Source organism: Actinacidiphila yanglinensis, from assembly GCF_900107965.1.
Taxonomy (GTDB): Bacteria; Actinomycetota; Actinomycetes; order Streptomycetales; family Streptomycetaceae; genus Actinacidiphila; species Actinacidiphila yanglinensis.
This window is the reverse complement of sequence record NZ_FNVU01000016.1, coordinates 115,344-198,746: the sequence shown is the minus strand read 5'-3', so window position 1 is coordinate 198,746 and position 83,403 is coordinate 115,344. Positions and strand designations below refer to the sequence as shown.

Genomic DNA, 83,403 nt, shown 5'->3' with positions numbered 1-83,403 from the left:
GTGAGACCACGTCATCGCGTGGTCGCTGTCCGGAGCACGCTGGCGGGGTCCAGTTGCCAGCAGCCGTCGAATCTCGGCCGGCGTGAGGTCCACGAGGTCGGGTGTGTCCCGCCCTGTACCCCCCTTTCCCGTTCCTGGCCGGCCATGACGGCGAGGAAGGCATGCGCGAGCATGGCGAGGGTGATGTGCCGATACCAGCCCACGTGACGGCGGACCTCGTACTGGTCCAAGCCGCATTCGTTCTTCGCGCTCTGGAAGCACTCCTCGACTTTCCAGCGGCAGCCGGCGATGCGTGCGAGGTTGGCGACGGTGGCGTCCAAGGGCGCGATGGCGAGGTAGTAGGCGATCTCGTCGGGCCTATCGATGCTGCGGCGGGCCAACATCCAGCGCCCGGTCACGGCGGCCGATAGGCCAAGCTCTTTGCGGCCGACGATGATGGTGGAGCCTTCGCGGCCGGCCAGCTGTAGATGATCAGTGGAACGAACGATCTGGCTGGTGAGGGGCGCCAACTAGCGTGAATAGGCGCTTTATTGACGTCTCGTCAGTCTCTACGATGAGTGGGTGCTAGACCGGATACGCAGGCGGATCGTCGCGGATCTCTCGGAGCCCGTACCGCCGAGGGAGTTGATCGGCTGGGCGGTCGCGCTCGGGCTGCTGCCGGTGCTGTTCCTGCGGCTGCGGGTGACGGATGACGGGCCGGGTCCCTACGGCAAGATCGCGGTGGTGCTGCTCCTCGGCGCGCTCGCCGGCGGGGCAGCGGCCGTTGTGACGCTCATCGTGCAGTACCTGGACGCGGCCGTGTACCAAGCCGCGGTACGGCACCGGCGGGCCGCCTGGGCCGTGAGCGGCCTGGTGGGCGCCGGTGTGGTGCTGCTCGCCATGGCCGGCACGGTGGCTCTGGGATGGTCGGGCGAAGAGGCCGGCACCGTCGCTATATTTTTGATCAAGGCGATGTGTTCGTGTGCCGTGGGCACCGGAACGGCGCTGCTGTGGTTGGGATGGGCACTCGTTCGAGTCCGGCATTTCGCTCTGTACCTCGCCGTAATGGTGTTGAGTCTCTACCTCTCGGCCGCCTGCTTCCTCGTCTTCGAACACCGGCCGCCGGGCGGCATCCTGGTCACTGTTCCGCTGGTCCTCATGTTTGCCGGGCTGAGGTTCATGCGCCAGCCCCCGATCACGCCCACAGCGGGACTCGCCCTGTTGGGCACGGTAGTCGGCATCGCGGAGACCCATGCCCTCTCCGGTGACCAGGCAGCGCGGCTGCTGGCACAGGCGATCGTTGCGGCCTTCCTGGGCACGGTCACCGTCTCGTTCGTACGGCGCCTCGCACACTGGCACGGCCGCTTGGGGCGTTTCGCCACAACGGCGGCGATTCTGCCGCTCGCGTATGTGATGTTCCTCTGGTTCGACGGCCAACTGCTCGGCGGTCCACTGGAAGTCCCTTTTTTCGCCCCGCTGCTGTGGCTCGCCCTCCGGCTGTGGCGACGTATGCAGGCAGACGGCCGGACGCAGGTGTCGGCGGCGGCGGACATCGTCTTCGCACTGCTCCTCGGCGGCCTCCTCGTGCTGTTTCTGGTGTGGCTGGCCAACCTGCTGGCTCTGCCGGTTGTCGAGGTCAGGGCCCTGCGCGGTACGGCAGCGGGCCTGGGCAACCTCATCGACCTGCCATGGTGGACGTGGGCGAGCGCCGACGTCCTGCTCGCGGCCGCCTTCCTGACGGCCGCCCTGGGCTCCCGGCGGTTCCGGCGGATCACCGAAGTGGTCGGCAACACAGGGCTTACCGGGGCACTCGGCGTGCTGCGCCGCACACTGTCCGTCCTGAAGATCGTCCTGCTGTCCCTGGTGTTCCTCGGCATGACCGGACCGCCTGCTCTGGGGCCCGTGGTCAGCCGGCACGTACGGGACCGCTACACCGTGGAACTTCAGGAGGAACTCGACGCCCGTGGCGAGGCCGCCCTCTACCAGGAGGTCACCCTGCGGTTCACAGCCTCCCCGCAGGTGCTCCCGGTCCTGACAGAGATGCTGATACGCGTCTACGACAGCACCGCGCCGCGCTCGGACCAGGCCGACCAGACCGGACCGACCCCGGCCGCACGCGATCTGGCCTACCAGATGGGGCGATTGCAGGCCATGACGCTGCTCCCGCTTTCCCCGCCGTCCCTCCCCGACGCCAATCCGCGGGCCCCCCGGCCGCCGACCGCGGAAGCCGAAGCCGCGGCACACGATGCCGGAATGGACGGGACGGTCGCCGATTCCGCCGACCTCGCCGCCCGTCTCACCCGCGAACAAGAGGAGGGTGATGCCGTGAACGAGCGCGAGCAGGAGACCGAACACGCCGCGGAACACGCCGCAGCGGCCGTCACCGGAGCTCTCAGCAACGTCACCTTCGGCCATGGCGTGGCGATCGGGCTGGTCCGCGAATACCTCGACGGCCTCGCCGAGTCGGGCCTGAGTGACGTTTTCCTGGCCTGGACCCGTCGAGCTTTGTCCAGGACAGTGCCGGACCAGCCGCCTCCCGCGAGGCAGTTGGTGGAGCCAGACGAACATGCGCTGCAGCAGGCTGCGGATGACCAGCTCGCGGACGAACTCCACTCTGTCGGCGTCCAACCCGGCACCGATCCGGCGCAGGACCGATATGACCGCGAATCTCCCGTGACTGCTGCCGTCGACCTCGCCAACCATGCTCGCAGCCTTCAACGCGGCACTGTCCACTGCACGGGCTGCGTCCATTTCGTCGAACCGGGCGAAGGCGGCGGGCACGGCGGCGAAGAGGAAGGAGGCTTTCATGGGGAGTGACGGTGCCGCAGCACGGACGGCGGACGCCGTGCTGGCGTCGGCGTTATCGTGCAGCAGCAGCATTGTGGCGAGCACGACCGCGCACGGCAAGGTGACGATCAAGTCGGCATGCAACATCGGTCAACGTTCAGTGACAAACGGTCAGCCTTCAATGACGCCGAACATTGACCGTCTGCCACTGAACTTTGGCGACGGGGTAGTTACCTGCCACTGAAGTTTGACCGGGCAAGGCTCGGCGACTTGGAGGGGCAGTGGGGGCGCCAGCACCCGTGTTCGGCGATGATGCCTTATCGACCTGCTGCCGCTCATGCCGGCCAGCACCCGCGCCATCCGGACAAGGGGCCGCAGCGGCTGGCCGAGCGGTGCGGAGCACCGCTGGTCGTGGCGCGGAAACTGTACGGACTGTCGCCGCAGCGCATCCTCGCCGCCGTACCCGGTACAACAGCGGCGGCCTGCCAGTCTTCGACGGTGACTGACGCCACGTCACCCCCTGCGGGCGGGCGGCAGGAGCAGTGGGACTATGTCCCCGTGCTCCCGCTGCCAAGGCGGGGACGTGTCCGGGGGGATGGTCGCGTTGGGGGACGACGGCGGATCGGATGAGCCGGAGAGCGGCTACGAGATGCGGCTGCACGACCGCGGCTTTGTCTACCGGATCGAACCGAGCGCGGGCCAGCAGCCGGCGAACCCCTACGACCTGCCGAGCACCAGCGACGCCGAACACTTCGGCTACGGGTTGACCAAGGGCGCCGCCCGGGCGGCGGCCCCCGACCCCGACGCGCCCGTGCTGGCTGCCTTGTCCAAGGACCGGCGAGCCGCGTGGACGGCGGCACTGCTCGGCACGGCCCCTCACCGAACGCAGATCACCGAGCGCGGCATGGGCACGTTCTTCTACGACCCCAACGGCTGCGTGGCGCGCGCCGACGCGGCGGTCTACGGGCCGAGTTGGCGCAAGGACTCCTTCGACCTGGAGAGTCTGGACGCCCGCGTCGTCCACCCCGTGCTCACCAGCCCCTCCTTCCTGGCCGGGCAACACCGCTGGGCGGCCTGCATGCAGCGCGCACACATCACCGCGGCGACACTGCCGGCAGCCCGGGCGCCGGCCGAAGCCCTGCTGACCTCCTACCTGAATGGCAAGGCCAGCGCTCGGCACGGTGGCACGCACCAAACTACGCGACGCGCTCGCCGACACCGGCTGCCAGCAACATGTGGGCCTAGCCGGCATCGTGACCCACGCGCAGCACATCGCGGAGAATCAGCTGCCGGCAGGCTGGCAGCGAACGGCCTCGGCGGTCACAGACATGCGCACCCAAGCGCTCGCCGCCGGCTCCACTGTGTCAGGCGGTCTCTGAGCTGAACTGTTGATCATGGACGCGGTGCCCGCGGACCTGCCCGAGTAGCACGTCTCGCGTGGCGGCAACGGTGGAGTGGGGAGGGGCGCCCCCCGGTGGCAGCGCGGGATAGCGCGGGTGACGCTACGGGTGTGGATCTGCCCGACGAGCCGATGCTCACCACCCCTGTCGAGCACTGGTCCCTGCCCGCGGACAACACCCTGGCGGCGGAGTGCAAATGGGATGGGTACCGGACGCTGTGCGGGCGCTTGGACGACGGCGCCCCGGTGATCCGCAGTCGCACAGGAACGGACCTGCTGCCTGCGTTCCCGGACGTGACCGCAGCCCTTGCCGAGCAGCTTCCGCCGTCGAGCCTGCTGGACGGCGTTATGTGACCTGCGCATGTGTCTCAGCGAGTTGGTGTCTCACGCTCTGGGACCAGGTGCGGAATGACGCGGACGTTGGTGACGATGCCGAGGACTTCCACGAGGGTCTGGGTGACTACGACGGCCGGGGCGACGGCCAGATTGCCGGGCAGGGCGAGGGCCAGGGGCAGGACTACCAGGGAGTTGTGGGTGGCGCCGGTGAAGACGGCCGCCCGTGAGGCGGGGGCGTCCAGGCGGAACACGCAGGCCACCGCGCGACCGGCGAAGGCCATGACGAGCAGGAAGAGCACGTAGAGGGGGATGACGGCGCCGACATCACCGAGGTGGCCGCCGAGCTTACGGCGGGATCGCCTATGGCGCCGAGTCCTTGACGCCCTTGCTGATCGCGTAGGCATTGCTCGGCGACGTTGCGCCGTAGGTGTGGTCGGAGGAGGTCGGCTGGCCCGCGGCGTTCAGGCCAATCAGCTGACTGTCCGTACCGACCTTCGCGCACTTGCTGAGCTTGGAGTTGGCGCCGTTCAGGGCATCCTTGGTATTCGCGGCCGGGGCGGTGACCTTGCCGCCTGGGAAGGTCTTGCCGCTGGTCCAGTCCGCACCGATCAGCAGCACGAGCCGGCTGCCCGTGCCCTGCCTGACCGCCTTCGCCGGCAACCCGAGCGACTTGGCGACGGTCTGGGCCTGCGCCTGCTCGCCGGCCGGGTAGTTGAGTGAGGTGGTGGCCGTCCCCGGGGGTCCGTTGGTGGAGGTGGTCTGCGGGCTGAAGCCGTCGTCGATCAGGTCCTGGGCGATCGTGCCGGCCCAGTGGTGGACCGTCGTGCCATTCTGGACCTGCACGGCGATACTTGCCGGCGCCACCGTCGGCGTGGCGGACGGCTTCTTCTCCGCGCTCGCCTTGAGCGGCTGGTCGTCGGCGATCGTCCTGAACAGCGTCGGCGCGTACGGCTTGCTGATCAGCGTCTGCCACACGCCGTTCACCTTGGTGTCGTAGGTCTGCATGGTGGCCCAGGTGATGCGGCTCTGCGGAACCTTGTTGAGGTCGTTGGCCAGGCCGATCAGCTTGCTCGGCGACTTCAGCGGGTTGTCCACGGTCAGTGCCGAGGCGGTGGCGTTGGATAGGTCCCACAGCTTCTTGGGAGAGCTAAGAGTTCCCTTGCTCTTCAGGGTGCTGATCATTGAGTTGAGGAAGATGTGCTGCGCCACCGTGCGGCCCCGGCTGTCGCTGCCGTCGCCGAAGCCGTGCCGGGTGCGCAGGAACTCCAGGGCCGCGTCGCCCTTGAGCGTGTGGTCGCCCTTCTTCAACTTCAGGTGGCTGTAGGGGTCGTAGATGTCGTTGTCGACGCAAACGGGCACGCCGCCCACCGCGTTGGACATCTTCACCACCCCCTCGAAGTCGACCATCATGAAGTGGTCGATGGGTATCCCGGTGAGTTGGTGTACGGCGACGACGCTGCACCCGGGGCCGCCGTTGAGTGCCCCGTTGATCTTCGTGTTGGTCTGCGGGCCCATGCTGGGGTTGTCTTTATCGTGGCATCCGCTCCAACTGGCGTTCAGGTCACGGGGGATGCTCAACACGGTCGCGTTGGAGCGGTCGGCGGATATGTGCACGACCATCTCCACGTCAGCCCGGGCGCCTGTCGAGTCGGCGGCTCCGCCGAGGTCCTTGTCGCCCGTCTTGGCGCGGGTATCGGACCCGATCACCAGGATGTTGATCGGGGTACGGCCGAACGCGTCGGGCTTCTCGTGACCCGCGCCGTCCTTGCCGTTCGCGGAAAGGTCACTGGACTTGATGTTGCCGGTCAGCTTGAAGTACGCGTACGCGGCGGCGCCGCAGCCGAGCAGCAGCACGAAGCCCATGGTCAGGCCGATGATCTTCAGGGCCCGGCGGCCGCCCCGCCTCCTCTGGCGGTTACCGCTCCTGCGAGCCGCGGCCCGCCCGCCCCCGGCCGGTCCCGGTGCACCCACCCCGGAAGTCGTGCCGGCCCCGGTCGTGGCGTCGCCCCCCGGCCGCCCCCTGCCATGCCTCCGCGAACGGCTGGAGGACCTGGTCATAAGCACTTCTCCGCAACGTCGAGCCGAAGGCACCTGGCCGGAACACCTGGCGAGACCCGCGAGACCTGTTCTCGGTTGTAGGCGACTCGCCGTCAGCGGGTGATCTTCACTTGATCTCCACATCTCAATGAGGACATTTAAGGTTCAACCTACTTGGCTTGTCCTTTATGGTCTGACCTGGAACGATGCCCCGAACGTGAACGCTCATACGGGGATACCGGGACGTGAACACAGGTCGTCCAGCAGGTCCTGTAGCGCCGCCCGGATGGGTTCCGTTCCGGCCTGTGTGTCAGCTTCCGTGCGATCCTGCGCATTGTCGGCACCCCGGCCCGCGGATGTCTTTCGACCAAGACGGCCACCAGGTACGACGTCGGCTCCAGCAGCTCGTGGCAACCGACTACCGCATCGACCACGCCACCTTGCAGGTCGACCACGTCGGACACGACGCCAACCAGCTACACACGATCAGCGGGGCAAGCCAGGCAGACCCAGCCGGAGACGACCACTGCGAAGACGCCCACGGACCCGTCCACACCCCCCACCCCCACGAGCACTGACCCGCCCCACTTCCCCCCGCGACGTCGTGCTCCGTTCGGGAGGTCAGGCCGCCGGGCGTAGAAGGGACCCGACCTGGCCGATGCCCGAGGGCATCCGGCTGCCCTCAGAGGAGCTAGTCAGGGGCCAGGTCGGGGGGAAGCGGTGCGGCGCAACTCGGCGTTCTGGAGGTACCCGAGGACAGGTCGGCTATAACCGAAGTGGGGTGGGTACCAGACGCTGTGCGGGCGCCTGGACGACGGCGCCCCGGTGATCCGCAGCCGCAGGAGAGCGGACCCGCTGCCTGCGTTGCCGGACGTGGCCGCCGCCCTTGTGCAGGAGTGTCCGCCGTCGACCCTGCTGGACGGCATTGTGGGAGCTGTGACCTTGTCTCAAGGGTCCGGTGTCTCGGGCTCCCAACCAGGGATCGCCCGTTCGGTCTGCGTGCCGCGACTGCGGGCGGAACACGGCCGTGGTAACTGTCGATCATGGTGTGGACACTGCCCGAGCCGATGCTGGCCGTTGCCGTGGACAGCCCGGTGCTGCCAGCCGCGCACGCGGGAGAGCCGAAGTGGGACGGCTATCGGGCTTTGCTGGCCCGCTACGCCGACGGTCGTGTGGTGATCCGATCGCGGCGTGGCGCGGACATGACGACGGCGTTCCCGGAGATCGCGGCCGCCGCGATGACGCTGCCTGAGGCTGTTGGCCTAGATGGTGAGGTAGTGGTGTGGGCCGATGACCGGTTGGCGTTCGAGCGGTTGCAGGGCCGGCTCAACCGCAGCTCCGCGGGCGCGGCGAAGTTGGCGGCGCAATGGCCTGCGCATTTCGTGGCGTTTGACCTGCTGCGCTTCGGTGCTGAGGGAGACCTGACGGGTCGGCATTATGTCGAGCGTCGTGACGCGTTGGAGTCGCTGTTCGCTGAGCAGGGGCTCGGCGCGCCGTGGGTGCTGTGCCCCTCGACCACCGATCCGGCTGTCGCGGAGGGCTGGCTGTCGTGGTCGTCCGTGGGCATGGAGGGCTTGGTCTTCAAGCGCCTGAACCAGAAGTACGCCCCGGGCCGTCGCGGTTGGAGGAAGTACCGGGCACGGGCCTCGACAGAGGCGGTGGTCGGCGCGGTCAGCGGTTCGATCGCGTCGCCGGCGACAGTGCTGCTGGGGCGCCTGGACGCGAGTGGCGCCCTGCGCTACGTCGGCCGTACGTCGGTGCTGTCCCGCGAGACGGGCCGGGCACTGGCCGCCCAGCTGACCGCACCGTCGGGCGGGCATCCCTGGACGGGGTGGACGTTCTCGGCCGGATGGGGCACCAAGGAGGTGCTGCGGGTGGAGCTCGTGGAGCCGGTGCTGGTCGGCGAGGTGGCCGCGGACGTGTCGCTGGATACCGCGGGCCGGTGGCGGCATCCCGTGCGGTGGCTGCGGGTTCGCGCGGATGCGGCGCCGGGCGATGTACCGGTGTTCGGTTCGGGTAACGAGCCAGCCGCGGGCTGAGCACATCGTCGAAGGTGGTACGCCCGGCCGTCCGGGGGGCGGAACGGCCGGGCCCTGCCGGGCGGCACTGCCGCCGGTCCCCGAAGGGACATTGGCACCCTGGGGGCCACTGGTTCTCGTGCCCCCGGCCACGGCGCGCACCCATGAACCGTGCCGATCGGGAGTCAGGGTGCCGGTGCGAGCGGGGGGCCTGCCGGTCCAGCCTGGTCTTCTGGTTCTGGTTGGCGAGGGTGGCGAGGGTGGCGAGGTGGCGTTCGGCGTCGAGAGCGGCGGCGCAGCCTGTTCCAGCGGCAGTGATGGCCTGGCGAGGTGTCGTCGACGACGTCGCCGCAGGCGCCCCCCGGGGGGGGATGCTGGTGCGGGTGGTGGGGGCCTGGACCCGGACAAAGCCGGTGGGGTCGAGGTCGAGTTGGCCTGCGAACAGTTCGGTGGGCTGGTCGTGGCCGACGGCGATGAAGAGCGCGGTCACGCCAAGGCGCCGGGTCTGCTCACTGAAGACATCCCGGACGGCGGCCAGCAGGCCGCTGGCCGGTGCCCGTATCAGGCCGATAGTGGTGTCAACGCGGCCCGGGGAGGGTCGTGATGGTGGTGCCGAGCTGTCCGCGCAGGGTGGCGTTGGCAGCTTCGAGTTCGGTCAGGAGCGGGTCTAAACGAGCGGTGTAACCGGGGTTGGCGGTTACTGACGGGCTACGGAGAGGCGGCCATCGCGGTGTGGCCGAGGGTGAGAACCGTCTCATTGACAGCGTCGTTGCGGCCGTCGACCGATTCTCCAGCCTCGACTGTCCGAGTGACTTCTTGGCTACTTGGCCGTTGGAGATGTTGTGATGCGCTCTTGTGTCACACCGGCCCCACGTACACCGGCGCATTAGTCGGGGGCCGTTCGGGCGGGAGGCCCTGGCAGTCATGGCAGACTCCGGATCCGGGGCCTTCCGCCTTCACCGCTTCCGCTCCTGGCGAGGGGAACGACCGGTGCCTCGTAACGAGTAGCGCGACACGGCTTCCGTACCCTCGGTTGACTCGGCTGCGCCTTCGGCCGGTTGGCCGCGAGGGGGTCGCCATCAGCGGGCTTCGACCGACACTTCGCACCCGTCGCGGCCACGAGCGTCTGGTCGCCCCCGGTTCGGGCGCCAAGGCCAAACTCGCCCCCGCCGAGCGGATCCTGGCCACCGTGCTCCACCTGCGCAAGCTGGCCACCATGGACCTCCTCGGCCAACTCCTCGGAGTCACCGCCATGACCATCAGCCGGGCGAAACGCGAAGTCCACCCACTCCTGGAAGCGCACGGCCATCACATCGACGCCTCCACCGCCCGCTTCCACACACCAGCCGACGTCGCAACGTTCCTCGCCCAAAATGGCCAGGACAAGATCAAGAAAGCATGTTACTGATCTGCACGCACTTAGAGCTCGTAACACGATCATGATCGGGTCTTCTTGAAGCATCTCCAGCAGATCAGGCCGCAGGCCAGAGAGACAAAGGCATCGTGGAGTTCGGTGCGGCGTTCCAAGCGGACGGCCAGGCGCTTGATGACCTGGTGGAGCAGGGCGAAGGTCTGCTCCACGACGTAGCGGAGCTTGCCCAGACCCTGGATGTTCGGGACACCCTTGCGGGAGATGGCCGGCAGGATCCGGCGTCTGCGGAGCTCTTCGCGGTTCGGGTTGGAGTCGTATCCCTTGTCTCCGAGCAGGGCTTCAGGGCGCCTGCGCGGTCGGCCGGGGCGGCCGGCGACGGGTGAGATGCCGTCGACCAGGGCGAGGGTCTGGGTGACGTCGTTGACGTTGGCCGCAGTGGTGATGACCTTGAGCGGGGTGCCGCGGCCGTCCCAGATCAGGTGGTGTTTGCTGCCCGTCGCTCGCGCCACTGGCGACGCCACCGCTCCACGGACCGCTCGCTGACCCGCAGCGCGGCAGCGATCTCCCGATTCTTCTGCCCGCCCTCGAAGCGTTCCACGGCATGCAGTCGAATCCGCTCCCGGGCGACCCTCCCCGCGTCGGCCAGCCCGCCGCCCTGCGCGTATCTCACAGTCCAGGGCTACCGGAACGGCCCTCCCACCGTCAGGCGAACGGCTCCGACATCACTCAATCAAGTTCAGTAGCGAGGTGCCGCGAGAACGTCCCGGAGTACGTTCTCGAGCGTGACGCGGGCCAGCTCGTGTCTCAGGGTCTCCTCGATGCCCTCGTAGATGCCCTGCAGTGCCGGCTGGATGCCGTAACCCACCACACATCCCTGATCCGGGAGGGCGCGGTGCATCGCGAACAGCGGGCCGGGATCCACTGCCTCGTACACGTCGAGCAGGGTTATCGACCCCAGCTCGCGCGTCAGTGACCAGCCCGCACCCACGCCCCGCCGGGACTCCATGAGCCCGGCCCTGCGCAGCTCGCCGAGCAGCCGCCTGATGACCACGGGGTTGGTGTTCGCGCTGGTCGCGATCTGCTCGGAGGTGGCGACCTCATGGCCCTGGCGCTGGTAAAGACCGATCCAGGCCAGCGCGTGGGCGGCAATGGTCAACCTGCTGTTGGCACCCATGAACCCCTCCTCTCTACCGCAACGGCCAATGTTACGACAGCTTAGTCGTAACAGCAAAGGTTGCAACAGGTTGTCGTAACGATTACCGTTGCGACTGTCGAGAAGGGCCAATCAACGAGGTGAGAAGAATGAGCAAGCCACTCACGGGCAAGGTCGCCCTGGTCACCGGGGGGTCGCGCGGACTGGGAGCCGCGACCGTACGACTGCTGGCCGAGCAGGGCGCCGACGTCGCCTTCACCTATGTCAGCTCCGGGAAGCAGGCGCAGGCTGTCGTCGACGAGGTGCACGGCAAGGGAGCGAAAGCCGTCGCCTTCAAGTCCGACCAGGCGGACATGAGTCAGGCGCCTGCGCTGATTGATGACGTGGTGGCGCACTTCGGCGGCCTGGACATCCTCGTCAACAACGCAGCGATCTCCGTGACTGGCACCGTGGACGACCCGGACGCCGACACCGCCGCGCTGGACCGGATGCACGCCACCAACTACCTCGGCGTGATCGCCGTCATCCGTGCCGCCTCCCGAGTGCTGCGTGCGGGCGGCCGCATCATCACGGTGAGTTCCGGACTGGGCTCCCGAGTCGGAGTCCCAGGAGTTGCCGACTACTCGGCGACCAAATCAGGGATCGAGAGGTACACCATGGGGGTCGCACGGGACCTCGGGCCTCGGAACATCACGGCCAACGTCGTGGAGGCCGGACTGATGGATGGCGGCATGAAAACGCCGGACCCCGAGACCCTCAAGGCCCTGGTCAGCTCGCTGTCCATGCAACGCCTGGGGCACCCCCAAGAAATCGCCGCGGCGATCGCCTTTCTGGCGAGCCCCGCCGCGTCGTACGTCACGGGCGCGGTACTGGACGCCCACGGTGGCTACAACGCCTGAACCGGCAACCCCCGCCGCGCGCCGCCCCGAAGGACATCGCGCCTTCGGGGCGCGCGCAGCCTACGACCCGCGCCTGCGCGGATTGGCCGCAAGCGAGCCGAGGAGAAGAACCCGTGCCAACCATGCACGAGCTCGTTAGACGACGGGTACCACGTACAGGCGGTCCTGGCGCGGTTGATCCAGCACACGGCGGTCAACTGTCCGACGACGGCCGGGCGGACGTCCTCGCCCCCTCGGCCCCTCACCTCTGCCGAAGCTCTGGGTAGGGTCGGACTTCGTGCGGTTCAGGCGACGTCGTTGTACCAGTCGCTACAGTTGGTGTATACACCGCTGCCAGCGTGCGACAGACACGCCCTATAGCGGACCAGCGTGCCCTCGGGCAGGTCCAGGTTGAACACCGCCGGCGGTCCCTCGTAGCTGTTGCTGTTGAAGAAGTACGAGATTGACCCGTCGCGATGCGTGTCAAATTCCGCGACTGCAGACAAGCCGTCGGGCGAGTAGTCATGAACGGTGAGTATCTCGCCGTCCGACTTGAACTCCACGTTGGCGGAGCAGCCCGGATTGCACACGCCGCCGCTCGCCGCAGCTGCCGGAGCGTTCAGTGCCGTCCCGACCACTAAGACTACGAGTGCACCTGCGAGTGGCAGAGAACGTCGAGTTCGCATTTTGTTGTACCTCCTGAAGGATGAGGTTCTGGGCTCCACACCGACGAGCGTCACCCGCCCCCGCGTTCGGCGGGGGGCGGGCTCGCAGTGGTTCATGTCAGACGGCCGGCGGTGTGTTCAACCCCGGCTGTCGGGTGTCCTAGTAGTTGTTGTAGTCCGCGAACGCGGCCTTGGTCTGCGTGCCGGCGATCCCGTCGACCGCGAGGTTGTAGGGGCCGTAGGAGTTCAGGTAGTGCTGTAGTCCCTTGATCGTCCCGCTACCGGCGATGCCGTCGATTGGGCCGGAGTACCAGCCGTGGCTCTTGAACACCTCCTGCGCCGCCTCCCAGCTCGCGGTGCCCAACTGCCCGTCGACCGTGAGCGAGTGCCCCAGCTCCCTCTGCCAGTTCTCGGCCTCGTGTGTGGTCAGCCCGAGGTTGTTGACGGCGAAGGGAACGACGGAGCCGACCACGGGCCTGGCGGCCGGCGGGGCCGCCGCGAAGCTGGCACTTGCGCCCGCCAGGCTCCCGGCGGCAATCCCGACGGCCGCAGTGGCACAGACGAGTGCGTTCGGCAGGACGATGGTGACGCGTTTACGCAGGTCCATGGTCGCGATTCCTCCGTGGTCCGATTCGTGAATCTGTCTCAGACCAAGTGTTCCGTCGGTCCAGGCTTGGGTAATTGACACAGAGCGCAAAGTCGTTGACACGATGTGAACACCAAGCACGAGGGTGGATCAATGGGCTGGGCCGAGATGCATACGGCCAACGTGCCGAGGACTGAGAGGTTCGGAAGGTGGCGCGACCTGCTGATGCAGAATCTTGCACCCACACACGTCGCCAGTGAGCACCGCGAGGACTTCCAGGGATGAATGCTGCGTTGGATCTCGGGCAGGTCAAGGTGTCCGTCTTGTCTTTCCCGCCTTTGACGGCAGTACGAACCGCACGGTTGATCCAACGGTCGGATCCCGAGCTGTGGGAGCTGGGCTACATGACCAGCGGGGTCATGATGGTGGATCAGGCACGCAACCACGCCAAGGTTGAAGCAGGCGATCTGCTGCTGTACGACACGTCGCAGCCGGTTCAGATGCGGGTGACCGAGGGCGGCTGGCTGACTCTCCTCCACCTGCCCAAATCTGCGGTGCCGCTCCCGGACCGGTCGATGCGGGATCTCCTGTCACGGAGGCTTCCCACGCAGGGGACCGGACTCCTCCTCGCAAGGTTCCTTCAGGGGCTGGCCGGTGGCCAATGGAGAGCGCTGGAGGCCGAACGTCTAGGAGCGGCCTCCATCCAGCTCGCCTCAGCGTTCCTCGGCAGCCTCGCGGACCGGGAGGGTCTGCTGCCCCAGCGGCGGCGGCCCAGGCGCTCGCTCGACTCGATGCCCTTGCGGGCGATACGCAGAGGCGCACCTTGGGCGGCTGTCAGAAGAAGCCCTGCTTTTTCTCCCTGTACGCGATCAAAAGATGAGCGCGCTCCCCACTCCCCACCCGGCCGGAGCATCCGGCAGCTCCAACTAGTCGAACTGGATCTCCTCACCCGACGGGTGCGCGATCACCGCGACGTTCCTGACCGACGCGGCATGACACGGCTCGCAGTGCCACCCTCGGCCGTGGCCGGGTCTGCCAGCCGATCTGACTACCGCAGAGGCGCCGCTGCTGTCAGCAGGGACCGCAGAAGCTCGACGGTGGCGTCTTCCATGTCGCTGCCGAGGTCGTCACACAGACGTTCCAGTTGGCCGGCCGCTCGCTCGAGCCCTTCGTGGTCGCCGAGGGCGTGGTGGGCGCGGAAGTTGATGCGGTACAGGTGTTCCGCCTCGGGGGCGACATTCAGTCCCTTGGTGGTCGCCCATAGCGCGCCGCGGGGGTCGGCGGTGGCCAGGCGTCGCTCCCCGAGGGTTGCGGCGACGTCCACGATCGCGGAGATCATGTCCTGGGCGAGGTGTTCGGCCCATACGTATCGCCTGGGCGGTACGGCGGCGAACGGCCGGCCGCGCACGAGGTCGAGTGCGGCGCGCAGCCGGTCGTCGGCGGCGTCGCCGGTGCTGGTCGTGCCCTTGGCGACGAGGTTCTGGAAGAGGTGCCAGTCGCTGGTGACGGGGTCGGCGAGCCGGTAGCGGGCGTCGTTGGTGGTGGCGATCGCGGGCAGGTACTTGGTGCCGTCGGCGGCTGCGCCCAGCAGGGTCCGCAGGCGGGAGATCCATGGGTTGCGGGTCTTGCGGGAGACGTCGCGGCCGGGCCAGATTGCTTCGTCCAGGGCACGGTGGTCCAGGCCGGGGTGCAGCACCATCCATGCGGCGATCTCGGTGACGACCCGCAGATACTTGGTGTCCGTGGTGCCCTGCGTGCCGGTGATGTCGACCGGGCCGAGGATGCGGATCAGGGGCGCCGTAGCAGTGGTCTGTGCGGTGGGGGTGATCGGCTCGATCGCCTCGACCGGAGGGGCTGGCGCCGGCACTGCGGCAGAGGGCGCCGCGGTAGTGGTTTCGGGGTCGGCGATCGACTCTGTCGCCGGCGGTCGCGGGTTCGCGAGGTCGGGGGAGGGGACGTCGTCGAGGTCGTCAGGGTCGTCAAGGTCGGCGAAGCCGGCCAGTAGCGCCGCTGGTGCGCCGGTGTCGTCCTCGTGGGAGGCCTTGGTCAGCTCGACCTGCAGCGACCGGACTTCCTCGACGTCGGTGTGGCCGGCTGGGTCATAGGGTGCCGGTGCCGGTTCGGTCGGCGCGGGAGCGGGGGGAGCGACGGGTGGTTCGTCGGCCGGCCGAGAGCCGGGGACGGGCGTCGACGGGGCCGACGGGACGTCGGGGCGGGAGTCGTCCGATGCGGCGAGGATGGCGACCAGGTCGCTGTAGTCGTCGTCGGGCAGTACCTGCAAGGTGACGGTCAAGTCGTGGTCGGGCAGGCGCACCTGCCCGTCGCTGCTGTCGAGGTGCCACCCGCCCGCAGGAAGGTCAACGGGGGAGGCAGCCGCGGTGATGACCGCGCCGGCTGTATGGGGCAGCTGCCCCGCGAGCGTCGCGAGCGCGGCCGCCGAGATGTTGCCGGGCTCATCGGCGAGCACCAGGCACGGCGTCCACGAGGATGCCTGGTCATCGCGGAGCCGGGCCCCGCGCAGCCCGTCGACGCCGAGGTCGGCCAGCGCACGGGCTTGCATGGCGTGATGATCCTGCGCGGCCCGCATCGCGGCGTCCACAGTGTCGTAAGCGGTGACCCACTCCGGGACCAGCGGCGGCAGTCCGGGGCAAGTCGTGGCGCCGGCCACGGCGATATCCAGGTGTTCGGCGTATCGGGAGGTAGCCAGCTCGATCGCCAGGGCCCGCAGTACGGCGCGGCGGTGCGGGCCGGTCAGCGTGACCAGCCCGTAGTGCTCCAGGTCGACCAGGACGGTGCTGGTCGCGGTCGAGCCGAGGGTGACCAGCGCCGGGTAAGGGGCCTCGATTGTGTCGGTGTGCTCGGCCGGGAGGAGTTCGTTGCTGTCGATGGAGCAGCGCCAGCGCGCGAGGTCGCCGTCGACCGCGGTGAAAGGGGCGACCGGAGGGGTCGGTTCGGCCAGCCGCAGCTCGAGGCCGTGCCCGTCGTAGACGACCGCGGACAGGTCAGGCAGCTCCTGGCTGGCGGCGGCCAGGCCGATCGCGGCGGTGCGCAGCGCGCTGTCGATGAACTGCGGCACGTCGGGGTGTTCCGTGGCGCGCAGGGCCTGTTCGGTGGCGGCCGCGCTGCCGGTGGGCAGGGGAATGCGGCGGCTGATGCCGCGGCGCCGCTGCTGGTGGCGGCGGCGCAGCCCGAGCATGGTCAGCACGGCCGCGGCCAGCAGGCCGCCGCCGAGTGCGTACAGCGGCATGCGGCTGCCGGTCGCCGTGGTGTGCGCGGTAGTTGTTGATCCTGTCTCCGCGGCTGTGGCTGGGGTGTGGGCGGGGGTCGGCGCGGTGCCGGGTTGCTGCGTGGGTGTGACGGCGGGGGCGGTGCTGGCCGGTGGCGTGGTGCTCGGGGCGGTGCCCGCTGGCGGGGCCGTGGCGGGCGGCGGGATGGCTGGAGACGGCGCCTGGTGCTGCGGTGCCTCGTGAGTGGCGGGCGGTTCCTGCTTGCTGGGCGCGGTGCTGGGCAGTTGCAGATGCTCCTGGGGGTAGATGAGATCGGGGTCGGTGAGGTGCCGGCCGCCGGGCTGCTCCTGGCCCTTGTTCAGGGCGTAGATGTCGGGCCACTTCGCGTCGTCACCGAGTTGCTGCTGCGCGATCGAGGAGAGGGAGTCGCCAGGGGCGACGGTGTAAGTGGCGTGCGGGCCGGCGGGTTCGCCGTTTGCCGAGCTGATGCTCGTGTCCTGGGCGTGTGCGTCGCTGGGCAGGCGCAGGACCCACCCGGGCTGGATCGGGGCGTCGGCGCGGAACGTAGTGCCGTCGGCCATGGTGCGGCCGGTGTTGAGGTCCGCGATCTCCTGCCAGCGATTGCCGTCGCCGAGTTGCTGCTGCGCGATCGTCCACAGGCTCTCCGCCGGCCGCACTTCTTGCACGGTGTAGGAGACCACCGTCGGCGTGCTGCTCTGGGGGGAGGCGGTCGTGGAAGCGGCAGCCAACTCCTTGGCGGAACCGGGTGGCGCAGTGGCGGCGGCGGGTGTCGCGGCGTGCGCGGCGGGAGCGGCGGGAGCGGCGGGCGCGGTCCCGGCCGGCAGCACAAGGAAGAGTGCGCCGACCAGGGTGGCGGCGGTGCGCTGCCCGAGCAGGCCTCGTAGCTGCGGGGCGCTGCGGCCGCGTAGCTGCGCGGGGATCTCCAGCAGGACCGAGCCGGCGAACCCGGCCCAGCCGACCCATCCGATCGCGGCGAGCGCGAGCAGGAACACCTGCCCGGAGTCCCGGGTCGAGGCGAGATTGCCGAGGGCGCGCACGCCGTCCGGGCCGACCACAGCAGTGGCCCACCACAGCAGCAGCGGCAGGCCGATCAGCAGGGCCACCAGCACGACGAAGCTGCCCAGGGCCCGCAGTGCTGCGGCCGAGCTCGAGCCGGCGCGGCGGGCGGGCTTGGTGGGGGAGGGCTGAGGCATCGTCGGGGCCCTTCTGGGTGTGCGCTGGAGCTAGTCGGGGGTGTTCACGCCGTGCAGCAGTTTCGCGCTGCCGTGCCCGGTCACGGGCAGGGAGTCGATGCCGACCGCGGGAAGGAACTTCGTGGCGTACGTGGCGCTGATGGTGACGGTGATGGTGGTGTCGTCGGGGGAGATGCTGATGTGTCCGCTGGCGTCGGCCTGGTGCAGGTAGGCCTGTGCTGCGGCGGTCGCGGCCTGCGGGTCGACGCGGTAGGCGGTGCCGGTGACGGCCGCGCCCGGGTCGATGGCCTGCCCGGCGGCGCGGGCGGCTTCCATCGCGACGGTGTCGGCGCGTTCGGTGGCGTTCATCTTTCCGCCGCCGTCGATGACCAGGCCGATGATGCCGAGCAGCGTGATCGTCACGATCGCGGTGAACACCGCGATCCCTCCGCGGTCTTCGTGCGCGGCCACGCGGCGGCGCAGGCATCGCGCTGTGGCGTTCATCCCTGCCTCGATCGGTACGCGTCCACGCTCGACGTGAACGAGCTGGTCAGGGTTTTGGAGCCGGGCACGCCGGGCAGCAGCAGGTCCGACAGGTTCACGGTGCACCGGACGGTGACGTGCACGTAGCCGACCTGGCCGACCGGCACGTTCAGTCCGCCCACGTCGACCGCGACGTGCTCGCTCGCGCACGTGATGCCCTGGTCATCCAAGGATTTGGCGGCCGCGGTGTCGGCGGCGGCCTGGGCGGCGCCCGGGGTGCGCTCGATCGATGCGGCCCGTGCGGCGTCCTCTGCGGCGGAGTCGATTTTCCCGTCGGAGATGACCAGCCGCCCGGCGGCGATCGCCGTGCACAGGAACCCGATCAGCAGGGGCGTGACGATCGCCGCCTGGATGGCCTCGCTGCCGCGATCCCCGCGGGCCCGTAGCCCGGCCAGGGCCCGCCGGTTCACGGTGTGGTCCACTGCTCGCGGGCGGCAGACGCCGACTGGGAGACGTGCAGGCCGGGCACGCCCGGCAGCATGGAGATCGCGGTGCCGGACACGGTGATCGTCACGGTGTCCGCGGTGGATCCGTCGGTGGACACCCCGGGGCCGTGCAGGCTGTCGCCGCCGATCCGGTCCAGGGTGGAGCGGGCCCGGGCGGCGCCGTCGCCGGGGGAGGACTGGTAGCCGCGGCCGGCGTTGACGCCCTCACGGGCCGCGGTCAGCGCGATGTTCCGGGCGTAGTACCACATGCTGGCCTGCACCACGGCGATCGTCATCAGGATGACGACGGGGAACACGATCGCCATCTGCAGGGACGTGTCGCCCCGGTCACCGTGGGCGCGCGCCCGTATCGCCGCCGCCCACCCCCGCACCCGACGCATCGTCAGAGCCCGGACAGCTTGCCGTTGTACTTCGACATCACCACGGCGATCGTGCCGGCGATGAGGAGCGCGCCGGCGACGGCCGCGACCCAGATGATGATGGTGGTGATCGAGATGTCGCCCCGATCGCGACCCCGGGCCCGGCCGGCATCCAGCCGACCCTGGAGCCACGGGGCCACCGCGGCCAGACGGACAGCGAGTTTCATGGACGTACTCCTTCGGTTCGTTCAGGTGGTCAGGATGCGGATGACCGCGGGGAACGCGATGAGGAGCATCACCAGCACGGCAAGGAACGCGCCGGGGGCGGTCATCTTCTCCGAGTCGGCGTTGGCCTCCGTGGCCTGGTCGGAGAGCAGCTCGCCGCGCAGGTTGCGCGCACGGGAGCGGAGGGTGGCGTAGACGGAGGCGCCGTCGTCGCTGGACTGCCGCATGATCGCCGCCAAGTCGTCCAGCACCGGCAGGTCCAGCTCCGCCGTCAGTCGGCCCAAGCTCTCCCAGTGCGGGACCTTGTCGACCCGGGAGCGGGCCAGGGCCTGCTGGATCCGCACGAACGCCCAGCCCTCCCCGACCTCGGCGGCCTGCTCCATCGCCTGCTCCGCGGACACGTTCGCGGCCCGCTTGAGCGCGACCAGGTCCAGGTAGGCGGCCATGGCGTGCGCGAACTCCTCCCGGGCCCGCTTGGCCTGATCGCGCAGCGCCAGATCCGGGGCGATCCACAGCACCCCGGCGGCCAGCACCCCGAAGAGCGCCGGCAGGTAGAACGGGAAACCCAGCAGCAGGAGCGGGATCGTCGTCAGCGGCGGCAGCAGCAGCCCGGCAGCCGCAAGCGCCACCTTCGTCAGCATGAACTTCCCCGCGCTCTGCCCGACCAGCGCCAGATTCTGGTGCGGGATGTGCACCCCGGGCAGGTGCCCGACGTGGTCGACCAGCCACGCCCCCCACCGCTCGTCACGGTCCTCGCTGACGCTCTCCGGCCGCGGCGCCGCGGGCTGGTTGAGGCGCTGCAGCGCGGGGCCGAGTGCCGGCGCCGGCCTGCCCAACTCCTTGACGAGCAACGCGACACCGGCGCCGACCGTGCACCCGGCGAGGATCGGACCGATCGGGATCACAGCGCCTCCCCAGCCGGAACCGCCCCTGGTACCGGAACGGTGGCCGCTGCTACCGGCACCGGCCGTGCGACGCGGCTGCGGGGGTCGGCGATCAAGAACCGCGGGATCGGCCGATGGTCGGCGAGCTGCCGCATCCACACCATGACCGCGACGAACCCGGCCGCGAGCAGCGCGAGGACCAGCTGCCCCAGCAGCGTCCCGTACGGGTGGGTGTAGCCCGGCACCAGGAACCCGGCGCCGGCCACACCGAGGGTGATGATGGTCATCCACCGCACCGTCGTACGGGGCTTGGCCCGGTCGGCCTCGATCGCCCGCCGCTTCGCGACCTCTTCGTGGACGGACTCCGCCAGGTCCTCCAGCGCCTGCGCGAGGCCCGGCCCGCGGTCGGAGGCAGACAAGATCAGCGCGGCCACGATCTTGTCGGCGGTCACATCGTCCAGTGCGTCCCCGAACGCGCGCAGCGCCTCAGTCGAGCGCCATCCGACCTGGAGGCGGTCGACCAGGTCCCCGACCTCGCTGGCGATCGCGTCGGGGACGCCCTTGCGGGAGATCTGCAGCGCCTCGTCCAGCCCGCGGCCCAGCCGCAGCACATTGGACAGCCGCATCGTCCAGTCGCCCAGCGCCTCCAGCTTCGCGATCCGCACCGCGGCGCCCCTGGTGGGGGCCAGCAGCCACGGCACACCGACGAACGCCAGCGCCACCAGGGCGCCCGCGACGAACACGCCCGTCACCAGCCACACCCCCAGGCCCGCCACCGCGCCGACGCTCAGGCGGGTGCGGCGCCGCATCCGCGCGTCCAGGTCGGCGTGACCGGTGCGGGCCCGCAACCGCAGCGCGAGGGACGGACCTTGCGGGGCGTCGGTGCCGACCATGCCGGCGACGACGCCGACCGCTCCGCCGGTCACGGCCAGGCCAGCCAGCACCCACAGCAGCAGCCCGGTCATCAGGATGCCTCCCGGATCATCAGCGGCAGCGGTGTCGGCCAGGTGCCGCGGGCTTCGTTGAGGAGGTCGGCGTCGAAGCCGGCGCGGCGCAGGTCGTTGATGCACCGCGGATGCATGAGGGGCACCGCCCGGTCCTCTCCCCACTCCGGGCGCGGCCCGAAGATCAGATTCGTATCGGGGCGGCCGCCCTCGCCGATGCCGGTCACCTCCAGGACGTGAGAGACGAACCGGTGCCGGTGCCCGCCGATGCGGGTCTCGTCCACGGAGTTCACGAACACGATGAAGTGCAGGCCGTTCGCGGCCTGCCGGTACGCCAGCGACTCCGACATGTTGGCTTGCGCGAGCAGGTACAGCTCGGCGATCCGGTCGAACACCACGCTGGGGTGGATGGCGTGGAGCGTGCACAGGTTGCCGCCCTGACCGTTCGTCATCGCCTGCAGCATCGCGACGATCTCCGGCCCGCGGACCTCACCGACGACAATCCGCGCCAGCGACATCCGCAGCGCCCGGTACATCAAGTCCATCAGCGAGATCTCACCCGCACGGGTACCGGCGACCATCTCGCCGTTGGACTCCCGGGCCTCCATCGGCACGACCTGGCGGTGCCATCCGTTCTCGTGCGCGAACAGCTCGAACTCCGTCTCCAGGGTCGCGAACCGCTCGTCCTGCGGGATCTCCTTGAGCAGGGCCCGCAGCAGCGTCGTCTTCCCGGCGGCCTGCCCGCCGACGATCATGATGTTCTTCTCGGCAGCGATCGCCGCGCGCAGGAAGTACCCGAGCGTCGTATCCAGCATCCCCAGCTTGACCAGGTGGGACAGGTCAGCGTGGCGCATGCTGTGTCGGCGGATCGTCACATACGTGCCGGGGGTGACGTCGATGACCGCCTGCAACCGGCTGCCGTCGGCGAGCCGCAGCGCCAGGAACGGGTCCGCCGTACTCAGCGAGCGCTCGTTCTGGCCGGTGGTGCGCCGCGCGAGGTCCCGCAGCAGCTCCCGCAGTTCTTCATCGGAGTCGGCCACCGGCGGTACCCGCGTGCGGCGCCCGTCGGTGAAGTCCAGCCACACCTGCTCGAAGCCGTTGATGAAGATGTTCTCCACCGCCGTGTTGTCCATGTGCTGTTGGAGCCGTCCGGCCCGGAACTGCAAGTCCCACACGGCCTGCGCGAGCGCGGCATCCTCCGCTGCGGTCGTCGACACCTCCCGCTTGATCGCCTCGCCATCGGCCCAGATCGCGACCTGCTCGTTGATCAACGCACGGCCCTGCTGCTCCTGCGCCGCCGGGCTCATACCCGGCTGGGCGTGCAGCAGGGCCGTCAGCCGCTCCCCGACCGACTTCTTGATCAACCGCACGGCCTCGTAGTCGACGACAGCCTGCGGCACCGGTGCCCCGACCGTCCCGGGAGCCGCTGCGCGGCCGACTACCGCTGGCGAGACGGTCGGAGGGCCTTGGTGCCACCGCGGCGGTATCGGCGCCACACCTGGGTTGACGTGCAGGGGGTTAGCGCGCATTGCTCACCTCCCGGCCCCCGGGCATGCCGGGATGGCCTAGGCGGGAGCGGCGAGTGGCGACCATCTGCCGAATCCTGGTGGTCGCGGTGCGGGCCGCGCGCATCAGCTCCCCGCTCTCGAATCGCCGCGGCTGCGCCGCTCCGTCCGACAGGACCGCGGCCTGCTCCGGCTGCCAGGGCAGCACCGCCACCACCTCAGTGCTCAGGTTGCGCTGAACCTCGTCACGCCCGAACGGCCCGGCCTCCACCAGGATCAGGCCGACCTCGGTAGCGCCGCCCAACTGCTCCCGCAGAGCACCCAACCGCACCTGCGCGCTCTGCAGCCCGCGCAGTGTGTTGCGGGCCACCATCAGCACCGCGTCGGCGCGTTGCGCCAGCACCGAGGACGGGCCGAACGCTCCCCGCCGTCCCAGGTCGACCAACACGTCGTGCTGGTGCTGCTCGATCCCGGCGAACAGCGTGGCGAGCTGTTCCCACACCGGGCCGAGAGACGACGTGTGCGCCGGGTCGTACACACCCGGCAGGACCAGGCGGTCCCTGCTGGCCTCGTCGGTGACGTCGACGAGCTGGCGCCAGAACGCGTCGGCGAGCTGGCCCTGGCGGCCGGCGAGCGCGAGGTTCCGCAGCCCGTAGGTGTTGCTCACTGTTCCCTGGAGTGCGCCGGGCAGGACCGCGCCGCCGTCCGGATCGCACTCCGCCAGGATCACCCGCTGCCCCGGCGCGAGCGGCCAGGCCATCAGCAGCGCCATCGCAGTAGTGGTCACGCCCGGAGCGCCCAGCCCCCCGGCCAGAGCGACGACGGCCATCAGCTGCCGTCCCGGGACGCGACAATCAGCGCGACATCGCCGGTCGCGACCCGCGAGGCCAGTGCCGGACCGTCACCGGATGAGACTGCGACGTCGACGGTCACGATGCCGGTGCCGGTCTGCGGAGTGCCCACTTTGACCACCGTCGCCGTCAGCGTCTGCGGCGGCGCATCGTCCGACGTGCTCTTGCCTCCGGAGTCCGCCGCGGCGTTCGGGTCGGGAGTCGACACGACCAGCACCTTCTGTCCCGGCACCAACGGCGTCGCTGGCAGCTGGTTCGGCTTCACGCTCACGCCCACCAACTGCTCGCCCGGGCCGACCAGCGTCTTGCGGGTCACCTGCGACGGCGCCAGCAGCGATCCCGCCTTCAAGTCCACCGCGGCACGCTGCCCGATCAGCTTTTTCTCCCCGGACTCCTTGACCGCCTTGACCGCCGGGTCGAGCGCGATCTGCGCCTCGGAGAGGTCCGCGGCGGTGATCTGCGCGCCGATCGGCACATCGCGCGCGACCACCACGACCGAGGTGCGGTGCCCGGAAGAGGCATACAACACCGCCCCCGACAGACCCCCAGCGGCGATCAGCGCCGCGGACAGCGCGATCAGCCCGGGCCGGCGGCGACGCTGCCGCAGCAGCCGCGGCGCGGCGACCGGCCGCTGGGAGGGAGGCCCAGCCGGGCCGGGCAGGTGTCCGGCGGCAGGACCGGGCAACGGGTTGGTGGTCTGGCTCACGATCTGGTCCTCCTGGTGCGTGCCGGCCTATTCGCCGACGACCTGCACTTCGCCGATGCGGATCCGGACCTGAGAGGCCCTGGTGGTGGTCAAGTCACCCTGCTGCCCGCCACCGACCCAGTGCACCGCCCACGTCGACGTGGCGGTCACCGTGTAGGAGCCGGTGCGGGTATAGCCGGCGAAGCCGCACTGGCCCTTGCCGGCGTAGGGCGCTTGGAGACCGTCAGAAGCCGCGTAGGGCGTGCCGGGGAACGGGCAGCTCACCGTCGCGCCGTTGCCGAAGCCCCACGCCACGGACTTCACGCTCGCGGTCGCGGTCACGGTCACCCCCAGCGCGGTGGCTCTCGCGGACGTCGGTCCCGTCGTCCTCGGCCCCTTCCCGTTCCACACCCACACCGGCAGCCCGACCGACCCGCCCTTACCGCCGGGCTTCGGTGCAATCCCGACGTCCGCGCCCTCCAAGCGCATCTTGGTAACGGCCTGCTGGGCGAGCACAGCTAGGTCCGGGCCGCCGCCGAAGCCGGGCGGGGGAGCGGCCCGCCAGTAGTCCCCGCTCTGCAGAGCGCGATTCTGCCCGGGCACGTTGGGGCAGGCCACCTCATAGAACTTGCCCTTGCCCGTATCGCCGCCCGCGGGGTAGCCGTTCACGAACTTGTTCAATGGATCGTCTGCTGCCGGCTGCGGCTCCATCAGCCGCCAGTAACAGTCATCGAGTGAACTGAACCAGCCCAGATCATCCCGCTGGCAGGGGATTTCAGCTCCGCCGAGCACACACTTCGCACTGTTTCCCGTGCTGCTGTCTCCAGAACCGCCGGGATCGCCGCCGGATCCCTGGCTCGGAGGGATGGACCCCACGGCGTCGACGTTGCAATTCGGTACGTAGGGTGGGCAAGTGACACCGTTTCTCGGTGGGCTGGTCGGTTCGGCCCATGCCACGGGCCGTGCGGCGGCGATGCACACGAAGACGGTCGCGGCGATGACACCCGCTCGGAGGGCCTTCAGCATGTCCGGTCCCGGTCGATGGTCATCTGCGTGATCACCCAAGATGTTCCGTTGAAACGGGCAACCGCAGTGACCACGTGATGCTTTTGGGGGTCGACACCGCCCACGGGCTTCCCGGTCTTCTTACCCACCTCGATGTAGTGACTGCTGTCCATGCAGTCGGTGATGTTCGCGGTGTAGGGAGTCTCGGTCAGCTCTACGGAGGTGACCTTCGGCCACAACCGGGGCTTCCCTTGCATGACGTCTCCGCGCCCCTGGTAGTACAGGCCAGCCTCCTCCTGACCCGCCAACGCCTTGTCGACCGCCCACTTCTCCAGCGCTGGGCTCGTGACCTTGCCGGCGTGAAAAGTAGCTGCCGCGGCGTCCCACATGTTGACGTAGGCGGCCGCTGCGGCTGCCTTCGCCTGTGCCATCGCCTCCGGTGTCGGGGATGCAGTCGTGGTCGGCGGGCTGGACGTGGGTGTGGTGTCTGTCTTGTCGTGGGACGAGCCGCACCCTGCCCCGCTGAGTGCGACCACAACGATGACACTTGCCTTAAGCATGTGCCTACGCGTCATGCCGTCGTTTCCTGTACGTGCTGATGTCACAGGATGCTCCCCACCACGAGCCGCTGTTCGAGAAGGTCCGCTCCCGACGGATCAGGCTCGCACTGTGATCAGATCGTCGCGATGCGAACGTGCGCACCCTACGGCGCAATTCGGCCATGGACCACCGGGGTCCGTGGGGTGGGAGGGGCAGTTTGGGCGGTAGTAACGAGAAGCTTCCTTCGAGTGTTCGTTCGTTGGGAGGGGTGTTGTGCCTGCCAGGGAGGGAGTTTCCCGTGAACACCTTGGCGTGAGCATCCAGAACGCAACGCCCGGGACAATCCATGGCAGCGGTCCTTGCCGTTCTCATCTGCTACCTGCAAATGCGCGCTTGCCTGGCGATGCGACGTTGGTGCCGGCAGAGTGAGGGGCAGAGCTGGTACAAATTGCATCGGCTCCATAGCGGCGTCGGCGACCTCAGTCCCGCTGACTACGAGACCAGGGCGCTCGCAGTCTGACCATCACACCAACGCTGTCCGCAAAGGGAACAGGCTCAGGGCGTCATCGCGCATCCCGAGTTGCCCCTTCGGGCCAGATGACCGAACACGGCACTCCGGTACGTTCCGCGTACGCGAGGACGTCCGTGGTGCCTCCGAAGCACCGGGCCGGCTGGTCGTCCCAGATGGCGATCAGGAGGTCCACGATGCCTACCAGGATCTCGCTACCGGCCTGGTGGGCCTCGGACGTCGATTCCTTGAGCCCGGTCGGGCTCGGATGGCTGTCGCACCAGGTCGTCGTAGGTGGCGTGGCGAGACTCGGCAGTTGTCTCGACACCTAGCCGGGATGACGACCTCGATCCGTGGACCGAAGCCCGCCGCTTCGTAAGGGTCGCCAGGACCAGCCACCCGATCGAGTCAGAAACCGACGAGACCGCCCTGCCCACCGAACTCACCGCGTAGTCTTACAAGAAGATCACCGAGTGGCCCTCGATACACGACTTCAGCGGACGTGACCGAGTGCCGCCGAGTGTCACCCGGAGAGTAGACACCGGGAAGGGCCCGCCTTCATCCCGGATCGTCGACGCCGAGTCCCGGCGACGGACTGCGGGATGCACGTGTGGCGACCCTAGGCCGCCTACGCCTTCGCCACGTTGAAGAGACCGCCGAGGTCATCGACGGGGTCTGGTGCACGATCGGGTGACTGGTTGACCTGCCTCACCATTTGGGTTCCAGGCTCGGTGGCTAACCGGCAGCTGGGATGGTGTGGTTCTCGGAGAGTAGTTCGTACTCGATGGGGGTGCGGTAGCCCAGTGCTGAGTGTCTTCGTTGGCGGTTGTAGAAGATCTCGATGAACTCGAAGATGGCATTGGCCAGTTCGACCCGGGTCTTCCACCGCTTGCGGTTGAGCAGTTCGATCTGCATCGAGGACCAGAACGACTCCATCATCGCGTTGTCCAGGCCGTCCCCGACAGTGCCGAACGACGGCAGAAGGCCGGCGGAGCGGATCCGCTCCCCGAAGACCCACGAGGTGAACTGGGTTCCGTGATCGGCGTGAACGATCCCGCCCGGCTCAGGGCGGCGGTTGCGGATGGCCATGTCCAAGGCGTTGACCACGAGGGTGGAGTCCTGCCTCGAGTCGATGGACCAGCCGACGATCCTGCGGCTGAACGCGTCCAGGACCGCCGCGCAGTAGACCCATCCTTCCGTGGTGCGGTGCTGCGTGATGTCGGTGACCCACAGCTCGTCGGGACGCAACCGGTGGAACTTGCGATTGACCAGGTCCTCGGCGGTGACGATGCCACGCAGCCGCTTCACGCGCGCCGGTCCGGGCAAGCCGTGAATGCCGGCCTGTGTCATCAGCACCGATACGGTCCTGGAACAGACCTGAATGCCCATGCCCATGGTGAGCTCGGCGTGGATACGGCGGTAGCCGTAGGTGCCACGGGAGGCGACGTGGACCTCCCGGATCAGTCCGGTCAGCCAGTCCCGCCGCAACTGCCGCGGTGTGGCCGGTGTGCGCTTGTGCTTGTAGTAGTTCTGGCGGGCGACCCCGAGGATCCGGCAGCATCGGTCGACCGGTGCCCCGGCGTCGACGAGTCGGTCGATCACCGGGTAGAGCCTTTTGGGCGGGGCTTGTCCTCGCCCAAAATCTTCGCCGCCTGGCGGACGATTCCCAGCTCGGTCTCCAGCTCACGGATCCGCCGGCGAGCGGCCCGCAACTCAGCAGACTCGCTTGACGGTGTTCCCGCTCGCCGCCCGTGGTCGATGTCGTCCTGCCGCAACCACTTCGACAATGTGACGGGATGGATGCCGAGCTCGACCCCGGTCTGCTTGGCCTGCTTGCGGCGCGGTCCAGCGCGACGGCACGTGCCCGGAACTCCGGAGGATAGGGACAAGGCATGACTGCCAGCCTTCCGTGAAGGACTGTCAGCCAGCCACCAGAACTGGAACCCAGGACGTGGGGCAGGTCAAGACGTCACCCGATCGTGCACCAGACCCGAAGACTGTTGATCACTGTTTCTTCGACCCTGGTGATGGTCCACCTTAAGGCTCCCGGTGGGCGAGTCGACCCCGTGCTGCGAAGGAGCCCTGAGTGGTTCTGTATGGCGGAGAGGTTCCCCCTTAGGTCGCCGGGTCTCAGCAACTCCGCTGGTAAAAAGCCGAGGTTCACTGGCACTGGACACTCGAGCTCAGAGGTCTATCAGCGGAGCTTGAGGATCATCGCGTGGTATAGCGGCGCGTCGCTCACGGGCTGGAGGTGTCCGACAACTCGGTAGCCCCAGCGCTGGTAGGTCTGGCGCACGCGGGGGTGGGTTTCCTCGACCAGGAGACTGGCGCGCGTTTCGGCGCGTCCGTTCATCAGCTCGTCGTGCAGGGTGCGGGCAATCCCTGTCCCGCGCCAGGCTTGGCGCACCATGATTTCGCAGAGGCCGAAGGTGCCTTCCGCGAAGGCGGCTACGTCCTCAATGGTGTCGGTCACGTCTGCCCAATCGGACTCCGAGTCCGGGCGCCCGTAGGCGTAGCCCACGGTGTCAGCGCCCACAGTGCCGATCACGCAGGCCCAGCCGGGGTGCGAGGTGTGACGGTCCAGGCGCCTGGTGAAGGCCGGCAGAGAGAAGAAGGGGTCCTCAGCGGCCTCGGCTGCGTAGACCTCGGCGTAGACGTCCAGGAGGCGACGGCGGATGTCCGGGGCATGGTGGGGGCGGTAGTGGCTGATCGTGAGGACACTGCCGGGGGTCATCGCGTCACCTGGTATCGCTCGGCGAACTAGTCGGGGGGCGGGATTCCGAGTTGCCGGACATCCTGCACGAAGGTGTCCAGGTGGCGTCCCCACCGTGGAGAGGCCACGCGGGGGACGAGGTCGAGGGCGCACTCTCCGGCGCTGAGGGCGGCATCTGCCTCGCCGGTCGCCAGCAGATTGCGGGCCAAGCTCACCTGAATGGCGAAGGACTTCGTATCCGTCGTAGCTGGGACGGTCGCGGGCCAAACGCATTAGAAGTTACGCCGCGAGTCGATCCAGTAGGACCTCGAGTTGGCGCAACGTCGCTGCGGCGTCGGTGTGGTGGATCGTGCGGATGCCCAGTGCCTCGGCCGGGGGAAGGTTCGCTGCGTGGTCGTCGACGAACACGCAGTCCTCGCCTGGTAGTTGCAGCAGGTCGAGGGTGCGCAGGTAGATGCTGGGGTCGGGTTTGCGGACTCCGATCTGCTCGGACAGCACGATCGCGTCCCATTTACCGTCCCACACCCCCAGTGCCTCGTAGGGGTTGAAGGGGGTCACGCCGAAGCTGTTGGAGAGCATGGCGACCTTGATGCCCGCGGCGCGGGCGCGGCGCGCTGCGTCGATCATGCTGGGTTCCAGGTGAAGGTTTGCCAGGGCTCGTCGCATCAAGTCCGTGGGGTCAATCCCGAGGATGCCGCCAATGACCTGGTTCCACTGCTCCTGCGTGGCTTCGCCGACCTCCAGCGCCTTGTAGATGGCCACCCCGTCGGGGTGCTCATTGAGCGCGTGGAAGTAGGCGCCTGGTACCAGGCCCTCGCTGCGCTCGAAGGCTTCGCCGTTGAGCCGCATCCGGATGGTGAGGACGCCGCCGAAGTCGAGGATCAGGCCGCGGTAAGTCAATGCTGGCTCCGTGGGAAGTGGCTCACCCGTAGCGGGTGCGCGGGCACCCTTTCGCACGGATGGTAGTCGCTGGTCGAATGCTCCCGCGTTCCCCGGCCATGGTCGTACCCTGGCGGTGAGGGGGTCGCAGCGACTGCCGCATCGGCGAGAGGACGTCAGTTCATGTCCGTCGAACAGGACTTCGGTATCGGTGCTCGTATCCGGTACTACCGTGAGCGCCGGGGCCTGTCGCAGAAGGCCATGGCCGAGCTCGTCGGCAAGTCGGAGAACTGGGCGTACAAGGTCGAGAAGGGTGTGCTGCCCATCGACCGCCTCTCGGTGCTGATCGACCTCGCGCGGGTGCTGAACGTCCGCGACCTGACCGATCTGACCGGCGGTGTTCTGACCGGCGCCGTTTCGGGGCCGCAGACCGAGCACGAGTGCGTACCCGCGATCCGCCGCGTCCTGTCACTGCCATCGTCGCTGCTGTCCTCCGGGATCGGCGAAGTGCCTGTCGAGGAGTACCAGGCCGCCGTCCAGGACGCATGGCGCGTGTATGAGACGCAGACCAAGGACCGTTACGCCGACATCGGTGGCCGGCTGCCGAATCTGCTTCGGCAGGGTTACGCGGCCGTACGTGACGCCGACGGAGAGGAGCAGGAACGGCAGGCGGTCGGGCTGTTGATCTCCGTGTACGGCATGGCTCAGGTCTGGCTGCGCCGAGTCGGCGAGCCGATGCAAGCCCGTGTCGCCGCCGACCGGGGCGTGGCCCTGGCCGAACAGATCGCAGACCCTGCGCTGCTCGCAGCGGCCACGTGGAACTTGGCGTGCGTGCTCACCGCGTCGGGGGATGTAGCCGACAGCGTGGCCTTGGCGCGGGAGACAATCGCGAGTTGCAGGCCGGGCGAGGACGCTTCGGCGGAGTACCTGTCCGCTTACGGGGCGCTCCACCTGTCGGCGGCAGTGGCCGCCGTACGCGATCACCAGGGCCCGGTGGCCTGGGACCTGTACCACGGCGCCGCGCGGGTGGCCGCGCGCCTGGGCCAGGACCGGAACGATTGGCACACCAGCTTCGGCCCAACGAACGTGGCCATGCACGCCGTGCATCTGCGCGCTGAGGAAGGCGACACGGTGGAGGCGCTGCGGGTGGCCGACGGCGTGGAGGACAACCCCGAGCTGCCACTTGAGCGGCGCACCCGTTACCTGATCGAGGTCATGAACTGCAACCGCATCCAGCGTGACGACTTCGCCACCGTCTACATGCTTAAGCGGATCACCAGCCAGTCCCCGGAAGAAGTAGGTTTTTCGCCGCTGGTCCGGGAGGCGGTCGCCGACCTGCTCAAGCGGGAAAAGCCCATGTGGCGGCAGGATCTGCGCGAGGTGGCCCAGCACATCGGCATGACCGCTTAGAGATCGGCACGCCCTGACTGACGGTCAGCCCTGATTTTTCCTCAGGGTCGGACGGCGAGCGCTTCTCTACGGTGGGTGACATGACAGAACGTCACCTACCGCTAACTGGGATGTTACGAGCCTGGCGCGTCGAACGCGCCCCCGGCGTCCCGGCGCTCACCCGTGCCGGGCGCGTGGCCATCCCGGTCCGTCTCCGCCGCATCGGAAGGCGCCTCTTCGCCACCGCCACCGTGCTAATCCTCACCGCTGAGGACGCCGATGCGCTGTGCGCCGAGCTGATGGCTCTCCTGCACCCTGACAGCAGCCAGGAGACCGCGTCATGACCGGGCCGTGGCGGACCGCCGCCAACTCCGAACGACGCAGGGATCTCCTCTTGGCCGCCGCAGGCTTCCACCCGGCCAGCGCGGCTGTCCGCGCCGCGCGAGGAGCTCCGGCCTTGAAGGCGCCGCGCCTCCTCCGTGCCCAAGGAGAGGAGCCGGCCTCGTGACCCGGGTAGCGCACTCCCCGAAGACCAGCATCACCCCCACCGCCGCGGTCCCCGAAGTGAGCGAGCCGATCTGCGACGACTTCGCGGTGAGGATCTCGAGCGGCGCTGCGGCGAACGGCGCCCTCGAAGGGGTCCCCGAGTGCCAGTGGGTGGGACACCTTCGCCGCATCAGTGCGGCCAAGCTGCGCGTTTGTGGGCTGACGCCGCTCATGGACGACGCCAAGCTCTTGGTCAGTGAACTCGTCACAAACGCCCTTCGGTACGGCCGGGGCGCCGAGGTCGAATTCCGCCTCGTCATCACCCTCCAGGGACTGTTGCTTGCGGTGAACGATGGCTCCGACCGCCGACCGAGGCTGGAAGTGGCGGGGAGCTCCAGCGAGACCGGCCGTGGCCTCTTCCTCGTCGCAGCTCTCGCCGACGACTGGGCTGTCAGCCCCGACGGCACGACGACCTGGTGCACGCTGAGCCTTGCGGGGGCATCCCGATGACCGCTCAGACCACCAACCCTCGGCAGCAGGAGTCCATGTGGCCTGGCCGCACGGCGCCGCATCGCGACGCCAACCGTCCTCGCGCCGTGCGTACCTGCGGCACCTGGGGTGGGTCGTCAGCAAATTGCTGGACCAACTCGTCGCTTTCGTCATGGTCAAAGGGCGGCGCGGCGGCGTAACCGTCATCCATTTACTCATTCCACGCCCCGAGAACGACGAACCTCCGTCGATAGCCTCCCGGGATAGCGGCACTGTCCGCTTTCTGTCGAGCACTCCGAGTAGTAGGTACGAGCGAAGGAAGCACTCTTGATGACCAACATGACCGTCGAACCTGATGAGGCCACCCGGCTGCGGAACGCTGTCGTCGACACCCTGCGCTCGGAGGGGTGGATCGCTTCTCCCGGGGTCGAGACCGTGATGCGCGCGGTTCCGCGTCACGAGTTCGCCCCCGAGGCGAGTCTGGAGAAGGCGTACGAGCCGTACGCCGCGGTGATCACCAAGACCGACGAGCACGGGGTGCAGCTCAGCTCCGTGTCCGCGCCGCAGATCCAGGCCCTGATGCTGGAGCAGGCCCAGGTCGGTGCGGGGATGCGGGTCTTGGAGATCGGGTCGGGCGGGCTGAACGCCGCTTACCTCGCCGGATTGGTCGGTGCTGATGGCCAGGTCACCACGGTGGACATCGACCCGGTTGTCACCGACCGGGCTCGCCGACTGCTGGACGAGCACGGCTACGGCCAGGTCACCGTCGTCACGGCCGACGCCGCCGAGCCCATCCCCGGGCTGGGGACGGTTGATGTCGTGCTGGTAACCGTCGGCGCCTGGGACATTCCGCCGGCGTGGATCGACCAGCTCGAGCCCGGCGGTCGCATGGTGGTGCCACTGCGGATGCGCGGCCTGACCCGGTCGGTGGCCTTCACCCGTGTCGGCGACCACCTGGAAAGCGAGTCCGCGCAGATCTGCGGTTTTGTTCCGATGCAGGGCTCCACCGCCCACAACGAGGAACTGCTGCTGGTCAACGGCACCCCCGAGATCGGACTGCGGTTCGATGACGGGCTGCCCCCCGATCCCAGCCTGCTGGACAACGCCGCCACCTTCCCGCGGTTCGAGAGGTGGACCGGGGTGACCATCGGCATCCGTGAGCTGATGAACACCCTCCAGATGCACCTGGCCATCACCCTCCCCGGCTTTTGCATCATGGCCCTCGACCCCGACCTCGACTCCGGCATCGTCGCCCCGGCCAACAAGGGCTTCGCCCTGGCCGCCGTCGACGACCAAGGCCGCACGTTCGCGTACCTCACCACCCGCCGCACCGAGGACAACCAGCACGTCGAGTTCGGCGTGCACGCGCTCGGACCCGACGCCGCCGCGTTCGCCGAGACCATCGCCGGGCACCTGCGCGACTGGTCCGGCCAGCACCGCGGCGGCCCCGGCCCGGTCATCCGGGTCTATCCGGCCGGCACCCCCGACGAACAGGTCCCCGGTGACCGCGTCATCGACAAGGTCCACAGCCGGATCTCCCTCTCCTGGCCCGCGCGGCAGTAGGCGCGGACCAGGATTTCCGCACCATCCGCAACGGAAGGAAGGGCACCACCATGACCAGCGCCACCTTGTCCCCGATCACCGAACCGACGTCCCTGGACGACGACTTCGCACCGCTCGACGTGAGGGTCGTCGTTGCCGCGCACCCGCACGGCAAGCTCATGTGCTCCACCGGTGACGGCTGCGGCAGCACCTGCTCCAACGGCGCCTCGGCGTGCAACTCGTTCGTGGAAGACCCCGCCTGATCCTTAGGTATCTCGTTCGCCCGGTGGGTCGGGACCGGCAATCTCCGGCCCGGCCCACCAGCCCACCCGTGCCCGTAACAGAAGGGATTGCCCTATGACCTGCAAGTCGGCCGTCAGTTACCGATGGAAGGGCCCCGTGATCTTGCGGGCGACCACCTGCCCCGGCCCCGTGGACCTGCCCTCCACGCTCAACCTGGACGATGTCGCGGCCACCCGTGCCTGGATGCGCCGCATCTGGCAGCTGCCGGAGTTCTCCGCGGCCCTGCCTGTGGCCACTCACGCGCTCTGCGAGGCTGTTGTTGCCGTGGTGGACGGGCGCCAGGTCCAGCCCCGCAGGGTCCGGCGAGCCGCCCTGTCCACGATCTCCTACCTGCTGCGGTGGCACAGTCGTGCCACCCCTCACGGCCTGTTCGCCGGCATCAGCACCATGGCCGTCGGAGTTTCGGCCCACGCCCAGTGGGGTGACAAGCACCGGCTGGTGATCCGTGCGGACGCCGAATGGATCACCGACATCATCGGGCGTCTCCACGCCGACCCGGAGCTGTTGAAGCGCTTACCTCTCGTGGCCAACAACATGGCCCGCCAGCGTGGCGACCGGCTGGTTTCCATGGGACCACCGGCCGATGCCTACGCCCGATTCATGGCCCCGCTCGAAGTGTCCGTCCGCCACGCCCGCCCGGTGGCCGCCGCGATCGAGGCCGCACGCCACCCCATCGTCTACGACGCCCTGCACCGGCACCTGCACACCCTCTTCCCTGAGGCCGGCACCGATCAGATCGACCGGCTCCTGCGGGACATGATCGGCCAGCAGCTCCTCCTCACCAGCCTGTGGGCGCCGATGACCACCACCGACGCCTTCAGTCACTTGTGCGCCGAGCTGGAACGGCTGTCCGCCGACGACATCCCCGACCTCCACGACCTGGTGGCCGAGCTGTACGAAATACGCGACGACATCGCCGCCACGTCGCCGGACCGCGTCACCCCGAGAATGCGCGCCCTGTCCCAGGCCACCCCGACACCGCTGGTCATCGACACCGCCCTCGACAGCGACGTACAGATCCCCGCCGCCGTCCTGGCCGAGGTGCAGGCAGCCGTCACCGCGCTGTACCGGACCACGTCTCAGCCCTACGGTTACCAGCACTGGCGCGACTACCACCGTCGCTTCCGCGCCCGCTATGGCGTCGGGGCCCGCGTGCCCGTCCTGGAGTTGGTCTCCGACAGCGGGCTCGGCCTCCCGGCCGGGTACCTCGGATCGGAACGCGGCCGACCGCCCAAACTCCTCACTGACCGGGACGAAACCCTGCTCGCGCTCCTGCAACCCCTACTGATGGAGGGCAGCAGCGAACTCGTCCTCACCGACCAGGTGATCGACGTCCTGGCGGAAGCCGCAGGTACCGAGCCCCACTTCGTACCGCGGGTCGAGACCGCCTTCGAGGTCCACGCACCGTCTACCTCGGACCTGGCACGCGGCGCCTTCGAGATCGTGCTCACCGCCGCCCCCCGGCCCGGCAGCAGCATGGCCGGCCGGTTCGCCCACCTCCTGGCAACCGACGAGCAAGAGGCTCTGGCCAGCGGCTACCGCATCGACCCCGGCGCGATCACCGCTCAACTCAGCTTCCCGCCCCGCAAACGCCGCAACGAGAACGTGACCCGCACGCCCCGGCTGCTGTCCGACGTCATCGGCGTAGGCGAGAGCTTCGACGCCGGCGACAGGGTGATCAGGCTCGACGACATCGCCGTCACCGCCGATGCCCGGCACTTCCACCTCATCCAGTGCTCCACCGGTCACCGCCTGGACGTGCGCGTCCTTCACGCCCTCGAAGCCGCCACCCAGACCCCGGCACTGGCCCGGTTCCTCGCCGAAGTCGCCAGCGCCCGGTACGCCGCGTACACGCCGTTCGACTTCGGGGCCGCCGCCCGCCTGCCGTACCTGCCCCGGGTGCGCTACCGCCGCACCATCCTCGCCCCCGCCCGCTGGCTGCTCACCACTGACGAGTTGCCCGGCCGCGCGGTGGACCAGGACACCTGGGACCAGGCGTTCGCGGCGTGGCGTGGCCGGCTGCTGGTCCCGGAGATCGTCAGCATGATCGAGCACGACCAGCGCCTCCCGGTGGACCTGTCCCATCCCGTGCACCGGTACCTGCTGCGGTCGCGGCTTGACCAGAATGGGCGTCTGGAGCTGCGTGAGGCGCCCGGCGACGGCGAATACGGCTGGCTCGGCCGTGCGCACGAGGTCTGGGTCTGCCTCCGCACCACCGCCTCGTCGCCACACGCCGAAGCAAGCGAGGCGACCTGGGCTTTCAGCGCTGAAACTGGGCAGCTTCACCTTCCCGGGGCCGGCAGCGTGCTGTACGCCCGGCTGCACGCCCACCCCGCCCGCCACGACGAGATCCTGACGCAGCACCTCCCTTCCCTGCTCGCGGATTTCGGAGATCGCCTGCCGCTGTGGTGGTTCATCCGGCACCGCGAGACGGCCCGCCCGGACACCGACCAGTACCTCGACCTCGTCCTCCACCTCGTCCCCGGCACCTACGCCGCAGCGGCCGAGCACGTCCACGACTGGGCGAGCTCCCTCCACCGCAGCGGCCTCGCGGCCGGCCTGACCCTGGCCGACTATCGTCCGCAGACAGGCCGGTTCGGGCCGGGAGACGCGATGGACGCTGCGCACCGCGTGTTCGCCGCCGACTCCGCGGCCGCCCTCGCTCAGATCCGTTTCACCGGCCAGACCGACACCCTCACTCCGCAGGCCCTCGCCGCCGCGAGCATCCTCGATTTTGTCCAGCACCTCGCCCCCTCAGCGGCGCAAGGCAGGGACTGGCTCGTCCAGCGGCTGCCGCAGGCCTCGGGACGCCTGGACCCTCGCCTACGCGACCAGACCATCGACCTCACCGCCCCCAGCGGCCAAGGCCCCTTGGACCTGCTGCCCGGAGGAGACGCGGTCACCGGGGCCTGGCAGGCCCGCGCCGCCGCACTCGACGCCTACCAACTCCACCTCGGCGACACCGACCCACTGCGGACCGCACGTTCCCTGCTCCACCAGCACCACGTCCGGGCGCTGGGCGTGGACCCCACAGCCGAAGCGCTCACCCTTCGCCTCGCCCGCACGGCGGCACTGCGCCAGCAGAAGGCAGTCCGATGACCACAACCACCACCGCCGCCGAGACGGTCCTCCACACCGTGCGCAATCTCGCCGAGCCCACGCCTGCCCACCCGGACGAGCCCTGGACCCTGCAGTCCCTCGCCGACGGGGCAGCCGGAACAGCGCTGCTCCACATCGAGGCCGCCCGCCGCCATGCCCAACCCTGGCGGTCCGCCCACCACTGGATCAGCGCCGCAGTCTCCGGACAGGTCACCGCCGCCGACACCGCCGGCCTCTTCCTGGGCGCGCCGGCCGCCGGGTTCCTCCTCAGCACTCCACCGGCCGAGTACGCCCGTCTCTACACATGGGCTCGTCGAACTCTCCACTCCCACATCGTCGCGCTCGCCCACCGCCGGACCGACGCTGCTTGGGCGCGCATCCACTGCGGCGACCTCGCCACCTTCGCCGAGTACGACATCTTCCACGGCCTGACCGGTATCGGCGCGTACCTGCTGCGCACGAGCCCCGACGACGGAGCCCTCGACCGCATCCTCCGCTACCTCGTCGCTTTGACCCGGCCACTCGCCTCAGACGGTCGCGGCCTGCCCGGCTGGTGGGTCCGCCACGACCCGCGCCGAGGCCACTCCCCGCACTTCCCTGGCGGACACGGCAACCTCGGCGCCGCCCACGGCATCACCGGCCCCCTCCTCCTACTCGCCCAGGCATTGCGTCGAGGCATTGAGGTCCCCGGCCACCGCGACGCCATCTGGACCATTTGCGACCACTTCGACACCTGGCGCCAGGACACCGCGACCGGCCAATGGTGGCCCGAACACCTCTCCCGCCTCGACCTCCAACGCGGCCGCCCTTACCGCGGCGACGGCACCCGACCAAGCTGGTGCTACGGAACCACCGGCATCGCCCGCGCCGGACAGCTCGCCGGCATCGCCCTGCGCGACACCGGACTCCAGACGTTCTACGAAGCCGCCCTCCACCGCGCCCTGAGCGACCCCGCCCAACTCGCCCACATCACCGACGCCGGACTCTGCCACGGCTGGGCGGGCATCTACCAGACCACCACCCGCGCCGCCGCCGACGCCCTTGACCCCCGCCTGCGTGACCTGCTCCCCACCCTCGGGGCCGCGCTCCTTGACTACGCCCGGCTCGGCCCCACACCGGCGCCCGGGTTCTTGAACGGCGCTGCCGGCACCGGCCTTGCCCTGTCCACCCTCGCCACCCAGCAGCCCCCGAGCACCGGATGGGACGCATGCCTCCTGATCAACTGACCCAGCCCGAGCCGGAAACGACAGAACGCGCCGTACTCGCCGTACTCTCCGGCCGCCCGCTCACCCAAGCAGCCACGGAAGCCCGCATCGACCCGGCCAACCTCTCCGACGCCCTCCAGGTCTTCCAACAAGCAGGCCGCCAAGCTGTCGCGGACCACGCCGCGCAGCATGAGTGGTGGCACATCTACCTCCACTTCACCGACTGGGCGCACGCCGACCGCACCTTCACCTCCCACGTACTGCCACTCCTGCATGCAGCGGACGCCGACGGCACCCCCAACGGCTGGTGGTACACCCGCAAGCACCCCTGCTGGCGACTCCGCCTCAACCGACACAACCAGTTCGAGACCACGACCCCTATCGCAGACGGCCTCGACCGCCTCGTCACCGAAGGCCACCTCCACCGCTGGTGGCCAGGCATCTACGAACCGGAGACCGCAGCCTTCGGCGGCCCCACCAGCATGGCGGCCGCACACCGCCTCTTCGTCGCCGACAGCCGCGAGATCCAGCAACTGCCCCTCCGCAAGGATCTGTCCCTCGGCCCGCGCGAGCTATCCATCCTGCTGTGCACCACTTTGATGCGCGCGGCTGGCCTCGAATGGTACGAACAAGGCGACGTCTGGCACCACGTCATCACCGCCGAGCACCGCTCCAGCATCGCGGACATCTCGCGCGAGACCCTGGACGCGAGAGCAGCCGAGATCCACTCCCTACTCCTGGCCGACATCAACTCCCTGCTGAGCCCGGCCGGCCCCCTGGAACCGGTCGCCGAGTGGGTCGTGGCCTTCCGCCGCGCTGGACAATCCCTCGCCGACGCAGCTCAACAAGGAACCCTGGACCGCGGCCTACGCCAAGTCCTCAGCTACCACGTGATCTTCCACTGGAACCGCCTCGGCCTCTCCCTCCGCGCCCAGAGCGCACTCGCCTGGGCAGCCCGCACCGCCATCCTCCACCCCACCGCACTCGAACCGGGCACAGACACAACCGGGCGCCCAGACACCCCGATCGGAGACGGCACTAGACGCGATTCTCCGACGCGCATCAACCCACAGGCGGGGCGCGAATGACACACCGGAACCTCCAGCCACGTCTTCCCCGCGCCAGCTCCCCTGCACGAGGCGTCCGGTTCATCTGCGGACGACGAGCACTCGTATCCTCCGCCCTCACAGCCACCGCACTGGATCTGGCCCGGACCGAAGACGCGCACACCTACAGCGCCGAGGATGTCTTCGACACCCTCGTGTGCACCATCGACCACCGAGGACCCATTCACTACGGCGCCGTCCTGAACCTGCGTGGCACGCACGCCGGCACCATCTGGACGCTCTGGCGCGACGGCATCGAAGCCCACAACGCCATCGTGCTCCCCGACTGCCCCGCAACAAACGGCGACCACGCCTGCTCCGAATTCAGCGGCCACCCCGGCGCACACAGCTGGAACCTCGCCACACCACCACGCCCCACCCCGACATTCCCCCTGCCCATACCGCCCTCACCCCACCACGACAACCACGTCACGAACAGGAACCCCGCACCATGAGCCCCGCCGCACAGGCCACCCCAGGCGATCTCCCCGCGTCAGCCCCCATCGCTGATCTACCGTCGCCCGCGTCCGTACCGGAGTGGATGGTCACCACCACCGACGGCCACAGCGAGAGCGGCTACCTGCCCCCCTGGGCCACCAGCGACCCCAGTGAACGCGACCTGCTTCCCCACCAGTTGAGCACCTACCTGGCCGACATCACCCACGCACGGGAGTTCCCAGGCCAGACCGTCCTCGCATACAGCCCCACCCACCGTGACGATCAGCCTGTTCCGGCGGAGATCCTGCACACCAGCATCGTCTGCACCCCCTACGCGCCCGAACCCGAACCTCGCATCCCCGTGGCGACGATCCAACTCGCCGACGAGACCTGGCTCACCGATCTCGACCCCGACGACCTCAGCCGCATCGCCACACAACTCCGCACCCAAGCCGACCTCCTCCAGAACAAAGTGCTCCCGGCGCTCGTCCAAGCCCGCGCGGACTGGCCATCCCCCCACACCATCGACACCCCAGACTCGCCCAAATCTGCAGACCGCGCAGACAGTCGCACTCCCCTGACCGCCGGACATCCCACTCGCGAAGACCGCCCCACCACCGATACCGCTGCCCTGGGCTGCGCCAGGACCACACGAACGGTCGATGCACAGTGATCCGCCACTGGAAGATCGCGCTCATCGTCGGTTGGACCGGGATCGCCGTCCTCGTGGCGCTGGCCCTCGGCTGCGGCCTGGTGATTGGCCTCGCCTTCGCCAGTCAGCCTCCCGCTCCCTGAACGTCACGCCGCACCAGAGAGTCGCGAGGCCGCCCCTCTCACCCGCTCCGTCGCCCCGCGAGCACGGCAGTTCGAGGACTGGGCAGCATTTTCACTCTCACTCCACGACCTCCAACGTGTCGATTGACGCCGAATCGGTCAAATCGTCGAACCGCTCGACGGGGCAACTCCTTCGACACCGATAACGCGCGGAGAGCGATCGGAGCAACCCGCCGTTTCAAGCACGCGTGAGCCGGGGGAGCGCTTTTCGTCGGCACAGTAGGCGAGAGCGAGACTCGGGGTGCGTCGGGGCGGTCTCGGACTCGCGATCTGGCACGGATCAGCGTCCTGAATCGCGAGGATGACGCGATGCTCGACGCCCTCGCGGTCTACCAGTGCCGCCGCGTCCCCGGCATTGCCGATCTCGCCCGCCGCGCTCGCGAGGCCCTCGCCTACCATGCCCGACCAATCCGCTCGACGAAGGGAACACCGTGGCCCAACAGACCGATGACCGCTCCCCAGCCCTCAAGCTGGCGCCCGAATCGATGGCCCTGCTGATCGCGGGCGTCATTGTCCACGACAAGGCCGCCGATCGCTTCGTCCTTTTCCAGCGCAGCTGGAACGCTAAGTTCGCCCAGGGTCTGTGGGACCTTCCTGTAGGCAAGAGCGAACCGGATGAGCCCATCACGGAGACGGCAGTCCGCGAGCTGTACGAGGAGACCGGCCTCACCGTGAAGCCCGAATCCCTCAAAGTTGCCCACATCATCCACGGGCCTGGAGTGTCGAAGCCCCCAATGGATTCCTCACGGACGTCTTCGCCACCCACGAATGGACGGGGGAACCTGAGGACCACGAACTCCGTTGGGCCGACGCTGATGCCGTCCCCGACGAATTCGTCAACACCAGCGCCCTTCATAACTATCTCGAGGACGGAGTGTCTGTCTCCCTGATTGGATGGCCAGAGGCGTAGGAGCCTGGGACACGGGGAGCAGGTCCATGCGACGACTGAGCCGTCCCGCTCGCGGTTGGGCCGGTTCATCCGTGAGTACGCCGACGAATACGGCGGGGCGACGCTGGCGTGCCTCGTCGTTGCCGACAGGCACCACCATTTCGCAGCCGAGATCCTGCCGCGCCTGGAGGCCGGCGTCACCGTGGTGTGCGACCGGTACGTGGCCTCGACGCTCGTCGTGCAGCGCCTCGACGGGGTGTCGCAGCAGTACCTCCTGGACCTCAACGCCGGGATATGCATGCCTGACCTTGCGGTGGTGTTCACCGTCGATCCCCGCGCCATCGCCGCCCGCATCGACCAGCGCGGTGCAACGCACCGCTTCAACCGCGATCCGAGCTTCCCCGCCCGGGAGACCGCCCTGTACACGGAGGCCGTCTCCATCCTCGGCGGCCTGGATGTTCCCGTCCTCTCCGTCGACACCGGCACCGCATCCCCGCAAGACGTCGCCGTGTCGATCGCCGGCCGGATCGGCGGGACCGCTAAGGTCCCGCAGCAACTACCGACGCAAGGAGCAACCCCGCAGTGAACGACAGCACTTGGACCACGGTCGATCAGCTCAAGCAGTGGCTCGACGACAAGGACGGCGTCGCGCCCGAGACCGCACGGCTGATGCGGATCCTCAAGCTGCAAGAGGAACTGGGGGAAGTCGCCGAAGCGGTCATGGGCGCGATGGGCACCAACCCGCGCAAGGGCGCCAGCCACACCTGGGACGACGTCGAGTCCGAGGTGTGCGACGTGATCCTCAGCGGCATGGTCCTGCTGGCAACGCTCACCCCCGATGCCGGAAAGAAGTTCGACGAGCGACTGTCGATCATCGCCGAGCGGTCACTGGCCTAACCGGCACGTTCGCTCTACCGAACCTGACTGCGGACGTTCGTCGGCGGCTCTCCGGTAGGGAATGTACGGGAGATGTGGGCAGTTCGCGCTGGTGAGGAGTGGATTCGGCCATTCGGGATCTTCCCTTGTCGGTGATCGCTGGAAGCGCGAGCCTGTTCGGGCATTCGGATCGGGCGCGGTGGCGGACGACAGTTCCCGGCCGCAGGTCTGTCTGGAGAGTCCGGGATTCGGGAAACGGGGTGACACGGGGTGCCGGACAGATGGCACCCCGCTGACCTGGGCCGTGCGCTTGGGCGGTCCTTTGTCGGAGGGCCCTTTCAAGTGGTGGTTTCCGTGTACGCCAGTGCGTTCCTCGGCGCATGGTCCGGTCCGAAGACGGGGACGACCACGTGGGCCCACGGCCCCGCCTTTTGCAGCTGCTGCAGGGTCGTGACGCCGGCGGACAGACGGTGCGCGGCGCGTCGGAGGCGTACATCGGCTCCCGCGAGCGCCCGCAAGTCCGCGGTACGGCGGGCGAGCGCCGTCGGGGTGGCGCCGGTGAGCACGAACAGGACCGCCGGGAAGGCGGTGTACCGGGACCGCCACGCCTCCGTGCCCGCCTCGGCGGTCGGCCGGGCACGTCCAGGCGGTGGGGCGGGAATGTAGGTCTGGTAGCGGGCGTAGGCGCGGAGTTTGGCGGCGAGCCGGCCCGGGTTCATCGTGGCGCGGTCGAGCTCGATGAAAAACGTCATGAGGGTCTGTCGCGCCGTGCCGCGGTGTGTGTAGCGGAGCACCGCGTCGGGGATGAGGAAGGCCTCGTCTCCGACGCGGCTGCCGCCGTCGCGCAGGCGGTGGGCGAGTTCGGGTTCCCAGTCCAGTGGGCCGCACTCGTGCCCGGCCGCGCGGGCCGCGTCCACGAACGCCAGGCCGGTGTCGTTGACGGCGATGGTGTGCTCCTGGAGTTGGGATGCGGCTGCCTCCGGTGTCATCCGGTAGGCCCGGACCGTCACCTCGCCGGCGGCTTCGACGAGCTGCGTGCCGGCGGGGGTGCAGTACCAGGCGAGTTCCCCCCGGCCGCCGCCGCGGTTGCGGAGGGTGGAGTCGACCAGGCCCAACCCGCGCAGCCGGGCGAGCTGGCGGCGCAGGTAGACGGGGTAGGTGGTGTGCGGTTGGAGCAGTTGCTGGAGCTGGCGGGTGGTCATGAGCCGGTGCTGGTAGAGCACGGGCAGCAGCTGCTCGCCGAGCATCGTCAGGCCGCGCCGGGGCTGCTCGGCCACGGAGACCTCAGGCACTCAAGGCTCCCTTCTCGGTGATGACCGGCAGTACCAGCGTGTCGGTCATCGGGTCGGGCCCGGTGGGGTACGACGGTGCTGCCCCTGCCCTCCTTGCCGCGATCCGGGTATCAGTGGAAGCGGGGGTGTGGCCTGCGAGATGATCCGCGATCCGGTCGTCCAGCGCTTCGAGGTCGGCGAGGATCTCGCCGACGGGGCGCCGCCGCAGCGTCACGTCGATCGCGGTGTCCAGGTCGGAGAGACCGGCCGGGTCGTAGTAGTCGGCCAGCACCTGGTCGATCGGAACGCCCGCCACCCGGAACGGCTGAGTGCGCCGGCCGTGCAGCTGCGCGGTGACCACGTACTGGTACTTGTCCAGCGCGGCGATGGTGTCGTGATCGACAGCGGGCATGCGGGCCGCGACATACCGGGCCTCATCGACGTCGGCGGCCGTCGCGGACAGCACGGACTGGTTTTGCAGGGCGGCTTGCCGGGTGGCCTCCGACAGTCGCATCGCCATCTGTGTGGCGACCATGAGCCGGATCTCGTATTTGCGGAGTTGCTCGAAGATCTGCGCGATGAAGGAGCCGCCGGCTGCGTCCAGCGCCTTCAGCTCGTCCATCCAGGAGAACATCGTCCGGCGCTGGTCGGTGGGCGTGTCCTGCCGTGACAGCCCGGCCCGGAACAGGTCGAAGATCAGCAGGCTGGAGATGAGGGCGTCGCCGGCGCCGGTCCCGGACGGCGCGATGGTCACCACCGCGCCGGTGTCCATCGCGCGCCGCACGTTGTAGGTGGACAGGGACCCGCCCAGGAACGCGGTGAGGGAGGTGGACGTCTCCAGCAGGTCCATCGCGTTCGTGATGGTGGGAACGGCGCTCGCCTCGTGTTTGGGGAACGTCAGACGCCAGAACTTCCGGATCCTGTCCGGCATGTGCTCCAGCACCGCCGCCCGCCACACCTCGTCCGTCAGCAGGGTCTTGATCTGGAACAGCGTCGGCTGGATCTCCGGGACGCCGGCGGCCACCAGCTGGTGGGACAGGTGCGCCAGGACCAGTACGGCGTTGGACAGGATCGCGCGGGCCCGCGGCGCACCGCCAGCCCAGCCCTGGGCGGTGGCGATCGCGCCGACCACCGAGCCGACCACCTCCTGGACGTCCTCGATGCGGCGCCCGGTCATGTCGAGCGGGTTCCAGCACGCATACCTGTCCTCCAGGCGCGGCCGGGCCAGGTCGATCTCCCATACCCGGTTCCGGATGGCCGGATGCGTCAGGTAGGGGCGGGCGCGCTCCAGGGCCGATCCGTGCGGGTCCAGGAACCACGTCCCATACCCGCCGTAGGCCAAGGTGATCATTTGTAGGAGCGCCTGCTCCGTCTTGCCGAACCCGCTCTTGCCCAGGCCGACACCGAAGAGCACGTCGCGTTCCGGAACACCGGCCAGGTAGGTGCGGCCGCCGGCTGAGGTCACGCGGCCGAGCGGAAGCAGCCCGCGCTGCCCCGTCCACTCCGGCAGCGCGGCGGGCGCCGGCGGCACCACCCCGCTGCCGCGCGCCACGTTCGTCGCGGCACAGGCCCGGGTCGGGGGCTTCAGCAGGCCGGCGATCTCTGGCGGCGTCACCCACTGCCGCCGCGCCGGCGCGAACTCCCCGCTGGCAAAGCGCCGGTCGAAGGAGCGCAGCAGCCACCACGCGTTGCTGTACTGGCGCCAGGCCCCCCAGCGGGGGCCGACCGGACGCCACCGGTTCTCCGCGGAGAATGCCTCCATGGCGCCGAGCAGCTGGTGCAGCAGAGCTCGCGCGCGGGCAGGGTGCACCGCGGCTACCCGCAGCAGCACTTGGACGGCGAACACTGGTTCACCCGGCACGAACTTGCCCACCCCAGCGGCCAGGTCCACCTGCCGCGGCACCCGCGCCTGCTGCGGTCGGTGAGGATTGCCCATACCCGAGCCCTCCATCGCCGCGGTCCGCAGCATCCCCCAGATCGCCGACCCGCCGCCGATCCGCTCCCCGTACGCGGACGGGCCCTGACGCTCAGCCCGGGCCACCAGCAAACGGCGGCGCCGGTCGACCTGACGGCTCGACACCGGCACCAGATCGACCATGACATCCGAATGCTCGCCGTCCTCGCTGCGCACGCCCGCCATGGCCGCGGCGATCCGCTGCAGCGGGTCCGGGTCCGGGCCCAGCCGGGCCAGGGGACGGTGATCGCGCCGTGCGAGTACCAGTTCCGCCCGCGCGACATACAGTCGCGGCCCCGCCTCGTCCGGCTTCACCAGGTTCACCATCAGCGGACACCCCCCGTGGGCTGGGCGCCCTCGAACCGGATACGGTCCACCGCGGGCTGACGGAGGCGGGCGGCCGTCGCGATTACCTCAACGTCCTGGTAGCCGGGCATCCGCAGCAAACTCTGTGCGCGGCCCGGGCCCTCCAGGAAGTAGCGCACCCGGTTGTCCTCACAGGTGATCTGCACACGGGACGCCGACGCCCGCCTCGGCGGCGCCCCGCTCGCGGCCGGTACGGATGCGAGCTGACCGGCGAACCACGTCACTTCCGCGGCGCTGGCCTCGAACGTCGATGCGGGCAGCAACTCGAAGGCCGCTCGGCCGGCCAGGACAGCCGCCGCCCTACGGCGCCACCACCCCACTACGGCGGCCCACCCGGCGGCCCCGAAGGTGGCAGCGGCCGCGATCCACCACACGTGACGGTGCAGGAAGGCTCCCGCCTCCCGCCGGGCCGCCACCGCCGAGTTCAGTACCTCCATCGGATCTACCATCACCACTCCCGTCGACCAGCCGAGCGGACGTTCGCCGCCTTCAACTGCTGCAAGTGCGTGGACTTCCGCTTTTGTGACGAGCAGGCGAGAGATTTCTGGTGCCACTTTCGGAGGAATCGGCGCCGGCAGGCCCGGAGGGCAGGGCAGCAGCGTCACCGTGCAGACCACAGATGGGGGCTTCCGGGGTCTGCGCACCGTTGGGCTCAGCCCGACACGATGCGCCGTACGGCCACGACGCGGCTGATGGGCGAGGTGGACATGCGCCACGACGCATAGGTGACCACGCGGATCTGCACGCCGGTGTGGGGGGCCTGAGGTGTCCGCCGCCGAGGTAGAGCCCGACGTGGCCAGGGCTGCTGGCGGTGCCGTCGGTTCCGGGGGAGAAGACGAGGTCACCGGGGAGCGGCGAGTCCGGGCTGACGGCCGTGCCGACCTTCACCTGCGCGAAGGTCGTGCGCGGGAGGCTGATGCCCGCGGCGCGGTAGGCCTGTTGGATCAGGGAGGAGCAGTCGCAGCGGGTGGAGGGGGCGGTGCCGAGCGGGTCGGTGCAGTCACCGCCGAGGGAGTACCAGCCGCCGACTTGCTTCAGGCCCCAGGCGATCGCGACGCGGATCGCGGCCGGGGTGGTGGCGGGCAGGTCGTACGGGCCCGGGGTGGCCGCGGGCGCGGCGTAGTTCTGGGCGGCGGCCATGATCGCGGTGACATAGTGGGCGGTCTGCCCGCCGGCGAAGGAGACGGGCGGGACGCCGTGGAAGCGCTCGACGACGCCCCAGCCCGCGTTGTAGCCGGCCAGGGCCAGCTCGATCGGCTGCCCGTCGTACCCGGAGTCGGTGGCCTGCTGGAGGAGCTTGCACATGAAGTGCCCCTGGGCGGTGATCGCGTCCGGCGCCTCCCACACCGAGGCGGTCCCGTTGCCGTTGGCGTCGGTCTTCCAGGTGTTCCAGGTGCCGGGCATGAACTGGGCGATGCCCTGCGCGCCGGCGGCGGAGACCGCCTTGGGGTCGAAGCCCGACTCCTGGTGGAGTTGTGCTGCCAGCACCGGCGCGGGCAGGCCCGGGCAGGCGCCGGCAGCCGCGACGATCCACTGTTCGTCCTCGGCCGGCACGCTGCCCGGTTTCAGGGTGTCGCCGACGGACTGCGCCGAGGCGGGGGTCGCTGCGGCGTACTGGGCGGACACCGTGGCCGCGGCCTCGCCCGCCCCGGAGCCGACCGTGACGAACAGCGCGATGAGACCGACCAGGAGCATCAGAGCCGCGGCGGCAGCACCTCCCACCGTCGACCAGGTCTGCTTGGCAGTCACGACGCGCTCCCCGGTCCTGGCCCGGGCGCGGAGGGCGGCCGGGTGGCGCCGGGCGGTGGGCGCAGCCCGCGCTGACGGTCCAGCCTGCGGCGAAGTGCGGCCTGCCGGGTGGAGTTGGCCGCGCCCATGCTGGGGTGGCGTGGTGGCGGGGTGCGTCGGGCCCGCGGGGCGAGGGTCGGCCGCGTCAACGTCGCCGAACCAGCCGGCGCCGGTCCTGATGGCGCCGGCGGCACCGGGGGAGCCGGCGGGGGAGGCGGCATGCCGGGGCGGCCCGGCCGCTGGCGCGGCACGCGCACGGGGGCCGGGCGGGGGCGGGCGGTGGTGCGGCCGGCGGCGTTGATGCGGCGCGCGAGGGTGCGGCCGCCGCCGAGCAAGGTGGTGCTGGTGCCGCCGGACAGGGCCAGCGCGCCGAGCATGACCGCCGCGCGAGCGGCGCCGCTGCGCCGGGAGGATTCCTCCTTGCTGGGAGCGGCACGGAAGACGGCACGGCCCGTCCCGCCGACGCGGCCGCCTTCCAGCCGGGAGCGCAGGTTCGCGCCCGAGCGGCGCGCGCTGGCGGCGATCTTCTTGCGGTACACGAACATGCCGGCGCACACGATGTCCAGGACCAGGAACCGCAGCGCGAGCCCGCCCTGTTCCTGGAACTGCTGGTCCAGGTCGGGCCCGAGAAGGGTGGTGATGATGACCAGGAACACCCCCAGCATCACCACCGACATGATCAACGTTTGGAAGACCTGCAGGAGGGTGGCGCACCACTTCCACAGCACGCTGCGGCCGCCGCCGGGCATGACACCCACGACCAGTACGCCCTCGCCGCGGATGGACTCCAGCGCGATCCTGCACTGGGCGATCAGGAACGATGCGGCCAGGCGGCAGACGAACACCGCCACGAACACCCCGGCCAGCAGCACGAAGAACGCGCCGGCCACCTTGTCGACGGAGGCCTTCTTGGCGGCCCCGACGTCGCCGCGCACGCAGTCGTTCTCGAAGCTGTCCATCGGCGGGTGCCCGTAGTGGTCCTGCATCCAGCCGCCCGCGATCCCGACGACCTTGTCGACGACCCAGTCGTCCGGGCCGGTGACAGCGCTGACGGCGCTGAGGCCGGGAATGTCGGAGATGGAGTCGGTGTCCTGAATGAAGTGGATGACGTCGTCGGAGCGTTGGTCGTAGGCGAGCTGGGCAAGCTTGGAGTCGGCGTACTCCTGCGCGCAGTCGCCGTCGAAGGACTGGCCGTACTCCAGGAGTTCAGCCGGCTTGGTGATCAGCGCGTCGACCAGCGCATTCTTGATCGGGTCGGTGAGCGCGGTCGGAGAGGAGCCGGTGACTTTGGTGTCGGTGCTGCTGGTGGCGCCGGTCGGGTCCTGCCCGGCGTCGATGATCACTGAGGTGACTTCCAAGCTGAACCCCTTGGCCGCGGCCAGGAGCCCGCCGTTGCCGCCGTAGCTGCCCATGAGCTGGGTCGTCGGGGAGACCAGGATCGTGGTGTAAATGCCGGCGATCAGCACGCTGAGAGCGAGTTCCCCGACGCCGCGGCTGCGGTCGCCGATCAGGATGTGGAAGGCGCAGACGGTCCCGGCGATGGTCAGGCAGAGCATCGGCAGGCCCAGCGTGACGATGACCTGGGCGTGCAGCGCGTACGCCACGTTCAGCACGGGCGCGAGGAGGATCTGCGCCAGCCCGAACCCGAGCGCCCAGGTGATCAGCCACACGCTGAAGGCAATCGCCCATTTGGTGGCCATGAAGCACAGCTCGATCAGGAACCCGTAGATCTTCAGCTGCCAGTCCGACCAGCCGCCCTCATCCGGGTTGATCGTGTAGACGTTGATCGGGACGCCGTACCGGTCGGTGGTGTTGAACATCCCCAGCACGCCGCCCTGCTGCTGGAGTTGGTGCTGCAGCGCTTCGGTGTCCGCCTTCTGCTGCGCCGAGGCTCCGGCCGAGATCGCGTCAGGGACGGCCTGGGACAGCTTCTGCATCAACGCCAGCGTCGCCTTGTCGCGGTCACTGAGCTCCTTGGGGTCGGCACCGGCGCCGCCGCCCCCCGTGGTAGCGCCGTCTGCAGCGCCTGTGGTCGGGGTCGCGCTCGAGGAAGTACTGGGGGTCGGGGTGGGTGCGGCCGGCGGGTCAGCATGCGCGCTGGTCGTCCACAACGCGGTAGTGAGCGCGGCGAGGACAGCGAGGGCGAACAGCCGCCGCCGGGTCAGTGCACCGCGGAACATCCACATCCCACGCCGCCCCCGCCCCCGCCCTCGCTCTCGTGGCCGCCGGCGGGTGCTCGGCCGCATCATGCCGTCCTCCGGCCGGGCGTGGAGTGGATCTGCTTGTGGGCGGCCGGGTCGTCGGGAATCAGGACCCGCATGGTGCCGATCCGCTGGTGCTGGTCGCGGTACAGGCATTCGCCGAGCCGCGCGGCGTACTCGCCGTCCGGGAGCTCCCCGCGGCCGGGCGACAGGCGGGCGCTGACCAGGTCCAGCAACTCAGGGTCGCCAGGGTCCAGGCCGAGGAAGTCCAGGCCACGCCGGGCCAAGGTCCGGTCGGACTGGCGGAACAGCAGCCGGTGGGTGATCAGGCCGCGCAGCACCGGCCCCAGATGGCTGTCCTCCGGCCCGATGTCGTTGGGGTCGTGGGAGCCCATGAACGCCGCGGCGTTGTTCTTCCGCCCGTCGCGCAGCATCTCCAGCAGCAGCTCCTGGCCCTCCGGGCTGGAGGTCAGCCACCAGCACTCGTCCCAGATGGTCGCGGCGAACTCGTCCTTCGAAGCGAACGTGATCTGCCGGCACACCGCGGCCACCAGATACATCAGCGCCCGTCCCATCACCTTCTCGAACTCCATGCGCTCCAGCCGGAAGTCGCTGTTCAGCTCGGACTTCTTCGGCAACTGCAGCGCGGACACCGAAAAGACGACGCTGTCGGCGATACTGACACGCACCGGGGGAAGGTCCGGGTCGAAGATGACCCGGGACAGGTCCTTGCGGGCGGCGGCGGCCAGCTTGCGGGCCAGGCCGTGCGCGGCCGGGTCAGTGCGGCCGCGTTCGGCGAGTTCGGCGCGCAGCGCCTGCATCGACGCGCCCCCATGCGCGACGACCGCAGCAACCGCCTCGGACAGCACCACGCCTTCGTCGCTCATCGGGATCACGCCCAGCAGCAGCGTCAGGAACGACTCGGTGCGCCGGGCCGCTTCCTTCCCGGGGAAGATCCGCAGCGGGTCCAGACTGATCCGCGCGGCGGCGTTGACCTCGATGACCTCCGTGCTGCCCGGACAGGCCCGCGCGAAGCGTTCCCACTCGCGGTCCTCGGTCCGGTCGACCGCGACCGCCCGGCCCCGCGACCCGGGCCACTTCGCTTTCCGGCCGGCCGCCAGCACCAGGTACATCGCCGCCTTCAGCGCGGTGGACTTGCCAGCGCCGAGCTCACCGATGAACGCAGCCGACGCGGAGGTGTTGGTGGCCGGACCGCGGGCGAAGTCCACCAGCACCGGCCGGGTACCGCCGCCGGTCAGCTGCAGCCCGAACAGCGGGCCGCTGTCATCGCCCAGCTGGCTGCCCGACCACGGCATCGCCATCGCGAAGTCCCGGGCCAGGAACGTCTGCGCGTACCCGACCAGCACCCGCGGCGTGCGGGAACCGGGCAGCATCCCGTACCAGAGCCGTTCCTGCTCGCCGACCGGCCGGGTCAGGGTGTAGTCGGACGCCGAGAAGTGCGAACGCAACGCCAGGGCGCGCGCGTGCGCTTCGTCCGGGGTAGGGCCCCACACACAGAACGAGATCATCGCCTGGACGTCGACCTCGGTGTGCGAGGCCCCCATCCGCTCCCTGTTCTCCTGCAAATCCGCGACGGCCTCGACCTGCGCCGGCGGCACACCGGTCGGTTCCCCCTCGAACTCCTTCTCCTGATGGATGAGATTCCGGGCGCGCTGCCGGGTCCGGCGCAGCATCTTCTGTCCCGACGTGACGTTCAGCCGGCACACCCAGTCGATGGGAAAATCGAATTCGTCCAGGACAGCGAGGAACTCCGACCCGGGGAAAGCGAAGCGCTTCGGTACCTCGGCCAGCGCCAGCAGCGCTTGGAAGCTGCTGCCCCACTCGGTGTCGACCTGGAGGTGCAGCGCCCTGAACGGATTGCGTCCCTCGCCGTGCCCGCGCCTGCCACCCGACTTCGATGGTGTCCAGCCGCGCCCGCCCTCAGTCAGCACGACCTCCGACAGCGCCGCCACCGAACGGCCACCGCACAACTGCCCGTTGTCGGCACCCGGCTCCGGCAGAGGCGGCTCCAGGACACCGCGGCGCGCGGCGTGCCCGTACATCCACAAGATCTCCGCCTCGGTGGCGGGCCGGACCCCGATGCCGGACGGCCACGTCGACGCCATCGCGGCCGCCTGCGCGAACCGGTGGCCCTCTTCTGCCGTGCCGATCGCGGCGGGCACCAACCCGAGGGCCGCACTGACCTCGGCACAGGCCGCGGTGACGAGGTCCGCGCTCGCCCTCCCGAACCCGCCGGTCGGCAGCGGCACCGCCAGCCACTCGGTGCGCCCGGTCAACTCCAAGGCCTCCAGCTGCGTCAGCACGCGATCGGCCAAGTCGAGGTACTCCTGGCTGGCGCCCCAGTCGATGTCATCGGTCATCGCGCGCACCACGCGGACCGGGTCGGTCTGCGGGCACAGGCTGAACAGGACCGGCTCGCCCGTGAGGGCCTTCACCATGGACGTGACCTGCTCCAGGCGCTGCCGCTTGGCCTCCGCAGAGGTGTGCGTGTAGTTGACAGGGGAGACCCGCCACACCCCCCACGCGGTGCCGTGCGTGGTCCACACGACGTTCCCGGCTACGTGCCGGATCGGCATCCTCACCGCGACCCTCCTTCCGACATGGTGGTGCGCCGTGCGAGCAGCGCTTGGACCCCGGACACCATCGGCGCCGCGGCCGGCCCGGCCGCCGCCGCGGGCTCGGCGCGCGCCGAGCCGCGTGCAGCAACACGAACCGGTGCCCCTGCCGCTGCGCTCCGGGTGGGTGCCTGAACCGGAGCGGTGTGGAGGGTGATCCGCGGGGAGACCAGTCGCGGCGCTCCCGCACGGCAGGGCCGGCCGTGGATACGCCCCGTGGACCGGCCCGCCACGAGCCCGCTCAGGCTCACCAGCGCCGCCAGCGGGTTGCGGTGGTCGATCTGCACGCGGTGCACCGCCCACCCGGCCGCAAACGGAACAGCCGCCGCCACCAGGAAATCGAACGGGCCGTGCCCGCCCCACACCGGCCGCGTCACGATCAGCACCACGAACCCACCAATCATCACGGCCAGTTGCGTCAGCGTGTACGGGCCGCCCGGGATGCGGCCGCCGCCGGCGAACCGGCCGATCTGCAGCGGATAACGCCGCGCCGCGGTGTAGCAGCGCCCCTCCAACGCCTCCGGCGGTACAGGCGCCGCCGACACCGTCATCGCGATCCGCCCGCAGCGGAGCCATGCGCGGCGGGGTGGGAGATGCGGACGCGGACGCTCGGCCGGATGTCATGCCCGGGCGTCGTGCCCATGGTGGCCACGCCCCAGCACGCGATGCCCCCCAGCATGAGAGAAGCACCCAACACAGCCAGCCGCTTGAGCCATCCGAGAATCACGCCGACAGCCGCGATGCGGACGAGGCCGACGATCAACAGGTTCTCGATGGCGGCCGTCATCGCGACCCTCCGGAGACGTAGCCACTGCCGGAGGAGTAGCTGACGCTGCCGTTGTTGCTCTGGTTGATGTCGTCGCCGGTTTTCGTGGCCAGCACGCCCATGTTGGCCACGCCCCACCACACGATTGCGCCCAGGATGATCGCGGCCAGGGCGGCCGGCCCGGAGCGGGTCTTGGCCCATACGACCAGGACGCCGATCGTCGCGATGATGGGGACGACGATGTCGATCAGCAGGGTCTCGAAGCTGGTGCCGAGGTTCGTGCCGGACTGGATCCACCCCACGGCCAGCGTGTTCGTCACATTCATGATCGGTTCCTTTCTCGGGTCAGCGCGCGGTCGGGGTGCCGGACGGCTCATCAGGGCCGGTCGTAGTGAGCGCCGGTGCACCGGTCTGCTGTGCGGGAAGCGGCCCGGGATCCAGCGAGGTGATCTCCCAGCGGCCAGCGCGAGCGGTGAGCGTGAAGGCGTACGCCAACGGCACGTGGGTGCCGTCCCGGTCGGTCGCGCGGACCGTGACCAGCACTTGCTGCTGCGCCCCGCTCGAGGGCACCGCCGCCGGGTCGGCGCCGGCGCCGGTGTCGTCACCGGCGGCCGCGATGTCCTCGACATCGACCGACGTGTACGGCGCCGGCGCGACCGGCACCATCCGCGCCCCGGGGGACAAGAACCGGTCCAGCGCACCCCCGTCGGAACCGGTGAGGTACGCCGTCAGGAACTGCTGCACGGTCTGCGCCCGGGCGTCCTGCGGCGCGGCCGGTTGCGACGGCCCGTACACGAGCCGCGGCGCCGCCGCGGCCTCCGGAGCGGCGACCTCGGCCGGGGCCGACAACGCGCTGTACGCCCACGGTCCCGTCGCATCCGCCCCGGCCGCCGCGACCGCCACCTGGAAGTACCGCAAGCCCGGCCCCTGCCCGCCATCGCCCCCGCCACCGGAACTGCCCGGCGCCGGCGTGGACGTGGCCGGTGCGTCCGGCTCGATCACCTGGGCGGCCACCGTCACCGACCACAACCCGCCCCCGGCCGGAACCGTCCGCACCGCAGCGACCTGCGTGACCTGCCGTGCCCCCGGTTCCCCGTCGAACTGCGCCTGGGCGGCGCCGGGCCAAAACACCGCGAGCGACGACTGGTCGCCCTGCCCGGCGCTAAGGTACGCCGACACGTACAACTCGGCGAAGCCCGCCGGCCCCGTGCCCGAAGGATCAGCCGACGGGGCCGCCTGCACCGTGCTCGACCTCCCGGGCGCGCCGGCGGCCGACGCCGCCGAAAACAGTGCAGCCACCCCCAGCAGGGGGCCCGCCACGATCACCCCCCACACCGCCCACCGCACCAGTGCCGCCCGGTTGGCGGCCGCTCCGCTGGTCATCGACCAGCCGCCGACGTCGCCCGCCGGCGTCATCTCGCCGGCGCCGACGACCCCCTCGTCGACCCACGTCGCGTTCCCCTGCCTGCGCCGCCACTTCATGAGCACGCCTCCTCGCCCCGGCGGGAAATCAGTTCGGTGATCCGGGCGCGCACGTCGTGCTTGGGAAGCGCCTGGAGTTCCGCGAATGCCTCGCCGGCGGCCTCGGCCCCGGACAAGAACTCCCGGGCCGCGGCAGCGGTCTCCGGCGCGAACGGGTCCTTCACCAGCGCCACTGCCAGGCGCGTCGCCTCATGACGGGTCCGTACCATCCGCCGCTCGCCCTCGGTCGGGCCGCCCGGGCCACGCTCCGCTCCTGTGCTCACGCCGGTCACCTCTCCGCTCCGCCCCGCAGCGACGGCTGATCCGCCACTCACCTGCTGCAAGTGCGAAGGAAAGCCCGTTTGTGACAGCGAATTCACGCGACCTGCTCCGCCCACCGGCCAGCTGCCGCGGCCAGCCGCCGAACGGCACGAGAACGCCGCTTCCGCATCCCCTCCGGACGCACCCCGGCCCGCTGCGCCGCGACCTCGTCACGGGGCGCGCCCTCGCGGTAGTGATCACAGATGGCCGCGAGCTCGCCGGGAACCAGAACCCGCCTCTCCAAGGCCCACATCAACAGCTCGACCACCCGGCCGCGAGATCCGGTCAGGTCCTCGACGTCCACACCGTCCAGCCCGGGAAGTCCACTGGCCGCGGCCGCCGCTGCCAACTGCCGGCGGATCGCCAACTCGTCCGGGCCGACCCCCGGGTCCGGAATCATCAGGCGGTCGTCGTCCAGCGGCTCATCGCCGCTCAAATCACAGGCATCGGCGCGCAGCTCCCCGCGGGCACGGCAGACGGTGTCCATCAGCAGGTTCGCCGCGATCCGCCGCGGCCGCCGCTGAAGCGGGTAGCTGAGCACCACCTCGTACAGCGACGCCACCACCGCCTGGACCACGTCGTCCAGGTCGTGCCCGAGCCAGCGCATCCGGTACACGGTCGACGTCGCAGCCGGCAGCATCGCCTGCACCACCACCCGGGCCGCCAACTGCCCGTCCTGACCACCCGCGCCGACCTGGCGCAGCAAGGCGCCCATCCACCGGTCGGTGTGCTCCCGGCCACGCCGCGCGTCCCGGCGCTCCAACTCGGGCAGCACCGCGCCCAGGTCGCCGGCGACCTCGCCCGGAGCCAAGACGCCGGCGTCGATGAGCCACCCCGTCACGGCAGCCCCCGCCAACGGGTCGGCACACAGCAGCGGCCATTCGGCACGGAGCCGATCGATGGCATTGTTGTACGAGTTCACGGCACGGTCCTTTCGGTTCGTGCCGTGAATCTCCTCAGCGCCCCTTGTCCACTTGCTTGCTCAAATCCGGGAGATCACAGGTCAACCGCGTGCACTCGAAGAATCACCCGCCCGCAGTACCGGAGTGCAACCGCAGCAGCGCGCGAGGGTGTCCATCGCTTTCCGACCTGCCGGGGGGAGGCGGGCCGCTCGTGGGTGACGTGGCAGGGAGCAGGGGCGTCTCCTGGTGCCTCAATGTGGTTTCGCGATCGGGTTCCCGATCGGGTTCGCCATCAGTTTCGCGGCGGGTTTCACCCACATCTGACGTCCGTTGCGTTGCCGCAGGTCAGCCGTAGAGTGCAACCGACTGAAGGGTGTTGACACCTCTTCCTGGAGCTCCAGGAGGAGGATTCCGCCTACTTCTCCACCACCGCGGTGGAACTGCCCGTCGGCGCACCGTACGGTCCGTGACCGGTCGGCGCATCCGGCCGTTGCCGGTCGCACCGTGACCATAATCGGGCGACTGCTCAACTGCCTGTGGGACATGTCAGAGATCACGTGTTGCGACGACCACTGGAATCCGCCCCCAACGGCGGCCCGAGGCTTCGTGCTGACCGAAACGGGGACAAGGGGGCGTCGCAAGGGACCCCGCTCGGCTGCGCGGGCTGCCCGGGACCGGTGGGCAGCGCGGCGCTGGCTTCGATGGGGCCCCGGTGGAGCTTGTCGCAGCGCTGCCAGGCCTCGGGCCCTTCTCCGGTCAGCGTCGGTGGTGGAGCCGCCCGGTAGGCCGTTCTCGCGCCCCGCCTCGATGTGCGTTGGGTTCGTCTTCGCGGGACGGATCTCGGTTCGCGGCCAGTTCGGCAGCGCGGGTGGGCCCGCGCTGCCGGTGTGGGTCAGTCGGTGGGGGTGTAGGTGATGTCCTGGTCAGGGCAGTTGGCGGCGAACTCCGCGAGGGCGTCGTGTTCGGCGGGGTCGACGGCCAGGCCCCAGGTGAGTTTCACGCTGATCCAGTCGGCGGTGTAGCGGCAGGTGGCGTCGGCGGCCGGCGGCATCCAGGTGGCGGGGTCCTGGTCGGACTTGGAGCGGTTGGAGCGGGCGGTGGCGGCGACCAGGTGGCGTGCGTCGCCGAGGTAGTTGGCGTAGGCGACGCGGCGGGCCTTGGTCCACTGCGAGGCGCCGGAGTCCCAGGCTTCGGCGAGCGGCACGAGGTGGTCGATGTCGAGGGTGCTGGGTCCGTCGACGGTCGTGTCGTCGTACCAGGAGTCCCATGTCCCGCCGGTCAGGGTGCACTTCCCGGTGATGGTCGGGGGAGTGACGGCTTCGTCGAGGAGGACTTCCTGGCGGGTGTTGCAGCCGTCGCGGTCGGCGTCGATCCAGCCGCCGAAGGATGTTGCGCGGTTGTAGCCGGTGCGGTCCTCCGGTGCGAGGGGCAGATGTGCGACGGCTTGGTGGAGGGCGACGCTGTCCTGCTCGGTGGGTGTGGCGGCGCGGGCGGGGGCGGTCACGGTGATGAGTGCGGCGCAGGCGAGCAGGCCTGCAAGGACGGGGCGGTTCAAGAAGCGCATGACCGTGGTCCTACCGGCCGTTCGGGGGTGGGGGCGCTGGGCCTGGGTCGGGCGCCACACGTGCGGGTGTACGAGACCACACCTGCGGGTGACCTGCCGCCCTCCGGTGTCAACGGACGTGGTGGTTTGGCTTCGTGACGGGTTGTGTGGCGTCACTCACAGTCACTCCGGCGCTGCGCCGGAGTCCTGATCGGGCGTTGGATGCGCGGTGTGTGCGTGTTTGGGAGTTCACCCTGGTGGGCGTCGTGGAGTGGACCAGACCTCTCGGTCGATAACGGGCATGTGCTGTTACATAAGTGACTCGCTGGTAGCGGTGTGTAGTTTTTCCCCTTCGCTTCGCTGCACGTTCGGGCATCGACGAACGCTATTCATGCAAGACCGCACCCGATGCGGTCCCGAAGCGCCAGGGGGTCGCTTCACCCCTCGAACCCGAGACGACCACAAGGTCCCGTGACGAACCAGCACTTGGAAGCTCTGCTCGCGGCCGCTGCCGCGGCCCGGGCCTTCGGGCACGACGTACGAAGGATCATCCGGCGGGTCCTCGCCGCCGGCGTGCGCCTGGGCGCCACCGAGTTGGTCCAGAGCCGCCGCGGTCAGGAGATCGGCCAGCACGAGGAGCATCGGTGAACGAGAGCAGCGTGCGTCGCCAGCTGCCGCGCCCCTCGAAGATCGTGCAGGACTCCCAGCCCGTGGTGGTCTTCCGGGCCTTCCACGACTCCTACCGCGGCCCCCACGTTCGATGGGCGGAGCTCTACCTCGGATCACGCGCAGACGCAGAGGACGCGGTACACGACGCGCTGCTCGCACGTCGACGTTTCCTCGTCACACAGCGGAGAGGAGCACCTGGTTCCACCGCAACCTGGGCGATGTTGGCCCCACAGGCGGCTCCGAGCGGCAGGCCCGGGCGTCGGCTTATCTGGTGCCGTGGCGGGTTGGGGTCAGTTGTGCCGGGCGGAATACAGGAGGTACTCCCGCTGCGGTCTAGACCCCTCGGCGATATCCCGAAGCGGGACCGGCACACGCTGGAGGCGACGTTGGACGGGGCTACCAGGGCGTGTATCAGGACGAACCTGCTCCAAGTCGCGTGAGGAAGCATCGGAGACCACCGCTTCGAGGACCACGGACGAGGCCCTGTGGCCATCAGACAAGTCTTCACCGTGGTAGGTGACGTCGGCGTACGCGATCAGGGCGCGGTCACCGGTGGTGCGGCAGTACGGGTGATCTTTCGAGGCGTGCGTAGGCCAGGGTCACGTGCGTTGCTCTAATGGTTCTGCGGATGTCCTGTCGACGCTGTGAGGAGGCACGATGGCGCCGTCGGAGCAGGGCGCACCGGAGCGTGGAGCCCTCGCGGACAAGCACATTGCGGCGCCGTCTGTTTCCCTGCCCAAGGGCGGCGGGGCGCTGCGCGGGATCGGGGAGACGTTCGCGGTCGCCGGGGCCAGCGGGACGGCCGGGTTACGGATCCCCCTTCCGCTGACACCGGGCCGTTCGGGATGGGGGCCGACACTGGCCCTCGGCTACGACTCCGGCGCAGGAAACGGCCCCTTCGGGCTCGGGTGGAGCCTCGAACTGCCTGCCGTCAGCCGCAAGACCGACACCGGGCTGCCGCGTTACCTGGACGGCGACGAGTCGGACGTGTTCCTCCTGTCCGGGGCGGAGGACCTCGTCCCGGCGCTCGCGGAGGACGCCGGGGGCGAGTGGGCGCCTGTCCGGGTGCCGGAGCGCACGGTGGACGGCCGCCGCTACGGCATCACGCGCTATCGCCCGCGCGTCGAGGACGACTTCGCGCGCATCGAGCGGTGGACGGACCTGGGCGACGGCACCACGCACTGGCGGACGATTTCCGGCGACAACATCACCACGCTGTACGGCGTCGACGACGACTCCCGGATCCAGGACCCGGACCCGCCGCGCGGCACGCCCCCGCGGGTGCTGACCTGGCTTATCAGCGAGTCACGCGACGACAAGGGCAACCTCGTCCGCTACCAATACCGGCGCGAGGACGACGGGGACATCGACGTAGACGCCGCGCACGAGCAGAGCCGCCCCCCGGCCGCCCGCACTGCGCAGCGCTATCTCAAGCGCGTTCTGTACGGCAACCGCACCAGCACGCTCGCTGCTGGGGAACCCGTCCCAGACGAGTGGATGTTCGAGGTCGTCTTCGACTACGGCGAGCACGATGAGGCCGACCCCCGGCCCACCGGCGCACACGTCTGGCCGGCTCGCAAGGACCCCTTCTCGTCCTGCCGCGCCGGGTTCGAGGTGCGCACGTACCGGCTGTGCCGGCGAGTTTTGATGTTCCACCATTTCCCGGGCGAGCCGACCGCTGGCCGCGACTGCCTGGTGCGCTCGCTGAACCTGGCGTACGACGAGACCCCCGTCGCCTCGCTCCTGGTCTCGGTCACGCAGTGCGGCTACCGCCGTACGCCGCAGAGTCTGTTCAGCCGTGCCCTCCCGTCGCTCGAACTCACCTATAACCCAGTCTCGTTGGGCGAGTCGGCAGATGTGCGCCGCCTGGACGGCGAAGACCACGTCCCTCCCGTCGGCGCCGACGACACCGCCTGCGAGTGGGTCGATCTTGACGGCGAGGGCATCCCCGGCGTCCTGGCGACGATGGACGGGAGCAGCTACTACGCCCCGAACCGCGGCCGCGGCCGTTTCGCCGCACCCGCGCCGCTGGCCGCGGTCCCGTCGGCCGCGACCGCGGGAGAGCGCGGGCAACTCCTCGACCTGGCGGGCGACGGCCTCCTGGACCTGGTCGAGCTGGGCGGGCCGAACCCCGGATTCTTCAAGCGGATTCCGCACGTCGGCTGGGCGCCCTTCCGGACGTTCGCCCACCTGCCGGCCGTGGACTGGGCGGACGGCACCATCCGTTTCACCGACCTGAACGGTGACGGCCACGCCGACGTGCTGGTCGCCGAAGGCGACGCGCTCACCTGGTACCCGTCCGCAGGCGAGGCCGGATTCGGCCCGGCGGTACGCCTCCCCACCGGTACGGCAGACGACCCCGGACCCGCGCTGGTGTTCGCCGACGCCGAGAACGCCGTCTTCCTCGCCGACATGACCGGCGACGGCCTCGCCGACCTGGTCCGGGTGCGCCACGACGAGGTGCGGTACTGGCCCAACCACGGGTACGGCCGCTTCGGCCACCCCGTCGCGATGGACGACCCGCCCCTGCTCGACCGGCCCGACCTGTTCGACCCGCGCCGGGTCCTGCTGGCGGACCTCGACGGCGCAGGGCCGCACGACCTCCTGTACGTGGGGACCTCCGGCACACGCGCCTACGCGAACCAGTCCGGCAACCGCTGGGCGGGCCATGTGGACCTCCCGGCGGCCCCCGCCGCCGAGCGCCCAGAGGCCGTCGACCTGCTCGGCACCGGCACCCCCTGCCTGGTGTGGTCCCCGCCGGGGCCGACCGGGGAACGGTCCCCGGTCCGCTACCTGGAGCTGATGCCCCGCGGCAAGCCGCACCTGCTCACCGGCATCCGCAACAATTTCGGCGCCGAAACGGTGATCGGCTACGCCGCCTCGACCGCGTTCCATCTCGCCGACCGGGCCGAGGGCCGACCCTGGGCGACGCAACTCCCCTTCCCCGTCCACGTGGTGTCGCGCGTGGACACCGTGGACTACGTCAGCCGCAACCGCTTCACCACCCGCTACGCCTACCATCACGGCCACTTCGACGGCGCCGAGCGTGAGTTCCGCGGCTTCGCCCGCGTCGACCAGTGGGACACCGAGCAGTTCGCCGCGCTGTCGGACAGCGACGCCGTCCCCGCGGCCTGGCCCGAACTGGTCAACCTCGACGCCGCCTCGCACACTCCGCCGGCCCGCACAACGACCTGGTACCACATCGGCGCCTTCGCCGGCGGCGATGAACTCTCGGCCGTCCTCGCCGACGAGTACTACCGCGAAGGCGACGCCGACCGGCAGCTGCCCGGCCTCACCGATACCGAACTGGCCGGGATCCTGCGCCCGGACCGGCCGCCGCCACCGCAACTGCTGCGCCCCGATGGGAGCCGGACGCCGCGGCCACTGTCGGCCGACGAAGCCCGCGAGGCATGCCGTGCGATGCGCGGGGCCATTCTGCGCCGCGAGGTGTACGCGGAGGACGGTACCGACGCGGCAGACCGGCCCTACACCGTCGAGGAGTTCAGCTACGCGGTGGACCTGGTACAGCCGCGGGGGGAGAACCGCCACGCGTCCTTCCTGCGCCGCCCCCGGGAAGCGGTGACACTGCACTACGAGCGCATGCTTCGCGAGGTCGGCGGGAAGGTTGTCGCCGACCCGCGCATCGGGCACGAAATGGTGTTGTCCGTCGACGGGTTCGGCAACGTCGTGCAGTCCGCTTCGATCGCCTACGGACGTCGCCACCGGGATGCCGACCCCCGGCTGACTGAAGCGGACCACGCCGTCCAGCGGCACGCCCGCATCCAACTGACCGAACGGACCCACACCGCACCGGTGGACAAGGCCGACGCCTGGCGGACACCGCTGCCGTGCGACACCCGTACCTACGAGCTCCACGGGTACCCGGTGCCTGCACCGGACTCCGCTGCCCCTCTCGTGGAACCGGAAACACTGGCTGAGCAGTTGGCGGCACTCGGCGACGCCGACATGCCGTACCACGACGTAGCTGGGACGAGTGGCGGTCCCGGACCGCACCGACGGCTGATCGCACACAAGCGCACTCTGTTCCGCCGCGACAACCTGACCGGACCCGAACCGCTGGGAGTCAGCGGAACCCGTGCGCTGCCCCATGAGGACTACCGGCTGGCGTTCACCCCCGAGTTGCTCTCAGCCGTGTACCATCGCGGCGCCGAGCCGCTCCTGCCCGACCCCGCCGCGGTACTGGCGGCCGCGGGATACCGTGAGAGTGCCGGGTTGCGCGGTGCCGGCGGCTTCCCGGACTCGGACCCACCCGGCCTGTGGTGGGCGCCCTCCGGCACGCTGGACTACCGCTCCGCGCCGGGCGACAGTGAACTCGACGAGGCACAACGGCACTTCTTCGTCCCGCGGCACTACACCGACCCGTTCGGCGCCGTCACTTACGTCGTCTACGACGAGGACGACCTGCTGGTCCGCGAGACCTCCGACGCCCGCGGCAACCGGATCACGGTCGGCGAGCGGCGGCCCAGGGGCACGGTCTGGCGGAACGACTACCGAGTCCTGGCGCCAGCGGTGGTCACCGATCCGAACGGCAACCGCGGCGCGGCCGCATTCGACACGCTCGGCATGGTCGTCGGCACCGCCGTCCTGGGAAAGACTGGCGTGGCCGGCGCCGACGAGGACATCGGCGACACGCTCGAAGGCTTCGAGTCGGACCTCTCGGAGAACGACGTCCGCGAACACCTGCGGAACCCCGCCGGGGCACCGCTGGATATCCTGCGCGGGGCGACCACCCGGCTGGTGTACGACCTCGACGCGTTCCAGCGCTGGTGGCGGGACACCGACGACCATACGGCCGGCGGACCGCCGTCCGCCGTGCTCGCGCTCGCCCGGGAGCGGCATCTGCTCGGCCCCGGCGGCACGCCGGCTCCCCGGGTGCGTGCCACGCTGACCTATGCCGACGGCCTGGGCCGCGAGATCGCCGGCATGGCCCTCGCCGACGCCGGACCCCTGACGGATGGCGGCCCCGACGCACCGGAGCGCTGGGTGGGCACCGGCTGGACGGTGTTCGACAACAAGGGCCGTGCGGTGCGGCAGTACGAGCCGTTCTTCAGCGACACGGCCGCCTTCGAGTTCGGCAACGTCCACGGGGTCAGCCCCGTGCTGTTCCGGGACCCGCTCGGCCGGGTCGTCGCGACCCTGCACCCCGACCACACGTGGGCGAAGACGGTGTTCGACCCGTGGCGGCAGACCGCCCACGACGCCGGGGACACCGTCGACGTGGACGATCCCGGTGCGGACCCCGATGTGGGGGCCCACTTTTTGCGGGTGCAGCGTGAGAGGTATCTGCCCACCTGGTTGAACCTGCGGCTGGCCGGGCCGCCGGGCCCGGAGAACGAAGCGGCGCAGCAGACGCGCGTGTATGCCGACACTCCGGCGTCCGCGTTCACCGACTGCCTCGGCGTCACCTTCCTCACCCTCTCCGTCAACCGCCATGTCCGCGACGGCGCCACCACGACCGAGCAGCACGCCACCCGGGTCGACCACGACGTCCAGGGCAACGAACGCGAAGTCCGCGACGCGCGCGGGCAACTTGTGATGCGCTACGAGTACGACATGCTCGGCAACCGGATCCACGGCGCCGGCATGGACAGCGGCTCCCGCTGGTCGCTCGACGACTGCGAGGGCGAATCCGTTCGTACTTGGAACACCCTGCGCAATGATTTGCGTATCACCTACGACGAACTTCGCCGGCCCACAGGGGTGTTCCTCCGCCGCGCGGGGGCCGCGGCAGAGGTGATGGCCGAGCGGACGACCTACGGCGACGACCCGGGACACCCCGGAGGAGCCGCCGCGGCGGAGGCGGCAAACCTGCGCGGGCAGGTGCACCAGGCGTTCGACGGCGCCGGGGCCGTCACGCACGCGCGGTACGACTTCACCGGCAACCTCGTGCGCAGTGAGCGGCGACTCGCCGCCGACTACCGCGGCACGCCGGACTGGTCGCGCCCACCGCAGTGGGACGGCCCGGCGTTCGGTACCGAGATGCGTCACGATGCTCTCGGACGCCCGATCGCGATCACGCTCCCGGACGGAACCCGGCTCACGCCCGGGTACAACGAAGCGGGCCAGCTGGAGTCAGTGGCGGCCCAGGTACGCGGCGCCCTCGCCGAGACGTGGTTCGTGAAGAAGATCGCCTACGACGCGAAGGGGCGCCGCACCCGCATTGCCTCTGGCAACGGGGTTCGGACCGAATACCGCTACGACCCCCTGACGTTCCGGCTGACCCGCCTGAACACCATCCGCGAGGGGTTCCCCGACGACTGCCCCGCGCCGGGCGAAACGCCGTGCGGTGTTCAGTACCTGTCGTACACCTACGACGCGGCCGGGAACACCACCCACATCCGCGACGACGCGCAGCAGGCGGTCTTCTTCCGGAACCAGCGCATCGAGCCCGGCATGCGGTACGTCTACGACGCGGTGTACCGGCTCATCGAGGCGACCGGGCGCGAACACCTAGGCCAGACCGCCGATCCGGTGCCCGCCAGCTGGACGGACGCGCCCCGCGTCGGTCAGGTCCACCCCGGCGACGGTAAGGCGATGGGCAGCTACCGGGAGCGGTACACCTACGACGCGGTCGGCAACCTGCGCGGCCTGGAGCACCAGTCGACCGACGTCTCCGGCGGGGACCGGGGATGGACCCGCACCTACGAGTACCGGGAACGGAGCGCGCTGGAACCGGCCACGGTCGGCAACCGGTTGTCGACGACCGACATCGGCGACGTGCGGAAGAGCTTCGCGTACGACGCGCACGGCAACACGACGGCGATGCCGCACACGACGCTGATGCGGTGGGATCACCGCGACCGGCTCGCGGCGACCTCGACGCAAGCCGTGAACTCCGGGACCCCGGAGACCACGTACTACGTCTACGACGCGTCCGGGCAGCGAGTCCGCAAGGTGACCGAACGGTTCGCGGCCGAGGGGGGCACGCCGACACGGCTGCGCGAACGGATCTACCTTGGCGCGGTCGAGGTGTACCGCGAGTACGGCCAGGACGGCGCCACGGTCACCCTCGAACGTGAAACGCTCCACGTGATGGACGACGCGGCTCGGGTCGCCCTGGTCGAGACCCGCACCAAGGGCACGGACAACGGCCCCGAGAGGCTGACCCGCTACCAGCTTGCGGACCACCTGGGCTCGGCGGCGGTAGAGCTGGACGACCGCGCACGAGTGATCTCCTACGAGGAGTACCACCCCTACGGAAGCACCGCCTACCAAGCGGTCGCCGCGGCCGTCCAGGCCCCCAAGCGCTACCGGTTCACGGGGAAGGAGCGCGATGAGGAGTCCGGCCTGTCCTATCACGGCGCCCGCTACTACGCGCCCTGGCTCGGTAGATGGACAAGCTGCGAGCCGCTGTTCGACGCCCATCGCCGTATCAGTTCCTACGCCTACTGCAGCGGAAGTCCCACCAGCCGGGTCGACCCGGACGGGGGCTTGGACGTCCCGGCGTGGGTCCCGGGCGCAGCTAAGATCAACAAGGCGCGTGACCAATTTGTAGAAGACCACGAATACGGAATCGAATTCACGAAGGCGCTCGTGCGTGACAATTCCTTTGGCTTCATCGGGACCTTGGAAAGCATGGGAAAGCTGGATGCTCCGAACCAGTCGTTCACCGCAAAACGCGCTCAGCGGGACGCGGAGGCCGTCACCGTGCTGCTGAACGCCGTGTCCATGGCTGCTACGTCCGGGGGCAAGGGCGGCCCGGGAGCAGGTGGGGGTCTCGCGCCGGTCGGCGGCGGGCCGGTCGTGGCGCCCCAGGCGCCAGCAATCCCCGTGGGCGGAGTGCCGGTTTTGGAAGCCTCCAAACCCAAGGAGAAGCCGAAGGTGACTGAGAAGGAACCTGAGCCGGCAGCCGCGACCGGGGGCACAAAGCCAGCCAAGCCTGAACCATCCGCGGCCAAGGGGGGACCGAACCAGTCGCGCATGCCGAAGGCCGGACAGTCCTCGACGCCTGCTGACTGGCCGGTCGGCGGGCGCTGGATCGAAGTTGCGCGCAGGTGGACCGGAAACGCCAAGAAGCCCGGCTCGATGACATCGCTTGAGATTCAGTCCGCCTACTCCGGAAAGTCGATCAGGTTCCGCGAAGGTAAAGCCTATATCGAGGAGTTCGAGCTCGATGGACGCAAGTTCGACAAATTCGACCCGGAGAGCCGGACGCTGGGAGACGTCAAGGACGAGTACCAGTTCCTCATCGAGATCGGATCCGAGAGCGCAGCGAAAGCGCTCCTCGATGAGGCCGGCGCGCAGTCGGCGATCGCCAAGCAGCATGGTCTCGCCCTTGAGTGGATGGTGCGCGAGGAGAACGCCGGGGCCTTTGAGAACTTGCTGCATGAGAAGTATCCGGACATTCAGATCAAGACATTCAAAAAGTGAGCAGGGAGAGGGCGGGCCATGCCTGAACCACTGGCGCTCCGCGGGCGGATCTACTTTCAGGACGGTGTTCACGCGGACGGGTTGGCCCTCCGGCTGTTCCGGCGCGGCTTTGCCGGGGTGTTGACGGAGGCGGCCGACGTCACCACCGACGGCGTCGGAGACTACGCGTTCCCGCTGGACGCCCTCGCACCCGGCGGGCTCTACGAGGTGCACGCCGTTCCGGACGACGGTGCGGCCACTGTCAGGCTTGCCGACTCGCTGGACGGACGCACGCGCGAACCGGTGAACCTCGTCGCCCCGCGGGATCTGAGGCCGCTCGTACCCGAGTACGACCGCTTGGTCGCCGCCTTGACCGAGCGCGCGGACCTGGCTGTCACGGAGCTGGCGAAGGCGCGGGAGCGGGGCGGCCGCCAGGACCTCGGGGTCCTGCACCAGGCGACCGGCTGGGACAGCCGGCTGCTCGCACTGGTCGCCAAGGCCGAGCGTGTGGCGGCCGAGCCCAATCAGCAGGCCGCACAGGTCAGTACCGAAGGCTCGACCAAGCAGGCCACCCAGGTCAGGACCGGGGGCTCGGCCGGACTCTCGGCCAAGACCCTGTACGCGATGTTCCGCGCCGGGTTGCCCACCGAGCCCGCCCTGCTCGCCCGGCGCCCGCCCGCCGAGGCCACCGAGGCGTTGAAGCGCGCCCGCGACGCCGGGATCGTCGCCTTCGACGACGGGGAACTCGAGGCGTCCGCCGCGGCGTTCGCGTCGTTTGCCGGCTCGGTGCGGATGACCTCGCGGGTCCCCGGCACCGTCTCGACGCCCGCGGAACTGCTGGACCTCGTGGACCTGCCCGGCGTCGAGCGCGCCGGATTCGAGCGGGCGCTGCTCGACCGCGACGGCGGGAGCCTGTGGGACGCGGCGGCGGCCAACGGGGTCTCGGAGCAGGCGATCCGTAAACTGCGGACCCAGGGCAAGCTCGCAGCCCTGACCCTCAACAACGCGCCCCTCGTGGCCAGCCTCCAGGCCGCGCTGGGCGACACCGACGACCTCGGCACCCTGGTCAGCGAACACGACCTGCATATTGCGGAGAACTGGACCGAGCGACTCGCCGACGTCGGAGTCCCCGAGGCCGCCCGCCCGCAGCTGGCACAGGAGGCGGCGCGGCGCCTGCGGATCGCGTACCCGACCGAGGTGGCTACCCGCCTGCTGGAGTCCGGGGCCGTGCCGCTGCGCCACGGCGAACGGGACGTTGCCGCACCGGTCGCCGCGTTCCTGCGGTCCGCCGCGGACAAAGGCTTCATGCTCGGCGTCACGCCCGTGCACGCGTTCCTCCGCGACAACCCCGAGGTGAGCGGGCAACTGCCGGACGACGACCGGACGACCCTCGACGGCCTGCGAAAGCTCGTCCGACTGCACCAGATCACCCCGTCCGACGCCGCTCTGGCCGCGGTGACCGAGGCGGGCTTCACCTCGGCGCGTGATATCGCAGCCCTCCCCCAAGAGGAGTTCCTCGCCTGCCACGCCGACGCGTTCCCGTCGGAACTGGAAGCCCGGCTGGTGTACAGCAAGGCGCAGCAAGTACACGCGGTCACCCTCAACTTCATCACCGGGGTGCGCCAACTAGACGCCACCCCGGCGACCCTGGCCACCGCGCCGCGCGGTGAATTCGCCGCGGACGCGCTGGACACGGCCAAGCAGGGCATCTCCGAAGCCGTCCCCACCCTGGAGAAACTCTTCGGCTCGGTGGACTTCTGTGCCTGCGTGGAGTGCCGGTCGGTACTCAGCCCGGCGGCATACCTCGTCGACCTGCTCGATTTCCTCGACATCGACACAGACAACTGGGCCGCCACCCTCGCGCGCTACAAAAGCACCCACCCGGGCGTGCCGTACCCGGGCGGCACCGACACGCCGTACGACGTGCTGACCCAGCGCCGCCCGGATCTTCCCAACCTGGCACTCAGCTGCGAGAACACCCATATCGCGCTGCCCTACATCGACATCGTCAACGAGGTCCTCGAGTTCTGGATCGCCGGCGGCGGCCGCCTCGGGCCCGACGACGTCCGCAACACCACGACCGAGACCACCGAGGAACTGCTCGCCGAGCCCCGCTTCGTCATCGAAGCCGCCTACGGAGACCTGGCCGACGCGGTGTACCCGCGGCCGCTTCCGTTCGACCTGTGGACGGAAACCGTGCGCGCCCACCTGGAGGCCGCGGGCGTCTCCTTCTGGCGACTCCTCGACACACTGCGCGTCCCCGACGACGCCCCGGCCGACGGGACTGGGTATGGCGCCTTCGAAGTGGCCGTCGAACACCTCGGACTCTCGCCCGCCGAGACCGGGCTGTACACCAACACCGACCCCGTCAAACGCACCGCGTGGTACATGCTTTACGGCCACCTGGACGACGCGAGCGCGCGCAAGGGGCTCGCGACCGCCAAATCCCTGGCCCGCCGACTCGGGGTCGACTACGAGGACTTCGTCGACCTGATTCGCACGGGATTCGTCAACCCCCGTCTGCCTGCGGTCGAACTGCTGCGCCGGATCGGCCTCGACGTCGCGGACATCGTCACCCTCGCCGCGCACGAGGTCCTGCTCACCTGCGACTTGGCGACGGTGACCGCCGACGAGCGCGACGTGGCCCTCGCCGTGCGCGCCACCGCCGCGGCACTGGACAAGGCGTCCGCCGCGACCGGAGTCGACCTCCGGGCCAAGGTCCGGGCCTGGGCGGTCGACGACACCCTCACCGGCATCCTGCTCCTGTGGTCGGCCGGCTCCGCCTCCGACTTCGACGCCGTGACCCTCCGCTACGCCGACCGCGCCGATCGGCCCGTCGCCGCGGCCGACTTGATGCGGCTCAACCTGTTCGTCCGGCTGCGCACAAGCCTCAAATGGTCGACCGCGGAGACCGACCGGGCGCTGTGCGCGTTCTTCCCCCAGCCGACCGGCGAGGCCACTCCCGCACGGTCGGCGGCCGCATGGCGCCTCGCGCTGACCTGCCTGTCGCATGTGGAGACCCTGCGGGAACGGGCCGACGGCACGGTCGACCGGGAGCGCCTGGTCACGCTGTGGACCGACGTCCCCACCACTGGCGTGGCCCCGCTGTACGCACGGCTGTTCCTCACCCGCGACGTCCTCGGCCAGGACGAGGTGTTCGACCACCCGCTCGGTGCCTTCCTGACCGTCTCGGGCGAGACGGTCGGCGGACACCTTCCCGCACTGCAGAGTGCGCTGGGCCTGTCTGCGGCCGAGATGCACGCCGTGCTGGCCGACGCCGGGCTCGCCGAGGCGACACCCCTCACGATCCGGGCCGTGTCCGTGCTCCACCGCTACGCGGTTCTTGCCGAGGCGCTGGCCATGCCGGTACGCGACCTGATCGCCCTCAAGGCAGTGTCGGGCGCGAGTCCCTTCACCGCTTTCACCGGCAAAGACGACAAACCGCTGCTGGCCACCCTGCGGTTCCAGAACGACGCCGCACTGCTGGACGGCAGCGGATGCGACGTCGCCGACATGCGCTACCTGGTGCTCCACGACGTCGATCCCGACGGGCCGCACGCAACCGCGCCCACCGATCCGGCGTCGGCCGAGACGATCGGCGCGGCCTTCGCCAAGACCGTCCCGCAACTGCGCGCGGAGAACGCCGCACCGGCATACCCCGCCGCCTACACCGACGACCGCATCGCGGCGCAACTCGCGCTGCTGCTGCCGCCGTCCGCGGTCGAGGCCTTCTTCCGGCTCTGGAACGCGGCCCCCCACGCCCCGGAACGCGACGCCTTCCGCGCCGACCACCTCGTCCCCGCCGCGGCGCAGAACCCCGAGGCGCTGTTCCTCGCCGACGCGGACCTGCCCGTCGTCTTCCCGGACACGGGACCGGGCGGTGCCGCGCCGGTGCCGCGCCTGGACCCCGCCGCCCGCGAGCGGCTCGCGGCAACCCTGGCACCGGCCGTGCAGCGCAGCGCCGTCACCGCCTTCGCGATCGGGGCGATCGCCACCGCCTTCGGCATCGAACCAGCCACGGCCGCCGCACTCCTGACCGAACCGGCGCTGATCAGCGCCCCCGATGCGCCCGGCACGCGCCTGCTCGATGCCTACCTCGACACCGAGGCGCCCGACCGGCTGCCGCGGGCTCACACCCGACTGTGCAAAATCGTCTTCCTGGCCACCGCCCTGGGCCTGTCCGTCGACGAACTGCGGTACGCGTCCGCCCATCCCGAGGACTTCGGCGGCTTCGACGCCGACACGTTGCCCCTCGCCCTGGTCGACCCGACGGCGCCGGAGGCGGCCGCGGCGCCGCGGCAGGCGTACAGCGGTATCCTCGCGCTGATCCGCTACACCCGGCTGCGCACCGACGTGGCGGCCGGGCCCGGCCGCCTGCCCGAGCTGTTTGCCGCGGCGGAACGCGCCACCGGGCCCCTGGACGATGGCGCACGGGACGCCCTGGCCGCGGAACTGGTCGAGGACTTCTGCGCGCTCCTGGCCCGGCTGACCGGGACCGAGCCGGACTCGGTTGCTGCCCTGGCCGCGCACCTCGACCTGACCACGCCCGCGAGCAGCGTCGACGCCGACGTCCAGACCACCCTTATCCCCGCGCTGCGCCGGCCCGCGGACCTCGCCCGGCTCGTCGACGCCGTGCGGATCACGGCGTGCGTCGGTGCCCCGATCCGCGCGCTGCTCGGCACCGCCCCGTCCGGCGCCGCGGCCCCTGCCTCGAGGGCCTGGGCGGCACCCGGGCCCGATGCGAATGCGGCCCGGGGCCTGCGCGACGCTGCACGCTCGCGCGTCGGCCCAGAGACCTGGCCGCGAGCCGCGGCGCCCATCTCCGACCGGCTGCGCCGGCTGCGCCGCGACGCGCTGGTCGCCCGGGTCGGACACCTCGGCGAATTCCCGCACACGGAGGCGTTGTTCGAGCACTTCTTGCTCGACCCGGGCACTGAGCCGGTCGTCCAGACCTCGCGGTTGCGGCTCGCGATCTCGTCCGTGCAGACCTTCGTCCAGCGCTGTCTGCTCGGCTTGGAAGAACGCGTCGACCCGTCGGTGATCGACGGGGACGTGTGGGCCTGGATGAAGCGCTACCGGGTGTGGGAGGCGAACCGGAAGGTCTTCCTGTGGCCGGAGAACTACCTCTGGCCCGAGTTCCGGGATGACAAGACCCATCTGTTCCGGCAGTTGGAAGGAGGGCTGTTGCAGAGCGACCTCGGCGACGACGCCGTCGAGGACGCTTTCGTGGCCTACCTGCACGGCCTGCAGGACATCGCAAGGCTCGACATCGTCGCGATGGCCGAGGAAAAGCGTCCGCCGAGCGCTGGCACCAGCGTGTTGCACGTCGTCGGCCGCACATACAGCGCCCCGCACAGGTACTTCGTCCGGCGCTATGCAAACCACATGTGGACACCATGGGAACCCATTCCCCTGGACATCCAGGCCGGGGATGACCATTTGGCGGCGATCGTGTGGCGCGGGCGCCTGAACCTCTTCTGGGTGACGTTCACTTTGGAGGGGGACCCGTCCACGGCCAGCCTGCCGGTGGGGTCGGGCGACCCGCCGCTCGCCCAGGCCCGCATGTCGCAGTTGGCAAGTGGTGCCCAGAGAAATCGCTATTTGCGGATGAACCTGCATTGGAGCGAGTACGTTCGCGGCACCTGGACGAAGGTGGCGAGTAGCGGCTTCGCGGCGGACAACCGGATCAGCGGATCGGATGGCGTCGACCCAGCGAAGATCCAGATCGTGCCGTTCGCCAACGGCGAGGAAGTCGACATCGTTCTGACGGGCGCTGTGGCATTTTGGGGCCTGCGCGTTGGCAGCCGTCAGGCGCCCCCAAGATTGGTCGAGCTGGAATACCCCATCTCTTCGCCCTACGACACCGTTTCGAACAGGCGGTACGGAACGCGCTGCGTCGCTGACAGAGAACCCCTGACGGCCAGGTTCCCCGAGCAGATCGATGTCGAGGAGGGGGACACGACCACGTCCACCACCACCACGGTGCCTAGGGTCGTTCTCGCCGCTCCACCGCGCGCATACAGCCTCCGGACCATGCCACAGGGGTACTGGGGCGGCGGCGGCGAAACCGAGCTGCCGTTCTTCTATTCAGATGACATGAACACCTTCCATGTGGAGCCCACGGCGACGGAGGTGAGCGTCCGGGAATGGCGCAGATGGGCGATCTGGGACCCGGTTCACCCGGAGGAGGAGGAGCCACCGCTACACCCACACCCCAGGATGCTGCCGCCGATCCGGCCCTTCCTGCGCGACCTTCTCCCGCCGCCCAAGGAGGAGCAGCAGCCTGATCCCGGGCCGCGGCCGGACTGGCGGGAGGGGATCGACCCGCGCGCCACCGTTGCGGCACAGCACGGGCAGGACTGGCTGGTGAACCCGGTAACCGTCCTCTCCTACGACGACCGGATTGTAGGGGAGCGCGGTGGCATCGAGGTCATGATGCCGCCGTCGGTCGGTATTGACTCGGAAGGTTCCGGGAGTCCGGGGTCCGGGCGGCTGCAGGCGCGGCCCGAGACGGCTGGCAAGGTCATGGCCGATGGGGCCAGCCGGGTTGTCGGTGGCGATGGCAGAAAAGCCCCGGTGGGTGCCGGGCGCCCGGTGGCCTCCGGATTTCTGGCCGGCGCACGGGTGCGCTTTCATCCCACGGACACGGACACTTTCGCCGGGGCCGGGCTGCGGGTGGTGGGCGGCGCCGGATTCCTCGCGTTCGACGGGGCCGTCGGCGATCCGGGAGACGGTCCCGACCCGGCGGTCGCCGTACGGTCCCTCCGGGCGATGCGACTCGAGGAGCGCAACCAGTGAACGACGACCTCCGCCTCGGCGGCTTCCACAGCCTGATCGACGCCCGTGCCGAGGCGGCGATCCGGGGCCCCCTCATCGGAATCGACGTGCCCCCTCCTCCCGGCGGGGGCACGCCCCTGCCGGACCGTCCGGAGGTCAGGGACGACGACGGCCATTGGGTGACCACCACCACACGAAGCATGTCGTACCGCTTCGGCACGCACTTCCACCCGTATGTGTCCGAGCTCGTCGACCGCCTCGTCGAGAAGTCGGTGGCCGGTCTCCAGGCCGCGGACACCGAATACGAGGAGGATGCGCCGGGCGTCCCCGCGCTGCTGCCGGACGGCAGACCGCGTCCGGTGCTGTTCGAGGAACTCTTCGACGAGAACGGGTACGCCCCAACGGAGATCGTCGAAAAGCTTCATCCAGTCGCGGAGTTGGAGTTCGGATCGGTGGGCGCCTACAGCGTCTACAACTGGGAACTCTTCTACCACGTGCCCCTGGCCATCGCCATCCACCTCAGCCGCAACCGGCGGTACGAGGAGTCCCAGCGGTGGTTCCACCACATCTTCGACCCGACAACCGGGCGCCTCGGCCCGGCGCCGCAGCGCTTCTGGCAGGTCAAGCCGTTCCAGACCGAACCGGTGCGCCTCGTCGAGCAGGTGCTGACCAATCTGGTCACCGGCGCCGACCCAGGGCTGCGGCGGGAGACCATCGACAGCATCCACGCCTGGGCCCAGAACCCTTTCCGGCCGCACCTGGTGGCCCGCTACCGGCCGACGGCGTACATGTTCAAAGCCGTCATGGCCTACCTCCAGAACCTTGTCGACTGGGGCGACGCGCTGTTCGCCGAGGACACCGGCGAGAGCATCAACGAGGCACTGCAACTGTACGTCCTGGCCGCGAACCTCCTCGGCCCCCGCCCGCAGGCGGTGCCGCGGATCGGCGGCGGTGCACCGCAGACGTACCGCTCGCTTCGCGAGCACCTGCGCGAGTTCGGCAGCGCGCTGGTGTCCTTGGAGACGGAGATCCCGTTCGCCGACGCGCCGCTGCCGCAGGCCACGGACGGCGCGGCGCTCAGCCCGCTTCGCAGCCTGGGGTCGTCGCTGTACTTCTGCGTGCCACCCAACCCCACGCTGCTCGGCTTTTGGGACACCGTCGCCGACCGCCTCTTCAAGATCCGCAATAGCCTCAACCTGCAGGGCACATTCCGCCAACTGCCGCTCTTCGAGCCGCCGATCGACCCGGCGCTGCTGGTGCGCGCGACCGCGGCGGGCGTCGACATCGCCGCGGCGGTCAGCGGCGTCCACCAGCCACTTCCGCTGGTGCGCTACGGCGTCCTCGCGCAGCAGGCGGCCGAGCTGTGCCAGGAGGTCAAGGCACTTGGCGCGAACCTGCTCTCGCTGATCGAGAAGGAAGACGCCGAAGCCCTCGCGGTGCTGCGTGCAAGGCACGAGCACAACACCCTCACCCTCGCCGCGAGCGTGAAGTACGCCCAGTGGCAGGAGGCGATCAAGAACCGCGAGGCCGTCGAACGTACCATCACCACCGCGGGCCAGCGCTTCACCTACTACGAGCGGCTACTCGGCGTTGCCATCGGTTCCACCCAGGTGCCAAAGCTGGACCCCCTGTCACGCGAAGACCTCAAAGGGCTGCTGGAGAACGCCGCAAAGAACGACGCCCCGGCCGGCCGCGCCGATCACAAGGAACCGGAGATGGCGCCGCGGTACGTGCCGGTGGACATCAGCCCCGGCGGGCTCGGCGAAACTGGCGGCCTGCACATCTCGTCCCGCGAGTTCGACGAGCTCACCAACCTGCGACTGGCCCAGAACTGGCAGAACGCCGCGGGCCTCGCCGACACGGTTGGTTCGGCGCTGGCGGTGATCCCCGACTTCTCCGTTCACGCCCATTTCTGGGGGCTGGGCCCCTCGTTCACGTACGGCGGCACCCACCTGCACCACGGGGCGTCGGCGCTGGCCAGCGCCGGACGCACGGTGGCTGGCGAACTGAGTTACCAGGCGTCCCGCGCCGCCAAGATCGACGGGTTCGCGCGGCGCGAGCAGGAATGGGCCTTCCACAGTGCCACCACCGCCGGGGAAATCGTCCAGTCGTTCAAGCAGCTCCGCGCCGCGCAACTGCGCGAGGCCGCGGCGCAGTGGGAGCACACGAACCACCTGCGCGCGGTCGAACTGTCCGCCGACGTCGAATTGTTCCTCACGGGGCAGCGCACCAAGGCCGGGCCCGTCGACGTCGACGGCAAGCACACCGACCGCGACTACTACGTGCACCTGCGGCGGGAGGTGCGCGGCCTGTACACGCAGTGCTTCCAGATGGCCCTAGAGGCGGCGCGCAAGGCGGAACGCGCCCTGCAGGCCGAACTCGGGGACCGGGGCCTCACATTCCTGCGCTACGACTACCAGAGCGGACCCGACCAGCTCCACGCGGGCGAGAAGCTGTTCCAGGACCTCAAGCGCATGGACGCCGCGCACCTGGAGCTGAACCGCCGCGAGTACGAGCTCTCCAAGTCGGTGAGCCTGCTGCAACTGGACCCGGCCCAGCTGGTCGAGCTCCGGCAAAACGGCTCGTGCACGATCGCTGTACCCGAGGAGGCGTTCGACATGGACACGCCCGGGCACTACTTTCGGCGGATCAAGAGCGTCGCGGTGAGCCTGCCGTGCGTGACCGGCCCGTACACCAGCGTGCCGGCCACGCTGACGCTCCGGCACAGCTCGCTGCGCACCTCTCCCGCGCTGCGCGACTCGCGGTACGCGCGCGACGGCGACGGCGACGACCGGTTCAACGACGACTACGGCAGCACGCAGTCCATCGTGACCAGTGTCGGACAGCACGACAGTGGCATGTTCGACACCAACCTGCGCGACGACCGGCGGCTCCCGTTCGAGGGGGCGGGGGCGGTCTCCACGTGGCTCCTCGAACTTCCCTCGCAGTTCCGCCCGTTCGACTACGACACCATCGCGGACGTGGTCCTGCACGTGCGCTTCACTGCCCGCGAGGGCGGCCAGCGGCTGCGCAAGGCGGCCGAGAAGCACCTGCGCGAGTTCGCCAAGCTTCCCGCCGGAGCCGGGGTCGCCCCCTTCGTACGCCTCTTCTCGGTGCGCCATGAATTCCCCTCCGCGTGGGCCGCGTTCAAGAACACCCCGCAGACCGACGCCACTCCGGGGACCCCGCTCAAGCTGCTGGTGGGCCCGGCGCACTTCCCCTTCTGGACCACCCGGGGAGTGCTGGACACCGGCGGCATCACGGTCTACGGCTCAGAAGCCGTCACCGTCACCCCGCCCGCCGGCCAGGGGAACCCCGGTTCGCTCGAAGCCCCCGTCGGCGCTTTGCGCTCCCGCGACTTCCCTGAGGTGCGCATTCCCCTGGACGGCGACGAGTTCATCTTGAAACTCGACCACCGCACGATCAAGGACCTGTACGTCGCCGTCCGCTGGGGCTGCACCATGCCGACCCCTGAGTAGGACTCCGTTAGGTCTTCCTGTCGGTTTTGATCAAGAGCATGGTGGGTGTGTGGACACACATGAAGTGAACCGCTTCCGAGAGAGTCTGGCGAATACGTCGCTGATGTGTTCGCGTCGGTGCCGCGGAAGGACCAGCGGGTCAAGGGCGACTGTGAGGTTGATCCTCGGGAGTGGACACCGGGTTTCATGCGACGGGTGACAGCGTGCGTGTCGCGGTCAGTTGCTGTTCGAACTCGGCTGGTGTGAGGTAGCCGAGCGCGGAATGCCGGCGGCGCCGGTTGTAGTACGACAGCCGGCGGAACAGCTCGAGCCGAGTCTGTGCCTTCGAGGTCTAGCGCCTGTGGAGTCGGCCGCCGTCGATGTCGCTGGCGGGGCGTAGGGGCCTCTACTCCTCGTCGAGTTCGCGCAGGTGCTGACTGGCGCGCTCGTCGCCGGCTTCGGCGGCGCGGGTCAAGGCGATGGTCGCCTGCGGGCGCCGGTCGGCGGTGCGGGCGGATCGGCCGAGGGTCTGGTGCACGATCGTGTGACGTCTTGACCTGCCCTACTGCCTGGGTTCCAGTTCCGGTGGCTGGCTGACAGTCCTTCACCCAACCCTGCACCAGACCCAGGCGACACCACCCAGACATACACCTACGACGCCGACGGCAACCCCACCACCGTCGCCACCACCAAAGCCGGCCAGCCCGAAACCGACAGGACCAGAACCTCACCTGGGACACCCAAGGCGACCTGAGCAGCCTCACCACCGGGCCCACTGCAGCGCCCACGCACACCACCGGCTACCACTACGACGCCGACGGCACTCACCGCCCGCACCGACGACGGCACCACCACCATCTACCTCGGCACCGACGAAATCACCCTCAACAACAACGGGTCCGTCACCGCCAACAACCGCAGCTACGGCGTAGCCGGCGCCCCCACCACCATCCGCAGAGCCACAGCCAGCGCCACCGGAAGCCAGCTCGACTACCAACTCGCCGACCCCCAAGGCACCTCCACCACCGACATCACCGCCGACACCCTCACCGTCACCCGCCGCGCCTACACCCCCTTCGGCGACACCCGCACCCCCACACCCACCACCTGGCCCACCGACAAGGGCTACGTCGGCGGCACCACAGACCCCACCACCGGCCTCACCAACCTCGGCGCCCGCGAATACGACCCCAGTCTCGGCCGCTTCCTCAACCCCGACTCGCTCCGCACCACAGACCCCCAGCAATGGAACGGCTACGCCTACGCCGATAACAGCCCCGTCGACTCGTCCGACCCCAGCGGGAAGATGCTCAAGGACGATATCTTTGGCTACGGCTTCGGTAATGCGCAGAACATGAGGTCGTGGTACCACGACCAGGGCTACACGGACAGCCACAGTCGGCCGACGGCTAAGTATTACCAAGTCGCCTACCAAAGCGACATCGACTGGTCGATGTTCTACTGGATAAGAGGCCTTGACGACGGATCTTTCTACAAGCAGCAGGCCAAGAAATCCCGGACCAAGGTCGCCTACGACTGGTCAAAGCAAATAAACGAAGCGCATTATGGTCCGAGCGCGGACGGCTGCGGCGCGGTAGCCGCAGGAAGCAACTGCGCCGATGCTTTGACCCCGGGACAGAAAAAAGCCCAATCTGCGATATCATCATTGGATCCGACGGGCCTCATGAGCCTGGCGGAATGCGTTCAAGATCCCGATGCAAAGCAATGCTCCATCGCATTGGCGGAGGCGATTCCGGGATTTGGAGAGGCGTTCAATGGTGCGGATGAAGCTGCTAAGGTAGCTGCTGACGGGACCGATCTCCTCGGTCCGTTCCATCGCCTGATCAGCCAAACTCACAGTTTGGAGACCACGCAGGCCTGAGTCCTGTGAATTGTGGGGACAGGAGAGCATGGGACATCCTGGTGAGGCTATGGTGAAAGCGCATCGAGGAACGATGCCGGACTACGCCAAACCCGGGAGCTTTGAATTCTACACGAGCGTAGTGCCGAATCCGGAAAATAGGACGCCGAAGGGATACGCTTGGTGGAAGGCTGGCACGCCCGGAGTCCGTTCGTTCGAGGTCGGAAATACCGATTGGGCGGCTATCCCAATCGTGATAACGAAGATAAAGTAGGTGGGCGATAATGATTCCTCTCACCTTCGACGCCTGGCGGCCCAAGCAGTTTCTTGTAGTCGCTCAAATCGATGTAACTCGGGCCATGCTGGGGGATATGGGCATTCCTATCCTCGACGAAGATGGGGAGGAGGTGGCTATCGTGGGCCTGTCGAATGGAGCCGTTTACGAGCTATTCAAAATGCCCGAAAACTCCGTTTTGGGATATGCGCTAATGCGTGGAGATCCGGGCGATATGAGCTGGGAAGGGGCGCTAGAGGAATTTCTTTCCGACTCTGGAATTGACCGGTCCCGTGTGATTGCTGTGCCGAATGATGAAGATGAGAGTTGGCGCTCTCTGGAATCATGATGTTCGAGGGCAGCCTGGTTCCGCTTGACCTCCTCCTTGACTGCGTTGCCTTGTGCAGTCCCCCACAGCGGAGCAGTGACTGCGGGACTAAGTTCCGCTCGGCATCGAGGGCTTGGTACTGAAGGACACCCGGGCGCGGTACCGGCCCGGGGCGCGAGGGGCGCGGGGGTGGAGGAAGTGGCGGGTGCGGCACACCGCGGAGGGCATCATCGCCGCAGTGACCGGCCGCCCGGCGCGGCCGCGGACGGTCCTGCTCGGCCGCTACGACACCACAGGCCGGCTGCGGTACGCCGGCCGCTCCACCATGGTGCCCGCCGCTGTCGCGGCCCGTCTCGGGCCGCTGATCACCCCGCAGGCGAGGGACATCCGTGGCAGGGCCGCCGCTTCTCCGCCGCCTGGGGCAGCACCGAGCCGCTCGAGGTGGACCTGGTGGTACCGGAGTTGGTGGTGGAGGTCTCCGCCGACGTCTCCTTTGACGCGGCCGGCCGGTGGAGACATCCCGTGCCGATCGTCCGCGACCGACCCGACCTCACCCCCGCGGACGTCGCCAGCTTCGGGCCCCGACCGAAGCGTCGGACCCCGGCGCCACCGCTGATGTCGGCACCCTGCGCGGATACGGGACCGCGCTCGGTTGCCTGATGTGTGCTGGTAGCGGGTAGTCTCACGGCGTTTCAGCTCTACCGACGCCGGGAGATTCGATGGCCGTACGGGCCGTTGCTGTGAGCGCTGTTGCTGTGGCGGGGGTGCTTGTGCTGTCCGGGTGCAAGGCGACGACGACCGCGGGTGGCACCGCGCATCCGGCCCCGCCCGCCTCGACGACATCTGCCGCCACGCCCACCGCGACGACCCCGGCGGCGGCCGGCGGGCGGTTGCCGGTCGGGCCGGGGCCGCGGGCGCACTACACGGTGCAGGCGCAGCCGGCCGCGGGCAGCTGCCACTACCGGTACGAGGGCGGCCAGCCGCTGCCGGATCTGACGTGCACGCCGGGCGCGGTCTCCCCGGCGGTGACGCAGGCCAACCTCGCCTCCACGATCTGCAAGTCGGGGTACACCTCGACGATCCGCCCGTCGTCGTACGTGACCGGCAAGGAGAAGAAGGCGAACGCGCTCTCCTACGGATACACCGGGGCCATGGGTGATGCCGAGTACGACCACCAGATCAGCCTGGAGATCGGCGGCGACCCCAACGACCCGCGAAACCTCTGGATCGAGCCGCCCTCGCCCGACCACAAGGCCGGCTCCGGGCCGAACAACGACAAGGACAAGGTCGAGAACAAGCTGCACACCGCGGTGTGCGCGCACACCGTCACCCTTGTCCAGGCGCAGACCGCGATCGCCACGGACTGGACGACCGCGCTGGCAGTCCTGCACCTGAGCTAGAAGACTCGTGAAGATCTTGGTGGGGGGTTGTCCGGCCGGAGGTTGGGCAGCCCCTGTTCGCTATGCGGTGGCCGGTGCGAGTTGCCAGGTGCCGTCGGTGTGGGTGAGTCCGAGGTTGATGAGTCGGCGGAGGTTGAGGGCGGCGGCGCGGGTGTGGAGCCACATGTTGTTGGTGATGGTGCCGCGGTAGCGGAGTCTGCGGTTGCCGTGGTGGACGAGCCAGGCGACGGCGTGTTCGACTGGTGGTCGCCAGCGTCGGTAGGCGGCTTGCCAGTCGGGGTCGGTGGCGGCTTGGTGGCGGCTTGGAGGTCGTGGTGCGGCCGGATGGTCAGCACCCGTCCGGCTTTGGCCTTGGTGCACCGCTCGCGCAGGGGACATCCGGTGCACAGGCTGGTGAAGGAGGCTTTGCGCTGGTCGTGCTGTCCGCCCGGGTCAGACAGGGCGACGGTGTGTCCGGCGGGGCAGGTCACGGTGGCGGTGGCGGTGTCGATCGCGAAGTCGTCGAGGGTGAGGCCGCCGGGGACGGCAGGCCGCAGTGGGGCGGGCTTGAGGAACATCCGGTGCCCGGCCTCGTGGAGGGCTTGGCGGGCGTCGCCGGTGGAGTAGGCGGTGTCGCCGAAGGCGTCCACCGGCTCGGTCTCGTCGGCGAGCAGGTCCACGGCGACGGCGGCCTCGTGGTGCTCGGCTCCGGCGCCGGGCCGCAGGGCGACGGCGGTGTATAACCCGGTCTCCGGTTCGATGGCCAGGTGGGCTTTGTATCCGTCCTGCTGGTGGGAGCGGGTCTTGTGCACGTGCCGCGCTTCGGGGTCGACGGTGGACACCACGCGGTCGGGGGCGGTGTCCCGGGTGATGCGCCAGCGTCCGTCGCGGCCGTCGGAGTCCTCGGCGGGCTCCACGTCCTGTCCCGCGACCAGCGCCAGGATGCCGACCGCGTTGGCGGCTTTATCGCCGAGTTGCTGGTCGGGCAGGTGGCCCAGCAGTCGCAGGGCGTCGCCGACCAGGGCGTCGACCAGGCCGCCGCGGGCCTGCTCGTCGTTCCAAGCGATGAGGGGTTTGCCGGGGTCGGTGTAGTCGTGGGCGGTGCACTGCACGGCTGCGACCTGGTCGGCGCCGGGGACTTCCCGGATGACCGCGCGGATCGCGGCGATGATCTGGGTGACGGTGTCCTGGGTGGCGACGGCGTCGTCCAGGACGGTGGAGTCCAGTGCCCGGCGGTGCTTGCCCTTCAGGGCGCCGGTGGCTTTCACGATCTCGCGGACGGCGTCGAAGACCCGGCTGGGGCGAGTTGAGCGAGCCAGTCGGCGGCGGAAGTAGGCCAGGAGTGAAGGGTCGAAGGCCATGTCGTGCAGGCCCAGCCCGCACGCCGCCTTCCACCGCAGGTCGCACCGCAGTTCCTGGACCGTCTCAAAGTCGGACAGGCCGTGCAGGGCCTGCAGTGTGATCGCGGCAGCCAGGATCTGCGGCGGCATACTCGGCCGGCCGTTCGCCGACGGGTACATGTCCGCGAACATCGAGGCCGGGAACAGCCCGCCACGGTGCTCAGCCAGGAACGCGAACACACTCCCGACCGGGATCAGACCACGGCACGTCTCCCAAACATCCGGCCCGACCGTCTCACCGACCCACTCACCCATCGCCACAAAACCAGTCTGGTCCTGCCACTCACGCAGCAGGACCAGAACACAACATCTTCATCGGTCTTCTAGTGCGGGATGCAGCTGTGCAAGAGGATGCTGACGTGTCGTGTTCTGAGCAACGTGCTAGGAACGGGGGGCTATGGACTCTGAGTGGGCGAGCATCGTGGAGGCGTCGCAGGTACGGGTCTACTCGTCCACGGGTGAGGCGGTCGGCGCCGGATTTCTCGTTGACGCCGATGTGGTCTGCACCTGCGCCCATGTCGTCGCCCGGGCGCTCGAGGTGCCGGCTACCGCCGAGAAGGCCTTGGGCCAGCAGGTGGACCTCGACTTTCCCCTGTTGGGCGGCCGCCCCCGGGTACGGGCGACCGTGGTGTCCTGGCGGTTCGGCAGGGCAGATGCCGCACTGCTGCGGCTGGACACGCGCCCCTTGGACACACAGCCAGTGCCGCTCGTCGACAGGACCGCCGTGCGGGAGAACGCATTCAAGGCGTTCGGCTACCCGACCTGGGCCGACCACGGCTTCTGGGTCTGGGGCACCCTGCACGGGGAGGGCTTGGGCTGGGAGACACAGGAGCCGGGGCCGCGCAACTTGGAGGGGTTCAGCGGGGCCCCGGTCTGGGACGGCGCGCAGGGCGGCGTCGTCGGGATGATGGTGGCCGCGAACCTGAGTGAGAGCACCGTGTATATGTTGCCGTCGGACGCGCTGGTGGCCGATGAAGTGATCCTGAAGCCGCGCTGCCCTTTCAAGGGGCTCTCGGCGTTCAGGGAGGAGGACGTGAAGTTCTTCCACGGCCGCGACAGCGACACTGCGCGCGTGCACGCCGTCGTGCACCGGCGGCCGGTGACCGTGGTGGCGGGGCCCTCGGGGTGTGGAAAGTCCTCCCTTGTACGGGCTGGGGTGCTGCCGCGTCTGCGGGCCGAGGGCATGAGCGTGTCCGAACTGCGGCCTCTGCCCGGGATGCCGGCGGCCGCCGTGCTCGGACGGGTGTTGACGGAGCTCCTGAAGCCTGAGCTCGGCGAGGTTGAATGGCCTGGCGTCGCCGAAAT

Annotated in this window: 56 protein-coding genes and 10 pseudogenes (1 of these 66 cut by a window edge); 27 read left to right on the top strand and 39 right to left on the bottom strand. The window is 69.6% G+C overall.

The genetic code is table 11. From position 1 onward, the window contains the following. Positions 1 to 11 precede the first annotated feature (11 nt). Positions 12 to 392 (bottom strand): annotated as a pseudogene (locus C4U44_RS29685) (IS701 family transposase); the annotation flags it as partial. A 169-nt stretch (positions 393 to 561) separates the two neighbouring features. Between C4U44_RS29685 and C4U44_RS29680 the strand changes: the two are divergent. The 3 genes from C4U44_RS29680 (at position 562) to C4U44_RS29670 (ending at position 4,519) form a co-directional block, all read left to right on the top strand. Further along, a complete protein-coding gene (locus C4U44_RS29680) occupies positions 562 to 2,796 on the top strand; it encodes a hypothetical protein (protein WP_103889117.1) in 2,235 nt (744 codons plus the stop codon). 553 nt (positions 2,797 to 3,349) lie between these two features. Next, positions 3,350 to 4,150 carry a hypothetical protein gene (locus C4U44_RS29675; RefSeq protein WP_146088385.1) on the top strand — a complete coding sequence of 267 codons (801 nt, stop codon included), beginning with the start codon at positions 3,350 to 3,352 and terminating at the stop codon, positions 4,148 to 4,150. A 126-nt stretch (positions 4,151 to 4,276) separates the two neighbouring features. Further along, positions 4,277 to 4,519, top strand: a complete 243-nt coding sequence (locus C4U44_RS29670; RefSeq protein WP_103889115.1) for an ATP-dependent DNA ligase — start codon at positions 4,277 to 4,279, stop codon at positions 4,517 to 4,519. Between the two features lie 14 nt (positions 4,520 to 4,533). On the opposite strand, the pseudogene C4U44_RS29665 reads toward C4U44_RS29670, so the two are convergent. Together C4U44_RS29665 and C4U44_RS29660 are read right to left on the bottom strand one after the other, a co-directional pair. Then, positions 4,534 to 4,848 (bottom strand): annotated as a pseudogene (locus C4U44_RS29665) (arsenic resistance protein); the annotation flags it as partial. Positions 4,849 to 4,861: 13 nt separating this feature from the next. After that, positions 4,862 to 6,364, bottom strand: a complete 1,503-nt coding sequence (locus C4U44_RS29660; RefSeq protein WP_235032447.1) for an LCP family protein — start codon at positions 6,362 to 6,364, stop codon at positions 4,862 to 4,864. 1,217 nt (positions 6,365 to 7,581) lie between these two features. Here C4U44_RS29660 and C4U44_RS29650 point away from each other — a divergent pair. After that, positions 7,582 to 8,577 carry an ATP-dependent DNA ligase gene (locus C4U44_RS29650; RefSeq protein ID WP_103889112.1) on the top strand — a complete coding sequence of 332 codons (996 nt, stop codon included), beginning with the start codon at positions 7,582 to 7,584 and terminating at the stop codon, positions 8,575 to 8,577. Positions 8,578 to 9,652: 1,075 nt separating this feature from the next. After that, positions 9,653 to 9,964: pseudogene (locus C4U44_RS29645) on the top strand (transposase family protein); the annotation flags it as partial. Between the two features lie 29 nt (positions 9,965 to 9,993). Here the strand turns inward: C4U44_RS29645 and C4U44_RS29640 are convergent. The 3 genes and pseudogenes from C4U44_RS29640 to C4U44_RS29630 all read right to left on the bottom strand — a co-directional run bounded on the left by C4U44_RS29640 (position 9,994) and on the right by C4U44_RS29630 (position 11,102). Next, the gene (locus tag C4U44_RS29640) at positions 9,994 to 10,437 is read right to left on the bottom strand and encodes a transposase (RefSeq protein WP_160145143.1); all 444 of its coding nucleotides are present in this window, start codon (positions 10,435 to 10,437) and stop codon (positions 9,994 to 9,996) included. Further along, positions 10,416 to 10,598 (bottom strand): annotated as a pseudogene (locus C4U44_RS29635) (helix-turn-helix domain-containing protein); the annotation flags it as partial. The pseudogene C4U44_RS29635 and the gene C4U44_RS29640, both read right to left, overlap by 22 nt. A 66-nt stretch (positions 10,599 to 10,664) precedes the next feature. Beyond that, positions 10,665 to 11,102 carry an Rrf2 family transcriptional regulator gene (locus tag C4U44_RS29630; protein WP_103889109.1) on the bottom strand — a complete coding sequence of 146 codons (438 nt, stop codon included), beginning with the start codon at positions 11,100 to 11,102 and terminating at the stop codon, positions 10,665 to 10,667. 128 nt (positions 11,103 to 11,230) lie between these two features. On the opposite strand from C4U44_RS29630, the gene C4U44_RS29625 reads away from it, so the two are divergent. Further along, positions 11,231 to 11,980: an SDR family NAD(P)-dependent oxidoreductase gene (locus tag C4U44_RS29625; protein WP_103889108.1), complete on the top strand. Its 750-nt coding sequence runs from the start codon at positions 11,231 to 11,233 to the stop codon at positions 11,978 to 11,980. A gap of 284 nt (positions 11,981 to 12,264) precedes the next feature. Here the strand turns inward: C4U44_RS29625 and C4U44_RS41270 are convergent, their stop codons facing one another. Both C4U44_RS41270 and C4U44_RS29615 read right to left on the bottom strand, forming a co-directional pair. After that, the gene (locus C4U44_RS41270; protein WP_146088384.1) at positions 12,265 to 12,684 is read right to left on the bottom strand and encodes a hypothetical protein; all 420 of its coding nucleotides are present in this window, start codon (positions 12,682 to 12,684) and stop codon (positions 12,265 to 12,267) included. Between the two features lie 100 nt (positions 12,685 to 12,784). Continuing rightward, positions 12,785 to 13,231 carry a peptidoglycan-binding domain-containing protein gene (locus C4U44_RS29615; protein WP_103889106.1) on the bottom strand — a complete coding sequence of 149 codons (447 nt, stop codon included), beginning with the start codon at positions 13,229 to 13,231 and terminating at the stop codon, positions 12,785 to 12,787. Positions 13,232 to 13,491: 260 nt separating this feature from the next. Here C4U44_RS29615 and C4U44_RS43325 point away from each other — a divergent pair. Next, a pseudogene (locus C4U44_RS43325) lies at positions 13,492 to 13,875 on the top strand (AraC-like ligand-binding domain-containing protein); the annotation flags it as partial. Positions 13,876 to 14,258: 383 nt separating this feature from the next. On the opposite strand, the gene C4U44_RS43320 reads toward C4U44_RS43325, so the two are convergent. The 15 genes and pseudogenes from C4U44_RS43320 to C4U44_RS29525 all read right to left on the bottom strand — a co-directional run bounded on the left by C4U44_RS43320 (position 14,259) and on the right by C4U44_RS29525 (position 29,738). After that, positions 14,259 to 17,651 (bottom strand): LysM peptidoglycan-binding domain-containing protein, encoded by a 3,393-nt coding sequence (locus C4U44_RS43320; protein WP_103889105.1) that lies wholly within the window; start codon positions 17,649 to 17,651, stop codon positions 14,259 to 14,261. A gap of 30 nt (positions 17,652 to 17,681) precedes the next feature. Further along, positions 17,682 to 18,134, bottom strand: coding sequence for a TadE/TadG family type IV pilus assembly protein (locus tag C4U44_RS29595; RefSeq protein ID WP_200823449.1), 453 nt, complete (start codon positions 18,132 to 18,134; stop codon positions 17,682 to 17,684). Continuing rightward, positions 18,131 to 18,583, bottom strand: coding sequence for a TadE/TadG family type IV pilus assembly protein (locus C4U44_RS29590; RefSeq protein WP_103889135.1), 453 nt, complete (start codon positions 18,581 to 18,583; stop codon positions 18,131 to 18,133). Before C4U44_RS29590 ends, C4U44_RS29595 begins: the two co-directional genes overlap by 4 nt. Further along, entirely contained in the window at positions 18,580 to 18,999 is a 420-nt protein-coding gene (locus tag C4U44_RS29585; protein WP_407642906.1) for a TadE family protein, read from the bottom strand. The genes C4U44_RS29590 and C4U44_RS29585 overlap by 4 nt, the downstream gene beginning before the upstream one ends. A gap of 2 nt (positions 19,000 to 19,001) precedes the next feature. Beyond that, positions 19,002 to 19,205: a hypothetical protein gene (locus C4U44_RS29580; protein ID WP_103889103.1), complete on the bottom strand. Its 204-nt coding sequence runs from the start codon at positions 19,203 to 19,205 to the stop codon at positions 19,002 to 19,004. Positions 19,206 to 19,226: 21 nt separating this feature from the next. Next, positions 19,227 to 20,108, bottom strand: a complete 882-nt coding sequence (locus C4U44_RS29575) for a type II secretion system F family protein (protein WP_407642905.1) — start codon at positions 20,106 to 20,108, stop codon at positions 19,227 to 19,229. Then, positions 20,105 to 21,052, bottom strand: a complete 948-nt coding sequence (locus C4U44_RS29570; RefSeq protein ID WP_103889102.1) for a type II secretion system F family protein — start codon at positions 21,050 to 21,052, stop codon at positions 20,105 to 20,107. Before C4U44_RS29570 ends, C4U44_RS29575 begins: the two co-directional genes overlap by 4 nt. After that, the gene (locus C4U44_RS29565; RefSeq protein ID WP_103889101.1) at positions 21,052 to 22,560 is read right to left on the bottom strand and encodes a CpaF family protein; all 1,509 of its coding nucleotides are present in this window, start codon (positions 22,558 to 22,560) and stop codon (positions 21,052 to 21,054) included. The genes C4U44_RS29570 and C4U44_RS29565 overlap by 1 nt, the downstream gene beginning before the upstream one ends. Continuing rightward, the gene (locus C4U44_RS29560; RefSeq protein WP_103889100.1) at positions 22,550 to 23,365 is read right to left on the bottom strand and encodes a hypothetical protein; all 816 of its coding nucleotides are present in this window, start codon (positions 23,363 to 23,365) and stop codon (positions 22,550 to 22,552) included. The genes C4U44_RS29565 and C4U44_RS29560 overlap by 11 nt, the downstream gene beginning before the upstream one ends. Then, a complete protein-coding gene (locus C4U44_RS29555) occupies positions 23,365 to 24,093 on the bottom strand; it encodes an SAF domain-containing protein (RefSeq protein WP_235032445.1) in 729 nt (242 codons plus the stop codon). The genes C4U44_RS29560 and C4U44_RS29555 overlap by 1 nt, the downstream gene beginning before the upstream one ends. Before the next feature lie 27 nt (positions 24,094 to 24,120). Continuing rightward, positions 24,121 to 25,098 (bottom strand): hypothetical protein, encoded by a 978-nt coding sequence (locus C4U44_RS42850; protein WP_146088383.1) that lies wholly within the window; start codon positions 25,096 to 25,098, stop codon positions 24,121 to 24,123. Beyond that, on the bottom strand, positions 25,092 to 25,652 hold the full coding sequence (locus C4U44_RS29545) for a hypothetical protein (protein WP_146088382.1): 561 nt from the start codon (positions 25,650 to 25,652) through the stop codon (positions 25,092 to 25,094). Before C4U44_RS29545 ends, C4U44_RS42850 begins: the two co-directional genes overlap by 7 nt. 1,208 nt (positions 25,653 to 26,860) lie before the next feature. Continuing rightward, positions 26,861 to 28,019: pseudogene (locus C4U44_RS29535) on the bottom strand (IS3 family transposase). 300 nt (positions 28,020 to 28,319) lie between these two features. Continuing rightward, complete coding sequence (locus C4U44_RS29530) at positions 28,320 to 28,859, bottom strand: GNAT family N-acetyltransferase (RefSeq protein WP_160145141.1); 540 nt, start codon at positions 28,857 to 28,859, stop codon at positions 28,320 to 28,322. A 258-nt stretch (positions 28,860 to 29,117) separates the two neighbouring features. Continuing rightward, positions 29,118 to 29,738 (bottom strand): HAD-IA family hydrolase, encoded by a 621-nt coding sequence (locus tag C4U44_RS29525; protein WP_322973697.1) that lies wholly within the window; start codon positions 29,736 to 29,738, stop codon positions 29,118 to 29,120. A 162-nt stretch (positions 29,739 to 29,900) separates the two neighbouring features. Between C4U44_RS29525 and C4U44_RS29520 the strand changes: the two genes are divergently transcribed. The 11 genes and pseudogenes from C4U44_RS29520 to C4U44_RS29460 all read left to right on the top strand — a co-directional run bounded on the left by C4U44_RS29520 (position 29,901) and on the right by C4U44_RS29460 (position 42,394). Continuing rightward, complete coding sequence (locus C4U44_RS29520; protein WP_103889096.1) at positions 29,901 to 31,127, top strand: helix-turn-helix domain-containing protein; 1,227 nt, start codon at positions 29,901 to 29,903, stop codon at positions 31,125 to 31,127. Between the two features lie 483 nt (positions 31,128 to 31,610). Beyond that, positions 31,611 to 32,102 (top strand): ATP-binding protein, encoded by a 492-nt coding sequence (locus C4U44_RS29510; RefSeq protein WP_235032444.1) that lies wholly within the window; start codon positions 31,611 to 31,613, stop codon positions 32,100 to 32,102. 309 nt (positions 32,103 to 32,411) lie between these two features. Continuing rightward, positions 32,412 to 33,644 (top strand): methyltransferase, FxLD system, encoded by a 1,233-nt coding sequence (gene fxlM, locus C4U44_RS29505; protein WP_103889094.1) that lies wholly within the window; start codon positions 32,412 to 32,414, stop codon positions 33,642 to 33,644. 50 nt (positions 33,645 to 33,694) lie between these two features. Further along, positions 33,695 to 33,886 carry an FxLD family lanthipeptide gene (locus C4U44_RS29500; protein WP_103889093.1) on the top strand — a complete coding sequence of 64 codons (192 nt, stop codon included), beginning with the start codon at positions 33,695 to 33,697 and terminating at the stop codon, positions 33,884 to 33,886. 136 nt (positions 33,887 to 34,022) lie between these two features. Continuing rightward, on the top strand, positions 34,023 to 37,025 hold the full coding sequence (locus tag C4U44_RS29495) for a lantibiotic dehydratase (protein WP_322973696.1): 3,003 nt from the start codon (positions 34,023 to 34,025) through the stop codon (positions 37,023 to 37,025). After that, a complete protein-coding gene (locus tag C4U44_RS29490; protein WP_103889091.1) occupies positions 37,022 to 38,251 on the top strand; it encodes a lanthionine synthetase C family protein in 1,230 nt (409 codons plus the stop codon). Before C4U44_RS29495 ends, C4U44_RS29490 begins: the two co-directional genes overlap by 4 nt. Continuing rightward, complete coding sequence (locus C4U44_RS29485) at positions 38,233 to 39,318, top strand: thiopeptide-type bacteriocin biosynthesis protein (RefSeq protein WP_103889090.1); 1,086 nt, start codon at positions 38,233 to 38,235, stop codon at positions 39,316 to 39,318. The genes C4U44_RS29490 and C4U44_RS29485 overlap by 19 nt, the downstream gene beginning before the upstream one ends. Before the next feature lie 559 nt (positions 39,319 to 39,877). After that, entirely contained in the window at positions 39,878 to 40,447 is a 570-nt protein-coding gene (locus tag C4U44_RS29480; RefSeq protein WP_103889089.1) for a DUF6907 domain-containing protein, read from the top strand. A gap of 592 nt (positions 40,448 to 41,039) precedes the next feature. After that, positions 41,040 to 41,518, top strand: a pseudogene (locus tag C4U44_RS29470) (NUDIX domain-containing protein). Beyond that, the gene (locus C4U44_RS29465) at positions 41,499 to 42,083 is read left to right on the top strand and encodes a dTMP kinase (RefSeq protein WP_103889087.1); all 585 of its coding nucleotides are present in this window, start codon (positions 41,499 to 41,501) and stop codon (positions 42,081 to 42,083) included. The pseudogene C4U44_RS29470 and the gene C4U44_RS29465 overlap by 20 nt, the downstream one beginning before the upstream one ends. After that, positions 42,080 to 42,394, top strand: coding sequence for a MazG-like family protein (locus tag C4U44_RS29460; protein WP_103889086.1), 315 nt, complete (start codon positions 42,080 to 42,082; stop codon positions 42,392 to 42,394). The genes C4U44_RS29465 and C4U44_RS29460 overlap by 4 nt, the downstream gene beginning before the upstream one ends. A 317-nt stretch (positions 42,395 to 42,711) precedes the next feature. Here the strand turns inward: C4U44_RS29460 and C4U44_RS29455 are convergent, their stop codons facing one another. The 13 genes from C4U44_RS29455 to C4U44_RS29400 form a co-directional block, all read right to left on the bottom strand. Beyond that, positions 42,712 to 43,665 carry a replication-relaxation family protein gene (locus C4U44_RS29455; protein ID WP_235032442.1) on the bottom strand — a complete coding sequence of 318 codons (954 nt, stop codon included), beginning with the start codon at positions 43,663 to 43,665 and terminating at the stop codon, positions 42,712 to 42,714. Beyond that, positions 43,658 to 45,925, bottom strand: a complete 2,268-nt coding sequence (locus C4U44_RS29450) for a type IV secretory system conjugative DNA transfer family protein (RefSeq protein ID WP_103889085.1) — start codon at positions 45,923 to 45,925, stop codon at positions 43,658 to 43,660. Before C4U44_RS29450 ends, C4U44_RS29455 begins: the two co-directional genes overlap by 8 nt. Continuing rightward, the gene (locus C4U44_RS29445) at positions 45,925 to 46,401 is read right to left on the bottom strand and encodes a hypothetical protein (protein WP_146088381.1); all 477 of its coding nucleotides are present in this window, start codon (positions 46,399 to 46,401) and stop codon (positions 45,925 to 45,927) included. Before C4U44_RS29445 ends, C4U44_RS29450 begins: the two co-directional genes overlap by 1 nt. Before the next feature lie 52 nt (positions 46,402 to 46,453). Next, complete coding sequence (locus C4U44_RS29440) at positions 46,454 to 47,713, bottom strand: C40 family peptidase (protein WP_235032441.1); 1,260 nt, start codon at positions 47,711 to 47,713, stop codon at positions 46,454 to 46,456. Beyond that, on the bottom strand, positions 47,710 to 49,689 hold the full coding sequence (locus C4U44_RS29435) for a hypothetical protein (protein WP_103889083.1): 1,980 nt from the start codon (positions 49,687 to 49,689) through the stop codon (positions 47,710 to 47,712). The genes C4U44_RS29440 and C4U44_RS29435 overlap by 4 nt, the downstream gene beginning before the upstream one ends. A 308-nt stretch (positions 49,690 to 49,997) precedes the next feature. Then, complete coding sequence (locus tag C4U44_RS29430) at positions 49,998 to 52,550, bottom strand: ATP-binding protein (protein WP_235032451.1); 2,553 nt, start codon at positions 52,548 to 52,550, stop codon at positions 49,998 to 50,000. 2 nt (positions 52,551 to 52,552) lie between these two features. Further along, positions 52,553 to 53,140 (bottom strand): hypothetical protein, encoded by a 588-nt coding sequence (locus C4U44_RS29425; RefSeq protein ID WP_103889081.1) that lies wholly within the window; start codon positions 53,138 to 53,140, stop codon positions 52,553 to 52,555. Next, on the bottom strand, positions 53,137 to 53,376 hold the full coding sequence (locus C4U44_RS29420) for a hypothetical protein (protein ID WP_103889080.1): 240 nt from the start codon (positions 53,374 to 53,376) through the stop codon (positions 53,137 to 53,139). Before C4U44_RS29420 ends, C4U44_RS29425 begins: the two co-directional genes overlap by 4 nt. Then, the gene (locus C4U44_RS29415; RefSeq protein ID WP_103889079.1) at positions 53,373 to 53,681 is read right to left on the bottom strand and encodes a hypothetical protein; all 309 of its coding nucleotides are present in this window, start codon (positions 53,679 to 53,681) and stop codon (positions 53,373 to 53,375) included. The genes C4U44_RS29420 and C4U44_RS29415 overlap by 4 nt, the downstream gene beginning before the upstream one ends. A gap of 19 nt (positions 53,682 to 53,700) precedes the next feature. Next, positions 53,701 to 54,837: a conjugal transfer protein gene (locus tag C4U44_RS29410; protein WP_103889078.1), complete on the bottom strand. Its 1,137-nt coding sequence runs from the start codon at positions 54,835 to 54,837 to the stop codon at positions 53,701 to 53,703. Continuing rightward, positions 54,834 to 55,100, bottom strand: a complete 267-nt coding sequence (locus C4U44_RS41260) for a hypothetical protein (RefSeq protein ID WP_146088380.1) — start codon at positions 55,098 to 55,100, stop codon at positions 54,834 to 54,836. The genes C4U44_RS29410 and C4U44_RS41260 overlap by 4 nt, the downstream gene beginning before the upstream one ends. Positions 55,101 to 55,192: 92 nt before the next feature. Then, positions 55,193 to 56,059: a hypothetical protein gene (locus C4U44_RS29405; protein ID WP_103889077.1), complete on the bottom strand. Its 867-nt coding sequence runs from the start codon at positions 56,057 to 56,059 to the stop codon at positions 55,193 to 55,195. Between the two features lie 872 nt (positions 56,060 to 56,931). Next, positions 56,932 to 57,603, bottom strand: a complete 672-nt coding sequence (locus tag C4U44_RS29400; RefSeq protein ID WP_103889076.1) for an HNH endonuclease family protein — start codon at positions 57,601 to 57,603, stop codon at positions 56,932 to 56,934. Positions 57,604 to 58,053: 450 nt separating this feature from the next. Between C4U44_RS29400 and C4U44_RS41705 the strand changes: the two genes are divergently transcribed. The 4 genes from C4U44_RS41705 (at position 58,054) to C4U44_RS29380 (ending at position 76,877) form a co-directional block, all read left to right on the top strand. Further along, the gene (locus C4U44_RS41705; protein WP_160145140.1) at positions 58,054 to 58,230 is read left to right on the top strand and encodes a hypothetical protein; all 177 of its coding nucleotides are present in this window, start codon (positions 58,054 to 58,056) and stop codon (positions 58,228 to 58,230) included. A gap of 678 nt (positions 58,231 to 58,908) precedes the next feature. Continuing rightward, positions 58,909 to 66,642: a SpvB/TcaC N-terminal domain-containing protein gene (locus C4U44_RS29390; RefSeq protein WP_103889075.1), complete on the top strand. Its 7,734-nt coding sequence runs from the start codon at positions 58,909 to 58,911 to the stop codon at positions 66,640 to 66,642. An 18-nt stretch (positions 66,643 to 66,660) separates the two neighbouring features. Further along, positions 66,661 to 73,419, top strand: coding sequence for a neuraminidase-like domain-containing protein (locus tag C4U44_RS29385; RefSeq protein WP_103889074.1), 6,759 nt, complete (start codon positions 66,661 to 66,663; stop codon positions 73,417 to 73,419). Continuing rightward, the gene (locus tag C4U44_RS29380) at positions 73,416 to 76,877 is read left to right on the top strand and encodes a Tc toxin subunit A-related protein (protein WP_103889073.1); all 3,462 of its coding nucleotides are present in this window, start codon (positions 73,416 to 73,418) and stop codon (positions 76,875 to 76,877) included. The genes C4U44_RS29385 and C4U44_RS29380 overlap by 4 nt, the downstream gene beginning before the upstream one ends. A gap of 184 nt (positions 76,878 to 77,061) precedes the next feature. Here C4U44_RS29380 and C4U44_RS29375 read toward each other — a convergent pair. Both C4U44_RS29375 and C4U44_RS43315 read right to left on the bottom strand, forming a co-directional pair. After that, positions 77,062 to 77,208, bottom strand: a pseudogene (locus C4U44_RS29375) (integrase core domain-containing protein); the annotation flags it as partial. Between the two features lie 54 nt (positions 77,209 to 77,262). Continuing rightward, the gene (locus C4U44_RS43315; RefSeq protein ID WP_265737350.1) at positions 77,263 to 77,394 is read right to left on the bottom strand and encodes a hypothetical protein; all 132 of its coding nucleotides are present in this window, start codon (positions 77,392 to 77,394) and stop codon (positions 77,263 to 77,265) included. A 237-nt stretch (positions 77,395 to 77,631) separates the two neighbouring features. Between C4U44_RS43315 and C4U44_RS43695 the strand changes: the two are divergent. The 4 genes and pseudogenes from C4U44_RS43695 to C4U44_RS29365 all read left to right on the top strand — a co-directional run. Beyond that, positions 77,632 to 78,147 (top strand): annotated as a pseudogene (locus C4U44_RS43695) (RHS repeat-associated core domain-containing protein); the annotation flags it as partial. 15 nt (positions 78,148 to 78,162) lie between these two features. Then, positions 78,163 to 78,738, top strand: a complete 576-nt coding sequence (locus C4U44_RS42840) for a hypothetical protein (RefSeq protein ID WP_235032440.1) — start codon at positions 78,163 to 78,165, stop codon at positions 78,736 to 78,738. 263 nt (positions 78,739 to 79,001) lie between these two features. Continuing rightward, positions 79,002 to 79,340, top strand: coding sequence for a hypothetical protein (locus C4U44_RS41255; RefSeq protein WP_146088379.1), 339 nt, complete (start codon positions 79,002 to 79,004; stop codon positions 79,338 to 79,340). Between the two features lie 698 nt (positions 79,341 to 80,038). After that, the gene (locus C4U44_RS29365; RefSeq protein ID WP_103889072.1) at positions 80,039 to 80,719 is read left to right on the top strand and encodes a hypothetical protein; all 681 of its coding nucleotides are present in this window, start codon (positions 80,039 to 80,041) and stop codon (positions 80,717 to 80,719) included. Between the two features lie 60 nt (positions 80,720 to 80,779). On the opposite strand, the pseudogene C4U44_RS29360 reads toward C4U44_RS29365, so the two are convergent. Beyond that, positions 80,780 to 82,353: pseudogene (locus tag C4U44_RS29360) on the bottom strand (IS1182 family transposase). Positions 82,354 to 82,495: 142 nt separating this feature from the next. On the opposite strand from C4U44_RS29360, the gene C4U44_RS29355 reads away from it, so the two are divergent. Next, on the top strand, positions 82,496 to 83,403 hold the beginning of the coding sequence (locus C4U44_RS29355) for a serine protease (RefSeq protein ID WP_103889071.1). The gene runs 1,477 nt beyond the window's last position; the window shows 908 of its 2,385 coding nt (coding positions 1-908); the start codon lies at positions 82,496 to 82,498; its stop codon lies beyond the right edge, outside the window.

Excerpts from the sequence above, each read along its gene's own strand:
- C4U44_RS29660 (WP_235032447.1), bottom strand. The coding sequence starts at position 6,364 with ATGGGCTTCGTGCTGCTGCTCGGCTGCGGCGCCGCCGCGTACGCGTAC.
- C4U44_RS29650 (WP_103889112.1), top strand. The coding sequence starts at position 7,582 with ATGGTGTGGACACTGCCCGAGCCGATGCTGGCCGTTGCCGTGGACAGC.
- C4U44_RS29630 (WP_103889109.1), bottom strand. The coding sequence starts at position 11,102 with ATGGGTGCCAACAGCAGGTTGACCATTGCCGCCCACGCGCTGGCCTGG.
- C4U44_RS29625 (WP_103889108.1), top strand. The coding sequence starts at position 11,231 with ATGAGCAAGCCACTCACGGGCAAGGTCGCCCTGGTCACCGGGGGGTCG.
- C4U44_RS29615 (WP_103889106.1), bottom strand. The coding sequence starts at position 13,231 with ATGGACCTGCGTAAACGCGTCACCATCGTCCTGCCGAACGCACTCGTC.
- C4U44_RS43320 (WP_103889105.1), bottom strand. The coding sequence starts at position 17,651 with ATGCCTCAGCCCTCCCCCACCAAGCCCGCCCGCCGCGCCGGCTCGAGC.
- C4U44_RS29595 (WP_200823449.1), bottom strand. The coding sequence starts at position 18,134 with ATGAACGCCACAGCGCGATGCCTGCGCCGCCGCGTGGCCGCGCACGAA.
- C4U44_RS29585 (WP_407642906.1), bottom strand. The coding sequence starts at position 18,999 with ATGCGTCGGGTGCGGGGGTGGGCGGCGGCGATACGGGCGCGCGCCCAC.
- C4U44_RS29580 (WP_103889103.1), bottom strand. The coding sequence starts at position 19,205 with ATGAAACTCGCTGTCCGTCTGGCCGCGGTGGCCCCGTGGCTCCAGGGT.
- C4U44_RS29570 (WP_103889102.1), bottom strand. The coding sequence starts at position 21,052 with ATGACCGGGCTGCTGCTGTGGGTGCTGGCTGGCCTGGCCGTGACCGGC.
- C4U44_RS29565 (WP_103889101.1), bottom strand. The coding sequence starts at position 22,560 with ATGCGCGCTAACCCCCTGCACGTCAACCCAGGTGTGGCGCCGATACCG.
- C4U44_RS29560 (WP_103889100.1), bottom strand. The coding sequence starts at position 23,365 with ATGGCCGTCGTCGCTCTGGCCGGGGGGCTGGGCGCTCCGGGCGTGACC.
- C4U44_RS42850 (WP_146088383.1), bottom strand. The coding sequence starts at position 25,098 with ATGCTGAAGGCCCTCCGAGCGGGTGTCATCGCCGCGACCGTCTTCGTG.
- C4U44_RS29545 (WP_146088382.1), bottom strand. The coding sequence starts at position 25,652 with ATGACGCGTAGGCACATGCTTAAGGCAAGTGTCATCGTTGTGGTCGCA.
- C4U44_RS29530 (WP_160145141.1), bottom strand. The coding sequence starts at position 28,859 with ATGACCCCCGGCAGTGTCCTCACGATCAGCCACTACCGCCCCCACCAT.
- C4U44_RS29520 (WP_103889096.1), top strand. The coding sequence starts at position 29,901 with ATGTCCGTCGAACAGGACTTCGGTATCGGTGCTCGTATCCGGTACTAC.
- fxlM (WP_103889094.1), top strand. The coding sequence starts at position 32,412 with ATGACCAACATGACCGTCGAACCTGATGAGGCCACCCGGCTGCGGAAC.
- C4U44_RS29500 (WP_103889093.1), top strand. The coding sequence starts at position 33,695 with ATGACCAGCGCCACCTTGTCCCCGATCACCGAACCGACGTCCCTGGAC.
- C4U44_RS29490 (WP_103889091.1), top strand. The coding sequence starts at position 37,022 with ATGACCACAACCACCACCGCCGCCGAGACGGTCCTCCACACCGTGCGC.
- C4U44_RS29485 (WP_103889090.1), top strand. The coding sequence starts at position 38,233 with ATGCCTCCTGATCAACTGACCCAGCCCGAGCCGGAAACGACAGAACGC.
- C4U44_RS29480 (WP_103889089.1), top strand. The coding sequence starts at position 39,878 with ATGGTCACCACCACCGACGGCCACAGCGAGAGCGGCTACCTGCCCCCC.
- C4U44_RS29450 (WP_103889085.1), bottom strand. The coding sequence starts at position 45,925 with ATGGTGAACCTGGTGAAGCCGGACGAGGCGGGGCCGCGACTGTATGTC.
- C4U44_RS29445 (WP_146088381.1), bottom strand. The coding sequence starts at position 46,401 with ATGGAGGTACTGAACTCGGCGGTGGCGGCCCGGCGGGAGGCGGGAGCC.
- C4U44_RS29435 (WP_103889083.1), bottom strand. The coding sequence starts at position 49,689 with ATGCAGAAGCTGTCCCAGGCCGTCCCTGACGCGATCTCGGCCGGAGCC.
- C4U44_RS29430 (WP_235032451.1), bottom strand. The coding sequence starts at position 52,550 with ATGCCGATCCGGCACGTAGCCGGGAACGTCGTGTGGACCACGCACGGC.
- C4U44_RS29425 (WP_103889081.1), bottom strand. The coding sequence starts at position 53,140 with ATGACGGTGTCGGCGGCGCCTGTACCGCCGGAGGCGTTGGAGGGGCGC.
- C4U44_RS29420 (WP_103889080.1), bottom strand. The coding sequence starts at position 53,376 with ATGACGGCCGCCATCGAGAACCTGTTGATCGTCGGCCTCGTCCGCATC.
- C4U44_RS29415 (WP_103889079.1), bottom strand. The coding sequence starts at position 53,681 with ATGAATGTGACGAACACGCTGGCCGTGGGGTGGATCCAGTCCGGCACG.
- C4U44_RS29410 (WP_103889078.1), bottom strand. The coding sequence starts at position 54,837 with ATGAAGTGGCGGCGCAGGCAGGGGAACGCGACGTGGGTCGACGAGGGG.
- C4U44_RS29400 (WP_103889076.1), bottom strand. The coding sequence starts at position 57,603 with ATGCGCTTCTTGAACCGCCCCGTCCTTGCAGGCCTGCTCGCCTGCGCC.
- C4U44_RS29390 (WP_103889075.1), top strand. The coding sequence starts at position 58,909 with ATGGCGCCGTCGGAGCAGGGCGCACCGGAGCGTGGAGCCCTCGCGGAC.
- C4U44_RS29385 (WP_103889074.1), top strand. The coding sequence starts at position 66,661 with ATGCCTGAACCACTGGCGCTCCGCGGGCGGATCTACTTTCAGGACGGT.
- C4U44_RS42840 (WP_235032440.1), top strand. The coding sequence starts at position 78,163 with ATGCTCAAGGACGATATCTTTGGCTACGGCTTCGGTAATGCGCAGAAC.
- C4U44_RS41255 (WP_146088379.1), top strand. The coding sequence starts at position 79,002 with ATGATTCCTCTCACCTTCGACGCCTGGCGGCCCAAGCAGTTTCTTGTA.
- C4U44_RS29365 (WP_103889072.1), top strand. The coding sequence starts at position 80,039 with ATGGCCGTACGGGCCGTTGCTGTGAGCGCTGTTGCTGTGGCGGGGGTG.